We start from the raw sequence: 113,086 nt of genomic DNA on the forward strand, positions 1-113,086 counted from the left end.
CGATGTCAAAGCAAGGTCGCTCAGTATCGCCCCTGCCGCGTGCTTGCCGGAGAAGCAGGCCATCGGAATCCCCGCCCCCGGATGCGCCCCGCCGCCCGCCAGGTAGAGGCCCTTCACCTTTGTCCGCGCCGTCGGCCGCTGGAACGTCGCTGACATCCCATGCGGGCTCCTCCCGTAAAGGGAACCGTCCGATGCGGGAAAGGCCCGATCGAAGTTCGCCGGCGTGGTCAGCGCTGTCGTCTCGGGCGGAGGAGAGAAGGTCAGACCCATCGCCTGCAACGTCTCGAACGTGCGTGTTCGACATGTTTCTCTCTCCTCTTCCGTCGTCTCGTGGCCCGCTGGCCCATTCATGATAATTTCGAACCGTTGCGGCCCCGGTTTCCCGTGATCCTGCGCGCAAACGTAAAGCGTGGCGTCGCGCGGCATCCGGCCTTGGGCAAGGTCGCCAAACTCAATGCGCGGGTCTTCGCAAAAGAAGACGTTGTGGTGGGCCAACTCCACACCCGGCGGCTCCGCCGCGAACCCCCAGACAAAGGCCGACAAGCTGCGTGGCGTGGTGCCCGCCTCCGGCACCGCCTGCCTGAGGCCACTGACCCCAGATATCCGTCGCGCAGCGCTTTGGGGTCCCCGTTGAACACCACCAGATCGCAGGGCAGGGAGGTGCCATCAGCCAACCGAACACCGCGCACCGCTTCGTCGGCTTCAATCCGATCCACCGCCGTTCCAAACTGGAACGTCACCCCCTTCGCCTCGGCCACGCGCTGCATGGCCTGCGCCAAACAGTGCATCCCGCCTTCAACAGCCCAAACGCCTTGCGCCTCGGAATGCCAGATCAGTCCCAACACCGCCGGGCTTTGGTAGGGTGAGCCACCCACATAGGTCGCGTACCGCCCAAAAAGCTGCTGCAAACGTGGGTCGCTGAACCGCATCGCCAGCTTTCGCGCCAGGCTCAACCCCGGCGCCATTGCCGGGATCAGCCGGGGATTTTTCATCACATGGGCCGCAAGCGGTCCAAAGGCAGGGGCCTCGGCCTGCATGACCGGGCCATCGAAGGCCTCATAAAGGCGCTTCGCCTCTGCCGAAAACGCTCGAAACTCCCGCGCGGCCTTGGCTCCGGCAAAGGCGCCAACGGCCTCCGTGCTGTGTTCCGGATCATCGAACAGATCGAGCGAAGACCCATCCCGCCACCAATGCCGTGCCAGAAGAGCGTCGCGGTGCAGCGTTACGTGATCTTCCAGCCGTTCGCCCACATCGGCAAACAACGCCTCAAACACGGGCCGCATGGTCAGAACCGTCGGCCCGATATCCACCGGGCCTGCCACAGAAGGTGTCGTGCGCATCTTGCCGCCCGGCCCGTCGGCCATCTCGACGACGTGCACATCAGGGCCTTGCGCAGCAAGACGCAGCGCAGCCGAAAGCCCGCCGATACCAGCTCCGATGACAATCACCTTGGTCAGTCGTTCACCCTCCAAGTGTCCACTCATGTTGACAGGTCTCGGATATATGTCCAGTCTTGTTTACAGTTCGGGTGTCCGCCCGCGCGTTCGATTCCCCTGTCGGAGGGTACTGTCATGCCTTTGAAATCCCGCATCGAAAGCGCTGTGGCCGCCGCGATCACTGAAGGGCAGGGCGCGCTTGCGCCGCCCAAGCTGGCCTCGGCCCTGGACTATGCGGTCAACCCTGGCGGGGCTCGCATCCGGCCCACGATTTGCCTGTCCGTGGCGCTCGCATGTGGCGATGATCAACCAACACTGTCCGACGCTGCCGCCACCGCCATCGAGCTGATCCATTGCGCAAGCCTCGTGCATGATGACATGCCCTGTTTCGATGATGCCGACATCCGGCGCGGCAAGCCCTCGGTCCACAAAGCCTATGGGGAGGCACTTGCCCTCCTGACCGGCGATTCGCTGATCATCGCCTCGTTTGAGGTGCTCACCCGCGCTGCGGAGGCCGACCCGATGCGCGCGATCACATTGCTCCGTGTGCTGGGCGAATCCACCGGAATGCCTGGCGGGATTTGCGCAGGGCAGGGGTGGGAGAGTGAGGAAAAGATCGACCTCTCCGCCTATCACCGCGCCAAAACCGGCGCTCTTTTTACCGCCGCCACGCGCATGGGCGCCGCCGCCGCTGGCGAAGATCCGGAGCCGTGGACAGAACTAGGTGCCCGCATCGGTGAAGCCTTCCAGGTCGCCGACGACCTGCGCGACGCGCTCTATGATGAGGCCACCCTCGGCAAGCCCGCCCATCAGGACGAAATCCACGACCGCCCCAATGCCGTGAACGAATATGGCGTGCGCGGCGCGATCACGCATCTCGAAGACATCCTGTCCGGCGCAATCTCATCGATCCCGTCCTGCCCGGGCGAGGCGATGCTGGCCGACATGGTCCGCAAAACCGCCGAACGGCTGACGCCCGTCATGCCCCCGGTCACGGCTGCCGAATAAATGGCGCTCGCCGATCCCGATACCCCGCGCGGATCCCTGAAAGATCGCTTCTACGCCTGGCGCACCGCGCTGATCGGCTCTCGCACCTTCCAGAAACGCGCCGCGCGCCTGCCGATCGCCAGGACCGTCGCGCCGCAAGGATGGGGAGGCGCTCTTCGACCTCGTCGCCGGCTTCGTTCATTCGCAGGTTCTGATGGCTTTCGTGCAGTTCGACCTGCCCCACCATCTCACGGCACAGCCCCGTACCCTATCCGACCTCGCCACCCGGACAGGCCTGCCCGAGCTTCGCTTGCAACGCCTTGCTCAAGCCGCCAGCGCTCTTGGCCTGATGTCTCGCCAAAGCGACGACCGCTACGCCTTGGGCCGCCTTGGCGCGGCGCTTCCCGGTATTCCCGGCCTGCAACAGATGATCCGGCATCACGACGTGCTCTACCGCGATCTGTCCGACCCTGTGGATTTCTTCCGAAACGGCACCGACACCGAGCTTGCGCAATTCTGGCCCTACGTCTTTGGCGCAACGGGGGAGGCGGACCCAGAGGTCGCCGCCACCTATTCCGAGCTGATGGCCGACAGCCAAACGCTTGTCGCGGAGGAAGCGCTGGCCCATCTCGACCTGTCGCAAACCAAAACACTCCTGGATGTTGGTGGCGGCACCGGCGTGTTCCTGACCGCCGCTGGCCACGCCTACCCACACCTGAACCTTCGGCTTTTCGACCTGCCCGAGGTCGTCGACCCCGCCACCGCGCGTTTCCAGCGTGAGGGGATGATAAACCGTGCGGACGTCAACGGCGGATCTTTCCGCGGTGACCCGTTGCCAACCGGTGCAGACACAATCAGCCTTGTACGCGTGCTCTATGACCACTCGGACGGAACCGTGGCCGCGCTGTTGCAGAAGGTTTACGACACCCTCCCAGAAAACGGCCGCATCATCGTGGCCGAACCGATGTCGGGCGGCACACATCCGACCCGCGCGGGCGACGCGTATTTCGGGATCTATTGCATGGCGATGCAAACCGGCCGCGCCCGCTCGGCCGAGGAAATCAAGGCGCATCTGCAAACGGCGGGCTTTACTCAGATCAAGACAGTCAAAACCAGCCGCCCCTTCGTGACCGGCCTCGTCCACGCCCGCAAAGTGTAAACCTCACGGAACACTTGCAACAGCAATGTCTATTACAATTGACATACCATAGTGTCAGGTTAGACTGACACCTAACGAATTGCGCCCGAAGATTCTGTCTTCACGCCGCGGCGCACCAACGACCACGAAGGGGAGATGCGGCGCTTGCAGAGCACTGCCGTCATATTGGAAGGGCCAAAGGCACTCAGCCTCGGCACGGTTGATCTGACCGCGCCCGGTGCGGGCGATCTGGTCGTCGACGTGCGCCATTCCGGTATCTCCACTGGCACGGAAAAACTGTTCTGGTCCGGCCAGATGCCGCCCTTCCCTGGCATGGGCTATCCCCTTGTCCCCGGCTATGAAGCCGCCGGTGAGGTGGTCGAAGCTGCACCCGGCACCGCCTTCAAGCCCGGCGACCGCGTGTTCGTTCCCGGGGCCAATTGCTACGGTGATGTGAAGGGCCTTTTCGGCGGCGCGTCGAACCGTCTTGTCACAGCCGCCGACCGCGTGGTGAAGATCGACCCCGCGCTTGGGGCCGAGGGAGCGCTTCTGGCGCTGGCCGCGACCGCGCGGCACGCCATGGCTGGCCTCGACAAGACGCTACCGGAACTCATCATCGGACACGGCGTCTTTGGCCGCCTTCTGGCGCGGCTGACCATTGCCGCCGGTGGCAAGCGGCCCAACGTCTGGGAAATCGACGCCGACCGTCAGTCCGGCGCAACCGGCTATAGTGTCGTGCATCCCGATGAAGACGAGCGGCGCGATTACAAATGCATCTACGATGCGTCCGGCCAGTCTGACCTTCTGAACACCCTGATCTCGCGCCTCACCAAGGGCGGCGAGATTGTTCTGGCCGGGTTCTATCCTGAGCCTTTGTCCTTCGCCTTCCCGCCTGCCTTCATGCGTGAAGCGCGCCTGCGTATCGCCGCCGAATGGACCCGCGAAGACCTCGTCGCCACGCGCGACCTGATCGACCACGGCGCGCTCAGCCTCGATGGGCTGATCACACATACAAGTGCAGCTGAGACTGCGGCGAATGCCTACCAGACGGCCTTCGAAGACCCCGCCTGTCTCAAGATGATCCTGAATTGGGAGGCATCCTCGTGAAGGATATTCCAAACCTCAAAGACTACGACCAGAACCTGCGCGACGAGGCGGCAGAGCCGACCCTAGAAGTCCCGCAAGGTGAGCCGACCAAAAAGACCCAGATCATCGCGATCTACGGCAAGGGCGGCATCGGAAAGTCCTTCACCCTCGCCAACCTCAGCCACATGATGGCCGAACAAGGCAAGCGCGTGCTTCTGATCGGCTGCGACCCGAAATCCGACACGACCTCGCCTGCTATTCGGCGGCAAGGCGTGCCCGACGATCATTGAGACTTCGACACAGAAGAAACTCGCTGGCGAAGAAGTCGCAGATTGGCGATGTTTGCTTCAAGCGCGGCGGCGTCTTCGCCATGGAGCTTGGCGGCCCCGAAGTCGGTCGCGGATGCGGCGGGCGCGGCATCATCCATGGCTTTGAGCTTCTGGAAAAGCTCGGCTTCCACGATTGGGATTTCGACTACGTCCTGCTCGACTTCCTGGGCGACGTGGTATGCGGCGGCTTCGGCCTGCCGATTGCCCGCGACATGGCGCAGAAGGTGATCCTTGTGGGCTCCAACGACCTGCAATCGCTCTATGTCGCCAACAACGTCTGCTCTGCCGTGGAGTACTTCCGCAAGCTGGGCGGCAATGTCGGCGTTGCTGGATTGGTCATCAACAAGGACGACGGCTAGTGGCGAGGCTCAGGCTTTCGCCAAAGCGGTCGACATCCCCGTCCTCGCGTCGATCCCGCAGGACGACGACCTCCGCAAGAAATCCGCGAATTACCAGATCGTCGGCACGGCGGAATCCCAATGGGGCGCACTCTTCGCGGCCCTCGGCGAAAACGTCGCCGTTGCTCCGCCGATGCGCCCTACCGCGCTGACGCAGGACGAACTGCTTGAACTGTTCGACGGGTCCGAGACCGGCGCAGGCATCAAGCTGGAACCGGCCACCGACATGGACATGCGCGGCAAGAACGCCAAGCCGCAGGAGTCGCTGGAGGTGGTCTACGATGATGCGTGATGTCTACCTCACCATGAGCCGCGCACACGAAGCGATTGATGAGTCCACCAAACTCATCCGTGAAACACGCGCCTTCCTCCACACCATTGATACGCAGCAAAGGCAGGTCCGTGATGTGACGGACTCGCGCGCAGGCCCCGAACGCCCGCAAGGATCAGGATCAGTGAGTTCTGAACTCACATATGACACCACCGCCGAGGTTGAGGTGATCGAAGGCGAGGCCGTCGACCGTGGCGCGCCGCAAGGTGGGGACGGCATGGGCTGTCACGCAGGCGCCGCTGAGATGGAGGCCGCCGCACGCACCGCAGGCAAGTCCGAGATCCTCGATCAATTCGCCAAAGACTATCCGCAAGGCCCCCACGACAAGCCGCAATCGATGTGCCCTGCCTTCGGCTCGCTCCGCGTGGGCCTACGCATGCGCCGCGTCGGCACGATGCTGTCGGGCTCTGCCTGCTGCGTCTATGGCCTGACGTTTGTGTCCCACTTCTACGGCGCGCGCCGGTCGGTGGGGTACGTGCCGTTCAATTCCGAGACCCTGGTGACAGGGAAACTCTTCGAAGATATCCGCGACGCCGTGCACGAGATGGCCGACCCCGAGCGTTACGACGCCATCGTGGTCACCAACCTCTGCGTGCCGACTGCGTCCGGAGTACCGCTCAGGCTTCTGCCTGACGAAATCAATGGGGTTCGGATCGTCGGTATCGACGTTCCGGGCTTCGGAGTGCCGACCCATGCCGAGGCGAAAGACGTCTTGGCCGGGGCGATGCTCAATTATGCCCGCCAGGAGGTGGAGGCCGGTCCAGTTATGGCTCCAGTCGCGGGTGTTTCAGACCGTCCAACAGTGACCCTGTTGGGCGAAATGTTCCCTGCGGATCCCTTGGGAATCGCCGGGATGCTCGCGCCACTCGGTCTGGCGGCAGGTCCGGTCGTTCCCTGCCGTGAGTGGCGTGAGCTCTATTCCGCGTTGGACAGTCAGGTGGTGGCCGCGATCCACCCCTTCTACACCAGCGCCGTGCGTGAGTTTCAGGCGGCGGGTCGCACCGTCGTCGGCTCCGCGCCCGTGGGCCACGATGGCACTGCAGCCTGGCTCGCCGCGATTGGCGACGCCTATAACGTCCCCGCCGAAAAGGTGGCCGAAGCGCAAAATGCGTTCCTGCCCGCGATCAAGGGCGCCCTGGCTTCCGTGCCAATCAACGGGACGATCACGCTGTCGGGTTATGAAGGGTCTGAGCTTCTCGTCGCCCGCCTGTTGATCGAATCCGGCGCTGATGTGCCTTATGTCGGCACCGCCTGCGCCAAGACGCCATGGTCCGCGCCCGATCTCGAATGGTTGGAGTCGCGTGGCGTGAAGGTCAAATTCCGCGCCTCGCTCGAAGATGATTGCGCCGCGATGGAAGCCATCCAGCCCGACCTCGCCATCGGCACGACGCCGGTTGTGCAGAAGGGCAAGGAACTCGGCATCCCGTCCCTCTACTTCACCAACCTCATCTCCGCGCGCCCCCTGATGGGCCCTGCGGGTGCCGGTTCGCTGGGCCAGGTGGTCAACGCGGCCATGGCCAACAAGGACCGCATGTCCCACATGCGCGAATTCTTCGAAGGCGTCGGCACCCAGGACACCGCCGGTGTCTGGGAAGGCGCACCAAACCTGCGCCCCGAATTCCGAGCCCAGAACCTCAAGAAGCTGGAACGTGCCGAAAAGGCCCGCGTCGCCGCGAATGGCGGTGTGAAATGCTGATCCAGGATCACGATAGGGCAGGCGGCTACTGGGGAAGTGTTTACGCCTTCACCGCCGTAAAAGGCCTGCAATGCATCATCGATGGCCCTGTCGGCTGCGAAAACCTGCCCGTCACCTCTGTCCTGCACTACACCGATGGTCTGCCGCCCCATGAGCTACCGATCGTTGTCACTGGCCTCGCCGAAGAAGAACTTGGCCGCGACGGCACCGAGGGCGCGATGAAACGCGCCTGGGGCACGCTTGACCCCGCGCTGCCCGCCGTAGTTGTCACCGGCTCCATCGCCGAGATGATCGGCGGTGGCGTCACGCCGCAAGGCACCAACATCCAGCGCTTCCTGCCGCGCACCATCGATGAAGACCAATGGGAAAGTGCCGACCGCGCGATGACCTGGATCTTCACCGAATTCGGCATGACCAAGGGCCGCATGCCGCCCGAGAAGAAGCGCGAAGAGGGCAGCGCGCCCCGCGTCAACATCCTCGGGCCGATGTACGGCACGTTCAACATGCCCTCCGACCTCGCCGAAATCCGCCGCCTCGTCGAAGGCATCGGGGCCGAGGTCAACATGGTCATGCCGCTCGGCTCCCACGTGGCTGAAATGCGCAACCTCGTGAACGCCGACGTCAACATTTGCATGTATCGCGAGTTCGGGCGCGGCTTGTGCGAGGTCCTGGGCAAGCCCTACCTGCAAGCGCCCATCGGCATCGACATCGACAACCAAATTCCTCCGCAAGCTCGGCGAAATCACCGGCCTCGATCCTGAGCCGTTCATCGAGACGGAAAAGCATTCCACCATCAAACCCGTCTGGGATCTCTGGCGCTCGGTCACGCAGGACTTCTTCGCCACCGCCTCCTTCGGGATTGTCGCGAACGAGACCTACGCGCGCGGCATCCGCAAGTTCCTCGAAGACGACCTGGGCTTCCCCTGCGCCTTCGCCGTGGCCCGCGTGGCGGGCAAGAAGACCGACAATGAACAGGTCCGCGCAATGGTGTCTGAAAAGCGCCCGCTCGTCCTGATGGGGTCGATCAACGAAAAGATGTATCTCGCGGAAATGTCTGCAGGCCATGGCCCAAGGCCAGCCTTCATTCCGGCCAGTTTCCCCGGTGCCGCCATCCGCCGCCACACCGGCACGCCGATGATGGGCTACGCCGGCGCGACCTATCTGGTGCAGGAGGTCTGCAACGGCCTCTTCGATGCACTGTTCCACATTCTGCCGCTGGCCTCCGACATGGACAGTGCCGCGGCGACCCCAGCCACATTGCGCCGCGACTTCCCTTGGGATCCGGAAGCACAAGCGCTTCTGGACCGGATCGTCGCAGAACACCCGATTTTGACCCGTATCTCAGCCGCGAAGACCCTTCGCGATGCCGCCGAGAAAGCCGCCCTCGAAGAAGGCGCGGAACGGGTTGTGGAAGACACCGTCAAGCGCCTCGCGCCTGCCGGTTTCAGCTTTGAGGAGGAGGACAAATCATGAGTGACATGACCTCGAACAGCCCCGTCGCGCGGACAACCAAGCCGCCAAAGACGGAGTTCATGATCTACTTTGCGATCATCTTTGCCGCGACCTTGCCGCTCGCCACGCTCACCTGGGCGCTGGCTGCGATCAAGTCGGGCAGCATGACCGACAAAGGCCCGATCAAACGGGCCTACGCGCAGGCGAGTATCATCACACCGATGATCTTCTCGGCCTGACGCAAGACAGATACGCCCCGATCCGCGCAACCAAGCCTGACTAGACCCAGGTGCGCAGGTCTGAGCTACGCAAAAATCTCGGCGTGACGACCGGAGCCGGGGACTGAGCTTCCACCAAAGCCCGCAAGGGCCGAGGGGGAATGCCGGCAGGGCAATGAGGCCTTGTCGGGGCCCGGCCGCAGGGTTTGCGGCATCAGTCTGACGTTCCGGAGGAAAATATGGCTGATAATTCCGACCTGTCTTTCACAGGTCTCACCGACGAACAGGCGCAGGAACTGCACGCGGTGTACATGAGCGGGCTCTGGCTGTTCTCGGCCGTTGCCATTGTTGCTCATGTCGCCACGTATTTCTGGGCCCCTTGGTTCGGTTGAGGGAGACGAGACATGGCTAAGTTCTACAAGATCTGGCTCATCTTCGACCCGCGCCGCGTTTTCGTGGCACAGGGCGTCTTCCTCTTCCTGCTCGCGGCGATGATCCACCTGGTGGTTCTGTCGTCCGGCATGAACTGGTTCGAGTCGGCCGCCATGAACATGGGTTTCGGCGGCGAGTAAGCCCCCGACCCCGTGCTTTACGGCATCCAAAACAAAAGCTGCGGGCGGGTCCTCACCGTTCCGCCCGCGGCAAACCAAAAAACGCAAGATGACTGACGGCTACCCCGAGGGACAACGCCGCCAAACACCGGAGAGAGCGCATGGCTTTGCTGAGCTTCGAAAAGAAATATCGCGTCCGCGGAGGGACGCTTATTGGCGGCGATCTGTTCGACTTCTGGGTAGGCCCTTTCTACGTGGGCTTCTTCGGGGTCACGACAGCCTTTTTCGCCCTATTGGGGACGATCCTGATCTTCTGGGGTGCGGCCATGCAGGGCACGTTCAACCCCTGGACAATCCACATCGCGCCGCCTGACCTCAGCTACGGTCTGGGCCTCGCACCACTTCTCGAAGGCGGGCTGTGGCAGATCATCACCTTCTGCGCGGTCGGGGCCTTCGTGTCCTGGGCCCTGCGTGAGGTCGAAATCTCCCGCAAGCTGGGCATGGGCTATCACGTCCCCTTCGCCTTCAGCTTCGCGATCTTCGCCTATGTCACGCTGGTCGTGTTCCGCCCGCTTCTGATGGGCGCCTGGGGCCATGGCTTTCCTTACGGGATCTTCAGCCACCTCGATTGGGTGTCGAATGTGGGCTATGCCTACCTGCACTTCCATTACAACCCGGCCCACATGATCGCGGTGACTCTGTTCTTTACCACGACCTTCGCGCTGGCGCTGCACGGTGGCCTGATCCTGTCGGCGGCAAACCCGCAAAAAGGCACGATCATGAAGACGCCGGATCACGAAGACACGTTCTTCCGTGATTTTATCGGCTATTCCGTCGGCACGCTGGGCATCCACCGTGTGGGCCTGCTGCTGGCGCTGTCGGCGGGCTTCATGAGCGCGGTTTGCATCATCATCTCCGGCCCGGTCTGGACGTCCGGTTGGCCTGAATGGTGGAACTGGTGGCTTGATCTGCCGATCTGGCCCGATCACCCGCCTGCCCCGCTTTATGACACCACCGGTCTTGTGACCTACGGGACTGAGGCTGGCTATACCGACGTCATCGGGTGCAGCCGAGGGAGGGTCCGAATAATGGCCTACTTCGAATACCAAAACATCTTCACGCAAGTGCAGGTTCAAGGCGAACCCGAAGCGGGGATGGAGTTTACCGACGACAACATCCTTGGCGGCAAGCGCTATGGCGACGGCGGATTTTCGACCCTGCTTGGCTGGTTGGGCAATGCACAGCTTGGTCCCATCTACCTTGGTTGGGCCGGTCTGATCAGCCTTGCGACGGGTCTGGCCTGGTTCAACATCGTTGGCTTCAACATGCTCAGCCAGGTCGATTGGTCTGTGCCCGAGTTCATTCGGCAGCTCTTCTGGCTGGCGCTTGAGCCTCCGGGGCCGGAACATGGCCTGTCCATGCCACCGCTTAACGATGGCGGCTGGTACATCATCTCCAGCTTCTTCCTGCTGATCTCGGTGATGTTCTGGTGGCTGCGGACCTACCTTCTGGCGGTGCAACACCAGATGGGCAAACACATCGCCTGGGCGTTCCTCGCCGCGATCTGGTTGTTCCTCGTGCTGGGCCTCTTCCGCCCGATCCTGATGGGCAGCTGGTCCGAGGCTGTGCCATACGGCATCTTCCCGCACCTCGATTGGACCACCGCGTTCTCGATCCGGTACGGCAACCTCTACTACAACCCGTTCCACGCGCTTTCGATCGTGTTCCTCTACGGCTCCGTCCTGCTCTTCGCGATGCACGGCGCCACGATCCTCGCCGTCTCCCGCTACGGCGGCGACCGCGAGTCTGGAACAGATCATCGACCGCGGCACCGCGTCCGAGCGTGCCGGTCTGTTCTGGCGCTGGACCATGGGCTTCAACGCCACGATGGAAGGCATTCACCGCTGGGCCTGGTGGTTCGCGGTTCTGACGCCCATCACCGGCGGGATCGGGATCCTTCTGACCGGCACGGTCGTGGATAACTGGTTCATCTGGGCCCAGGAACACAACTTCGCCCCCGACTACCTCGAACCCTACGGCTATGAGGCCTACGGCTCATACGAGGAGTTCGGCGGCGTGACCCGTGGGGAGGAGTAAGAGATGTTTCCCAAGTGGTTTGATAAATGGAACGATGACAATCCCACCAATATCTTCGGCCCCGCCATCGCGGTGGGGGCCCTGGGTGGGGCCATCTTCGTCGCCGTCATGATCATTGCCTGGGGGCAACCCTATGCGACAAGCTCAATGCAGACCGGCCCCCGTGGCACCGGCATGCACGTGCAGGAATTCGACCGTGACCTCGCCGCTGGCGACCCCACTGTCATCGATTTCTACACGGATGAGCCGTGGGTCCCGGAAGACGGGCGAAGAACTGGCCGGTGATATCTATGAAAACGTCCAGGTCCTGGGCGAACTCACGGATCTCAACTTTAACCGCCTGATGAACGCGATGACCCAGTGGGTCGCGCCGGAAGAAGGCTGTGCCTATTGCCACGCCAATGCGGCGGATGGCGAATATGCCGACGATGACCTCTATACCAAGGTCGTTGCGCGGAACATGTTGCTGATGACCCGCAACATCAACGTGAACTGGGATGCGCATGTGAATGCCAACTACGAAGTCGGCGTCACCTGCTACACCTGCCACCGCGGCCAACCGGTGCCCAACAACATCTGGTTCCGTGTCGGTCCGGTGAACTCCAACGCCGAAGGCTGGCCCGCGATCCAGAACCGGGCGACGATGACGTCGAACTTCACGTCGCTGCCGTCCACCTATCTGGAAACCTACCTGCTGGAAGCCGAAGGCGGCGGGTACAACCAGATCGCGGTGCATGATCTCGAAAGCCGCGTGCAACAGCAGCCCGGTGATCCGCTGATCCAGCAGGCCGAGATGACCTACGGGTTCATGAACTACATCGCGAACTCGCTGGGTGTGAATTGTGTCTTCTGCCACAACTCTCGTGCCTTCTACGACGGCGCGCAGAACACGCCGCAATGGGGCACCGCATCGCTTGGCATCATCATGGTGCAAGAGATGATCGCGGATTACCTCCTCCCGCTGGAGGATGTGTATCCCGAAAACCGCCTTGGCCCGGTCTATGGCGACGCGCCGCTGGCGGCCTGCCGCACGTGTCACCAGGGCTATCAGCAGCCGCTGCAATGGCCTGAACGTGATCGCGAACTGGCCCGAGCTGAACGTGATCGATGGCCCGCCGGACTATTCGGCCTGGGAAGAGGCCGCATCGGAATAAGAAAACGCGGCGGCGGGGATATCCCTGCCGCCGTTTGACGATCCCGGCGGATGTCAGACCCCGCCGGTATCAGGGCCTAAACAGCCCAACAGAGACGGAGAATGACCCATGGATCGCCCCGAAACCCCTGTCCTCGACCGCGTCGTCTATCCCTCTGACCTGCGCCGTCTTACAGATGCCGAGCTTGCCACCTGCGCTGATGAGCTCCGGGCTGAGGTGATTTCCGCCGTCTCGGAAACCGGCGGCCATCTGGGCTCATCGCTTGGTGTCGTCGAACTATCGGTCGCCATCCACGCCGTCTTCAACACGCCCTACGACAAACTCGTCTGGGACGTGGGCCACCAATGCTACCCCCACAAGATCCTGACCGGCCGCCGCGACCGGATCCGCACCCTTCGTCAAAAGGGCGGCCTCTCCGGCTTCACCAAACGTGCCGAGTCCGAATACGACCCCTTCGGCGCCGCGCATTCCTCCACCTCCATCTCCGCCGCCCTCGGCTTCGCCATGGCGAGCGACCTGGGGGAGGCCACGGGCGACGCCATCGCCGTTATCGGCGACGGTTCCATCTCCGCCGGCATGGCCTACGAGGCGCTGAACAACGCGGGCGACCTCGGCAAACGTCTTTTCGTCGTCTTGAACGACAATGAAATGTCCATCGCACCGCCTGTCGGTGCCATGTCCCGCTACCTGACCGACCTGCAAAGCCCGCTCGCCACCCTCAAAGACATTGCCGATGGCGTGGCCGCAGCACCTCCCCGAACCGATCCGCCAGGGTGCTGAACGCGCCCGCGAACTCGTCACCGGGCATCAGCCCTCCGCCACGCTATTCGAACATCTGGGCTTCACCTATGTCGGCCCCATCGACGGCCACGATATGGGCGAGTTGCTCACCACGCTGCGCGCCGCCAAGGCCCGCGCCGATGGTCCCATCCTGATCCATGCCGTCACCGTGAAGGGCAAGGGCTACAGCCCCGCCGAGTTGTCCGATGATTGCTATCACGGCGTTGCAAAATTCGACGTCGCCACGGGTCAGCAAAAGAAGTCTGCCCCCAACGCCCCAAGCTATACCGGCGTCTTTGGATCGACCCTATTACGCATGGCAGAGACCGATAGTCGCATCGTCGGCGTCACCGCCGCCATGCCCGGCGGCACCGGGATTGCCACAATGCAAAAGGCCATGCCGCGCCGGGTCTTCGACGTCGGCATCGCCGAACAACACGCCGTCACCTTCTCCGCTGGCATGGCCGCCGGCGGCCTCAAACCCTTCTGCGCGATCTACTCCAGCTTCCTGCAACGCGGCTATGATCAGGTTGTGCACGACGTCGCCCTGCAAAACCTGCCCGTCCGTTTCATGATTGACCGCGCGGGCCTTGTGGGCGCCGATGGCCCGACCCATGCCGGCGCGTTCGATATCGGCTACCTCGCTGCGCTCCCCAACATGACGGTGATGGCCTGCGCCGATGAGGCCGAGCTGGTTCACATGCTCGCCACCGCCGCGGCGCACGATGACGGCCCCATCGCCCTGCGCTATCCACGCGGTGAAGGCACGGGCGTCGACATGCCGGAAACGGGCGATGTCCTGCCCATCGGCAAAGGCCGCATCCTTCAGGAAGGCAGCGACATCGCGCTCCTCTCCCTCGGCGCGCATCTCGAAGAAGCGAAAGACGCCGCCCGCGCGTTGGAGGCTCGCGGCCTTTCCGTCACCATCGCCGACGCCCGTTTCGCCAAACCGCTCGACACCGAACTGGTGGACGGCCTCATGGCAAACCACGGCGCGCTTATCACGGTTGAGCAAGGCGCGACCCTCGGCTTCGGCGGCATCGTCCTCCACCATCTCGCCGCCACCGGCCAACTCGACGGCCGCTGCGCCGTCCGCACGATGCATCTGCCCGACCGCTTCATCGATCAGGCGAGCCCCGCGGACATGTACGCCGATGCGGGCCTGACCGCCGACGACATCGCCACCCAGGCGCTTGATGCGCTCGGCGTCGCCGTGGGTCAGTTCGAAGAGAAATCTCGCGCCTGAGCCGGGTCGAAACCCGTTCACCTGAGCAGATCTCGCATCGCCTCACCGCGCGGCAAAAACTCTGCTCAGATGAACGCATTTTTCGCGAAAAGAGCGTTCAATTGAACGCATATCCGTTCAGCTGGACGCAGTTTCAAAGATCACGCCCGCATGTTCCCGCAGGTAAATCTGCAGCCACGGCGTGAACGTATCCGGCGCGCGCAGAACCTCTTCCGCAAGCCCGTCCAGCGGCGTCCAGATCGTGTCCATCACTTCGTCTGGGTTCATCACCGGCTCAACACCCTCAGGCATTTCACCGACGAAAATGTCCACGACCTCATGCTCGATCAATCCACCACCAACATCGGCGCGGTACTCAACCGTGTCGCGAAAATCGAGGAAATTCCTTTGATTCCAAGCTCTTCGTCCAACCGGCGCGTGGCACAGGTCAGCGCGTCTTCCTCCCAATAGGGATGCGTGCAGCAGGCGTTTGCCCATAGACCGGGCGTATGATATTTATGCAGATGCCCGCCGTTGCAGCAGCACTTTGCCGTCCCGCAGGATGAACACCGAAATCGCCTTGTGCCGCAGCCCGCGCTGATGCGCCTCCAGCTTCTCAACCGGCTGAAGGGTGCCATCCACCCATGTCGGAATATGAATAGTCATGCCCGTGTTGCGCTCACGATTCCGGTCAAATGTGCCAGGTTTTTGATACCAATCTTGATATGCGCCAAGGGCCGCGCCTTGACCAGCTTCTTGTTCATATACGCCTCAAACGTCAGGCGCTGCACGTCAATGTCATGGCACAGGCGTGACAAAACGTTCGCGCCGTTCGTCCGATTTGTAATAGGCGTTCTGCATCGCGCCCAGGACTTTGAAGACGCTGCTTGTGCTCGCGCATGAACAGCTTCCGCGCGAGCTGCAGATCCTTCACCCGTCCGCTCTGCAAGCAGGCCGCCGCAGCAGTCGCCGCCACGCGCCCACCGACCATCGCATAGTAAATGCCCTCGCCAGACGACGGTGCAACGACGCCCGCCGCATCTCCGGCCAGAACCACGTCACGGCCATTATCCCAACGATCCAAAGGCTTTAGCGGAATTGGCGCACCTTCCTTGCGGATCGTCTTGCAGTCATCCAGGCCTGCTGAAACGCGCAAAGCCGCCGTCGCCTGCTTCAGATCCACATCCTTCACCAGCGAGCCCATCCCGACGCTCGCGGAATTGCCATGCGGGAACACCCAGCCGTAGAAATCGGGCGAAATCGCACCGTCATAGATCACGTCACAGCGGTCTGGATGATACTCCCCACGCGGTCCGGGGCTCTCAATTATCTCATGATACGCAATGACATAGGGGATCTTGTCGCCCCCTTCGACCTCGGCACGCGCCACGTTCGATCGCGCCCCATCTGCGCCGATCACGATCTTGCCGGTCAGCACGCTCTCTTCGCCGCTTTCCTTGTCGCGGTAATGCACATGGGTGCCGCCTTCATCACGGGTGATCTTGGTAAACGTACCCGTCCGCCGATCCGCCCCGGCCAAAGCCGCACGGTCGCGCAGGAATTCATCGAAATGCTCGCGATCCACCATCCCGACAAAGCCGTTCTCAATCGGAATATCGACCTTGCGCTTGGTTGGAGAGATCATCCGTGCCGTGGTGATTTTCGCCACAAGCTGTTCATCTGGAATGAAAAAATCCTGGATCAGGCGCGGGGGAATAGCCCCGCCACAGGGCTTGATCCGCCCGGCACGATCGATGAACGCGACCGTATGGCCCGAGCGTGCCAGATCTTCGGCTGCGGTGGCGCCCGATGGCCCGCCGCCCACGACAATGGCGTCATAGATCATGGTTACTCTCCCGGTTGTAGCTGAGGCTCTGAGGGCCGTGCATGAAGAAGCCGGCCAGCGACAAGTGCTGCGGCAAGAAACAGGATCGCCTCAAGCCCGAAGACCGTGGCGTAAGCGGTTTGTGTGGGTAGCGCGAGGCGCGCGATATCAAGGATGCCGGTGGCGATCAGGCCAGCAAGGCCAGCGGCGACGGCCTGCGCCGCGCCAAAGACGCCCATGCGCGTGCCTGCAGCGCCTTGGCGTTCCGACGCAAGCCGCATCATCGACCCGATGGCGCCCACAACGAACAAGCCGTTGCCAAGGCCGAGCACGACCGTAAAGGCCAGCAAATTCAATCCCATACCAAGGCCGATCAAACCAACGGCCGAAATCACACAGCCAACCATTGCCCAAATCCGAAGCGACCCGATGCGGAACTGGCTCAGCGCTCCAGCGGCCAACATTCCCAACAAGGCGGCGCCATCTTTGCCGCCGCTCAGCTTGGTGGAATCCTCCGGCGGCAACCCGTGAACGTGGCCCGCGAAGGGCTCCAGCACCAGCTCGGACAGGTAGAAGGCGAGGATTGAGAGGAAGACAAATCCGGTAAACGCACGCGCAGCCGGATCGGCCCATGTCGCGCGCAACGCGCGCCCAAGTTCAGGTTCATCCGGGGCAGGGACCGCCCCGATGCGGGCTTCCACACCCGCCGTTGCAACGCAGGCCAGCGCCAAACACACAAGTGCCACCACGGGCACAACCGCCAGCAATCGTTCCGGTGAATAAGGCTCCAGCGCGATACCAGTCCCGATGGACGCGATGATCGCCCCGAAGATCAGCGTCAGCCAGGCGAAGGTGGCGGCAGCAGGCTTGCGATGATCCGGTGCAGCGGTCGCCAGCAACGCAAGGAAGGATGTTCCTGCGGCGCCAATGCCAAGCCCGATCAACGCATAGGCGATGATCCAGACCACCAACGCTACCGTCCCAGTCAGCTGCGCTATCCCGTATGCGGTCAGCACAAGACCAAGGCCAACAGCGGCAATCCCACCAAGGATGAACGGCGTCCGTCCCCCCTTCGCGTCCGAGCGGTGCCCCCAATACGGCCGCGTCATCTGCACGCCGTAATGCAGAGCCACCAGCAGACCGGGCAACAATGCAGGCCAAGACAGCTCCACCGTCATCAGCCGATTGAACAGGTTCACAGGCAGTGCGGCGAGTCCGCCGATGGCCATGTTGCACAGGCACAACCGCGCGATGCCGCCCCAGCCCAGGGTCATGTCAGCCCCCGAATTGCGACGGCTGTGACCATCATGCCAAGCACGTACAGCGTGACGCCGGTGCCATTGTACCAGGGCGCCTTGCCCTTCGGATCGCGCAGCATCACGCGCATCGCGGCCAGTTGCAGGGCCAGCGAGACACCGATGGCCAGCGCATAGAAGGGCAGGGACCAGTAAATCAGGAGCCCGATCACAATGATCTGCGGCACGGCCATAACCACGCAGGCCAGCTTCGCGGCCCGCTCCGGCCCCATCGTGACGGGAAGGGAGTTCACGCCCATCTGGCGATCCCCCTCCAACGCCTTGAAATCATTCAGCGTCATGATCCCGTGCGCGCCAATGCCATAAAGCAGCGCGACGATGATCACAGGCCAGGACGGCGCGCCAGCGGACAACACGGCAGCACCCGTGAACCAAGGCAGGCTCTCGTAGGACAGGCCAACCAGGCCCGGCCCCCACCAGCCCGACCGCTTCATGCGGATTGGCTCCACCGAATAGGCCCATGCGGCGGCGATGGCGACAAGCGTCGCGCCAAAGCCCCATGGGCCAAGCGCCAGACCAACCAACGCTGCAATGACCGACATGATCAGCGCGATCCACAGACCCCAGCGACCCGGAATGCGGCCCGATGGGATCGGACGGTTCGGCTCGTTAATGGCATCGACATGGCGGTCACACCAATCATTCGCCGCCTGGCTCATCCCGCACACAACCGGACCGGCCAAAACCACGCCCAACCCCAGCACCAGCCAATGCCCGGACGGCGCAACGCCAGCCGAGACTGCGCCGCAAAGATACGCCCACATCGGCGGAAACCATGTGATGGGCTTCAGAAGCGTCAGAACGGCCCGTGGTTCGGGCAACGTGCGGCGCGTTTCCGATGTATTGAGGTCGGTCGTTACACTCATAGTGTCAGCTTAAGCTGACACCTTACGAGTCGGCAAGTGTAAAGGCAGGTTTACGCTTGATCGCTGGACGAGCTGTCGTTCTTCGCCAGAAGCCCGTATTTCCGCAGCTTCACGTAAAGCGATTGGCGTGAAAGACCCAACATCTCGGCCGCGGCGACGCGGTTGTTGTCCGTCAGTTCCACCGCCGTTTCGATGCACATCTTTTCGACCACATCCGTCGTGGCGGAAACGATGTCTTTCAGCGGAGCGGAGCCCACAAGATCCATGACATTGCGCATCGCATCGTCGGACATCGGGGCAGGCCCCGGAAGGGCGCTGATCGGTTCGCGCACAACCTCCATCCGGCTCGTATCACGGATGATGAACGCAAATCCGGCACGACCTGCTGCACTTAAGTGCGTCGCGGACATTTCGACCGAAAGCTGTGAGCCAAACTCACCTTCCAGCCGCGTGGAATACAAACGCATCTTCTTGTTGCGCGCTGCGTTGTCGATCAGCACCTTCAGGTCGACCGATCCGCGCGCAAGGAAATCGCCAAGCGACTTGCCCTTTACATCGGCAAGCTGTCCCGCATCACACAGGCCAAGGAAGGCATCATTTGCCGACCGGATCACGCCATGGGCATCGGTAAAGACAACGGCGTCGGCCCCATCCCGATATAGCGCGGACAGAACCTGGCTCAGCTCGGCGGCGACGGACTCCGAATTTCCTGCCGTCTCAATCCGGCAAAGAAGGGTTTTGTCGCCAGCCGCCCGGAACACCATCGGGTGCAACACAACTTCCGCTTCGGAGCGGCGCGTTTGCACAGTGACCGAGCGCGCGGTCTCATCGCCCGCCGCAAGGACAAGCCCTTCGATAAACTCGCCGCGTCGCTTGCCTTCGAATTCCTGCGTGAAGGCTGATCCGGTCAGAGTTTCCGTCTCAGCGCCAAGTATTTGCGCCGCCGAGGAATTCAGATCGACAATGCGACCGGTTCCGACGTCGACCAGAACCAACGCATCCCGCGCGGCTTCCATGATGACCCGGTAGCGCGTCTCGTAGTCGCGATGTGTCTCGTAATCTTTCTCAAGCGCCAGCTGCGCCTTGACGAGGCGATGCTGAAGCTCGGCAATCGGGCGCAGATCGCGACCCAACATAAGGATGATATTATCACGCCCGGTCTTGTGGAGCGTGTAGCGGATCGGGAATTCCCAATTCGCATTGTCGAAGTGGTTGACCTCGATCGCATCGACCTTGGCCTTTTCGCCGCTGCGATAGGCCTGCAACTGCGCCTCGATCTTGGGCATGCTGTCTTCGGCCAGGAAATCGCGAATGTCGCGATCTTTCCAATGGTCGAGACGCCCAAGCGTCGGGTTCAGTGGGTTGGTGATAACTGAATGAACCTTCCCCTCGGTGTCGAGGACAATCGCGAGATCCGCCGCCGTGGTGACGATCTCGTTGAATTGCTCGGGCCCAATCGGGGGCGTCGAGGGTTGATCCCAAAAATCTGATCCGCGCGTGTTCATAGGAACCTACTTTCCGTCACAGATCGTTCCCCATCTTCATTCATGACTCGCCACCGTATTCTGAGAGGGGTCTGCCCTCACGATGTCCAAGCCACACTTCTTAAGCGCGTCCCTTACCGATACAGCGACATGATCCACACCTGTTGCCTGCTTCAAACCGTCTTCGGTTTCCACAAACGATCCACCAAGAACAATGGGTGTGGCGCGTGTTGCTGTCGTCCGAATTATTTCCACCAATTCTTTTGCTGATGCAAGTGTTCTGCGACCGCCGATTGTAAGTCCGACCATCACATATCTATGTTTTCTTACCTCAAGCGCGGCCTGGCGCGCAGGTTGGTCGACGACGATGTCCACAGCATATCCAAAGCGGCGGAACTGATCGGCGGCCACGAACGTGCCCAGAGTATGGTCTTCGGGCCGCGGGATGATCAGCATGATGCGCGGGGCATTCAGATGGTCGCCCGCGTCCAATGGCGCGATGTCACGCGCGATGAGCGCGCGGACGCTTTCCTGCAAACGGGCCGACCCAATGCTGACTTCGGCAAAACTCAATGTATCATCGGCCCACCGTTGGCCCAAGATGCGGGACACTTCCGGGATCACATGGTCGATGATCTCCGGGTCGGTCACACCTTCATTGCGCAAATTCTGAATGGCCGCGTGGCGCGCCTCTTCCTCTTCAGACAGAAACGCTTCGCACAAATGATCCAGACGGGCGCGAAGGCGATCAGTGTGCTCTTCGCTTCGGCTTGCCAGAATTCGGATGGCTTGTCGCGCAAGACCACGCACGTCAGGACCCGCCAAAACGGCGGGCACAGGTGGTGCATATCTGCGATCGTCGGCCATCGTGATGCCAAACCTTTGCTCACGAAACACGGAGTCCCCGTGCGGAATGCGCTCTTACGGGAGCCAGCCGTCGTGGCGAGAGTGTCGCCGAGTCGGGTTGCAAATGTCAAAGGAAATTGACACTGCAACGAATTGGCCGCCGTGCAAGCGAAGAACTCCTATCATTCGCGTCGAGAAAAGCAAAGAAAACATGGGCGCTGCGGCATCTGCGGAAACTGAGGCCGGCGCACTGGAGAGCTCCTCCAAAAGTGTAAGTTTAGATTGACACTATCGGGTTTACAGCCCTACCGTTTGGGGAGGGCCTGGAGGAATCGTAATCGAATGCCGAGCGACACCTTAACGGAGCTGCCATCAAGGCAGCTTTACACAGCTGAGGAACGCCAACGCCGCGACGCCACAGTCTGGACCAAGGTTCAGGGTGTGCTTGCGCCGTTGCAGTTCCTGGTCTTCGTCGTCTCGCTTGCATTGGTCCTGCGTTACCTTTGGTCCGATGTCGGCTATGTCGCCGCAACGGCCTCCATCATCGTAAAGACCGCCATCCTGCTGACCATCATGGTCACTGGCGCCATCTGGGAAAAAGTCGTTTTCGGCCAATACCTTTTCGCCCCTGCTTTCTTCTGGGAAGACGTCTTTTCCTTTGCCGTGATCGCGCTCCACCTTGCCTATGTCTGGGCCCTCTTGGACGGTTGGCCAGCCGACACGCAGATGTGGATCGCCTTGGCCGCCTATGGCGCTTACGTGATCAACGCCGCTCAGTTCGTGTGGAAATTGCGCATGGCCCGGCTCGACGCGGAGGCCCGCATATGAACACGCCCACTTCCGTCCCCGCCACCACCTGTCGTGACGCCCCGATCCTCAAGGAACGCGGCCAGCGAGAGGTCTTCTGCGGCCTCACAGGCATCATCTGGTTGCACAGAAAGATGCAGGATGCCTTCTTCCTTGTCATCGGCTCCCGCACCTGCGCGCACCTTCTGCAATCCGCTGCGGGCGTGATGATTTTCGCCGAACCCCGCTTCGGCACCGCGATTCTCGAAGAGGGTGATTTGGCCGGTTTGGCCGACGCGCACGAGGAGTTGGACCGCGAAGTTGCCCGCCTTCTGTCGCGCAGGCCTGACATCAAACAGCTTTTCCTTGTCGGCTCCTGCCCGTCAGAAGTGATCAAGCTCGACCTCGCCCGCGCCGCCGAGCGCCTTACCCAAGTTCACGCCCCCCATGTCCGCGTGTTGAACTACTCCGGCTCCGGCATCGAGACGACGTTCACCCAGGGCGAAGATGCCTGCCTCGCCTCTATGGTCCCCGTCCTGCCCTCGACCGACCAACGCGAACTCCTTCTCGTTGGCGCGCTTCCCGATGTCGTCGAAGACCAAGCCGTCAGCCTTCTGACGCAAATGGGCATTGGCCCCATCCGCGTCCTGCCCGCCCCTCGCACAGCTCGGAGGCCCCCGGCGTCGGCCCCAACACACTCTTCGCCTGCCTTCAGCCCTTCCTCGGTGACACCGCCGCCGCCCTCACCCGCCGCGGCGCCCACCACATCCAGGCCCCGTTCCCCTTTGGCGAAGAAGGCACCACCCTTTGGCTCCGTGCCATCGCCGACGAATTCGGCGTCGATGATGAGACGTTCGAACGGGTCACCGCCGCCCCCCGCGCCCGCGCCCGCAAAGCAATCGCCAACGCCTCCGAACACCTGAACGGCAAAACCATCTTCTTCCTGCCCGACAGCCAGCTGGAAATCCCCCTCGCCCGCTTTCTCACCCGCGAATGCGGCATGGAAGCGATCGAGATCGGCCAGCCCTACATCCACAAGGGCCTCGTCGGCCCCGATATGGATCTGATCCCGGCGGGCCCTACGATTTCCGAAGGTCAGGACGTCGACAAACAACTCGACCGCGTCCGCGCCGCCCGCCCCGACCTCACCGTCTGCGGCCTCGGCCTCGCCAACCCTTTGGAAGCCGAGGGCCTGACCACCAAATGGGCCATCGAACTCGTCTTCACCCCGGTCCACTTTTACGAACAGGCAGGCGACCTTGCAGGCCTCTTCTCCCGCCCCGTCCGCCGCCGCGCCCTCCTGAAACTGGAGGCTGCGGAATGAAGCTGACGGTCTGGACATACGAGGGCCCGCCCCATGTCGGCGCCATGCGCGTCGCCACCGCAATGAAGGGTCTGCACTACGTCCTGCACGCTCCCGCAGGGCGACACCTACGCCGACCTGCTCTTCACGATGATCGAGCGGCGCGACCATCGCCCGCCTGTCACCTACACGACATTTGAAGGCCGCGACCTCGGCGAAGACACCGCCGGCATCTTCAAGGCCACTTGCCAGGACGCCTATGACCGCTACCAGCCCCAGGCCCTCATCGTCGGCGCGTCCTGCACCGCCGAGCTGATCCAGGACGATCCGGGCGGTCTGGCCGAGACGATGAACATCCCCGTCCCCGTCATCCCGCTCGAACTGCCCTCCTACCAGCGCAAGGAGAACTTCGGCTCGGATGAGACGTTCTACCAGATCGTCCGCCACCTCGCGCAGCCTATTGAGCGCACGCCCGAGATCACCGTGAATATTCTCGGGCCGCTCGCCCTCGGCTTCCGCCACCGGGACGACATCGAAGAGGTCAAAGGCCTGCTCTACGAAATGGGCATCGGCGTGAATGTCGTGGCGCCCTTCGACGCAACCCCCGAAGACATCACACGTCTCGGTGCGCCGCCCATGCCAACGTCCTCATGTATCCCGAACATGGCGAAACCGCCGCGCGCCACCTGGAGCGCACTTGCGGCCAGCCCTACACCAAGACCGTCCCCATCGGCGTCGCCGCGACCCATGAATTCGTCGCAGAAGTGGCCCAACTCTGCGGTGTAGAGCCGCGAAAAGACCTCTCTCGCCTGCGCCAGCCCTGGTGGTCCAAATCCGTCGACAGCACCTACCTCACTGGCAAGCGCGTGTTCCTCTTCGGTGATGCCACCCATGTTGCTGCTGCCGCCCGCATCGCCCGCGATGAAATGGGGTTCGAGGTTGTGGGCCTCGGCTGCTACAACCGCGAATTCGCCCGCCCCATACGTGCGCTGGCCAAGGATTTCGGTGTCGACGCTCTCATTACCGACGACTACCTCGAAGTCGAACAGGCGATCTCCGATGCCGCGCCCGAAATGATCCTCGGCACCCAGATGGAGCGCCATATCGGCAAGCGGCTGGGCATCCCCTGCGCCGTCATCTCCGCCCCCGTCCACGTGCAAGATTTCCCGGCGCGCTATTCCCCCAGATGGGTTGGGAAGGCGCGAATGTGATCTTCGACACCTGGATTCACCCGCTGGTCATGGGCTTGGAAGAGCACCTTCTGGCCATGTTCCGCGAAGATTTCGAATTCCATGATGAAGCAGGTCCAACGCCATCACGGCGGTCATGCCCCAAAGCCAATCGAAGCCGCCCGCGCACCAGAAGCGGTAGACGAGCGCTTCAAGCGCGCCTGCGGAAACTGGCTCCGACGTCATGGTCTGGCTCGCGGACGCCGAAAAAGAACTGAAAAAGATCCCCTTCTTCGTGCGCGGCAAAGCGCGCCGCAACACCGAGAAATTCGCAGCCGACCAGGGCCTGCACGAAATCTCCCTCGACACCCTTTATGAGGCGAAAGCCCACTTTGCGCGGTGACGACACACATATCCCCGGTTATCGGGTAGTGATCGTGACCCTCGATCACCACGTCGCAGGCCCTGCGGCGCGTGTCTCCGAACGCCTGTCCGCCGAATTCCCCGGCCTCAACGTCTCCGTCCATGCCGCCGCTGAATGGGCCGAGACCCCCGAGGCGCTAGAAGAGGCGAAGCTGGCCGTTAAGCACGGCGACATCATCGTCACCAACCTGTTGTTCATCGAAGAACACATCAACGCGATCCTGCCAGACCTGAAGGCGCGCCGCGATGATTGCGATGCGATGATCGGCATCATCTCGTCCAAGGAAATCGTCCAGCAAACCCGCATGGGCGAGTTGGACATGCAAAAGCCTGCCTCCGGGCCGATGAAGCTGCTCAAGAAGCTGCGCGGCAGCAAAGAGCCTTCAGCCAATTCAGGCGAAAAGCAGATGAAGCTGCTGCGCCGCCTGCCGAAGATTCTCAAGTTCATCCCTGGCAAGGCGCAGGACCTGCGTGCGTGGTTCCTGACCATGCAATACTGGCTGGGCGGCTCAGACGACAATGTCGAGCAGATGGTGCGCTTTCTCGTTGGACGCTATGCCAGCGATGCAGCGTTCCGTGGCGCCGCTGCTGCCGATCCAATCGACTACCCCGAGGTTGGCCTCTATCACCCCGACCTGCCGGATCATCACATCACCACCGACGCCGCCGATCTGCCGCAGCCGGAAAACCCGGTCGCCACCGTCGGCCTCCTGATGATGCGGTCCTATTTGCTGGCGTCCGACACCGCCCATTACGACGCCGTGATCCGCCAGATGCAGAAGGCCGGAATCGCCGTGTTGCCAGCGTTCGCCGGTGGCCTCGACGGGCGACCTGCGATCAATACCTACTTCGCGGACGGCAAGATCGACGCGCTGGTCTCGCTTACAGGCTTTAGCCTGATTGGCGGCCCCGCCTACAACGACAGCGCCGCCGCGGTCGAAGTGCTGAAATCTCTCGATGTGCCCTACATCGCCGCACACCCGATCGAGTTCCAGACCCTGGGCCAATGGGCGTCCTGCGACGGCGGCCTCGGCCCGGTCGAGACCACGATGCTTGTGGCCCTGCCCGAAATCGACGGCGCCACCAATCCCACCGTTTTCGGTGGCAGGCACGGCACGGACGGCTGCACCGGCTGCCACATGGCCTGCGAAGGCACCTCCGATACCAAGGCGATGGCCCCGTGTCCGGAACGGATCATTTCGCTTGTCGAAAAGACCCGCCGCCTCGCCGTGCTTCGCCGCAAGCAGAATGCCGAAAAGAAGGTCGGTGTCGTTCTCTTCGGGTTCCCGCCCAATGCCGGCGCCATCGGCACCGCCGCCTATCTCAGCGTCTTTGAAAGTCTCTACAACACGTTGCAGAGCCTGAAACTGCGCGGTTATGACGTCGAAGTCCCCACCTCTGTTGATGCCCTCCGCGAAGCCGTGCTCCAAGGCAATGCCAAGCAATACGGGCAAGAGGCTAACGTCGCCGCCCATGTCGATGCCGATGCGATCGTCGCCAATACGTCGCCGCTCGCCGCCATCGAATCCGTCTGGGGACCCGCCCCCGGCAAGATCCAGTCCGACGGACGCGGCGTTTTTATTCTCGGCCAGCAATTCGGCAACGTCTTCGTCGGTGTCCAGCCCACCTTCGGCTACGAAGGCGACCCGATGCGCCTTCTCTTCGAGAAGGGCTTCGCCCCCACCCATGCCTTCACGCAATTCTACCTCTGGCTCCGCAACACGTTCCAGGCCGACGTCCTGCTGCATTTCGGCATGCACGGCGCGCTTGAATTCATGCCCGGCAAGCAGGCCGGTCTTGGCGCCCGCGACTGGCCCGACCGCCTGATTGGCGAGCTTCCGAACGTCTACCTCTACGCCTCCAACAACCCGTCCGAGGCCACCCTCGCCAAGCGCCGCTCCAATGCCGTGACGATCACGCACCTGACCCCGCCGCTCGCCGCATCGGGTCTCTACAAAGGTCTGCAAGAGCTGAAGGACAGCCTCACTCGCTACCGCGCCACGCCACCCAACGCCCCCGAACGCGCCGACCTTGAAGCGCTCATCGCCACCCAGGCCGAAGCGGTGGACCTCGAGGGCACACCAGACACCCTCTGGCTCAAACTGCTGGAGACCGAAGACGCGCTGATCCCCGATGGCCTCCACATTCTCGGCAAGCCCATGGGCGAACCCGAACTCGCCGAGCATCTCCGCGTCATGGCCGACACGACCGAGGAAACGCGCGCCAAGATCGCAGACCTCCTCCGCCAGCAATCCGAAATTCAGGGCCTGATGCGCGCCCTCGAAGGGCGCTTCATCGAACCCGTCCCCGGTGGCGACTTGATCCGCTCGCCCGAGGTTCTGCCCACGGGCCGCAACATCCACGCTTTCGACCCGTTCCGCATGCCCACCGCCTTCGCCCTGCAAGATGGTGCTGCGCAGGCGCAAAAGCTGATCGAAGCGGCGGATGAAATGCCCCGCTCCGTCGCCCTCGTCCTCTGGGGCTCCGACAACATCAAATCCGACGGCGGCCCGATCTCGCAGGCCCTTGCCCTTCTCGGTGCTAAGCCCCGTTTCGACGAATACGGCCGCCTTGGCGGGGCCGACCTGATCCCACTCACGGAACTGGGCCGCCCCCGCATTGACGTCGTCATGACCCTCTCGGGCATCTTCCGTGACCTGCTGCCGCTCCAGACCCGCATGCTGGCTGAGGCCGCCTACAAGGCCGCCACGGCTGACGAACCGCTGGACCAGAACTTCGTCCGCGCCCACGCCCTCGACTACGCCGAAAAGATGGGCGTCCCGATGGAAGAAGCTGCCCTGCGGGTCTTCTCCAACGCCGAAGGTGCGTACGGTTCAAACGTCAACGCGCTGGTCGATAGCGGCGCCTGGGGCGAAGAAGATGAACTCGCCGACGCCTACGAGGCGCGCAAATGCTTCGCCTATGGCGTCAACGGCAAGGCCCAGAAAAACGCCGGCATGCTGCAAAGCGCCCTGAAGGACGTGGACCTCGCCTACCAGAACCTCGAATCCGTCGAACTGGGCGTTACTACCGTCGATCATTACTTCGACACGCTCGGCGGCATCTCTCGCGCCGTGAAACGCGCCAAGGGCGGTGCGGAAGCGCCCGTTTTCATCGGCGACCAGACACGCGGCGACGGCAAGGTCCGCACGTTGCAGGAACAGGTCGCGTTGGAGACCCGCTCGCGCTCGCTCAACCCCAAATGGTTCGAAGGGCTGCTCAAGCACGGTCACGAAGGCGTCCGGCAGATCGAGGCGCAGGTGACCAACACCATGGGCTGGTCCGCCACCACGGGCCAGGTGGACCCGTGGGTCTACCAGCGCCTGACCGAGACCTTTGTTCTGGATGAAGACATGCGCCGCCGTCTCGCGGCCCTGAACCCCCAAGCCTCTGCCCGCATGGCGAACCGCCTGCTGGAGGCCCACGAACGGAATTACTGGCAACCCGATGAGGCCACCTTGGAAGCGCTGCAGGCCGGCGCGGACGAGCTCGAGGATACCCTCGAAGGCCTCAACGTGGCTGCGGAATAGGAGACGACCCGATGCTGGACGAGAAAAATCCCCCGCCGCCCGCGCCGCGATGCGTGAAGCCGCCGGGCTTGAGGCACGCGGGATCAAATCGCCCCCGATCCTGAAAGGTCAGGACGGCGAAGGGTCGTTGCAGGTGCATCAGGATGCCTCGATGAAGATCGAAGGCGCGAAGGTCTTCGCGGTCTACGGCAAGGGCGGCATTGGCAAATCGACCACCTCGTCGAACCTGTCCGCCGCGTTCTCCAAGCTTGGCAAGAAGGTTCTGCAAATCGGCTGCGACCCCAAACACGACAGTACCTTCACGTTGACGGGGATGCTCCAGCCCACCGTCATCGACATCCTCAAGGATGTCGATTTCCATGCCGAAGAACTCCGCCCCGAAGATTTCATGACCGAAGGCTTCAACGGCGTGCAGTGCATCGAGGCCGGTGGCCCGCCCGCTGGCACCGGCTGCGGCGGATACGTCGTGGGGCAGACGGTGAAACTCCTGAAGCAGCACCACCTGCTGGAAGACACCGATGTCGTTCTGTTCGACGTGCTGGGTGATGTGGTCTGCGGTGGCTTCGCCGCGCCATTGCAGCACGCCGACCGCGCAATGATCGTCACCGCCAATGACTTCGACAGCATCTACGCGATGAACCGGATCATCGCTGCCGTGCAGGCCAAGTCGAAGAACTACAACGTCCGTCTCGCGGGCTGCGTCGCCAACCGCTCCAAGGACACGGACGAGGTTGATCGCTACTGCGACGTGGTGGGCTTCAAGCGCATCGGTCACATGCCCGATGTTGACGCGATCCGCCGCTCGCGACTGAAGAAGAAGACCCTGTTCGAGATGCCCGATGACGAAGACATCGTGCAGTGCCGCGCCGAATATATCCGTCTGGCCGAGGTGCTCTATGCGGGCACCGACCCGCTTGCGCCCGCGCCGCTGGAAGACCGTGACATCTTTGAATTGCTGGGGTTCGACTGAGTGATCAACACGCCCACATATGACGCCACCCGCAATCGGGTAGAGGCCTATTTCGACCGCACCGCGACCAAAACGTGGGAGCGGTTGACCTCTGACGCGCCGGTCTCTGGCATCCGCCAGACCGTCCGCGCGGGCCGTGACCGGATGCGTGCGACAATGCTGGCCGCCTTGCCCGAGGATCTGACGGGTCGGCGTGTGCTTGATGCGGGCTGCGGCACCGGCGCGATGACCGAGGAACTCGCGAAACGGGGGCTGAGGTTGTGGCCATCGACATCTCCCCGCAACTCATCGACATCGCCGCCAAACGCCTGCCTGACGACCTCGCGCATCGCGTGACGTTCCGCTCGGAAGATATGCTGTCCCCAGATTTTGGCGCATTCGACCACGTCATGGCGATGGATCTCGATGATCTACTACACCGCGCCCGACCTTGGCCGCGCACTGGCAGGTCTGGCCGAACGCTGCCCCCACATCGTCTTCACCGTTGCCCCCCGTACGCCCTTCCTGATGGCCTTCTTCGGCCTCGGGAAGCTGTTCCCGCGCAGCGACCGTTCGCCCGTGATGATCCCGCATTCGGAAAAATCGATTCAGCGAGAATTGTTGAAAAACAACTGCTTAACCCCCTTGCTCACGCGTGAGCAGGTTACGTCCGGCTTCTACATCTCCGCCTGTCTGGAGGTGCGCGCATGAGTATGCTGAAACGCATATCCATCCGCTATCTGCCCTTTGCAGATGCCGCGTCCGAGGATCTTCCCCTCGGCCAGCTTCTGCGCCTTTCGCTCTTCCAGGTCTCCGTCGGCATGGCCGCCGTCCTGCTGCTCGGCACGCTCAACCGCGTGATGATCGTGGAGCTTCAGGTGCCCGCCTTCCTCGTCGCCTGCATGGTCGCCCTCCCTGTCCTTATCGCCCCCTTCCGCGCGCTTCTTGGCTTCAAGTCCGACACCTACAAATCCGCCATCGGCTGGAAACGCATTCCCTACCTCTGGTTCGGCACGCTCTGGCAATTCGGCGGCCTCGCCATCATGCCCGCCTGTTTGCTTGTCCTGGGCGGAGAGGTCACGCAAACAACCTACGACATCCCGTTCGCCGGCGAGATCCTCGCAGGCCTCGCCTTTGTGATGACGGGCGTCGGAATGCACATGACCCAAACCGCTGGCCTCGCCCTCGCCGCGGATCGCGCCACGGATGAAACACGCCCCCGCGTCGTGGCACTTCTTTACGTGATGTTCCTGATCGGCATGGGCGTCAGCGCCGTGGTGATCGGCTGGTTCCTCCGTGAATTCACCCCGCTGGAACTCATCCAGGTCATCCAATCCTGCGCCGTCCTCACCCTCGTCCTGAACGTCGCCGCGCTGTGGAAACAGGAAACCGTGCGCCCGATGTCGAAGGCCGAGCGTGCCGTCGCTGGCCCCACCTTCCGCGAGGCCTGGGCCGATTACGCCAACGGCGGGACTGCGGGTCGCCTTCTGGTCGTCGTGTTCCTGGGCACCATGGCCTTCAACATGCAGGACGTGCTGCTGGAACCGTATGGCGGCGAAATCCTCGGCCTGTCCGTGTCCGCTACCACGCTCCTCACCGCCACATGGGCCGCAGGCGCGCTGACGGGTTTCGCCCTTGCCGCCCGCTGGCTTGCACAGGGCATCAACCCGTTCCGTATGGCCAGCCGTGGCCTCCTCTTCGGGCTTCTCGCATTCTCGGCTGTGATCTTCTCCAATCCTTGGGGATCGTCGGAGCTCTTCTTCATCGGCGCCTGTGCCATCGGCCTCGGCGGCGGCCTCTTCTCTGTCGCCACACTTACGGCGGCAATGACCATGCCAACGACGCAAAACGCAGGCCGCGGCTTAGCGCTTGGCGCATGGGGCGCAGCGCAAGCCACCGCGGCCGGCCTATCAATCGCCATGGGCGGAGCGATCCGCGATGGCGTCAATTCCCTCGCCATGTCCGGACAACTTGGCGAGGCCCTCGGGAACGCGGCGACGGGCTACTCCGTCGTCTACCATTTCGAGATCTTCCTGCTTTTCGCAACGCTTGTGGCCCTTGGGCCGCTTGTCAGAACCAGAACGACCAAAACTACAGATGGGGGCCAAAATCGGCCTCGCCGACCTCCCCACTTGAAAGGACCCACACCATGGAAAATGCATTCTTTGGTAACTTCGATCTCGCCAGCCTCTCGATCTGGCTGTTCTGGATCTTCTTCGCGCTGCTGATCTACTACCTGCAGACAGAGAACATGCGGGAGGGCTATCCGCTCGAGTCTGAGGAAGGTGGCGAAGCGGCCAATCAGGGCCCGTTCCCGGTGCCTGATCCCAAGACGTTCGAACTGCCCCATGGGCGCGGTAAGGTGGTTGTCCCTTCGGCAGAGAACGAAGAAGAGCATCGCCGCCACGATCTGGATGACGTGATGGAGCGGGAGCGCCCCTCCACTGGCTACCCCTGGGATGTTGTCGGCGACCCGATGAAGGCTGGTGTCGGCTCAGGCGCATGGACGCCACGCCGGGATGAGCCGGAACTGGACGGCCACGGCCACGCCAAGATTGTGCCGATGGGTGCGACCGAAGCTTATCGCGTCAGTGCCGGTAAAGACCCACGCGGCAAGGTTGTGCGGGGCGGAGACGGTGAAGAAGTTGGTGTGATTTCAGACATGTGGATCGACGCGCCGGAGCAGCTGGTTCGCTACCTTGAGATCGAGCTTGATGCAGATCACGGCGGCGGCAAACGCCTTGTGCCAATCCATTTCTGCCAGATCTGGAACCGCGTCACGATCAATTCGATCCACGGCAAGCACTTTGCCGGAGTGCCGATCACCAAATCGTCCACCCAGATCACCAAGCTCGAGGAAGAGAAGATCTCCGCCTACTACGGCGCGGGCATTCTCTACGCCGACGAGGATCGCATGGAACCGCTGCTCTGACCGACGCAGCCAAACCGTAACCCAAGGAGCAACAGACCGATGCCCCACGACCACCACGACGACTTCCAGACCGAGCCGGTCCGTGGCCTTCCCGAGATGCTGCCAGAGGGGGAGCATATCCTCTGGCAGGGTCAGCCCCATTGGTGGACGCTGGCGAAAGAAGCCCTCAGCCTGTGGTGGGTCGCAGGCTATTTCATGTTTCTTTCGCGTGGCGCACCATCGGCGGGGCGGCAACGGAATCGTGGGTGCAAAGTGCGACCGCAGCGTCGTTCTTCCTGGTCCTGGGTTTGATCGTTTGCGTGCTTCTGATGTTGGTGGCTTTGGCTCAGGCCAAGGCCACCGTCTATACCGTCACCAACAAGCGCGTCGCGATGCGGATTGGCGCCGCGCTGACCATGACGCTGAACCTGCCGTTCAAGCAGGTCCACAACGCCACGCTTGGCCTGCGCAAATCAGGCCATGGGACCATCGCGCTAGAGATGAACCCCGAAGGCGGCATGGGCTTTTCCTACATCATGACATGGCCGCATGTGCGCCCGTGGAAAATGAAGCACACCCAGCCCGCCTTGCGCTGCATCCCCGATGCCAAGCGCGTAGCTGACCTTCTTTCGGACGCGGCGCAGACCGCTGTGTCCGAAGCCCCGATGATCCAAGTCACCCGCGTGCCTGAAATGGCCGCTCAACCCGCGGAATGAAGGAGGAGAACGACCAATGACCCTCGATTCCACAACACCGCAGCCTGTGACGGTCCGATCAAGACCGGAACAGAAGCTGGTCGACCGCGATAAGGAGATGATCCCAACGGTTCTGATCCGCGCGATGTTCATCCTGTGCCTTTGCGTGCTGATTATCGTGACCTATGCGCGCCTGACAGACAGACCATTGTCAGCCATGCCCCCGTCCGAGGCGGACGTGCCCATCGTGACCGAACGCACGGTGCGCATCTTTGCAGAGCTTGACGGTTCGGCTCGTGTGCTTGGCCTGGATGGTCAGGTTGTCGCCGATTTCGCAGCCGATGAAGGCGGCTTTGTCGCTGGCGTCTACCGCGTGTTGGAACGCGAACGCGGCGCCGTGGGGCTTGAGGCCTCTGAGCCGATCCGCGTGGTGCGCTACGCCGATGGCCGCGTCAGCCTGCGCGATGATTTCACTGATTTCCGTGCCGAGCTTGTAGGCTTCGGCGCCACCAACGAAGCCGCCTTCGCGCGCATCTTGGAGGAATAGAAGATGGGTCTTTTGACACGAGAATTCGAAACCGCGCCGTGTGAGGTTGAAGTCAGCCACTGCTTCGACAGCCTCCATGCGCATGTGAAATTCCTCAATGGGGCCGTGATCAACCCCGGTGACGAGGTGCAGGTCCAAGGCCCGCCCGTCATGGCGCCCTACGGTGAGGTTGTGCGCGAAGAACGCACCGCCCGCATCACCCGTGCGTCGAAGCTGGAACAGCTATGGACCCGCATGACTGGCGATTTTGAGTTCATGGAGCTGTGTGAATTTTCCTTCTCGGAAGAGGTCGAGGTCACAGAGGAATCAGCAGCTTGGGAGCGGTCGCATGAAGGATACGGCTTACACACACTCCGCCGATGCATCGACCGTGGAAGAGGCGCTGGCCGCCGACAACCATCAGGGCATCGTCGACAGCGAAGGCGCCACGGCGCTGGCCATGCAGAACACCCTGCTGACCCCGCGTTTCTACACCACCGATTTCGATGAAATGGACAGCCTTGATGTGTCGTCCGTTCGTGAAGATTGGGACACATTGATCGCCCAGATGAAGTCCGACCCTAACCGTGGTCACTTCAAGAAAAATGAAGATTGGGACACGGTCGATTGGGAAGGCATGGAGCCTGCGCTGCGCGCGGAGTTCGTTGATTTCCTGGTATCTTCGTGCACTGCCGAATTCTCGGGCTGTGTGCTTTACAAGGAAATGAAGCGCCGTGGGAACAACGATGACATCGTCACACTGTTCCAGCTGATGGCCCGGGATGAGGCGCGCCATGCCGGGTTTATCAATGATGCGTTGCGTGAGGCTGGCATCGCGGTGAACCTTGGTTTCCTGACGCAGAAGAAGAAATACACCTACTTCCGGCCCAAGTTCATCTACTACGCGACGTATCTGTCCGAGAAGATCGGCTATGCCCGCTACATCACCATCTTCCGCCATCTGGAAGCAAACCCCGAGCATCGGTTCCACCCGATCTTCAAGTGGTTCCGTGAATGGTGCAACGATGAGTTCTCTCATGGAGAAGCCTTCGCGCTGATCATGAAGAGCGATCCGAAGCTCACTGAGACCTGGGTGAACAAGCTGTGGATCAAGTTCTTCTTAACTGCGGTTTACTCCACCATGTATGTCCGCGACCACCAGCGGCCCGTGTTCCACGCGGCCCTTGGCGTCGATCCGGATTGGTACGCGCATGAGGTCTTCACCAAGACGTCCGAGATCACAAAACAGATCTTCCCGATCACGCTCGACATCGAAAACCCACGCTGGCAGCGCGGGCTTGAGGCGATGCAGCGCGCGAATGTTGATTTGGCGGATGCCAAGGCTAACGGCAAATTCTTCAAGCGCATCGGGGCCAGTGTTCGTGCGGCGGCTGCCTTCGTGAACCTCTTCACGATACCCGCAAACCAGCACACGGCGCCTGCGTCCGTCCGGTTGGAGCCTGCCTACTGATGATCAGCTCGCCCTGGATCGCGGCCCTTGCGGCCCTCTTCGTCTGGTGGTTCTCCACCGGGGCGATCCTGTTTGCTGTGCGGCGCGCCGACAAGGGCGGGCCACACGCGCGGCTTTGGGCGGTGCTGATGAACCTGCCGTTCCTCGTTCTGGGCGCGGCGGGCTTCGTGGATACCCTCGGCAATGATACCGTTGCCGGGGTCTATGTGGCTTTCCTCTCGGCGTTGGCGCTTTGGGGCTGGATCGAGTTGGCTTTCCTAACTGGCACCATCACCGGCCCCGTGACCACTGACGCGCGCCATGGCGTGCCGGAGTGGGAGCGTTTCATTCGCGCCTGGGGCACCATCGCCTATCACGAGTTGCTTCTGGTTGCGGTCCTCGCCGGAATGGTCGGTTTGGCCTGGGGTGTGGGCGCCGAAAACCAGTTTGGCACCTGGACCTTCGCGATCCTCTTTGCCGCCCGCATCAGCGCGAAGCTGAACCTTTATCTCGGGGTGCGGAAGATCAATGTGGAGTTCATTCCCGAACCCCTGGAACATCTTCCCAGCCATTTCCGCACCGCGCGGATGAACTGGCTGTTCCCGATGTCGATCACCGCCCTGTCGTTCACCGCCGCCTGTTGGCTGGAACGACTTTGGGTGTCTGAAAGCCAGGCCGACAGTGTCGGCTTTGCCTTATTGGGCGCACTGACTGCGCTCGCCCTGTTGGAGCACTGGTTCATGGTGCTCCCGCTCCCTGACGAAAAACTATGGCGATGGATGCTGCCCGAACGGCCCCAGCCTGCCCAAGCGACAAGACTAAGCGAGGAAGTCCGATGAACTTTGACCAGCTCTTTGAAGCCCAACTCGACCAATTGAAGGAAGAGGGGAATTACCGTGTATTTGCCGAGTTGGAGCGTGAAACGGGCGATTTCCCCCGCGTGAAGAACCACGGCAACGGAGAGCAGGACCGCGTGACGGTCTGGTGTTCGAATGACTATCTCGGCATGGGCCAGAACCCCAAGGTCATGCAGAAGATGATGGACACGGTTGCAAGCTGCGGCACGGGCGCGGGCGGCACACGCAACATTTCGGGCAATGCATATCACCACAAGCTGCTGGAGGCTGAACTCGCTGACCTCCATGGCAAGGAGGCGGCTTTGCTGTTCACCTCTGGCTACGTGTCGAACTGGGCGTCCCTGTCGACCCTGGGCTCTCGCTTGCCCAATGCGGTGATCCTGTCGGACGCCCTCAACCATGCATCGATGATCGAAGGTATTCGCCACGCCAAATGCGACAAGGTCATCTGGAAGCACAACGACCCCGAAGACCTTGACCGCAAGCTCGCCGCACTGCCAGCCAATGCGACCCCAATCGTTGCCTTCGAGTCGGTCTATTCCATGGACGGTGACATCGCCCCCATCGCCGAAATCCTCGATGTCTGCGAAAAGCACGGCGCGATGTCCTACATTGATGAGGTCCACGCAGTCGGCATGTACGGCCCGCGCGGCGGCGGTGTCGCGGAACGCGAAGGCCTGATGGACCGCATCACCCTGATCGAAGGCACGCTCGGCAAGGCCTATGGATGCGTGGGCGGATATATTACCGGCTCCCACGCGCTGGTTGATTTCATCCGCTCTTTCGCAAGCGGCTTCATCTTCACCACCGCCCTGCCGCCTGCCGTCGCCGCCGCGGCGACCGAGTCGATCCGGCACTTGAAGGAAAGCGGCTGGGAACGCGCCATGCAGCGCCGCCAGGTAGAGCGTCTGCGCGCGCGCTTGGATGCCGAGGGCATTCCGCACGAACACAATCCGTCCCACATCATTCCAGTGATGGTGAAGGATCCTGTGAAGTGCAAAATGCTTGCCGATATCCTCATGGATCAGTTCGGCATCTACGTGCAGCCGATCAATTATCCCACCGTCCCCAAGGGTACAGAGCGCTTGCGCTTCACGCCCGGCCCGCTCCACTCGGATGAGGATATCGAATATCTGGTGATGGCGCTGAAAACTCTCTGGAAGCAGTGCGCAATTGCGCATGCTGTTGCCTAAGACGCGAAAACTTCACAAAAAGGTGTGGACGGATTCTGGATACACCTAGGTATACAGTCGTGAGCACACTCGAAGGGAGCAACCCATGAAAAGACTTTCTGTCCTGACAGCGGCAGCCGCACTTCTGACCACCCCCGTTTTGGCCGACGGCCATGCGACCGGTGACGCAGAAGCAGGCGAGCGCGCGTTTCGTCAGTGCATTTCCTGCCACGTTGTTGTGGACGCCGAAGGCGAAACGCTGGCAGGCCGCAACGCGCGGACCGGCCCGAACCTCTGGGGCATCCATGGCCGCACGATCGGTTCGGTCGAGGATTTCCGGTACTCCAACGGTCTGATGGCCCTGATGGAAGCGGGCACTGAGTGGGACGAGGCGGCGTTTGTCGGGTACGTGCAAGACCCGACCGGCTGGATTCGTGAAACCACCGGTGATGACAGCCTGCGCGGCGCGATGAGCTTCCGCGTGCGGTCGGAAGAGGACGCACTGAACCTCTACGCGTACCTCGTCTCGCTTGGCGGACCGGAAGAATAAGCAGCCCTGACGGCTTCTAGAAATTCACAAACGGGCGGCCCAAGGGTCGCCCCTTTCAGTTTGCGGGGGACATTGCGCAAAAGGCTTGGATGTCGCGTGCCACCCGTTCCGGCATCTCTTCATGCGATAGATGGCCCACACCGTCCAATACGATCAGATCCGCGTTTGGCATCGCATCCGCCGCCCGCTGCGCCGCCTTCACGCCAACGGCTTCATCCGCCGCGCCATGGATGAACAAGGTGGGCGTGTCGATTTGGGGCAACGCCTTGCCAAGCTCTGCCAGCGACCATTGCGCCATCATGGCCAGGGTCCCGTCCACATGGGATTTCCGACTTATCAGCTCGGCATAGGGCTGTAGCAAAGCATCGGGCAGTTCGGTCCCCGTCGATGCAATCACCGACCTGGCTTGTTTCACCGCTTGCGCGCCAGAGGGGAGAAAGAACCCGGTCAGGGGGTTCAGGGCCAGAACCTTTGCCATGACCGGGAAAAGAACGCCGGCGGCCCCCTGGAAATCCTCCAACGCGCCGTTCAGGATAACCAAATGCCGAGGCTTGCACAGCCCACGCCGCACCAATTCAAGGGCGACAGCGCCGCCGGCGGAATGGCCGATGATCACTTCTGGTTCGGCGTTCAGATGCGCCAGCAGGGCCGAAATATCCGTGGCCACATCTGGCAGACGCGCGCGCCCACGCGGGCTTTTCGTGAACCCATGGCCGGGAAGGTCGGGCATGATCGCATCCCAATCGCCAATACCGGCGTCCAGAAGTGGCGCCCATGTATGGGCTGAGGCACCGGCCCCGTGCAGCATCAGCGCGATCGGGCCTGCGCCTGTGCGTTGCACATGCCAGCGATGCGGCACGACCTGTACGCTTTGGCTGGCGGATCGGTTCGGCCAGCCGGGCGGTGGCAGATGAACGCTCACGGGGCCAGCGCTGCGTCCACAGCGCGCGATAGGCTTTGTCCGTCAGCGCGGGGCAGGGGCAAGTATGGTGCGCCCATTTCACGGGCCAACCCGTCAAGACCGCGTGTTGGGCGCAGCCCGGTGTCGATCACAAGCCCGGGCACACCTTCGGCCCGCAGGACGCGCGCCATTTGCGTGGCGTCCTCTGAGGCTTGAGCGCGGTTTGCGGCACCGCTGAGGTCCACATTCGCGCGACCATCGGTCAGCAGAGCGATGGATGGGGTCATGCCTTTCCCGCGCACGAGACCCGCCAAATCCATTGCGGCCTTCAAGCCTGCAGCAAGAGGTGTGCCGCCCCCTCCGGGCAAGCTCGACAACCGCCGCTTCGTCTGGACCAGCGACCGTGTCGGCGGCAGCAATACTTCGGATCCGTCGCCCCGAAATGCGACCAAAGCCACGTGGTCGCGTCTGGCATAGGCCTCGGTCAGCAATAGTTCTACTGCGCCTTTCGCTTCGGCCAATCGCGCCATGGCGGAAGATCCGGACGCATCGACCACAAAGATGATCGCGCGGTCCGATGCCTCTTGGTAGCGCCGGATGCGGAGGTCGGACGGACGCACGTGGATGCGCGTATCGTCCCCCGTCAGATTGCGGCGAATGGTTTGCCACGGTGCGGCGGTGCGCAGCGTCGCAACCAGATCCAGCCGCGCGCCGCCTCCTAGACGACCGGGTCGCGGGGGCATGGGGCGACCGCGCCTGTTGCCCGTACGTTTTGCGCCGGACCCATTTCCAGCGGGCGAATTGTTTGCCTTCGCAGCGGCCATCCGGGCCAACAGATCCGGCGGCAGCATCGCGCGGGCGGCCTCAAGCAAAATCTCGGTCGGAACATCCTCCTGAACCGGGTCAGGTTGGTCGCTATTGTCGGCGCTTTCATGCTGCGGCGGTGGCGGAGGTGGCGGAGGTTCCTGCACGTCTTCGGCTTGTTCGGGTATCTGCGTGGCACGTGGGGCAAGCACCAATTCGACGGCCAGCAGCAAATCTTGCTCTTCCACTTCAGGTGCGCCGGACAGCGCCGCAGATGCGCGCGCGACGGCCAGCGCTTGCAAAGGCGCGCGCAAGGAATGAACGCCAAGCTGCGCTGCAACGACCACCAGTTCCTCTAGTGCGGCGTCAGACACCGAAACGTTCGGCAGGGCCGCGCGCGCCGCAACCAAAGCGGCCATGTCAAATTCCAACGCGGGTGCGTCGGACAGCGGATGGTCGGACAGATCCAGATGGATCGCCAACCGGTCGGATAGCGTGTCGGGTACTCTCTCCCCCGGTTCGGCCCCCTCATCGAACGCGACCAGTGCAAGGTCCGCCCGTGTATCAAGTGCTGCGGCCAGGCGCGCTGCCATTCCCGCCTCGACGCGTTCCGCCATCGGTAGAAACAACACCCCTTCGCGGTCGACAATGCCTTGGGTCTGGCGCAACGTGCCTGTTTCCAAAGTCGCGGCCAGGTCTAGTCCGCCATAAAGCGCCTCATCGGCCATGCTCGGAGCAATACGATGAATAGGTGAATCCGCCAGAGCGACGCGCAATCCGGCTTCGAACCGATCGCGCACGGGGCCGACACGACCCCTGACGCCAATGCCTCCAACCGCTGCAGGATCAAGCGCAAAGCACGCGACGGCCAGATTGACCGAATGCCAGCGTGCAAGTGGGCCGCTCACCCCAAAACCTCATCCACGACACGCATCACTCGAGCCGTAGACCCGGCTTCGTCCAGGGGATCGCGACGCAAGCGATGCCGCAACGCGCTTGGCGCCACCAATCGCAGATGGTCACGGGTCACTTTAGCATCACCCTCAAAGGCGGCCAGCGCCCGCGCCGCGCGTAGAAGCGTCAACTCACCCCGCAGCCCGTCCGAGCCGAGGGCAACACAGAGTGCGGCGCAATCGCGGATGATCTCGTCGTCGGCATCCACTGACCCAAGGCGTTTGCGGGCATCCACGATCTTCCCGCGCAGATCGGCGTCGGCCCCTTCCCAATCCGCACAAAAGCTGAGCGCATCGCGGTCGTAGGCATCGCGACGACGGATCACATCGATGCGCACATCCAGGTCCTTTGGGCTTTCAACCTCGACCGATAGTCCGAAGCGGTCGAGCAATTGCGGCCTAAGCTCCCCTCTTCGGGGTTGCCGGACCCGACCAAGACGAACTTTGCCGCATGGCGGATCGAAAGACCTTCACGCTCCACCACGTTCAGGCCCGATTGCGCAACATCCAGCAGAAGATCAACGATGTGATCTTCCAGAAGGTTGACCTCATCAATGTAAAGATAACCCCGGTTTGCCCGCGCCAGCAGGCCCGGCTCAAAGGCTTTCTCGCCTTTTGTCAGGGCCTTCTCGATATCCAATGCGCCAACCACTCGATCCTCGGTTGCGCCAAGGGGCAGATCGATGACGGGCGTCGGTTTGGAGACGGTATTGGCATCCATAAGAGTGACCCAATCCGGCACATCAGAGACATACTCGGAGTTCACTGGACACCCGGCGACCGCGTCTATCTCAGGCAACAGTGCCGCCAACCCGCGCACGGCAGTCGACTTGCCGGTGCCGCGATCACCGAACACCAAAACCCCGCCAATGCCACCATCAATGGCCGTCAGGATCATGGCCCGTTTCATTTCATCCTGACCCACAATCGCGGAGAACGGGAAAGGGCCGGGGCGCTTCATATCTTTCATTCGGCGGCTATCCTTGTGTCATCACGCATTTGATCGGCCAGCGGCAGGTCGGGGGTCTTCCCTCCCAGACGCCTTCGATGGCGTCCACGTTGAACCGGGCGTAAAGGTCTTCCTTGAACCATTGCTCCGTCCGGACGGCGCGAATGGCGCGGGCATGGGGCCCGTCGTGGCGGGCAAAGGCGGCCATGCTGTTCGCATCTGGCCAGATCGAGAAGGTCACTTGGTGCAGCCAGGGCACCTCACCGATGCCAATCTTGAACAGAACATTCGGGTCTTCACCGATCACCTTGGAAATGCCAGGTACACGGCCCCAGAACTTGGCGGCAATCCTTGGCTTTATCGTGGCGCGTGTCAGCGCGGCGATTGGGCCATGGTCGGGCTCTGCACCGGCGTCGAAAGGCGCCTCTCCGGCCCAAGTCCCGCGTGCGGACGTGGCACTCAGGAACAGTGTCCGTGTTTCCGTGGCGTGTGCGCGGTAGCGCCGAAAGACGTCGCTGCCATGGATCGCACGCCGGGCCGCATCATGATCGGGCCATGTCGCAAGAATCGCATAAACGGCGGTGTTGGGCACTGGGGTAAAGCCCTCACCCGTGCCTGATCCGCACAACTTCCACGTCTCGATATCGCGAATTTTGGACAGGCCGCGCCGCGCCAGTCCCATCTGGGCAAACGCCCACAGGCGCGCGGACAGCGCGCCAAAGCGGAACAGGCTGAGAGTCACAGATTGCATGGCCGGTCTTTCCATGTGTCAACTTAATCTGACATAGTGGTCCCTGATTTGAAAGATAAATCGCCTTTGCAATGTGTGCTTTGGGTGGATACTGTAAGTTTTAATGGACACTTAGGGAAAGAAACGACCGGATGCCCCCCAACGATCCATCCCGTGCAATCGTTATTGGCGCTGGCCTAGGTGGCCTGTCCGCCGCGATGCGACTCGGGGCCAAGGGGTACCATGTTACGGTTCTCGATCGTCTGGACCGCGCCGGCGGCCGCGGCTCGTCCATCACGCAGAATGGTCACCGCTTCGATCTGGGCCCGACCATCGTAACTGTCCCGCAGGTCTTCCGTCAGCTCTGGGCCGAGTGTGGACGCGACTTCGATGCCGATGTCGATTTGCGGCCAGTTGACCCGTATTACGAGATCCGCTGGCGCGATGGCTCTGCCCTTCGCGTGCAGCAGGATGAGACGGCGATGGAGGCTGAAATCGCCCGCCTCTCACCCGATGATCTGCCCGGATATCGCAAATTCCTGGACGACAGCGAAACGCGCTACCAATTCGGGTTCGAAGGGCTTGGCCGCCGTCCGATGAACAAGCTGATGGACCTTGTGCGTGAATTGCCCGGTTTCGTGCGCTTGCGGGCTGATCGTTCCGTCTACCGCCATGCCGCGCGCCGCGTGAAAGATGAACGCCTGCGCATGGCCCTGTCCTTTCACCCGCTTTTCATTGGTGGCGATCCGACGCGCGTCACCAGCATGTACATCCTTGTCAGCCATCTCGAAAAAGAGTTCGGCGTTCACTATGCGATGGGCGGCGTGCAAGCGATGGCCGACGCCATGGTCCGTGTGATCAAGGATCAGGGCGGCGAGGTTCGTCTGAATACCGATATCAGCGAGATCACCTTGACGAACGGTCGGGCGAGTGGGGTCGTGACAGCGGATGGGGAGGCGCTGACCTCCGACATCGTTGTCTCGAACGCTGATCCCGGCACAACCTACGAACATCTGCTGGCCAAGCATCAGAAAAAGCGCTGGACGCCCAAGCGCCTCAACCGGTCGCGTTGGTCCATGGGGCTCTTTGTCTGGTATTTCGGCACCAAGGGCACACGCGCCAAATGGGGCGATGTGGGCCATCACACCATCCTGAACGGTCCGCGCTACAACGGCCTGCTGGATGACATCTTCATCCGCCGCAAACTGGCGCAGGATATGTCGATCTACCTACACCGGCCCACGGTGTCCGACCCGAGTGCCGCGCCCGCTGGCGATGACACATTCTACGCTCTGTCTCCTGTCCCAAACCTGCATGGCGCCGGTTCTGTGGACTGGGAAGAGATGACCGAAACCTACCGCGCTCGGCTGGCCGGGGTGCTCAACGACCAGCTGATCCCCGGCTTTGAGGATCACCTGAGCGCGTCCCACATCTTCACTCCCGACACCTTCGTATCGCGCTACCGCTCCCCCCACGGGGCCGGTTTCTCGCTGGAGCCGCGCATTTTCCAATCCGCATGGTTCCGCCCGCACAACATCTCGGAAGAGGTGCCGGGCCTGTTCCTGGTCGGCGCGGGTACGCATCCGGGGGCCGGCATCCCTTCGGTCGTGACCTCGTCCGAAGTGCTGACCCACCTTGTTCCAGATGCCCCGCGCCCGATGGTGCAACCAGACCAACGCCTTGCTGCCGAGTGACCCTATGATCGATCCCAAAGATATGGAGCATTGCCGCGCTGCGATCCGTGAAGGGTCCTATTCCTTCCATGCGGCCTCCAAGCTTCTGCCCGCGTCCGTCCGCGACCCGGCGCTCGCGCTTTATGCGTTCTGCCGCTGTGCAGATGATGAAGTCGACTTTGGCGATGACAAACCCGCAGCTGTTCTTGCCCTTTCAGAACGTCTCGATGCAGCCTATCAGGGTCAACCACGCAACACGCCAACAGACCGTGCCTTCACCGCCATGATCGAAGAATTCGACATGCCGCGCGCGTTGCCTGAGGCCCTGCTTGAAGGCCTCGCCTGGGACGGGATGGAGCGGCGCTATGCAACCCTGTCGGACCTGCGGGCCTATTCCGCCCGCGTGGCCTCCGCCGTTGGCGCGATGATGTGCGTGCTGATGCGGGTGCGCGATGAACAGGCGCTGGCCCGTGCCTGCGATCTGGGCGTCGCCATGCAGCTGACGAACATCGCCCGCGACGTGGGCGAAGATGCGCGGGCCGGACGGCTTTACCTCCCCACCGATTGGCTGGAGGAGATGGGTCTACGCCCCAAGGATGTGATGGGCGACCCCAAGCCCTCGCCAAAACTCCAACGCCTCACCAAGCGCCTTCTGGCGGAAGCCAACCGCCTCTACCTCCGAAGCGAGCCCGGTATTGGCCGCCTGCCGATTGGCGCTCGTCCCGGCATCTTCGCCGCCCGCCATTGCTATGACGCGATCGGCCGGCAATTGGCGCGGTCCGGTTACGACAGCATCTCAATGCGCGCGACGACAACCGGCGGCCACAAGATGCGCTTGCTTGCGCTGTCTGTCTTGCGTGCGGGTCTTGTCAGCGTGCTGCCCGAAAGCCCCGTGATTTTCGCAAAACCCTTGCCCGAAACCGCGTTCCTGGTTGAGGCCGCGGCCCACCCACAACCCAATGCTCCGGTCTGGAGTGACTCGGTCATTTCCGTCCTTGGTCAATTGAAATCACAAGACCATATGACAGCCGCCGAGTGATTACTTCTGCGCCTTGGCCCTGGCGCGCCACAGTGTAAACAGCCCGGCGCCCACCACGATGAATGCACCAATGACCACGTTGGTCGCCAAGTCCTCCCCGAACACCACCAGTCCGATGGCCGATGCGAAGACCAATTGCAGATATGCAAAGGGTTGAACGGTGGACGCTTCTGCAAATTCGTAGGTCTTGATCAGCAGGAAATGCCCGGTGGCCCCGGTGACGCACAGAATACCCATCCAGATCCAGTCACGCCCGCTCATCGGTTCCCAGAACCAGATGCCAATGCAGGTCATCACAACCGCGCCCACGGTGCCGGTCCAGAAAAAGCTCGTCGCGGCGCGGTCCTTCCGCGCGGCAAAGCGGGTCAGCAGATTGTAAAGCGCGAACAGGAACGCGGAACACAGCGGCACAAGCGCTTCCACAGAGAACACCGCGACCCCCGGCTGCAGGATCACCAGCACCCCAACAAAGCCGATTGCGATGGCGGTCCAGCGCCGCCACCCCACCTTTTCCCCAAGAATAGGGCCTGAAAGTGCGGCTACTAGCAGCGGATAGCAGGTGAAAATCGCATGCGCCTCTACCAGCCCCAGCAAAACAAACGCGCCCACCATGACGCAGATTTCAATCGCCAGAAGGGCCCCACGCAGTCCCTGTACCCAAGGCTGGCTTGTCCGCGCGGCTGCCGCTACACCGCCCGCTTGGCGGGAGGCGACAGCGATCACGAACGCCGCAAAGAACCAGTAGCGGATCATCACGATCATCAGCACGTTGTATTCGCCAGCCAAATGCCGGCTGATTCCGTCCTGCGCGGCGAACACGAAAGTCGTCGCAATCATCAACGGGATTCCGATGCGCGGATTTTCCGTCATCTGAGCCGACCCCTGGTCATATGCCGTTTCCGGCCAAAGCCAGGGACGCGCTCGACCTCAAAGCCGGCAGTGTCCAAGGCCCGCCTCACATCGCCAACCGCCGTGTAGGTGGCAAATGTTCCGCCCGGCGCGGTGTGCCGCCCAACCTCAGCCAGCAAGGCTTCTGACCACATCTCAGGGTTTTTTGCAGGCGCGAACCCATCCAGAAACCATGCATCCGCCGCCCCGTCCCATGGCTTGAGCGTTTCGCGCGCATCGCCTTGGATGATCGAAAGCGTGAAGTCTGATCCCGTGAAGATGACTGTCGGCAGATCCGTGCCCGGTGGCAGACGTCAGCTCGCCCGGTCGGAAGCCCTTCAAACACATCAAGCGCCTGCCTTAGGTCGTCCAACGGCATCGGGAAGGCCTCGAATGAGGTGAAGTGCAGAACGCCCTCAACCTGCGCGGTCCGCCAGCATTGCAGCGTTGCCAGAAAGTTGAGCCCCGTCCCGAAGCCCAGTTCGGCCACATGAAACCCGTCCTGAAATCGCTGTGGCAAGTCATTCCCGTCGAGGAAAACGAACCGCGTTTCTTCAAGCCCATTGTCGAGCGAATAGTACGGATCATCGAACCGGGCCGAGACAGGAACATCCCCCCGCCATTCGATCTTGTGCTGGTCCTGATCCATGTCGCGCCCTATCACCTGACCGGCGGACGATCTGCCAAGGTGTGGGAAGTTTCAATGGCTGACATCACAATCAGGGGCGCGGGCATTATGGGCCTGATGTGTGCCTGGGTGCTGACCGAACGCGGCGCGTCGGTGCAAGTGGTCGACCCAAATGGCGTGGCAGCGGGTGCCTCCGGTGGCATAGTTGGTGCACTTGCCCCCCATGTCCCTGAGAATTGGAACCCCAAAAAGGCGATGCAGTTCGACGCGCTGGATCGGGCCGAAGGGCTGTGGGCCGAGATTTCCTCTGTCTCCGGCACCGATCCCGGCTACGGGCGCACCGGGCGCATCCAGCCGCTTGCTGATAAGGCCGCCATCGCACTGGCCCATGAAAGGGCTGCCACATCGGTTGCGCTTTGGCGCGGCCGCTACACTTGGCAGGTCGTGCCTGCGGGTCAGCTTGGCGTCCCCGTGTCCTCCCCAACCGGGATGGTCATACACGACACGCTGACAGCCAGAATTCATCCCAAACTAGGCCTGTTTGAGCCTGTCCATCGGCCCTCAAGGCGCAGCGGCGTGCCGATTGTGCCGCAAGGCAGAATCAACGCGTCTCGAAATCTGGGCGACAGGTGCCGCCGATCTTGAGGAGATGTCCGCAGACCTCGGAAAATCCATTGGGGCTCCGATCAAGGGGCAGGCGGCGCTGCTCCAATGCGCCCTGCCGAATGCGCCACAGATCTTTGCAGATGGCCTCCACATCGTGCCCCATGCGGATGGGACAGTCGCCATCGGCTCCACGACCGAGCGGGAATTCGACCATCCCACCAGCACCGATGCGCAGCTTGATCCGTTAATCGAGGCCGCCCGCAATGCCGTACCAGCGTTGGCCGACGCGCCTGTGATCCAACGTTGGGCCGGGCTCCGGCCCCGCGCGCGCAGTCGGGCGCCTATGGTGGGCCGGCATCCGACGCGGCCCAATGCCTATATCGCCAACGGGGGCTTCAAGATCGGCCTCGCCATGGCACCCGTCGTGGCTGAGATGCTAGCCGATCTGATCCTCGACGGTCACGACCGCATCCCCGAAAGCTTCCGCCCCGAGGCAAGTCTTTAAAGCCCTGCCGCCTCGCGCAAAGCTGCCATCAGCCCTTCAAGAGCCTTGCGGTTGATCGGGTTGACCAACCGCTCCCCCTCAAACTGATCCGCAGCAGCCCCAACCAACACTTCCGGTCCGGGCAAAAGCCTCGGCTGAAAGGCCACGAGGCTTTCGCGCATCATCAACTGGCCCCGCTCCCCGCCCGAGCGTCCCGCCGCCGCCGACATCAGCGCAACGGGCTTACCCTTCCACGGATTGCCCTTGGTCCGGCTGACCCAATCAAGTGCGTTTTTCAGCGCACCTGAGATCGACTTGTTGTATTCCGGCCCCGAAATCACCACCGCGTCCGCCGCTGCAATCTGGTCAGACAGGCGCTGAACAGCCTCTGGAATACCTTCCGAGGCCTCCAGATCCCCGTCATAAAGCGGCAGCCGCAAATCCCCATCCTCGAAGAGCTCGGGATCAAAGGCCGCCTTCGCCTCCATCATCAGCTTGCGGTTCAGCGAGGCTGCGCGCAGCGATCCGCAAATCCCCAATAGTCTTCCGCTGGACATATTCGTTTCTCCGCCACACAAATCGGTTGAACGGCACTTAGGGCACGGGGCGGGCATGACCAAACTCCATGGCGGAATGATTTTGGCGCAGCGTCTTGCGATGCACGGGGTCGAGCGTGTGTTCTCCGTTCCGGGCGAAAGCTTCCTTGCCGCCCTCGACGGTCTGCATGATGCCGACATCCCGAACATTGTGTGCCGCCAGGAAGGTGGCGCGGCCATGATGGCCGAAGCCCATGGCAAGATGACGGGCCAGCCCGGCGTCCTGTTCGTCACGCGCGGGCCGGGAGCCACCAATGCCAGCGCGGGCCTGCATATCGCCATGCACGACGCCACGCCGATGGTCTGCTTTGTGGGTCAAATCCCCCTCAAGCACCGGGATCGCGGCGTGTTTCAGGAGGTTGATTACCGCGCCTTTTTCGGCCCCCTCGTGAAATGGTCGGCGGAGGTTGAGCGCACGGATCGTCTTGCCGAATACATCGACCGCGCGTTCGCCATTGCGCAGTCCGGGCGGCCCGGCCCTGTGGTTCTGGCCCTTCCCGAAGACATCCTGTCCGCCATGACCGATCCGCCCGAAACCCGCCCCGGCGCGCGGGCCATGCCGTCCGTCCATCCCGACATGGTCGCGCCCTTCGCCCAGATGCTGCAGCAAGCCGAACGCCCGTTGATCATCTGTGGTGGCTCCCAATGGTCCGACACCGATCGCAAAAGCGCTGAGGCTCTGGCCGAACGCTTACGTGCCCCCATCGGCGTCACATTTCGGCGGCAGGACTATATCAATAACGACCACCCAAATTACGCAGGCGATTTCGGTGTCGGCATGAACCCCGCCCTCGGCGCAAGCCTAGCGACCTCCGATTGCATCCTGCTTCTGGGCGCGGAGCTCAACGATATCACCACCGCCGATTTCACACTTCTGGATCCGGCCAAAGCCCCCGCCATCCTCCAGGTTCACCCCGACGCCGACGCGATCAGCAAGACATATCCCGCCACCTATGCGGTCGTGGCCCCGCCGAACGCCATTCTGCACCAGTTGGTGGAGGCCATCGCGCACGGCACAGCCGACAAAGGCGCAGCCGAGGCCCGCGCGGCTTACGAGGCCTGGCAACAGCCCCAAGCCACACCCGGCGATGTGCAGATGGAACATGTCATCGCATGGCTCCGCGACAATGCCAGCCCTAACACAATCATCACAAACGGCGCGGGCAACTACGCCGCCTTCCTGCACCGCTACTACCGCTTTCGCCAATATGGCACGCAGGTCGCACCGACCTCGGGCTCGATGGGCTACGGCCTGCCTGCCGCCGTCTCCGCCAAGCTCCAGAACCCGCAAAGCCCCGTTATCTGCCTTGCAGGCGATGGCTGCCTGCAAATGACCATTCAGGAGCTGTCTACCGCCCGCCAGTACGATGCCGACATCACCGTGATCGTCGCCAATAACGGGCGCTACGGCACCATCCGCATGCATCAGGAAAAGACCTATCCCGGGCGCGTCTCAGGCACCGATCTCTTCAACCCCGACTACGCGACATTGGCCCAAGCCTATGGCGGGACCGGCCATGTGATCACATCCAATGATCAGTTCGCGGATGCCTACACAGAAACGCTCTCCGGCGGCCTGCACATCATCGAACTCAAGCTCGATCCAAAGATGCTGGCGACGACGAAAAGCCTCTAATCCGCCAGTTCGGGCCTGTCATTCAGCATTTTGACCTCCCGCTGCGGGAACGGAATGCTGATGCCATGCTCTTGGAATGCATCCCAAAGCGCCAGGTAAACATTGCCGCGAATGTTGGTCAGGCCGCCGGTTGGATCCTGTATCCAGAACCGCAGGATATAGTCGACTGAACTGTCGCCGAACCCGACGATATGACAAACGGGCGGTCGGTTGCTCAGCACCCGGTCAACGCCCTGCGCAGCCTCAATCGCCAAGCGCCGCACCTTGTGCGGATCATCGCCATAGGCCGTCCCGAAATAGATATCGAGGCGAACGAAATCGTTCGAATGGGACCAGTTCACCACCTGATTTGTGATCAAGTCCTCGTTCGGGATCAGATATTCCTTCCCATCCCGTGTCACGACACTGGCATATCGCGCGCCAAGTGTCTGGATCCACCCGAACGTCTCTCCAAGGGAAATCACGTCTCCCGGTTTGATCGACTTGTCGAGCAGGATGATCACCCCGGACACCAGGTTCGACACCACTTTTTGCAGGCCAAAACCAAGACCCACACCAATCGCACCCGAAAGAACCGCCAGCCCAGTCAGATCAATCCCCGTCAGCCGCAGGCCGACATAGACAGCGACCCCGTAAAAGGCGACCTGCATGAATTTGATCGCCAGCACCCGCATCGAGGGCGAGATTTCGTCATTCCGCTCGATCCGGTTCGTAGCGCTCCCGGTCAGGAAGCGCGCCACTGTGACCAAAGCCGCAACGATCAGCAGTGCCTGAAGCAAGGTCAGCAGAGAAAGCCGCGCCTCCCCCAGGTTGAACCCAACGGAATCAAGGATCGCCGCCGCTTCATCCTGCAGGTTCAGGATCGCCAGTGTCACGAACACCCAAGCCCCATATCGTACGATCGTGCGCAGCAGGTTCGACCGGATCAGGCGCGTCGCAAACGCCACAAACAGCCAGGCCGTTGCCAGTTCGGCAATGATGGTCAAAAGGAACGTGCGGGATGGCCACGTCACTTCGCGCATCACCAGAACCACGCTCCAGATCAACGCCACGAAGAAAATCATCTGAAGGCGGGTGTGGATCACCACAAGGATGCGCATCCGCCATGTGGGCCAGCCTTCGCGTGCAGCCATCCATGCACGCACACGTGGCCCGAACACGCGGCGCAGGATGTAGGCCGCCACAAGGACAGCAAGCGCGATACCAACTTGATACGCATTCCACGGCCGCAACAGGCTTTCCGCAAAGGAAAGCCCCTGTTCCCACAGGCTGTTAATCTCCCCCAGCGCGGCTTCCACGGCTTCGGCGTCTGTTGGTTGCTCGATCTCTGGGTCCATGCCTGCTCCGCTGCCCGTTTTTTCCACCATAGCCGCGCGCAGGGCCACCTTGGCAAGCCTGCCGTGCGGGTGTAATCCCCTCGGCCATGATCAGCTTCTTCGATATCGGCGACCGCGCACGCCTCCCTTGGCGCTTCCACGGTGTCCGCGCCTCGCGGTTGGGCGGGCTATAGAGCCCCAAACGATCCGATATTCGACCAGCCCAACACATCCGGACAAAGGACCAACCCCATGACCGGCAAGACACTCTACGACAAAATCTGGGACGCGCATCTGGCGCATGAGGCCGAAGACGGCACCTCCCTTCTCTATATCGACCGCCACCTCGTCCACGAAGTGACCTCGCCGCAGGCTTTTGAAGGCCTCCGCATGGCGGGCCGCAAGGTCCACGCGCCCGACAAGACCATCGCGGTGCCGGATCACAATGTGCCGACCACGCCCGGTCGCGAAAATCCTGAGAACATGACCGAGGACAGCGCCATTCAGGTCGCCGCCCTCGACAAGAACGCCAAGGGTTTTGGCATCCACTACTATCCGGTGACCGACGTGCGCCAAGGCATCGTGCACATCGTCGGCCCGGAACAGGGCTGGACCCTGCCCGGCATGACCGTCGTCTGCGGCGACAGCCACACCGCCACCCATGGCGCGTTCGGCGCGCTGGCTCACGGCATCGGCACCTCCGAGGTGGAGCATGTGCTGGCCACCCAGACGCTCATCCAGAAGAAGTCCAAGAACATGAAGGTCGAGATCACGGGCAAACTCGCGCCCGGCGTCACGGCCAAGGACATCACCCTGTCCGTCATCGGCAAGACCGGCACCGCCGGCGGCACCGGCTACGTCATCGAGTATATGGGCGAGGCGATCCGCGATCTCTCCATGGAAGGCCGCATGACCGTGTGCAACATGGCCATCGAAGGCGGCGCACGCGCGGGCATCATCGCGCCCGATGAGAAGACGTTTGAATACTGCATGGGCCGGCCCCACGCCCCGAAAGGTGCCCAGTGGGAAGCCGCTCTGGCCTGGTGGAAGACGCTCTACTCCGACGATGACGCCCATTGGGATGAGGTCGTCACGATCCGCGGCGAAGACATCGCGCCAGTCGTCACCTGGGGCACCTCGCCCGAGGATGTCCTGCCGATCACCGCTGACGTCCCCGCGCCAGACAGCTTCACAGGCGGCAAAGTCGACGCCGCCGCGCGCTCGCTCGACTATATGGGCCTGACCCCGGGCACCGCTCTGCGGGATGTGGAAATCGACACCGTCTTCATCGGCTCCTGCACCAATGGCCGCATCGAAGACCTCCGCGCCGCCGCCGAGATCCTCAAGGGCAAGAAGGTGGCCGTGAAACGCGCCATGGTCGTGCCCGGCTCTGGCCTCGTGCGCGCGCAGGCCGAGGAGGAAGGCCTTGGCGGACATCTTCAAGGAAGCCGGTTTCGAATGGCGCCTCGCGGGCTGTTCCATGTGCCTCGCCATGAACCCCGATCAGCTTCAGCCGGGCGAACGTTGTGCTGCCACCTCCAACCGCAACTTCGAAGGCCGCCAAGGCCGCGGCGGACGCACGCACTTGATGTCGCCCGCCATGGCGGCAGCGGCAGCTGTGACCGGCAAGCTGACAGATGTGCGTGAGATGATGTGAAGCGAGCATGGCAACCTGCCTGGACTGCCATTTGGCTAGCCGGTTGTGTTTCAACCGGCCAGCCACAAACGTCACTGCTGGATGAGTATGTCTTCTCCACGGACGACTTCATCATTTTCACACTCGGATGCGAAGTAGGGCCAGATTCCGAAGATCGCGCAGATGCGTCTTTCGAATTGATGGCAGAGTATGAAACACTTCGTCGCGCTGAAATCGTCGAACGACAACGAACGGCAGCTAGCGACGGCGGAGAATTTCTCGACAGCGATGCCCGTGAAATATCTGACAGGTATATCGAGCGAACTGATCAAGAAATCGAACGCAGATTCGGATGCCAAGTGCTTAGCGTGGATGACGTTTCAATTCTCGGCTTTACAGAACTGACCTAGGTCACGGGTTTGGGAACGAACCGCCTTGCCGTTCGTTCCCGACCCAACCCCAAGCACAACACGATCACCGGCAGCAGCCCGACTGCGGCGATCACCAGCGATGGCACCGCCGCCTCTCCCAACCGCTCATCCGCCGCCAGCCTGTGCGCCTGCACCGCCAAAGTGTCGTAATTGAACGGCCGCATGATCAGCGTCGCGGGCAGCTCCTTCATCACGTCCACGAACACGATTAAAAGCCCCGTCAGGATCGACGGCCTCAAGATCGGCAAATGCACCCCCCGCAACATGCTGCGCGGCGTGCGACCCAACGTGCGCGCCACGGCGTCCACATTCGGGTTGATCGTACTCAAACCCGCATCATAGGCACTGAGCGCAGCCGCCATGAACCGCACCGCATAGGCCGCAACCAGCAGCCAGATCGATCCCGTGATCAGCAGTCCAGTATCAATCCCGAACCGCGCCTCCATGAACGCATCCAAGGCATTGTCGAACGCCGCAAAGGGGACGAGCAGTCCCACCGCGATCACGCCGCCCGGTACGGCATAGCCCAGCCCCGCCACGCGGACCGACGCCTTGGCCGCTCGCGTCGGATGCAGGCGCGCGTTGAAGCCGAGCACCACCGCCGCACAAACCGTCACCACCGCCGCGATCAGGGCCAAAACGACGGAGTTCCGCAGGAAGCCCAGGTACCGCTCTGTCAACAGATTATCGAAGGAGTTCCACCCAAGCTCCAGCAACAACCCGACCGGCAGGACAAATCCCAACAGCACCGGCAAACCGCAAAACGCGATCGCGCCAACGCTTTGCCATCCGCTCAGGTCCACGCTCTGCATCGCCTCAAACCGCCGCCCGGCCGCGTGATGCCGCTGGTCCTTGCGCTGCCGCCGCTCCAGTGCGGCAATCACCAGCGCGATCACCAAAAGGCACAACGCCAACTGTGCCGCCGCGCTGCGGTCGAAGAAGGAATACCAGGCCTGATAGATGCCCGTCGCAAAGGTGCGGACGCCGAAATACGACACCGTCCCGTAATCCGCCAACGTCTCCATCAGCGCCAGCAGCACACCGCCCGCAATGGCGGGGCGCGCGATCGGCAAGCTCACCCGGAAGAACGCGGCCCAGGAACTCGCCCCCAGCGTCCTGGCCGCAATATAGGCGGTCGCCGATTGCTGCAGGAACGCCGCCCGGGTCAGCAAATAGACATAGGGATACAGCACCAGCGTCAGCATCGCGGCCGCCCCGCCGAGCGAGCGAATCTCGGGGAACCAATAGTCGCGCGGGCCCCAGCCCGTCAGGTCGCGCAGCGTCGTCTGCACCCAGCCCGGATGATCAAGGAGGTCCGTATAGGCATAGGCCAACACGTAAGCCGGAAAGGCCAAGGGCAGGGCCAGCGCAATCTCAAGCACCCGCCGCCCGGGAAACCGTGTTGCGGTTACCAACCAGGCCGAACCTGCCCCGATCACGGCGGTTCCCGTGCCTACCAGAACGATCAGCCACGCCGTCGCAATCGCGAAATCGTCCAGCACACTGTTCCAGAGACCGGCAAACGTCTCGAACCCGCCGGTGAAGGCCGCCAAAGCCGCTGCAAACATCGGCAGCAGACACATGCCCGCAATCAGCCAGGACAGGCTGCCAAGCCGAAAGGCGGATGGGGTGCGGAAACGCTTTGCCATAATCCTTGGCGTTTTTGTCGGGATCAGGCCGCAATGCAACCCCGCATTCCCGCACGGGCGGCATCAGCTCCGTTGGAAGATCACCGGAAACCAATCTTCCCGCAAAGGGTCACCGGCCTGCATCCCATGCCCCGGAAAGGGCGGCGACGTCTTGCCCGGCCGCTCCACATACCGCGCATCGTCGCCCACAAACCGCAGCGACAAGGCCCGTCGCCGTTGATCGGTCGTGTTGCCACGCGCGCCGTGCAGGATCCAGTAGTTGAAGGCCACCGCATCCCCCGGCTCCAACGCCCATTCGCGGATATCCATGCCCTCTGCATCCGGGTCGGGCACGGGCATGTAGGCGCCCTCGTCCGGATAGAAATTGTCCTCGTTCAACCAACGTGTCGGAAGCACTGGCTTTGCCCATAAATGAGACCCTGCAACGCACCTTAGGGACGCATCTACCACCGGATCGACGGGCGCCCAAAAGCTGACTGTCTGTTGTCCGCCCACGAAGTAATAGGGTCCATCCTGATGCCAAGGCGTGGGCTTGGATGTGCCCGGCTCTTTCACCAGCACATGGTCATGGAACAACTGCGCCGTGGTCGACACCATCAGATCTGCCGCAACCTCCGCCGCAGGAGATGACCGGATCACATCCTCGATCTCGGGGATACGCTGCCAATTACAGTAATCGTCAAAGAACCGCCCGCGCTCTCCGGCCTTCAGGTTCTCGGCCGCATAGGGCCCCGGCGCTTCCATATTCCGTCCGATCCCGTCACGGATCGTCTCCACATGGTCGGCAAACAGACTCCGCACAACGCAAACGCCGTCCGTCTGAAACGCATCAATGGTGGCTTGATCTAGAAGGGCATGCATCTTTCGACCTTTCCGAAGGCTTCAATTGGGGAACCGAGGAAGATCTGGTCGGGCTGAGAGGATCTCGAACCTCCGACCCCCTGCTCCCGAAGCAGGTGCGCTACCAGGCTGCGCCACAGCCCGACCGTGCCGCGCGGAATAGCGAGGGCGCGTGCGCTTGGCAAGAGGTCTCACTCCGTATCCGTCGAACCCTGCGGGCCTCGGTTCTCGTCATTCACGAACGGCGCGATGCGCGGTCCGCCCGGTGTTCCAAGCCGCGAGCGCGTGCGCAAAACCGGTGTATTCGCGGATCCGCCGCCTTTGTCTTCACGCAGCACGATGTAGATGCCCGAGGCGATGATGATCGCCGATCCTGTCACTGTCGCCAAATTCAATCCTTCATCGAACAGCAGGACGCCGAACAAAGTGGCCCACAAGATCTGCGAATATTGCATCGGCGCGACCATCACGGCCGAGGCCATGTTGTAGGCCCGGATCAGGCAGAAGGTAGCCAAAAGGGCGAGCGCGGCGATCACCGCCAAAGCCCCCAGATCAAGCCCCGGCATCGGCTGGTAGACGAAGGGCATTGCCGCACCCATCAGGATGAAATTCGCCACCATTGGGTACAGGATCAGTACGACTGAGCGTTCTTCCCGCCCAATCTTGCGCACCACAAGCGACGCGAAAGCCCCACAGATCGCGGCAACCAATGCTGCAGCGTGGCCCAGGGCCAGCTCGGTCTGACCCGGTTGCAGCACCACCAACACGCCGCCCAAGCCCGCGAAAACCGCCAGTGTTCGCCGCCAGCCGACCTTCTCCCCCAGCATCGGGATCGCCAGCAGAGTGATCAGCAGCGGCGACGCAAAGAGGATCGCATAGGTCTGCGCCAGCGGCAGGACAGAGAACGCGTAAAACGCACAGAACCCCGTGATGACAGCCGCCAAGGTGCGGCTGGCGATCCACCACGGATGTTTCGGGATCAGGTTCGCCTCTGCCGCGTCCCGGAGCAGCATGAACGTCACAAACGGAAAGCCGAACAGGACCGAGAAGAACACGATCTGGAACGGCGCATAGGAGCCGCCCAGATATTTGATGATCACGTCATGGGTGGCGAAGATGGCGAATGCCAGAAGCGCCAGAAGGGATCCACGAAGCGAAGCAGACATGCAGAACCTTATGTGTCAGACGCAGAGGCCATCCTGCCACGTCACGGTATTCGCGCCGCGATAGCAAAGCTGCTGCTGGTGCGTGTAGATCAATGTCCAGACCCCATCCGCGCCGGGCTCCAGCACATACTGATTGCGCACCCCCCGAACCGAGTCATCGGCAAAGCCCGTCTCGGCCACCAGGATCGTCATGTTCCCGAAGAAATCGACGCTTACATCTACCTCGATCCCCGGATTCCCCTCCTCTTCCGAAAGGAAGCCTTCGAAGACCTCGGTCGCAAGAACCATCGGGTCCTCGAACGTGTCGCCTACGGCATATCCGTTGGCATGAAGAGGCGTGGCAAGCAGGCAAAGCGCAAAAGCAAAACGAAACATGAAATGATCCTCAAGGTTTGAATGCAGCCACACTACCTACTGCGCGAACGAGTGCAAATCCCCGGCAGCGACCGAATAACGCACCTTGTCTTTCCGCGGCGCCCCCAAAGCGTCGTAGAATTTCAACGCATCAGGCTGAAAACTTCCCCATTCCAGACGCACCGCCCCGATCTGTAGGGCTGTCTCCGCCAGGTCCCGCATCAGCAACTTGCCGACGCCAAGACCGCGCGCCCCAGAAATCACGTAAAGCTCCTTGAGGTAGACCGCGACCCCATCCATCGCCGGATAGACGCGAACCCATGTGCTGAAACCTAGCGGCTCACCCCCACGCCACGCGAGGCTGGCCGACATCCCGCGCGCTGCGGACAGGTCGGCCACTATCTCCGCCTCAACGTCTGGTCGGGCAGGGCCAACGCCATAGTGGGTCAGGCAATCACGGTAGAGCGTCCGGAACCCATCCGCGTCCGAAGGCGCAAACGGACGGACGCTCAGCTCACTCACGCAGCCAGCTTCGCGATGATCGCGTCACCCATCTCGGACGTGGAAATCGGCGTGCCACCCTCCGGCCCCATCAGGTCCGCCGTCCGCGCGCCATCGGCCAGCACCTGCTCCACCGCCTGCTCCAACCGCGTCGCCTCATCGCCCAGATCGAACGAATACCGCAATGCCATCGCAAAGCTCAGGATACACGCAATCGGGTTCGCCTTGCCTTGCCCCGTGATGTCGGGGGCCGAACCATGCACCGGCTCATACAGCGCCTTGGGCCGCCCATTCTCCATCGGCGCCCCAAGCGAGGCCGACGGCAGCATCCCCAACGACCCCGTCAGCATCGCCGCGCAATCGCTCAAAATATCGCCAAACAGGTTATCCGTCAGGATCACGTCAAACTGCTTCGGCGCCCGCACCAGCTGCATCGCGCCATTGTCGGCGTACATATGCGACAGCTCCACATCGCCGTATTCCGCCGCGTGCACCTCGTTCACCACATCCCGCCACAGGATGCCGCTCTCCATCACGTTGGCCTTCTCCATCGAGCACACCTTGCCCGACCGCCGCCGCGCCAGCTCGAACGCAGACCGCGCCGCCCGCGCAATTTCGCTCTCCGTATAGCGCTGCGTGTTCACACCCACGCGCTCATTGCCTTCCTTGTGGATGCCCCGCGGCTCGCCGAAATACACACCCGAGGTCAGCTCCCGCAGGATCATGATGTCGAGGCCCGAGACGATCTCCCGCTTCAGCGACGAGAAATCCGCCAGCGCGTCAAAGCACTGCGCCGGTCGCAGGTTGGCATAAAGGTCCATCTCTTTGCGCAACCGCAACAACCCCCGCTCCGGCTTCACGCTGAAATCCAGATCGTCATAGGCAGGCCCGCCCACAGCGCCGAGCAAAACCGCATCGACTTCCTGCGCCCGCGCCATCGTCTCGTCCGTCAACGGCGTCCCATGGGCATCATAGGAGGCGCCCCCAACGAGCCCCTCCGACACCGTAAACCCGATCCCCCGGGCCGAGCCGAACCAGTCGATCACCTTGCGGACCTCAGCCATCACCTCGGGGCCGATCCCGTCACCGGGAAGGATAAGCAAGCTGCGGTCGGACATGGGTGCGGTTCCTTTGTTGAGACGTTGCGCACCGGGTATCCCGCGCTTGGCGGGGGGTCAAGATTACCGACCGTAGATCGGGCCTTGGCCCGGGAACCCCTACGCGCGCCACCCCGCTATCTACGGGCCGGGGCATGGCGACCCAACGCTCATTCCAAGGCACTTTATGGCAGCCAAGTCATCGTCCAGAACGAACGAAGCACCCAGCCTCACCAAATCGCCGTGCCGCCGGACGGCCCGTCGATAGCGGGGCGGCTCCGCCGCTGTTAACCCGCTGGCTGGAGAACGCGTAGGGCAGGTATGTGGGCTTTTTGCCATTACCGCCAGCCGATCAAATAGCTCCAAACGAACCAAACCCGCCGTTCGTCGTATTGGTATTAGGTCGCCCTAGTTCGCTTGTATGCACCACAGTTGGCAGCGAAAGGACAATTGGGGTTTTCTGGAAGTTCGAACCATTGGTGCGATACGCAAGTGCCGCTATCGAAGCTCAGTGGCTCAGTCGGCACGATGTTACGCACTAGCAACCGCCCGTGGGTCATACCGCATATCATTTGGATTGGCGTGTCGTTGAGAGTGGTGAGAAGGCACTGAAACACCTGCCCAAGAAATCGGTTCACTGCGTTGAAGTTACGTTCTATCGTCTGAAAGATGTCTTCGTAAATGAGCGTCTTTTGATCTTTCTTCATACCGAAGTGAGCGTAAGTTACGAGGCCAGTAGTGTCATCTAAACTGCAATGGCCGACATCAAGATGGGTTAGCTCATCACGCAAATATCGCAACGGAAGATACCAGTCGGCCGCAGCAATCGCCTCAATAATCGGTTTAGGCAGACCGGTTATTTTGTCGGTCTTTGTAAAAAGATAGCTTGTAGAGATCCTTGAACCCTCTCGTGGAAGACTGAAACACTGCGCGTACTACTTTCGCCGCACAATCAATTGCCGAATACAGCTCGGCTACAAATGCTTCAATGACCGCAGCGAGCTTGCGAGCGTTGGTGGCTGGTGTAAATCCTTTACTGTTCAGCTCATTTCTATCGATCTCAAGCGTCGAACGCAGTTCCTTGGCAAGCTCCTGAATATGCGAGCTTTCAAAATATGAGCCGATACTCCCGACAGTGCTCGGCTGTCGCGAGGCGAGAAGGTATGGCTGCCCGCACAGAGCTTCGAAAAGCGATCCACCTGTCCCCAATTTTCAGGACTAAACATCAATAGTGCTTTAGCAATTCGAGGGTCATTTTCTATGGTCATGGGTATTCCCACATTTTTATGCATCGACCTCGCTGTCTAGCTTTAGTTGAATGTGGAACAAGAGGCGAAGTTCAGGCATCGACCGCCGCCACCCCTCACCCACAAACCCCGCCAACCCCCTCCGCCAGCATCTCCCACACCGCCGCAACCCGCGGCTGGTGCCGCAGCCGGTTATGCGCCGTCAGCCACACGGGCAAACTCGGCAACTCCAACTCCGGCAGCACCTGCACCACGTCCGGTGATCGCTCGGCCACCACCCCCTGCCCGATACCAACGCCGCACCCGGCCAGCACAAACTGCCAATACGCCACCTGATCGTCGGTCGTCACCGTGAACCAGTTGCGCGTCACGAGCATCCCCATCTCGCGCATTGCGCGAATGATCCGATCATCTCGGTCATAGCCGACCATGCCGAAATCGCGCAGGTCATCGACGCTTTGATGGCATCCCGTGCGCCTCCACAAACGAGCGGCTCGCATAAAGCCCCAACGGCAAATCCCCCAGATGCCGCGTGACGGTGTCCAGTTGCGTGGGCCGATACATGCGCAGCGCGATGTCGGCCTCGTGGAACAGCAGGTTCTCGGTTGAATCCGTCGCGACCACGTCCAGCCGGATGCTCGGATACTTCGCCCGAATATCCGCCAGGATCGGTGGCAGGATATGCGTGGTCACAAAGACCGAGGCCGTGACCCGCACGCGCCCCTCCAGCCCCGGTTGCTCCCCTGCCACCTTTAGCGAGGCACGGCGCAGGGCATCGCGGATCTCGCGGGCCTCCGCGATCAGGCTTTCGCAGAACTCGCTGGGGGTGAACCCCGTCTCATCCCGCCAAAACAGGTAATCCCCCGCAACCTCTTCAGCGGCGCGGATCAGGCGGCTGATGGTGGGCTGGCTGGTGCCCAAAGCCTTCGCCGCCCCGGTCATGGTGCCCTCTTCCGCCACCGCCAAAATGGCGCGCAGCATGGGCCAGTCAAAATCATGTGCCATCCAAAAATGAATAGCGAACCTCAGGAATCAGTCAATTGCTATTCATGGGTGAATGATCAACGTGATACGGGAGACCTCAACCGATGGAGAACCCCATGCCCAAAACCGCCCTCATCCTCGGCGCCACCGGCCGCTTCGGCCGCCACATGGCAGACGCCCTCACCCGCCACGGCTGGACCGTCCGCCCCTTCAACCGCGCCAAAGACGACCTCGTACAAGCCGCCCAAGGCACCGACCTGATCGTCAACGCCTGGAACCCGCCCTATTCCAAATGGGCCGCCCTCGTCCCGGGCCTCACCAAGCAGGTGATCGAAGCCGCCAAAGCCTCCGGCGCCGCCGTTCATGATCCCCGGAAACGTATATGTCTTCGGCGAGGACATCCCCGCGATCATCGGTCCCGACACCCCCCACCGCGCGACGAACCATCTCGGCCAAATCCGCCGTCAGTTGGAGGCAGCGTACCGCGACGCCGGCGTGAAGACGATCATCCTGCGCGCAGGCGACTACATTGACACCGAAATCTCTGAGAACTGGCTGCACAAGATCATCATCGCCAAGATCGCCAAAGGCCGCTTCAGCTATCCCGGCCCGCTGGACCGATCCCACGCCTGGGCCTACTTGCCCGATCTCACTGAGGCTGGAGCAATGTTGGCGGATCGCCTGGAATCCTTACCGCTGTTCAGCGACTACATGTTCGAGGGCTACACGCTGACCGGTGCTGAGCTTGCACAAGCGGTTCAGGCTGCAGCGGGCCAGCCCGTTAAGGCAAAGGTAATGTCCTGGATGCCAATCCACCTGATGCGGCCCTTCTGGGCTGAGGCCAAGCACTTGGTCGAGATGCGCTACCTCTGGCGCCGCCCGCACCAAGGCAATGGTCAGGCCCTCGCGCAGAGTCTGCCAACGGTTCCGCATACGCCCCTCAAGGAGGCCCTTCAAAAGGCCTGCGCACCCCTGCTTCAGAAATCGACGTCGACCCAAACCAACCGGTGGTCCGAGGCCTGAGCTACCGCTTCCGCCAATGGTCCTTCCTCTGGCCAGATCACCCCCGACGCCACGACAGTCAGGGATCGGGCAGGCAGAACATAGTCGACCCGCAGATCACCGGGCGTGGGATCGGCCCAATCTGCGGTTGCGGGGCCGAAAGGACTGGTCGGCGCGGCGTCTTGCAGGGCGGGGTGGGACAAAAGATCGAGAAGGGCGTAGCGTCGCCCTTCGCCGCGCTCGGGGTCGAGGTTGAGCGTACCCAGATAGGCGAAATGCTCTGCCTCGAAGGGCTCGCCTGACGGGGACCATTCGCCATCCAGATACAAGTGCCAAAACCGCAACTCGTCCGCATTGCGCAGCCCGTTGCGATCCTCAGGGCCGTCGAAGACAGGTGCAGATGCATGGGATGTAAGGATGTGGAAAGGCTGCCCTTCAACCAACACCTCGACATCCCACGCTGCAACGGAATGCAGCCGCAGAACGGCCAAGGCCTCCTCGGGCGTTACATCGTCGGCACTTGCATCTGGCAGGTCACGCCACAAAAGATGAGAAAAGTCGCGCACCATCACCGATAGGATGGCGGGACAGCACGGCCATACCGCCTTCGCCGTTGAAGCGCCCATATCCATGCGCGTCGCGTGGTCCGTCGGTGCGCCCGTCGCCGTCGATATCCTGCCCGGTGGGCCATCCGGAATTGGGCCGCAGGGAAACGACGTGCGGGTAATCAAGCCCGCGCTCGGTCAAAGCGGATTGAAGGGCTGTGACGGTTGCATGCCCGGCGTCGAAATCGATGTCCTGCAGGGCGAGAATGTCGGCCCGCGCCTCAACGATGATGTCGATCGTGGCGGCAGGCACATCTTCCAAACGCAAGATGTCGCGCAGGACTGTGCCGGGCCCGCGCCCAGATAGATCGGTGTGGAAGCTCGCTAGACGAAGGGGTCGGCCAAGGCCGGCAGCCCGGCGACCAGACTGACTAAGAGGGCACAGCTGAACCGGGTGCGTCGGCCTCGACGCTGGCGATAAGGCGCGCGCGGCGTGCCCGGATCATCCGCGCAATCCGCAGCATCGCCATGCCGCGCATCACGAGGCTCAAAGGGAGGAACATCCATAGCGTTACGGCCCAGACCATGGTTTGCGACGAGGCCAGCACGGGGATCTGCAACTGGTTCGCCCCCATGACCGCCACCGCCGGGATAACAAATGGGCTGGAAATTCCAAAGATAACGTTAACGCGGCCGTCGCGGACCAACCTTTTGATAACGTCGCCGCCTGCGGTCGGATCGAAGGTCGGCAAGTTGATCCAGACGTTGAACGCAGTCCCGCGGTTCGGCCAGTTGCCAGTACGGATCAGCGCAGAAAACAGAAACAGCGAAACGATGGTGACCAAAACGGCCAGGCCAGCCATGGCCTGAACTTGGCCTGAAACTGACGGATCAACACCGCCAGGCAGGTTTTCTACAACAATGCGCAGCGGGCTGAAGGAGAAGTCCAAGACATGGCCCACAAGGAACCCAAGGGCAGTGATCACCATCGCGAGGGTTGAGCCTTCTCGATCGACACCGGCAATGACCGAAAGGCCAAACAGCATCAGGAAAAGGGCGATGATGCGGATGCGATTGAACGGCGGGGCGTCGCGGAATTCGATCAGGCCGGGGTATTTGGCGCCATATTCGAAGGCTGTCACAAGGGCGAAGGCGAGGGCGACAAGCGTGATGACCTGCGCATTCTCTGCGTTGGCCCCCGGCGACAGCAAAGACGGCGTCAAAATGACGACGACGATCATAATCGCCCGCACAATTGCGCCGACCAATCTGGTGAACACCGCTTCTACCTCAATACTGATGCCAGTTCATGCCGACATCTTGTTCTGCCTTTTGGCCCGCTTCGTGGTGCGATCCGTCCAATTTCATGTGAATTGGTTGAGAACCGCGCAATCCGGGCACTGTTTTGACACATTTGTGCCCAATTTGGCCCAAGCCCGCAACTGAAACGGCGCGCCCGTGGGTTGGACGCGCCGGTTAAGCTGCTGACCTGTCACAGTTTTGCATCACCGCATTTGCGGTTCAGACCCAGGGGCGTGCCTGTTCTGCCTGTGCCTCAAACGCTTCGATGGAAGCGGATTTTTCAAGCGTCAGGCCAATGTCGTCGAGGCCGTTGAGCAGGCAATGCTTGCGGAACGCGTCCACCTCGAAGCTGATTTCGCCACCATCGGGGCCTGTGATGGTCTGGCTTTCCAGATCGACGGTGATGACGGCGTTTGCACCGCGCTCGGCGTCGTCCATCAGTTTGTCGACCTCTTCCTGCGGCAGAACAATCGGCAGGATGCCGTTTTTGAAGCAGTTGTTGAAGAAGATGTCGGCGAAGCTGGTAGAGATCACGCAGCGGATGCCGAAATCCAACAGCGCCCAGGGCGCGTGCTCGCGGGAGGAGCCGCAGCCGAAATTGTCACCTGCGACAAGGATCTGCGCGTCGCGGTAGGCGGGTTTGTTCAGGACGAAATCGGCAATCTCGTTGCCATCATCGTCATAGCGCATCTCGTCGAACAGGTTCACGCCAAGGCCCGAGCGCTTGATCGTTTTCAGGAACTGCTTCGGGATGATCATGTCGGTGTCGACGTTGATCAGGGGCATCGGCGCGGCGATACCTGTCAGCTTGGTGAACTTGTCCATGGGCGCTCTCCTTTGGTCGGCAGTGGATTAGCGCCTTGGGGCGGGGGCTACAAGGTCACGTACGCCCAATTCACTCAGGCACCGCGAATGTCATGTTGGCCCAATGGGTGACCCAGATCGCGCCCCCTTCGGCTCTGGGTTCGACCGCTTCGAGGAACACCGCGTCGGCCATGTAGGTCAGACCGGGTTCGACGGGCAGGTAAACAATGCCGTCTGCATCGGTGCGATGCAGGGTGATCTCAACATTGCCCTCTGCATCCATGGCGAACAGTTTCACCTGGTAATCGGGCTGAAGGGCGTCGTCGTACCAAAGCTCCATCGCGAGGTCGCCGCCCAGATCATCCGTGTATGGATTCTCCAGCGCCACCAACTCCGTCCGCATTCCGAACCGCGCATCCGCACCGGCCCCATCCCCTACGGCGACCAGCGATTTGGCGTAACGGATATAGTCCTCGCGGACATTCTCCTGGCTCAGCCCGCGCGCTTCATGCATTGCGGTCACATCGCCGAGATCCTTGTGATTGGCGAAATTCAGAAACCGCTCCCACTCCGACCAGGTCAGATCGCTGACACCGGTTTGGTGGACAACGACCGCCAGACCATCGTCCAGCCCTTCCATGTTCAGCGCCGGGATATCCCCGATCCGTCCCTCAACCTCACGGGTTTCTCCGCCATTGATGACGACGAAGGTCTCATACCGACGCGGCAGGAAACTCATGGCCGAGCCGACGAATTCCTGTCCGACTCGCAAATCGCTCAACAGGACCTCACCCGGAGCAATCGTAAAGTCTTCGGGATCAATCCAGAATTCATGGGCCGCGCCCTTGTCAGTCAGCGCCAGAAGCGCAAGTGTCGCGGCGAGAAACAGGGGTTTCATAAAGGGTCCTTCCGATGAGTGCTGTAACGATGCTTTGGCGTGTGCTATTGTCAATCGCCTTTCTGTTCACGGTTTTGCCGGCCACGGCGCATGAGATCCGTCCGACCATCGCGGATATCGAAGTTAGCGAAGCGGACGTGACGATGAGCTTGCGGATCACGTTGGAGACGCTGATCGCCGGCATAGACCTTCGCGATATTGACGACACGAACGATGCGCCCGAGGCCGCGGTCTACGATGACCTGCGTGCGTTGGACCCCGACGCGCTGGAGGCTGCGCTGCGCGGCGCCTGGCCGCGGATCAGCGAAGGCTTCATCCTGCAATCGGGCGGCGACCTCCTGTCCCCCGAGATTGCCGCCGTCCAGATCCCGCCCGTTGGAAACGTCGAACTGCCCCGCGACAGCCTGCTGACCATCACAGCCGCCCTGCCGGATGGTGATGCAGGCGTGCAGATCGGCCTCGCCCCGCAATTCGGCACATTCATCCCTCGTCAGATCGGCGGGGAGAAGACGCCTATGAAGGCTTCCTCGATGGTGGCGAACTGACCCCTGAACTGCCGCGGGCCGAGGTGTTGACCGAAGGCGCGGGTGCCGTCTTCCTGCGCTATATCGGGGCGGGGTTCGAACATATCATTCCTCTGGGCGTCGACCACATCCTGTTTGTTTTGGGCCTCTTCTTCTTTTCCACCGTGTTGCGACCGCTTGTCTGGCAAGTCACGGCCTTCACCGTGGCCCACACAACCACGCTTGCGCTGGCCGCAACAAATATCGTCAGTATCCCCGCCAGCATTGTGGAGCCGATGATCGCCGCCACCATCGTCTATGTCGGGGTGGAGAATATGATCTGGCTGGGGCAGCACGCGCGGGCGCACGGCACTGGTTTTCGCGTTCGGCCTCCTACACGGCCTTGGCTTTGCCAGCGTGCTGGGGGACTACGGCATCGCGCCCGACCGCTTCGCTGTGGCCCTGATCGGCTTCAACATCGGCGTGGAATTTGGCCAGCTTGCCGTCCTTGCAATCGCCTTTGTCCTGGTCGGTTGGTTCATCACACGGCCCTGGTATCGCAAGGCCATCGCCATTCCGGCATCTCTCGTCATCGCGGCCATCGGGGCCTTTTGGGTGGTTGAGCGAACTCTCCTATGAGTTTCGTTCGGGACAATGCCCGGTGGCTTGCCACCGGGCTTCTCCTGTCTCTCGGATCTTCCTTCGGACAGACCTACTTCATCGCCCTATTCGCGGGTGAGATCCGGACAACCTACGGGCTGAGCGATGGACAATGGGGCGGGATCTACACCATCGCCACCCTGTCCTCGGCCGCACTACTGATCTTGCTTGGTGGCAAGGCCGATACCGTCCGCCTGTCCCGCCTCGCAGTGATGGTCGCTGCGGCCCTTGCAGGGGCGGCCGTTTTGATGGCGGTTGGGCAATCGGTTTGGCTGCTGATCCTGACTATCTTTCTGCTGCGCTTTTGCGGGCAGGGGATGATGACGCACATGAAGGCCACCGCCATGGCGCGCTGGTTTGTGGCCACGCGCGGACGGGCCATGGCAATCACCAATCTGGGCTACCCCGTGGGAGAGGCGCTTTTGCCGCTGCTTGTCATTGCGGTCGTTGCCAGCATCGGCTGGCGTGCGACTTGGGGCGTGACGGCTTTAGTGATTGTGGTTGTGCTGATCCCGCTGCTTGTCCTGTTGCTTGCGCAGGATCGTGCGCCCAAAGGCTCGGACGGCGGACACGGGGCGCCGGGGCTTTACGGGCGACACTGGACGCGGGGGCAGGTGCTGCGCCATCCACTGTTCTACGCCTTCATCCCCTTCCTGCTGACCCCCGGCTTTATCGGCACCGTAGTGTTCTTCCACGCCGTTCATGTGGCGGAGGTGAAGGGCTGGGACCTGATCGAACTGGGGCCAAGCTATTCCACTTATGCAATCGCCAGCGTCACCGTTGGGTTTCTGTCAGGCAGCCTCGCCGACCGCTTCGGTCCCGTGCGCTTGCTCCCTTTGCACTGATCCCCATGGCCCTGGGCATGTTCCTGATCGGACCCGCCGAAACGCCGATCGGATGGGCCGTCGCACTTGCCCTTGTCGGCGTCACGCAAGGCGTTGCGGCAACGCTCGGTGGAACGCTTATGCCGACGCTGTTTGGCACCGATCATCTGGGCTCAGTCCGGGCAATTGCCACCGCGATCATGGTGGTCTCCACCGCCATCGGGCCGGGGCTGACAGGGTGGGTGATCGACCTTGGCGTCACCTATCCAGAACAAGGCGTCGCGCAGGGCCTGTGGTGCTTGGCTGTCAGCGCCGCGATGGTGCCGGTGATGCTCTGGACAGCCAGCCTGCAAAACACAGAACGGGCGCCCGGTTAGGGGCGCCCGCTGATACGGTCATTTCAAAAGGGATTTATTCCCAACCCACCTCGTTGAAGATTGCTTGCGCCAGCGGAACATTTTCGGCCACGGCGGCAAGGTCCACATCGTCGGCTTCCCATTCGCCAAGGGCCATCACGGACTCGGCAATGGGAACATCGCCGACAACCGGATATTCATCATTGCCCGCGCTGAAATATTGCTGCGCCTGATCCGAGACGAGGTATTCCAGGAACGCGATGGCTGCGTCCGGGTTCGGCGCGTTTGCGGCCACTCCGCCGCCCGACAAATTCACATGGGCCCCGTTGCCGCCCTGGTCCGGGAAGACCCAGCCGATCTGGGCGCGGTCGGCTTCGTTCAGGCCTTCGACTTCGGTGCGAATGGCGCGTCCCATGTAATAGGTGTTTGCAATTGAGATATCGCACTCGCCCGACACAAGGCCGCGCAGCTGGTCGGTATCCCCGCCCTGCGGATCACGGGCGAAATTGTTGACGACGCCGGCGGCCCATTCGCGGGCAGCTTCCTCACCAAAGTTCTCGATCACTGCCGACAAAAGCGTCTGGGAGTAGACGTTGCCGGAGGAGCGATGGCAGACCATGCCTTCATAGGCTGGATCGGCCAGATCAACGTAGGTCTGTGGCGGATTTTCGACGTCGGCAGTGTCGTAGAAGATGATCCGCGCGCGCTGGCTGAAGCCGAACCACAGGTTGTCATCGTCGCGCAGGTTGGCGGGGATTCGTTCGGCCAGAACGTCGCTGTCGACAGGCTGAAGCAGGCCCATATCGGCGGCGCGTTGCAGGCGGGAGGTGTCGACGGTCAGGAAGACGTCGGCGGGGCTGTTTGCGCCCTCGGCTGCCATCCGCGCGATCAGTTCGTCCGCATTGCCTTCGATGCGGTTGATGGTGATGCCGGTCAGATCGGTGAAATCGGAATAGAGCCGCTCATCGGTTTCATAGTGGCGCGAGGAGTAGAGGTTGAGTTCCTGCGCCTGCGCCGCAGTGGCGGCGGAAACGAAGATTGTTGTGGCAAGAAGGGCGGTCAGCGTGCGTGTCATGGATTGCTCCTACATGTTCCTGACTAAAACAGTCAGACGCTTTCAACCCGAGTCTTTGCCCCCGGTCAAGATGTTTCCGACAAAAATAATCGGGTACATTCCGACTTGCAGCTGGTGGGAGGCAGGGCCAGTCTGCCGAGGGGGCTGTAACGCAAGGGGAGGCCGAACATGCGCGCGGGCCTTGCCTGTCTGATCATCGCTTACTGCCTCAGTCAGTTCTTCCGCGCGTTCCTGGCCGTGCTTAGCCCGGCCTTGGCGCAGGATGTTGGCACCACAACCGCCGACCTCGCCCAGGCCTCAGGCCTATGGTTCGCCGCGTTTGCGGTGATGCAGCTGCCCGTTGGATGGGCGCTCGACACCATCGGGCCGCGCCGCACGTCTTTTGCGCTTTTCACAATCGGCGCAGTGGGCGGCTGCGTTGTCTTTGCCACGGCGAGCGCGCCGTGGATGATCTCGCTGGCCATGGCGATGATCGGCATCGGCTGCGCGCCAATCCTGATGTCGTCCTACTTTATCTTCGCCCGCACCTTCTCACTCGCCGTCTTCGGCACGCTGGCGGGGGTCACCGTCGGCATCTCATCGCTCGGCAACCTGCTTTCCCCCGCGCCACTCGCCACTGCCGTCGAGGCCTTCGGCTGGCGCGAGACGCTGTGGGCCACTGCCGCCTTTACCGCCCTCATCGCCATAGGGATCGGTGCGTTCGTCCGCGACCCCGCCAAACCGGAGGGGAGGCCAAAGGCTCCTTCGCGGAACTGCTCCGCATCCGTGCGCTTTGGCCGATCCTGATTGGCATGTTCATCTGCTACGCGCCCATGGCGGGCATTCGCGGCCTTTGGATCAGCCCTTACATCAGCGAAAGCTTCGGGGCCTCGCTGGAACAGATCGGCACCGCCACTCTGGTCATGGGTCTTGCCATGGTGGCGGGAAACTTCGTCTACGGCCCAATCGACCGTATCGCCCGAAGCCGCAAATGGGCCATTGTTGCAGGAAATCTGATCGTGGCCGCGCTGTGCGGGCTGTTGTTCATCGCGCCGCCCGGGTCCGTGGGCACAGCGGTCGTGATCTTTGCTGCGATCGGCCTGTTCGGCGCCTCATACCCGGCCGTCATGGCCCATGGGCGCAGCTTCCTACCGCCGCACCTGACCGGGCGGGGTGTAACGCTTCTGAACCTGTTCGGGATGGGCGGGGCGGGCGTGATGCAGTTCGTCTCTGGCCCGACCCACGCGTCGCTCGCCACCACGATGGGGGCAGAGGCCGCGTTCGGCGTGCTTTTTGCACTATTCGCGGCGGCGATCCTTCTGGGGCTCGCCGCCTACGCAGTCTCTAAAGATGGTTAAGCAGCCGATTTCCGGCGACGGTTGCGGCGCGGACGGCGCGGTTTGCCTTCGGCGTTCATTGGCTTCGGGCTGCGATTGCGTTGACCGCCTCCGCCACCTCCACCGCCGCCGCGACGACGCCCGCCACGGGACGGCTTCTCAACCTTCACCGCCTCGGGCCGTTCGCCATGGGTCACGGGAATGCTGATCTTCATCAGCTTCTCGATGTCCTTCAGCAGATCGACCTCCTCGGCGGAAACAAGGGCAATCGCCTCCCCCTCACGGCCCGCCCGCGCGGTCCGGCCAATGCGGTGCACATAATTGTCGGGCGTATCGGGCAGCTCATAGTTGATCACGTAAGCCACGTCGGGAATATCGATGCCACGCGCGGCCACATCCGTCGCCACAAGGATCTTAACCGACCCTTCACGGAACGCCTTGATCGCACGGTCGCGCTGACCCTGAGACTTGTTGCCGTGGATCGAAGCCGCGTTGAACCCGTCGGCCACAAGCCCCTTCATCAGCTTTTCACAGCCATGCTTCGTCCGCCCAAAGACCAGCACCAGCGCGTCCGGGTCCTTGCGCAGGATCGCGCGCAGGGCATCGCCCTTCTCGGGCTTGGACATGAACCGCACGCTTTGCGTGATCTTGTCCGCCGCCTTGCCGGGGGTGAGACCTGAACCCGCTTGGGATTGTTGAGATAGGATTGCGAAAGCTCTTCCATCTGCTTCGGCATCGTCGCCGAAAACAACATCGTCTGCCGTGGCGTGCCAAGGGCAGGCGCGATCTTGCGCAAGGCGTGGATGAAGCCCAGGTCCAGCATCTGGTCCGCTTCGTCCAGCACCAGATGGCGCACGGTATCCAGGCGGATCGCCTTCCGCTCCATCAGGTCGATCAGGCGGCCCGGCGTGGCGACGAGGATATCGGTGCCACGCGACAGCATGTTGATCTGCCTGTTGATGCTTTGCCCACCCACAACCGTGCCGACCTTGATCGGCGTGTTCTGGGTGAAGACCTTCAGGTTGTCAGCAATCTGGTTCACCAGCTCGCGCGTTGGCGCAAGGATCAGCGCGCGCGCCGTCTTGGGGTCGGGCTTGCCGTGCAGACCCAGCAGATGCTCGATCAGCGGCAGACCGAAAGCCAGCGTCTTGCCGGTACCGGTCTGGGCAAGGCCCATGATGTCGTGTCCGTCCAGCGCAAGCGGGATCGCCTGGTTCTGGATCGGGGTGGGTTCCTTGAAGTTGTTTTCCTTCAGGGCCTTGGAAAGGCTCGGTTTCAGGCCGAGCATGTCGAAATCAAACAATAGATGTCCTTTCGGGCCCACGCCAAAGGACGCAAGCCGAAACTATGCCACAACTCATGCGTGGCGGGGCGAGGGTGCGACCGGGCGGCTCATCCGCCGATCGTCAGAGCCCTGCGTGATGGGGATCTTGGGAATATGTATCGGTGCTGGTGGCCCGTACTTCGGGGCGACTGCTCACGCGGCAGTGCAGCATCGTTGGACGCCACATGGACCCGGCGGGCCAACAAGTCAAGTATCAGCGGCGCTTATGACACCCTTCAGTGATCTTGGTGTTGCCCTCTTTCCTTGCCCGGACGCATGGCGTAAAGCCGCGCCGTCCCATTCAAAAGGAACAGATCATGGGTTACCGAGTCGTCGTCGCAGGCGCCACCGGCAACGTGGGCCGCGAAATGCTGAACATCCTGGCCGAGCGCCAGTTCCCCGTCGATGAGATCGTGGCGCTTGCCTCGCGTCGGTCGCTGGGGTCCGAGTGCAGCTTCGGTGACAAGACACTCAAGACCAAGGACCTTGATACGTTCGATTTCACGGGCTGGGATATCGCGCTGTTCGCCATTGGCTCGGACGCGACGAAGACATACGCGCCCAAGGCTGCGAAGGTCGGCTGTATCGTGATCGATAACTCTTCGCTCTACCGCTACGATCCGGAGATCCCGCTGGTCGTGCCCGAGGTGAACCCCGAGGCCGTCGATCAGGTGCACAACAAGAACATTATCGCCAACCCGAACTGCTCGACCGCGCAGATGGTTGTGGCGCTCAAGCCGCTGCATGACCGTGCAAAGATCAAGCGTGTGGTCGTGTCGACCTACCAGTCGGTTTCAGGGGCCGGGAAGGAAGGCATGGATGAGCTGTGGGAGCAGACCAAGGCTGTCTACAACCCGGTGAAAGATGTCCCGCCCACGAAATTCCAGCGCCAGATCGCCTTCAACGTGATCCCGCAGATCGACGTCTTCATGGAGGACGGCACCACCAAGGAAGAATGGAAGATGGTGGTGGAGACGAAGAAGATCGTCGATCCCTCCATCAAGGTCACCGCCACCTGCGTTCGCGTGCCGGTGTTCGTGGGCCATTCCGAGGCGGTGAATATCGAATTCGAAGAGTTCCTCGACGAGGATGAGGCGCGCGATATCCTGCGCGAGGCACCGGGCATCATGGTCATCGATAAGCGTGAAGATGGCGGCTATACGACACCGGTGGAATGCGTGGGCGACTATGCCACCTTCATCAGCCGCATCCGTCAGGACTCGACCATCGAGAACGGCCTGAACCTTTGGTGCGTGTCCGATAACCTGCGCAAGGGCGCGGCGTTGAATGCCGTGCAGATCGCCGAGACCTTGGGCAATCGGGTGCTGAAAAAGGCCTGATCGGGGTGCTTTCAGGGGTTAACAAAAGGTAAACGATTTCTCTTAAATTAAGATAAAGCAAATGCTTAGGCGGTTTGTGCAAGCTTGCACAAACCGCTTTTTTGTGGCCGACCCAAGGATTGGCCGGTGGCCCGCGTCTTACCTTCATATCCACCCTCCCTGCCGGGCCGGGTTTCCCCACCTTGTTTGGCGGGGCGACCCGGCCGATGGTGGGACTGACCCTATTTAAAGGACCCTTCGCCAATGAAACGCCTTTTCCTGACGACTGCCATTTGCCTGACCCTTCCCTTCGCCGCGCAGGCCGATGATTTCCTCGTCCGCGCTGACCTAACCGACGCGCTCGTCTACGCCAATGGCGCCGCCCTGACCCGCTCTGGCACTGTGACGTTGCCCGCCGGCCAGCACCGCCTGATCGTCGCTATGCCCGACCTCTACGAAGCCCGCCTGCCCCAGATGACCGGCGCGGATGGCCAGCGCCTCGGCGTGCCGCAGGACCTCGTGAATTTCCCCATCGAAGAAGGCGCGCTGGATACAGAAGCTCAAGCCAATGCCCGCGCCGCTGTTGAGGCCGCCGAAGATGCGCTGCAAGCCGTACAGGATGCATTGGTCGAGGCGGATGCCGAGATCCGGTCCATCGAAACCCAGCAAACCTACGTCTCCGCCATCTTGCGCGGTGGTGAGAATGGCGTGTCCATGCCCGACGATCCCGCGCTTGTGCCACAGTTTCTGGCGACGCTTGGTGCGGAAACCGAGCGCCTTTCGCAAGAACGCCAAGCTGCCGCCGTCGCCCGCCGTGATCTGGCCGAGGCCGTGACCGACGCGCAGACCGAATTGGCCCGTGCTACGCAAGCCCTGCAAGAGCTGCGCCCGCTTGGCACCCAGATCACCGCTTATGCGATTGACGTCGTGGTGGCCGAGGAAGGTGAGCTGGCGTTCGAGCTCGACTATCTGTCCCAATCCGCGGGGTGGGAGCCGGCCTACGAGATGGAACTGGATACCGATACCGGCGTTCTAGAGGTAGACCGTTTCGTCGTCCTGCGGACGAACGGGGCTGCGACATGGGACGGCGTCGACGTCACATTCTCAACTGCCACGCCGGGCCGCGACCGGCATCCGAGCGAATTGGCTTCCATCCCCGCCCGGCTCATCGATCCCGAGGAAATCCCTGTGCAGGGGGCTTCGGACTGATGTCTATGGGTGATGCCGAAAGTCGTGTTGGCGTTGTTCCGACCCAATCACTCATTGCTGGCGCCGCGGCCCCGGCGATGGAACCCGTCGTCATCGTCGAAGACACCGGTGTGCTTGGCGCGCAATTCGATGGCCTGTCCATCACTTACCCTTATGGCGATCCCGTCAGTGTCGGCCCCTCGGGCGAGATCATCCTGCCCTTCGACACGGTCACGCTGGACACGGAGATGGAAAACCGCGCGATCCCCCGCCATGACGTCACCGCCTTCCTGGTCGCCCAGGTCGAAAACACGCTGGGCGAGCCGATTCTGCCGGGCGAGGCTGTCTTCTTCCGCGATGGTGCGCTGATGGGCGACGGGTATCTGCCGCTGATCGCTGCGGGCGCAGATGTTGAGATGGGCTTTGGCCCGCTCGACCACCTGCAACTGCGCTGGATCGACCGTTCGCTTGCGGAGGGGGATCGTGGGTTATTCACGACCTCCACAACGCAGGCGCGTGAATTGGCGTTCGGCGTGACGAACACCGGAACAGAGGCGGAAGACGTCCGTATCCTCTACGCGGTTCCGTTCGCCGAACAGGAAGACCTTGAGCTGGACGTGAGCCTGAGCCCGCGCCCATCCGAGGAGGATGTCGATGACCAACGTGGCGTTCATGCCTGGGAGTTGGTTGTGGCATCCGGAGAAGAGGCCCTGATTGAGCTTCGGGCCGAATTTGAATTCCCTGACGGCCAAATCCTCGACTGGCGGCCCTAATCGTCCTCGATCAGGATGACCTCTCCCTCATCCTCGATCAGGTCGGGGAACAAGTCAGGATGATCCCCGGCTGTGGCCCGGTGCATTACGCGCCGGGCCAATTCGGTTTGTGCAGGGCTAGGCAAGGCAGCGCCAAACTTGGCAATCAGATCCGCATACCTCCAACCCAAATCAGCCGTTTTGCAGATCCTTGCCGCCGTCGCTGTGCAATAGAGCGCGAGGCCTCCGCCACGTTCGCGGAACGTGTAGCCATGGGCTGCAAACCGGCATTGTAGATCTTCCCAATCCGCAGCTTCAGCCAGATCGACTGCGAGGCGGGCACGTAAGTGGCCGAGAAGGGGTTGATTGCGCCCTTCCTCCACCCTGTCGGGTGTCCGCGCAGTGCGGATATGGGGTGTGAGGGCCTGAACCAGCAGTTTGTGGGCAAGAGTCGCGGGCGACATCTGATCTGCCCGCGCGCATCGGCGGAGGGCGGCAAGCGCCTCGGGTGGCAGGTCAATGGCGATGGGGGCGGACATATCCATGCCGACACCCCATCCGATTCTGGTTAAGCCGGAGTTAAGTCAGCCTTCGACAGTTTCTTGCAGCCGGGCGAGACCACGCTCGTAATCCGCGCCGACCAGCCCATCCATCATGAGGCCAATCCAGCGCCCGATCGGGCCACCGCCCATATCGGCATCCAGCCCCCAGACAACGCGTGTCGCGTCGCCGTCCGGCTCAAGCCGCCACCAGGCCTCCGCCGTGCCCATATCGCCGAAATCGAGCTCGGTCCGGACACTCTCATTCTCAATAATTTCCACGATCTCTTGCCGTCCATTGCCGACATCGGGATGATCCGATGTCCATTCCATGACATTGCCAACACCCGTATCCGGGCCTGAATAGGCGACCTGCATGTCCGGGTCGATATCGCCCCAAGGGGACCATTCCGCAAAGGCCTGAAGTGAGCTGACATGGGGGAAGACCGCGTCCGGCGGCGCATTTACCACCAGATCCCGCTCAACGATCACATGTCTGGGCAGGAACATTCCGACAATCGCCAGAACCGCTACAAGGCCGACAAGGCCGATCAGGATATTTCGAAGAATACGCATGGCGCCCTCCCGCGCAGGTTATTTGCACGCGATACTACCACAAGTTGTGCACTTTTTTGCAAGAGCGCTCGGACGGATCAGAATCGTTCGGCCCGAAGTACCTGACAATCACTGACGCTGATCACCCCGATATGCTTTTCGACCACGGCAAAGGCCTTGTTGAGCAAGTCGTCCAGTTTGTCGGGCGCAATGATGCAGATCACCTGAACCATTCCCTGGCCCCGGCCGATCTGGCCTTCGCGGCTCCAATTGCCGGACCGGCCACCGCCCGCCAAGACGGGCAGCACTGAATACCCGCTGACGCCTGCATTTTCCATGGCGTCGGTCAGGCGGGATTGCATCACAGCCTCGATGATCACGGCTACGCGCTTTGCATTGTGGGTTTGCATGGGGCTCAGCCTCCGGTCACGAAAGAGGCAACCGCGAGGTAGAGCGGGATGCCAAGGGTCAGGTTGAAGGGGAATGTCACGCCAAGTGACAGGGTCAGGTAGATCGATGGGTTCGCCTCGGGCAAAGCCACGCGCATCGCGGCTGGCACAGCGATGTAGGAGGCTGAGGCCGACAGCGTCATGAACAGCACAACACCGCCGGGGCTGAGACCTAGGAGGACCCCCGCCAGCAGCCCAAAGGCTGACCCGACGACCGGCATGACAACGCCGAAAAGGAACAGGCCGGGCTTCAGCACACCGCGCGCTTCACGCAAACCGCGCCCCGCCACCAGACCCATGTCCAGAAGGAACAGGCACAGCACGCCCTGGAAGGGCGTCACGATAAAGGGCGCAATCAGGTCCAGACCCTCCGAGCCGGTGATGACCCCGATGAGGAACGATCCGACTAGCAGAACGATTGACCCGTTCAGCAAAATCTCTCGCATCAGGCCTGCATCCATCTGCGCGGCACCCTTGTCGAAGCGGGCAATCAGCCACAGGGCCGAAAGGATGGCAGGCGCCTCCATCACGGCGGCGACGGCGACCATGTAACCTTCGGAGTCGAGCCCTGCACCCTGCACCACGGAGGTGGCGGCCACAAAGGTCACGATGGAGATGGAGCCGTAGTGGCCGGCGACAGCGGCGGCATCCACAACAGATAGGCCCGTCATCACCCGCAAAAGCGCGAAGGCCACCATTGGTATGGCGAAGGACAGTACAAGGCCCGCGACCAGCGAGAGGATCAGCGTTGCATCGATGCCGTTATCGGCCACCGCCGCACCGCCTTTGAAGCCGATGGCGAACAGCAGGTAGATCGACATGCCCTTCGCAATCGCCTCGGGGATCGAGAGATCGGATCGGGCAAAGGCGGCCAGAACGCCGAGTGCAAAGAACAGGATGATCGGCGACAGCAGATTATCTGCGGCAAGCGCCAGCATTCCCTCCATCGAGGTCTCCCCATCTACAGCGGCCGTCTGACCGGGGCTTTACGGGGGCAGTGGCGGCTGTGCAAGTCAGGCGGGGGCGAAATGCCTTATTGTCCCGTCAAAGGCCTCGATCCCCATATCCTCAATATCCGTCCAAAGGCCATGGAGGCTGAGGCTGCCGTCATCGACGGCGGATTTCACGAACGGATAGGTCAGCAGATTCTCAAGGCTGACATGCACCCCTTCCTTTTCGAGCGCCATCTGTTTGGCATCAGGGTCGGCGATATCCGCCACCCGTGAAAAGCCGGGCCGCAGAATATCGAGCCAGCGACCGATCAGGCTTGTTTCCTTTTCGAACTCGGGCGCCTCGTCCGAGCACATGGCGATGCAGCCGGCCACACCGCCGCACCGGGAATGACCGATGATCACGATGTGGGAGACCTTCAAATGATTGACCGCATATTCCACCGCCGCGCCGGTCCCATGGTTGTGAACACCTGGTGCATAGGGCGGTACGAGGTTCGCGATATTGCGATGTACAAACAATTCGCCGGTCTTTTGACCGAAGATAGAAGTGACATCGACCCGGCTGTCGCAACAGGCAATCACCATGGCTTTGGGATGTTGCCCTTCGACGGCAAGCTTTCGGATCAGATCGCGGCTTTCAGGAAAGCTTGTGTCTTTCCAGTTATTGTAGCGTTTGAGCAGATAGTCCGGCAGGGATTTTACGCGATGCATCGGGTCGCCTCTTGGATCGTTCAACCTCAGGTTTAACTGGATTTCCATTCAAATTGCAGCCGCTTTTTGCGGCGCGATAAAGGGTTTCTTCAGCACGCTCACAGATGTTCAGCGCCGATCCCTTTCGAGGGCGTCCTGTGGTGGGGGCGAATGAAGTGGAGCGAGTGAATGACACGGAACAAAGGGGTCGGGGTGGCCTCTCATGTGACGGCATTGTCGATGGAAGAACCGGCACGGTTCGACCCGGAATGCCTTGAGGATTTGTGCCACCGAATTGGCGAAGTGCGGGCCGAGGCCGAAGTGGCCCTCGCCCTGCATCGCATTTCGGAGGGATTGCCAAAGCTGCGCGGGCTTCTCGACCGAGATGACCGGATGTTTCAGCGCGATGTCGATCAGATCGCCCGGGACGCCGAGTTGATCGGAATGTCCACGCTGGCCCGGGTCGCGCAATCGGTGCTGCACAGCTACGCCACCGCCAATAACGTCGCACTTGCGGCCACCTTGGCCCGCCTTGAACGTGTTGGCGAAAGGTCCATCCACGCAGTCTGGGATCTGGAGGATCTGTCGGGTTGATCTGACCTTGCGAAGCGGTGCCGGAACGTTAGGCTGCGCCCCACAAAAGGGGTGCGAAAATGGCTTTGAGATTTGCCGATGACGGTACGGATACGCTGCCGATTTATTTGGTCGACAGTGAGACGCCGGACCAGGTCCTGTCCGAACTGAGTGTCGAGCATAAGGAATGGGCAGATTTCAACGGGTTCAAAGGCCAACTTGGGCGCACACTTGCCCTGCCTAATCGTGGCGGCGCGTTGGTGGGGATCGGAACGCCAGCAACACGGACGCGCAAAAGGTTTGCCGCGGGCGCGGCGATTGCCGGGCTTCCAGATGCAACGTACCGGATTAATAATCCGCTTCCCGCAGGTGCCGACGCGGATGAAATCGCGCTGGGCTATCTGTTGTCGTGCTACCGCTTTGATCGCTACCGCGCCCAAGCCGCGCCCACAGCGCGGCTGGCGACGCCGGGCGGCGTTGACGCAACAAGGCTTGAGAATTTTGCTGCAGCGGAGGCCCTGACCCGCGATCTGATCAACACCCCGGCTGAAGATATGGGACCAGATGCGCTTGAACAGGCGGTACGCGACCTAGCGGATGAATTTGGTGCTTCGGTTGCGACTGTGGAAGGTGACGACCTTAAGACGCAGAACTTTCCTCTGATCCACACCGTTGGGCGTGCCGCACAAAAGGCGCCCCGCCTGATTGAGATGACTTGGGGCAGCGCCGGACCCGCAGTGACACTGGTGGGAAAGGGTGTGTGCTTCGATACAGGGGGGCTTAACCTGAAACCCGGCGCGTCGATGGGATTGATGAAAAAGGATATGGGCGGCGCGGCCAATGTCCTTGGCTTGGCGCGGATGATCATGGCCAGCCAAATGGCATGCCGCCTGCGCGTGCTTATTCCGGCGGTCGAAAACAACGTCTCGGGCAATGCATTCCGACCCGGAGACATATTCACAGCCCGCAATGGCCTCACCGTGGAAATCAACAACACCGATGCGGAAGGCCGCCTGGTTCTGGCCGATGCACTTGCTTACGGGTCTGAGGCTAAGCCAGACATGATGATCTGCATGGCAACGCTTACCGGCGCTGCGCGTGTGGCAGTCGGGCCCGATCTCGCACCGTTCTACACCGACGATGAACCTCTCGCGGCAGCCCTGAACGCCGCCGCGCGGCTTGTTGCTGATCCGATCTGGCGTTTGCCTTTCCACGACCCCTATGAGGCCATGATCGAGCCTGGCATCGCCGATCTGGACAATGCACCTTCTGGGGGCATGGCGGGCTCGATCACGGCGGCCCTGTTCCTGCGCCGGTTTGCCGATGTCACCCGGTTCGCGCATTTCGATATCTATGGATGGCAACGCGCCAATGCACCCGCTCGGCCGAAGGGTGGGGTTGGCCAGGGCGTTCGTGCGTTGTTCCAAGCTTTGCCCGAGGTGTTGGCCCCATGAGCGATCCCCGTACCACCCCCTCCAATGGCCGTGTTGCCCATTCATCGCTGAAGGGCGTGGTCGAGGCCGAGCGCTATACCGATGGTCGCTTGATGATGGTCCAACAACCCATCGCCAATATCGCCGATCAGCCCCGTGGCGCGCGCACATCGCAGCTGGTCTTTGGAGAGCGTTTTCTGGTGCTCGACACCGAGGATGGCTTTGCCTTCGGTCAGTCCGAGAAGGACGGCTATGTCGGCTATATGTTGTCCGGTGCGCTGACCGGGGCCGAACCCGCGACGCACTGGGTGATCTCACCCGCGACCCACCTTTATCCGAAGGCCAATATCAAGGCGCCACCTGACGTGTGCCTGTACTTCGGCAGTCAGGTGAAAATCGTGGGTGAGAAGGCCACATTCAAACGCATCCACACGGGGCATTTCATGCCATCCCAGCATTTGATGCCGATCAACGCGAAATTTGCTGATCCTGTTGGGATCGCGGACCTTTTCCTTGGTACGCCTTATTTGTGGGGTGGAACAAGCCGATGGGGGATAGATTGTTCGGGTCTGGTTCAGTCCTGCCTCCATGCCTGCGGAATTGAATGCCCGCGCGACAGTGACCAACAGGAAATGGCGTTGGGCGAAGACATTCCACCGGATGAGGCGCTTAAGCGTGGGGATGTGATTTTCTGGAAAGGGCATGTTGGCTTGATGGCGAGCGACCGGATGTTGCTGCATGCAAATGCGCATCACATGTCGGTCGCCTATGAGCCGCTGAAGGATGCCGCCGCCCGGATTGAGGCCAGTGAATTCGGCCCCATCACATCGCGCAAGCGGTTGGATCTGGCCTAGTCGACCGCCCGGATCAGCTTGCGCTCAAGAACGCGCAGCACGGTCTTCAGGTCGTTGCCGCGTTTCAGGATGCGCCCGTCCATGCCGATGATGGAATATTGCCCCTGCTTGTCGCGGAGTTTCGGGCGCTTCTCTATGCGGTAGATCGGATGCTCGGCGGTCCGCCGAAAGATCGAGAAGATGGCAACGTCCGAAAGATGGCTGATCCCGTAGTCCCGCCATTCACCAGCGGCAACCATACGCCCGTAGAGGCCGAGGATCACACCAAGCTCCGTACGATGAAACGCGATTTGTTTTTGAGTGGAGGACGGGCCGGTCGGCTGAAAATGCATCACCATGGGGTGATGGTGGGGGCGAAGGGGATGGGGGTCAAGCGCGGGAATGAAAAAAGGCCCCGCAGAGGAGCGGAGCCTTTCGGATGTCACTTGAGTAATGCGATCAAGCCCGCACCAACTCCTCATAGCTCTGCGCGATGTCACGGGTCATCGCACCGACTTCGAAGTTATAGTCGCCGATCTGGCCCACGGGCGTCACTTCGGCTGCCGTGCCGGTCAGCCAGCATTGCTCAAAGCTTTCCAGCTCTTCCGGCATGATGTGGCGCTCGTGGACCTTCACCTGTTTGCTTTCCAGCATCCCGATCACCGTCTGGCGGGTGATGCCGTTGAGGAAGCAGTCGGGTTTAGGCGTATGCACTTCACCGTCTTTGACGAAGAAGATGTTGGCGCCCGTCGCCTCGGCCACGTAGTTTCGGTAATCCATGAACAGTGCGTCGGAACAGCCCTTGGCCTCGGCGGCGTGCTTGGACGTGGTGCAGATCATGTAGAGGCCTGCGGCCTTGGCATGGACCGGGATCGTCTCGGGCGAGGGGCGCTTCCATTTTGAGATGTCGAGCTTGGCGCCCTTCATCTTGGCGTCGCCGTAATAGCTGCCCCATTCCCAAGCCGCGATGGCGAGGCGGACTGGGTTTTTGGCGGAACTGACACCCATGTCTTCACCGGCGCCGCGCCAGGCGACGGCGCGCACGTAAGCGTCGGTCAGGCCATTGGCTTTCATCACCTGATACTTCGCCGCCTCAATTTCATCGATCGTGTAGGGGATCTCAAAATCGATGCACGAGGCAGAGTAATGCAGGCGCTCGGAATGCTTGCGGCTCTCGAAGATCTTGCCGTTATAGGCGCGCTCGCCCTCGAACACGGAGGACGCGTAATGCATCGCGTGCGTCAGAAGGTGTACGTTGGCATCGCGCCAATCAACAAGCTTGCCGTCCATCCAGATTTGACCGTCGCGGTCATCATAGGCTCCAGCCATGGTCCCTTCCTTTCCTCGCATGAACCCGCTTCCACTCGGGCATGGTTTTCAAATGTTGCGCAAGATGGGTCCGCTTCGGACATAAAATTACGCAAAATGCCAGTTTGGCTACCAATTGATTCTTGGAAAGTCAACAAGGCTGACATAAACTGACCGGAAACCGGTAAGCCGGTCAAGGAAGGGACAGATATGGCCGAACGCGGCAGCACTGGGGCGATGGCGCGAGGGGACACCCTGCTGTTCTTGACCGACGATCAGCTTCGGCGCGGGATTGAGGCGATGTTCTTTGCCTATCGCGGGTTCACAGCCGACCCGGACCGCATCCTGATCGAAAAGGGATACGGGCGCGCGCATCATCGGGCCGTCCACTTCATCAACCGGACCCCGGGGACAACCGTGAACAACCTGCTCTCGATCCTTGGGGTGACAAAGCAAAGCCTGAACCGGGTTCTGCGCACACTTGTCGATGACGGTTTGGTCGAGGCACGGGTTGGCACACGGGACAAACGCGAGCGCCACCTCCATCTGACCGAAGCCGGAAAGGCCCTGGAACAGGCTCTGTCCGAAGCGCAACGCAACCGGATGCGGGCTGCGTTCCGCAACGCCGGCCCGGAGGCGGTTCAGGGCTTTCGCGCCGTTCTGGAAGAGATGATGGACCCTGAGATGCGACGCCAGTACCTTGACGGCGTCGATCAAGGGTAGCGCATGGATATCGGAGCACATCTTCTCATCGTCGATGATGACGAACGCATTCGGCAGCTTTTGCAAAAGTTCCTGATGCGCAATGGCTTTATGGCCTCCGGCGCGCGCGACGCAGCCCATGCCCGGAAACTTCTGGATGGCTTGAGCTTTGATCTGATCGTGTTGGACGTGATGATGCCTGGCGAAGATGGGCTAAGCCTGTGCCGAGACATCCGGGCGGAGTCTGCTACGCCAATTCTGCTTTTGACTGCCAAGGGTGAGTCCGAGGATCGGATCGAAGGGCTGGAGGCCGGGGCGGATGATTATCTTGCCAAGCCGTTTGAGCCGAAGGAATTGCTGCTCAGGATCAACGCGATCTTGCGGCGCATGCCCGCGCCAGTGGAAGAAAGCACGGTTCCACAGGTCCTCCACCTCGGACCGATCCGCTACGATATCGAGCGGGGAGAGCTGTTCGAGGGGCAGGAACCTGTGCGCCTGACAGCGACCGAGGCGGCTTTGATGCGCATCTTCTCGCACCAGCCGGGCGAGGCGATCACGCGAGCGGATCTGGTCTCCCTTCTGAACCGCGACAAGGTCGGCGGAGAGCCGGTGCAGGAACGCGCGGTGGATGTGCAGATCACGCGGCTGCGGCGCAAGATCGAGGTGAACCCGAAACAGCCGCGCTACCTGCAGACCGTGCGAGGCGCGGGCTATATGCTTGCGCCGGATTGAAGACCTTATCACGCTTGATAAGGTATATTAAGCCATTGAAAATAAAAGATAAACTTGAATAAATTTACTAAATGTTAACCTTTGAAGCAGGGCTGCTACGCTCATCGCCACCATGATCCGCGCCCTCCTTCACATTGCCACGATCCTCCTTCTGACGATCCTGACTCAGATCGGCGGCCTCGCGTGGCTGCTGGCCCTTCTTTTCCGCCGCACGGCTCTGGCCTTCGTCGTCATCTACGCCCTTCTGTCGGGCGCCACTGTCTTCCTTGCCCCGCAATTCGGGCGCGTTCCTCTGGATTGCGCAAGCGATGGCCCGCTTGCCATGCAATCTTTCTTCTACTGCGCGTTGAATCGCCACTATGTCTCGCCAGAGATTGCCGAGGTTCTGACCGACACTGCCACGGAAATGGACCGTCGCTATCCCGGCACCACCACGTTGGTCCTGGACGCCAATTTCCCGTTCTTCGATGGCTTCCCCCTGCTGCCACACCTGTCGCATGACGATGGCGAAAAGGTCGACCTTGCCTTCTACTACGCCGACGATACCGGTTATCTGCCCGGTGCCATCCGTTCGCCCGTCGGTTACTTTGCGTTCGAGGATGGGCCGACCACCTGCGCTTCTTCTTTTCCGTCTCTGCGATGGGACCTTGGGCTGCTTCAACCGCTCTGGCGCGATCATGTGCCGGAGGTGCGGCGGAACCGTACCGCCCTGCAAATCCTCGCCGGTGATCCGCGCGTCGGACGTATCTTTGTGGAGCCGCATCTGCTGCAAAGCTGGAACGTCTCACACCCCACGATTGGCTTTCAGGGCTGTAACGCCGCCCGCCATGACGACCACATTCACTTGCAACTCCGCTGAGGCTGGGGTGAAACCAATCCAAGCTCAAAGAGAGGATTGCTGCCTGTGCTGATCGTCAACAACCCGTCCGGCCTGAATCACGAGATGCCCGAAGGCCATCCGGAGCGCATAGCCCGGCTTGAGACCGTTTTCGCGGTCCTCTCGGACGTAGATGCCTTGCGTGAAGAGGCCCCAGCAGCGACTGAGGCCGACATCGCGCTGTGTCACCCGCAAGCCTATATCGACGCCATGCGCGACGCACAGCCAACGACAGGCATGGTGCAGATTGATGCTGATACCAGTGCCTCGCCTGGTACATGGGAGGCCGCGTTGAAGGGCGTCGGCGGGTGTCTTCTGGCCGTAGATCGGGTTCTGTCAGGCGCCCACAAACGCGCTTTCGTCGCGACGCGCCCCCCGGGGCACCATGCCGAAAAGACCCGCGCCATGGGCTTTTGCCTTTTCGGCAATATCGCCATCGCCGCGCAGCATGCGCTGGATCGGCACGGGCTGGAGCGCGTCGCCGTCGTTGATTTCGACGTCCACCACGGTAACGGCACGCAGGACCTTTTGTGGGACGAACCGCGTGCGCTGTTCATCTCGTCCCATCAGAAGCCGCTTTATCCCGGATCCGGTGCTGTCCACGAACGCGGTGCGTCTGACAATGTGATGAACCTGCCTTTGCCGCCGGGATCGGACGGCCACGCCATGCGGTCGCGTTACGAGAGCCACGTCATTCCTCGTCTGAGGGAGTTCGATCCGGACCTGATCCTGATTTCAGCCGGGTTCGACGCCCATGCTCGCGATCCACTCGCAAATCTGCTTTGGGAGGATGAGGATTTCGCCTGGGTCACCCGGGAGTTGGTGAGCGTGGCCGAGGAGGTTTGTGAGGGGCGCGTGGTCTCGACACTTGAAGGCGGCTATGATCTGGAAGGCCTGGGTGGCGGCGTGCTGGCCCATGTGACGGAGTTGGAGGACTAAGGATGGCAGACACCCCAATTGACGAGATGAGCTTTGAGGATGCGATCCGCGAGTTGGAGCAGGTCGTCACGCAGCTTGACCGTGGCGAGGTTGCACTGGAGGACTCGATCAAACTCTATGAACGGGGTGCTGCCCTGAAAGCGCGGTGCGAGGCCAAACTGAAAGAAGCCGAAGAGAAAGTCGCCCAGATCACGCTGGATGCGAATGGTGAGGCGACCGGCGCCAAGCCTGTTGAAGGCCTGTAAGCCTTGTTCAAGACGGCCCTGACGGATGCGCAGAGCCGCATCGGCGATTTCCTGACAGAGCAGATGGCGCCGCTGGGTGACGACAAGATCGCCCAAGGCATGCGCTACGCCACCAATGGCGGGAAGCGGCTGCGCGGGTTCCTGGTTCTGGAAAGCGCTGCGTTGTTCGATGTGCCGGTCGAACGTGCACTCTATGCGGCAGGTGCCGTGGAATGCCTGCATGCCTATTCGCTTGTCCACGATGATTTGCCTTGCATGGACGATGACGACCTGCGCCGTGGGCAGCCGACTGTTCACGTGAAATGGGACGACGCGACGGCGGTGCTTGTTGGCGATGCACTGCAGACCTTCGCCTTTGAATTGCTCAGCCGCGCGGAGGCCGGGACAGCCGTGGAGGGGCGGGCCTTAATCGCCACGCTGGCAAAGGCAAGCGGTGCCGAAGGGATGGTTTTGGGCCAAGCGCAGGACATCGCGGCGGAGACGGCGGGCAGGCCCTTGACCCTGGAAGAAATCACAGCGCTGCAAGCCAACAAGACGGGTCGCCTGATCGAATGGCCGGCCCATGCGGGCGCAATTCTGGGCGGGGCTGACCCGGCGCCGTTGCGGGCCTATGCGCAGGCCATCGGTCTGGCGTTCCAAATAGCCGACGACATCCTCGACGTGGAAGGCGATGCCGAGAAGGCAGGCAAGGCCCTGCGCAAGGATGAAGATGCCGGGAAGGCGACGTTTGTGTCGCTGCTTGGCCTTGATGCGGCCAAAGCCCGCGCCGGTGATCTTGTGGCCGAGGCTGATGCGGCACTCGCGCCCTATGGCGAAAAGGCGCAGGCATTGCGCGATCTGGCGCACTACATAGTGACTCGTGACAAGTAAAAGGAGGCGTGCCGCCCGCTCAAGCAGCCGGAGGCGGTAGCGAACAAAATATGAGCGAGCGCCCGACGACCCCGTTGCTGGACAAGGTCCACCAGCCTGCCGATTTGAAGCATCTGTCAGATCACGATCTGCGCAAGCTGGCCGATGAATTGAGGGCCGAGATGATCTGGACCGTCAGCCAGACGGGCGGCCATTTCGGCGCGGGTCTGGGCGTGGTCGAGATGACGGTGGCGCTGCATTCTGTCTTTGATACGCCGCGCGACAAGCTGATCTGGGATGTCTCGCACCAATGCTACCCGCATAAGATCCTGACCGGGCGGCGTGAGCAGATGCTGACGATCCGGCAGAAGGATGGGTTGAGCGGGTTCACGAAGCGGTCGGAATCTCCGTTCGACCCTTTCGGCGCAGCGCATTCCTCTACCTCGATTTCCGCGGCTTTGGGCTTTGCCGTGGCGCGCGATCTGGGTGGCGATTGTGAGACCGGGCAAGGCGATGCGATTGCCGTGATCGGCGATGGCGCGATGTCGGGCGGAATGGCGTTCGAGGCGATGAACAATGCGGGCCATCTGGGCAAGCGGCTGATCGTGATCCTGAACGATAACGAGATGTCGATTGCCCCGCCAACGGGGGCGATGTCGTCCTACCTGTCACGGCTTTATGCGGGTGCCCCGTTTCAGGAGCTGAAGGCAGCAGCCAAGGGCGCGGTCTCGCTCTTGCCTGAGCCGTTTCAGGAAGGGGCTCGGCGGGCGAAGGAATTGCTGAAGTCGGCCACGGTTGGCGGGACGCTGTTTGAGGAGCTGGGATTTTCCTATGTCGGGCCGATTGATGGGCACGATATGGAGAGCCTCTTGGCGGTGTTGCGAACGGTCAAGGCGCGCGCCGATGGGCCGATCCTGATCCACGCCATCACGAAAAAAGGCAAGGGCTACGCCGAACATCGCGCCGATCGCGGCCATGCGACCGCGAAGTTCGACATCGCGACCGGTGAGCAGAAGAAGGCGCCGTCGAACGCACCGAGTTATACCAAGGTCTTCGCGCAAAGCCTGATTGCTGAGGCCGTCGATGATCCGAAGGTGGTGGCGGTGACGGCGGCGATGCCGGACGGGACGGGTCTGGATTTGTTTGCCGAACGCTTTCCGACCCGTTGTTTCGACGTTGGCATTGCGGAACAGCACGCCGTGACGTTCTGCGCTGGCATGGCCGCCGGTGGGTTAAAGCCCTTTGCGGCGATCTATTCGACCTTCCTGCAACGCGGCTACGATCAGGTGGTTCACGACGTGGCCATTCAACGCCTCCCGGTCCGCTTCGCGATTGACCGGGCCGGGCTTGTTGGGGCCGACGGCTGCACACATGCGGGCAGCTATGATGTGGGCTATCTGGCGAACCTTCCCGGATTTGTCGTGATGGCGGCCTCAGACGAAGCCGAGTTGCGGCACATGGTGCGCACAGCGCTTGAGATTGACGACAGGCCCAGTGCCTTCCGGTTCCCGCGCGGCGAAGGTGTAGGCGTTGAGATGCCCGACCGCGGCGTTGCGCTTGAAATCGGCAAAGGACGCATGATCGCGGAAGGGAACCGCGTGGCGATCCTGAACTTCGGCGCGCGCCTGAAAGAGGTGCAGGAGGCCGCGGAGCGGCTGGCGCAGAAAGGCATTGCGCCCACCATCGCCGATGCCCGGTTCGCCAAGCCGCTTGACGAAGAGATGATCCTGCAACTGGCCCGTCACCACGAAGCGTTGATCACGGTGGAAGAAGGTGCTGTTGGGGGCTTCGGCTCTCATGTGGCGCATTTGCTGGCCGAAAAAGGCGTGTTCGACAGCGGCCTGAAATACCGGTCCATGGTGTTGCCCGACATCTTCATTGATCAAGCGAGCCCTGCGGATATGTACGCGGTGGCGGGCATGAACGCCGAGGATATCGAGGCGAAGGTGCTGCGCACCCTCGGCGTGGAGATTATCGAAAAGCGGGCCTGAGCTTTAGCAGTCGGTACAGGTTTTCAGGCCGAACACCCGATAGATCGGGCAAAAGTTCATGAAGGCCGTGGCAACGAAGATGGCGCCGACATAGCCCCAAAGTCCGATCGTGCCCGTGATGGCAAGAACGATAAGTAGAGCGCCGACGATGAAGCGCGCGGCACGGTCCCAGGTCGCGAGGTTGCGGGTGATGGTCATGGGGTCACTCCTTGTGTGAAAGATGCCCCATTTTGCCACGTCAGCATGCCCATGTCGGTGACAGAGTCACGTTGCCTGCGATTTCGAATGCATCGCCAGAGCGGTAGGATTTGTGATCTCTAACCGACCACGTCCAAGCACCAGCCACCCTTCACGCTCGAAAGATTTGAGCGTGCGCGACACGACCTCGCGCGCGGTGCCGATTTCCTGTGCGATGTCCTGCTGGGTCATTTCGCACGATCCAGCCCCACGGTTCGCCAGCCAGGCGGCAAGGCGCAGATCCGTCCGGTGCAGCAAGAGTGCATCAATCACGTTGGTCAGTTCCACAAGACGCTGCGTGAAGCCCTCGAACACCAGATCGCGGAATGCGCCATCCTCGGCCAGCAGGCGCTTGAAGCGCTCGGCCCCAATGGCCAGCGCTTCGACCGCGCCTTCGGCATAGCCATAGCCACTGTATGGCCGCGCCCCCAGAACGCAGGAGGTTGTCATCACGCAGCTTTCGCCCTCATGCACGCGATAAAGGACCATGGTGCGGCCTTCCGCGTTGGTCTGTTCGACCCGAACATGCCCCTTTGTAACGATCAGAAAGGCGCTGCTTTCATCTCCGGGCTGGAACAGACATGCCCCATCGGGCGCGTTGATGACGCTGCCCTGATCGGCATATCGCGCAGCATCTATCAACGCTTGTCCAGCCGCTCTTCAATGGATTTGAGGCGTTCCAAAACCTCGTCGCGGTAGGCATCCGTTGCTGCATTGGCCTCTTCGGCGTGGGCGTCTTGCATGGAGTTCACGACAAGACCCACGACAAGGTTCACGACCGCAAATGTCGTGATGAGGATGAAGGGCACGAAGAACATCCACGCATAGGAATAAACCTCCTGCACCGGGCGAACGATGCCCATGGACCAGGATTCCAGCGTCATGATCTGGAACAGCGAATAAAGCGACCGGCCAAGTGTCCCGAACCAAGCGTCGAAATTTGCGGCCTGTTCCGGGGTACAAGCCGGGCAATCGCCGCCAAAAAGCTTCGTGGCCATGACTGCGCCAATGTAGAAGATGATCGACATCAGCAAGAAGACCGATCCCATACCGGGCAGAGCCGTCAACAAGCCTTCAACCACCCGGCGTAGGGACGGCACGACCGAGATTACGCGCAGCACCCGCAGGATCCGCAAGGCACGCAAAACGCTCAGTCCCTGGGCCGACGGCATCAGCGCGATACCGACAATCAGGAAATCGAAGATATTCCAGCCCGAACGGAAGAAACGCGGCCCAAGCGCGAAGAGCTTCAGGGCAAGCTCAGCGACGAATATCCCTAAACAGAGCCGATCCAGCGCGTAGATAAGACCGCCGTACCGCGCCATCACAGGCTCGGACGTTTCCAGCCCCAGGATGATCGCATTGAAGATGATGACGCCGATGATGAAATTGCGCACCCGCGCGCTTTCCATGAAGTCAGCCAATCGGGTGCGGAAGGTCAGCTCGGACATCAACAATTGCTCCTGAAGAAATCAGGTCTGGATATGGGGCAGGGTGAACTTTGCCGCAAGCTCCACATGCGGCGACCAGCGGAATTGGTCGACCGGTTGCACCCAATCCAGGCTGTACCCGGCCTGGATGAGGATTTTGGCATCACGCGCAAAGGTCACCGGGTTGCAGGATACAGCAGCGATTGTGGGGACCTGCGCTTTGGCGATCTCGTGCGTCTGCGCCTCGGCGCCGGCGCGGGGTGGGTCGATGACAATGGCGTCGAATTTCGCGAGTTCGTCCGGCAGCAGCGGGCGACGGAACAGATCCCGCGCCTCGGTTGTGATGGGCTTTAGGCCGGTCGAATGGTTGGCCGCATGGGTCAGTGCCGCAAGAAGGTCGGTTTCGCTTTCAACGGCATGGATAGGCGCCGTTTGCGCAAGCGGAAGGGCAAACGTGCCAAGCCCGCAGAAGAGGTCAGCGATATGGCGTGCGCCTTGCACGGCCTCAGAAACAGCGGCTTGCAATGCGGCCTCGCCTTCCGGTGTGGCTTGCAGAAAGGCGCCGGGGGCGGCGACACGCGCGCCGGCCCGATACTGAGTACGGGCGGTGTCTCCACAAAAACGGGCTCATCCTCCCAGTTGAGGCGGATGAAGGGGCGCGCAAGGGCCGGAAGGGCCGCGCGCAGAGGGCCGTCGAGGGGTTTACCGCCGGTCACGCGGCAATCGATTCCGGTCTCAGTCAGGGTCAGTGCAAAGGCCAATGTGGCAGACCGGGACGCGCCGAGGCGGGTGATCTGTTCGAGGGCTGGAAGGGTTTCAAGCAGCCTCGGGTGAAGCAGAGAACAGTCCCTGATTGGCACGATTGTGTCTGATTTGCGGGCATGAAATCCGATTTGCGCCCCCTTCTTGGTGCGGGTTCCCGCAAGGGTCGCGCGGCGGCGCGTGTGCGACGGTGACGTATCAATTTTGCGAAGTGGCGTTGGCAGGTCATGGGCGGTCAGTGCATTTGTGATCACATCTGTCTTGAACTGCGCCACAAAGGCGTCGGAGGCGTGCATAAGGCTACACCCGCCGCAGGATTTGTAGTGCGGGCAAGGGGCCTTTACGCGGTCCGGCGAGGGTGTGATCACAGACGGTGACGCGATCTGATCGCCTTCAATCTCACCGCTCACAACCTCACCCGGCAGAGCGCGGGCAACGTAGACAGGCCCGTCTGCAATGCCGTCGCCGTGGTGGCCAAGGCGCTGGATCGTCACCTCAGCCATGGGGGATCGCGGGCGAGAAGGCGTACCCCTCAGGCGAGAGGATCGTGGCTTCACGCAACCCATGGGGCTTGTCGGCGGGCGGTTCGATCACGTGGTGGCCATGGGCCGCGGCGCGCTGAACCGCCACGTCGGGGTCGATCCCAAAAAGGTAGAGTTGCGCGCCACCGCCACGGGGCGGGTTTTCCGGGATAAGCTGTGGCAATGGGTTGGAATGGTACGTGCCATCAGCGTGAAGCTGTATCAAAGCGCCGCCGTGACGGATGATGGCAAAATCATCGGATACGCGATGGGCGGTCAGGCCGAACGTGTCGGTCAGAAACGCGGCCAACGCACGGACATCGCGGGTCAGCAGGTTGAGGCCGACACCGGTGAGGGCGCGGCCAAAATCCTCGGCAGAGATCGTTTCAAGGTCCATGGGGCAGGATTGCGGGAAAGCGCGCGAAACGGCAAGCGTCGCGCGGGGCGCACACGTCGGATTTGCATTTTCATGGAACAAAGATGGGCGGGTTGGTGCCTTATCCTTGACGGTCGAGAAAGCAGCGGACCTGAGCCGGGGTGCTGAGGTGATGGACTGTGACATGTGGCCCCGCGTCCTCCATCCACCGGAGGTTGGCGAGGCGGTTCTTCTCACGCGTGTCCCAGATCCATTTCCAGAATTCAAAACTGATTTTCTCCGGGCAGCCATCGGGGAGGTCGGGCCGGGTGCGCCCGAAATGGAGAACGGTGCGCTTGCCCACGCGCCAGGCGCGGAGCCATAGGGGAAAATCGAGGTTGATGAGCGTATCGCAGCGGGCAAGCCGGTGATCTTTCGTGTGCCGCAGCCCGCCTTCGAAAATCCACGCGTCGCGGTTCTGAACCTCCATCGCCAGCGCGATCTTCTCGGGCTTGGGGCGCTCATTCCAGCCGGACATCCAATGGATCTGGTCCATGTGGTGGACGGGCAGCCCGGTCTTCTCGCCCAACAGGCGGGCAAGGGTGGATTTGCCGCTACCGGGCTGGCCGATGATCATGACGCGTTTCATGGCACTTCATTCCGCTGCAGCCACGTCGTCAGTGCCGATGAATCCCCCGATTGGCGGGTCCAGTAGCGGGCGTAGAGGCCATCCTGCGCAAGAAGCGCGTCATGCGTGCCATCTTCGACGATGCGGCCCTGATCAAGGACGATGATGCGATCCATGGCGGATAGGGTCGAAAGGCGGTGGGCGATGGCGATGGTTGTCTTGCCCTCCATCACGCGCGTCAGGGTGCTCTGGATGGCGGCCTCAACTTCGCTGTCGAGCGCGCTGGTGGCCTCATCCAGCACCAGAACCGGCGCGTCTTTCAGGAAGGCACGGGCAAGGGCGATGCGTTGGCGTTGACCGCCGGACAGTTTCACGCCGCGCTCGCCCAGGAAGGCGTCGTAGCCTGTGCGGCCTTTGAAATCCTCAAGATCCAGAATGAAATCGTGCGCCTCAGCGCGCTTGGCGGCGTCGATCACGTCCGCCTCTGTCGCGCCCGGGCGGCCATACAGGATATTGTCCCGCGCTGTGCGATTGAACATCGCGGTTTCCTGCGTGACCATAGCGATCTGTTGGCGAAGGCTGTCTTGCGTCACCAAGGCGATGTCTTGCCCATCGATCAAGATGCGACCCTGTTCGGCATCGTAGAGCCGCATCAGAAGGTTCACGAGGGTTGATTTGCCGGCCCCGGAGGCCCCGACAACGCCAAGCTTTTGCCCAGGCTCAACAACAAGGTTTATCCGGTCCACGCCACCGGCGCGCTGGCCGTAGGCGAAGCTGACATTGTTAAATTCGACACGACCAGACAGACGCGGAAGGACATCAGCGTTTGGCGCGTCGGTCAGCCCATGCGCAGGGGTCAGGGTGCGCATGCCATCCTCAAGCTCCCCGATGTTCGAATAGATGCCCATCAGCGTGAAAGACACCCAGCCGGTCATCTGCGAAATCCGCATCGAAATGGCCCCGATGGCCGCAATATCGCCCGATGTCACAGTCCCGTTGCGCCACAGCAAAACGGCCCCGATAACAAGCAGCACCGGCAGCAACCCGGCGACGGCCATCAAAACAAAACGGAACGCGGTCGAGAGGTAACCAAATTGCAGCGCTGCATCGCGGTAGCCCGCCATCGCGCCGATGGCCGCGGTATCCTCGTGATCGGTATGACCGAAGAGCTTGACCGTTTTGATGTTCGTGATGGTATCAACGACCTGGCCTGTCACGTTAGCGCGGGCAGCGGCACGCGCCTTGGCTCGGATACGGATGCGCGGCAGGTACCAGCTGATCAAAGCCGCGTAGCCACCCATCCACAAAAACAGCAGCAGAGCGATACGCCAATCAATCGCCAGCAGAAGGCCAAGCGTGCCGATCAGCGTGATCACGGCATAAACGGCGGCCGAGATAACCTCCTGCACGACATTGACCAGCGCAGACGCCGACTGCGCCTGTTTCTGCGCGATGCGCCCGGCGAAATCGTTGTCGAAAAACGTCACATCATGGCCAAGGGTCCAGCGGTGCAGCCGCGACTGGATCAGCGGTGCAAGGTTTGGTGGTAGGACGATGCCCGTGAAGGCGGCCGAAAGCCCGAAAAAGAGCGGCCGGACGAGCAGGTAAAAGCCGATATAGCCCGCAATCAGAAGCGCATTTCGCGCAAGGTAATCGACGCTTTCGCCCGTCGTGCTGTCGATCATTACGCCCAGGAGCCAGGCCGAAACGACCTCCATCAACCCCGCCATGCCCGAAAAGGCGGCGGCAAGGACAATGACCGGCCAGGACCCGGCCAAGCACCATTTGATGAAAGCCCAGAGCGTCTGCGGCGGGGCCCTTCGGCACGCTCAAAGGGCGCGATCAGAGTGCCAAGCCAGATACCGACGCGTTTGATCTGGTTCATTCTGCCGCCTCCCCGGTGTCGGGCTCGATCCCGATGAACCCGCCCGATTGGCGCGCCCAGAAGTTCGCATATAGGCCGTTTGCCGCGAGAAGCGCGTCATGGGTGCCGTCCTCGACAATGCGACCGTCATCGAGAACCACAATTCGATCCATCCAGGCGATGGTGGAAAGGCGGTGGGCAATGGCGATGACGGTCTTGCCTTCCATCACGCCATAGAGTGTTTCCTGAATTTGCGCCTCGACTTCGCTGTCGAGCGCGGAAGTTGCCTCGTCCAAAACAAGGATCGGGGCGTCTTTCAGGATGACACGGGCAAGGGTGACGCGCTGTCGCTGACCACCTGACAGTTTCACGCCGCGTTCCCCCACATGGGCGTCATAGCCGGTGCGCCCCTGCGGATCTTCCAGGTCAAGGATGAAGTCGTGCGCCTCGGCCCGTTTGGCGGCGGCAAGCATCTCGGCCTCGGTCGCCTCAGGCCGGCCGTAAAGGATGTTGTCGCGGACGGATCGGTGCAGGAGCGACGAGTCTTGTTGCACCATGCCGATCTGTACGCGCAGGCTGTCTTGCGTGACGCGGGCGATGTCTTGATCGTCGATCAGAATTCGACCCTGTTCGGCGTCATAGAACCGCAAGAGAAGCTTCACGAGGGTCGATTTTCCGGCCCCGGAGCGGCCCACGAGACCGACCTTTTCGCCCGAATTGATGGTCAGGTTCAAAGCGTCGATGCCGCCTGCGCCGCGTCCGTAATGGTGCGAAACCCCGTCGAAGGTGATTTTGCAATCGGCGATGTTCAGCGGCCTTGCACCGGGCGCATCGGTCAGTTGGATCGGCTCGGTAATCGTCTCCATCCCCTCCGCCACCACGCCGAGCGAGCGGAAGAAGGTGGATACGGCCCACATGATCCAGCCGGTCATCGCGTTCAGGCGCAGGGTCAGCGCAGTGGCCGCCGCGACCACACCGACCGACGCGGACCCAAGGCTCCACAACCAGATGCCCCACCCCACGACGGCGACGATCAGGAAGCCATTCAGCGTGACAAGCATCACGTCCATCGTCGTGAAGATCCGCATCTCGCGCCCGAAGGTCTGGCGCGTCTGCTCGATCGCATCTTTCGCATAGGACAGCTCAGAGTCGTGATGCGCGAACAGCTTGACGGAGTGGATGTTGGTGTAGCTGTCCACGACCCGACCCGTGGTCATGGACCGCGCATCCGCGCTGGCTTTGGAGGCGGGCCCAACGCGCGCCATCGTCCAGCGCAGCAGCAGGGCATAAAGGCCGAACCAAAGGATCAGCGGAATGGCAAGGCGCGGGTCGGCCTCAGCCAGTAGGATCGCGGCCCCAACAAGATAAGCGAGCGAGAATGTAATCGCATCGAAGATCTGAAAGATCGCGTCCCCCGCGCTACCGGGTGTTTGCATGATCCGATTGGCGATGCGGCCAGCAAAATCATTCTCGAAAAAGCCGACCGATTGGCGCAGCACTTGCTTGTGGGCGCGCCACCGCACCAGCGCTCCGAATTGCGGGAGAATGCCGTTGTTCAACAGCGCGGTGCCAAACGACTGAAGGGCCGGCCGCAGAAGCAGGATGAACAGGGCTGCAAAGGCAAGCTCAGTCCCGTATTCGGACAAAACCTCCGCCGGTTCGCCTTCAGTCAAAAGATCGACCACGCGTCCCAGATACCAGATCAACCCAATCTCAACGGCGGCCACGATGATTGACATCACGGCAGTGACGGCGAAGAGCCCTTTGAAGGGCTGGGAATACTCCCAAAGGAACGGCCAAAGGCGGCGCGGCGGGTGATCGTTTTCCGGATACGCGGTATACGGATCGACCAGCCTTTCGAAAAAGCGGAACATGACAAACCCCGTGTCAGCCTTGCTGTATAGCGCAGGGTTTAGAGGAACACCATCAGCGCCGATGCAAGCAGGCCAATGGCCATGGTGCGTGCGAAGATCGTCCAGGCCTTTGGGGTCGTCAGCAGAAGGGAAAGCAGGGATCCCGCAAAGCTCCAGAACAGGCAAACGCCCAAGTTCAGGGTCGAAAACGTGGCGCCCAAACGCAGCGCCTCACCCATCGGCGACAAGCCTCCAGGAAAGCCGGATGCTGCGGCCACCGCGACGGCCCAGATCTTTGGATTGACCCATTGGAACAGGGCGGCTTTCAGCGCGCCCCAGGGTTGATCGCCTGCATCGCGCTGCCCCGCCGCCGATGATCGCCACAACGTCACACCCATCCAGATGATCCAAGCGGCGGCGACCACCTTCAAGGTCAGGTCAAGCGCCGGGTAGTTTGCCAAAATCGCACCAATCCCAAGACCTGTGAGTCCGGCAATGATGCCAACCCCCATGGCCACCCCAAAGACATGGGGCAGGGTGCGCACAAACCCGAACCGCGCACCCGAAGCCGTCAGCATGATGACGTTCGGACCCGGGCTGAAGAGACCTGCAAAGACAAAGAGAAAAAGCGGGTCCATTTAGCCTAACAGAGCCTGTTTTGTGAGGGTGAAGGCGCTGTCGATCCAGCGCTGTTCAAGCTCTCGCAGGCTTTGACCCAGGGCTGCGCCTTCGAGATCAGGCAAATCGGCAGCGCGGACTGGGAAGGTGGCCGTAGCCCCGGTTTCAGCCTCGTCTCTTTCGTTCTGCGAAATCGGTTGCTCAAACACCGCAGCCCGCAGTGCAAGGATGTCTTGTGCGGCAGCGGCCCCGTGCAGATACCCCAGAACGCCGGGTGGGGTCGTAGCCGCCATCTCATCCCGGTAGAGTTCCAAGCGCTTCGCCTCGACCTTGGAGAGGCGCAAGTGACCTGCAATGTCTGGACCACCCAAGGCCGCAAGGCGCCGAATGGCGTCGGGGACAAGGTTCGTTTCGTGGCCTGTCAGGACAGTCAAAAGCTCGGATTGCGCACCCGGCAGTACAGCGGAAAGGACGCCAGATTTTTCCATCGCCGCGACCGAAGGGGCCGGGTCAAAGGCGCGCAGCAACTTCAGAAGCTCGGCTGTGATCCGCTCTTTCGCGAGGCTTTCAAGCCCATCTGAGTGGGCGGCGCAAGCGGCTAACGCATCAGCATCCAGCCCGCCTTCAGGATCGGCATACCAGGCGTGAAACCGGAAGAAGCGCAGAATGCGCAGGTAATCCTCAGTAATACGCTGTGCCGGGTCGCCAATGAAGCGCACGCGCCGGGCGGCGAGGTCGTCCAAGCCGCCCCCATTCGGGTCAAGAACGTCGCCGTTGCGGGTCGCATAAAGCGCATTGATGGTGAAATCGCGCCGCGCAGCATCGTCTTTGATGTCCGACGAAAAGGCCACTTTCGCATGACGCCCGTCGGTTTCAAGATCGGCGCGCAAGGCGGTGATCTCGTGCGGCTTGTCCTGGGCTACGACGGTGATCGTGCCGTGGTCGATCCCCGTGGGCACCGCGCGCAGGCCAGCGGCCTCGGCGAGGGCCACGACCTGATCAGGCGTCGCATCGGTGGCGATATCTATGTCGTCGACATGCTGCCCCAACAGCCCGTTGCGCACGCATCCACCCACAAACCATGCATCATAGCCAGACAGGGCATCAAAGACCGCCACAGTGCCCGGATGTGCCAACCATTCCGCTTGCAACTTCATCCTGCCACCCGGTCTGCAAGGCTTTTCAACATCCGCGCCGTCGCGCCCCAGATGTAGTAGGGGCCGTATGGCACGGTGAAGAACTCACGCCGCATCCCACGCCAGCGCCGGCCTTCGACGGCATAATTGGCAGGGTTCATCAGAAAGGCGAGCGGCACGCGGAAGCATTCCGCAACCTCACCGGGTTCAACCATTGGGTCGAAATCACGCTCGATATGCGCCAACACGGGCGTCACGGCATAGCTTGTGACCGTTTCATGCGGCGGCAATTCCGCAAGGACAGACACGTTATCGGGCGCAAGCCCCACTTCTTCCTGCGCTTCCCGCAGGGCGGCCTGAACGACCGTTTCATCACCATCTACCTTTCCACCGGGAAAGGCGATCTGACCCGGATGGTGCTTCAGGGTCGAGGCCCGCTTGGTGAGGATAACCTGATCGTCCAGCACACCGATCAGCACGGCCGCGGGTCGAAGTTTGCGGCCTTCGGGCAGAACCACGCCCGGGTTCAGGTCATAGTCCGACGATGGCCGCGCCGGACTGTCCAGCGCGGCCACGATGGTCGTCAGATCAACGGGGCGTCCCATCTGGGTCTTTCTCGGCCTCGAACCCCAGGGTGAGGGGGTCAAAGTCGTAATGGGCACCGCAGAACTGGCAATCTGCAGTTACGCGGCCTTCATCCGTTGTCATATGGGCGATGTCCTTTGCCGAATAGATCGACAGAGATTGCCGCACGCGATCCTCGGAACAGGTGCAACCAAACGCCACCGGTTGCGCATCGAAGACACGCGGTTGCTCCTCATGGAACAGGCGCACCAACAGGTCGGTGGGCGACACATGCGGCCCAATCAGCTCCATCTCGTCTGCCGTGTCGAGCAGGATCTTGGCGCGGTTCCAATCTTCGGCCGTGTCCTCATCGACAAGGTCCTCAGCCGTCAGCAAACCCTCTTCCCCGGTGCCGCCACCCTGCGCCTCAAGCGCCGATTCAGGCATCAGCTGCACCATCACGCCACCGGCGCGCCAGCTTGGCGCCTGCCCCGGTTCCTGCGCCTGCCCGTAGGACAGGTGGAATTTTGTCGGCAGCTGTTCGGACTGCGCAAAATAAGCCTCTGCACAGGCGGATAGAGACCCACCGGCCAAGGGGGTTGTGCCCTGATAGGGCGTCATGTCAGGCCCCTGGTCGATCAGGATCGCGAAATAGCCCGACCCGATCTGCGGGAAGGCAGGGCCGGTCACATCCAGCTTGTCGGCATCATAGGATGCATAGGCCCGGATACGCGCAGGCTCCCCTCCGCCTCAGGCGCGAGGAAATCGGTGGCAATCAGGCGGATCGGCCCGTCGGAGCGGACTTGCAGCGAAAGTTTCCAGCGCAGCTTGATCGTTTGCCCGATCAGCGCGGTCAGCAGGGCCATTTCGGCCACCATTGCCTCAACCGGCGCAGGGTAGTCGTGCTGCCCCAGGATCTGGTCTAGCGTGGTATCAAGCCGCGCCACACGACCGCGCACATCAGAGCGGTCGAGCTGAAACGGCAAAACAGTGTCGTCCCACGCGAGTTTCGTGGTCAGGGTCATATTGCACCCCTTTACGCAATCTTTGGAAGGTCTGGTCCCATATAGGCGGCCCACGGGCAACACCAAACCCAAGCGTGCCGCAGTTCTGCCTTGCACCTGCCGCATGGGCTTGGGAGATGAAGGTTAACAAGAGGCAGGCGACCCGAGACCCGATGAAGATCCTATTCGTTCACCAGAATTTTCCCGGCCAGTACCGTGAGCTGTTCTCGTGGCTGCGTGCGCAAGGCGGGCATGAGTTGGTGTTTCTGACCCAGCGCAAGGATGTACCGAAGCTGGAAAATGCGCGGGTCGTTCAATACGACACCCACCATAAGCCGAAAGAGGGCACCTATGCCCTGACCCAGTATTGGGAAGAATGCGCAGGCAATGGGTTCGGCTGCGCGCAAGCCGCCGAGAAGTTGAAGAAAGAGGGTTTCACACCCGACATCATCCTCGGCCATGTCGGTTGGGGGGAGTTGACGTTCCTCAAGCAGGTCTGGGCCGATGTGCCGATCATTGGCTATTTTGAGTACTACTTTCTCGCCAAGGGTGGCTCGGTCGGGTTCGACCCGGAATTCCCGGCCAGCCCCCATGCGCCCTTCACGATGCACGCCCGCAATGCCGTGAACTTTGCCAATATCCAGACAGTCGATCAGGGCCATTCGCCCACGCAATGGCAGTGCGATACCTTCCCGGAGACCTTCCGTGAGAAGATATACGTCAAACATGATGGCATTCGGACGGATAATCTGAAGCCTGATCCCAAGTCACAAGTCGCGCTTGGGCGGCTTGGGCGGTCTGTCACGCGGGACGATGAGATCTTCACCTACATGGCCCGCAATATGGAACCGACGCGCGGCTTCCATAGCTTCATGCGCGCTCTGCCCTACATCCTCGATGCACGCCCGAACGCGCGGGCGCTCATCATTGGCGGCAGCGATGTGTCTTACGGCAAGAAATCGGGTGCCCAAGGCGGCTACCGGGCCGAGATGGAAAAGGAAGTCGGCAACAAGGTCGACTGGTCCCGTGTCCATTTTCTGGGCCGTGTTCCGTACGAGGATTACCAGAAGATTATCCAGGTCAGCCGGTGTCATGTGTACCTGACGGTTCCCTTCGTCCTGTCATGGTCGCTGCTGGAGTCGATGTCGATGGGGGCTACCATCGTGGCCTCGGACGTCGCACCGGTGCGCGAGGCGATCACCCACGGCGAAAACGGGCTGTTGGCGGATTTCTTCAAACCCGAAGACATCGCGCGCAAAGTCGTTGATGTTCTGGAACGTCCAGGCACCTACGCGCATCTGGGTCCGAACGCGCGCAAGCATGTTGTGAAAAACTACGACTTCACAAAGGTTTGCCTGCCCGAGCATCTGCGCCAGATCAACAGCCTTGTGCCCAAGGCGAAACGCATCACGCTGCCCTGATCGCGGGGAAACCATGCGCACCTTTCGCCTTTGACGCCAAGGTCGGTTCCGTGGCAGGTCGATGGCGAGACAAGCGTGCAGCAGAACAGGCAGACTGCGTATGGCAGAAAAGATCCTTTTGACAGGCGGCGCGGGCTATATCGGCTCGCACACCTATGTTGCCCTTGTTGCAGCGGGTTACGCGGTCACGATCCTCGACAACTTTCAGAATGCGAACCGCTCGGTCATTGATCGGCTCGAACAACTGACGGGTGCGCCTGTTTCGGTTGCCGAGGCCGATATCCGCGATGCCACCACACTCGCCAGCCTGTTCGCCGAACACCAGTTCGATGCGGTCGTGCATTTCGCCGCCCTCAAGGCTGTCAGCGAAAGCGTGGAACGGCCGCTCGACTATTTCGATGTGAACATCAGCGGGTTGATCAACCTTCTGCGCGTGATGGATGCCGCCGGGTGCCGGAACATCGTCTTCTCGTCTTCCGCGACCGTCTATGGCGTTCCGGACGAAACGCCGACGCCCGAGACCGCTGAATTCCGCGCGATGAACCCCTATGGTCAGACCAAGATCAGCGGTGAACAGATCCTCAACCAACTGACCGCCGCCGATGATCGCTGGAACGTGGGCATCTTGCGCTACTTCAACCCCGCAGGCGCCCATGACAGTGCGCTGATCGGGGAAGACCCGCGGGACATCCCGAATAACCTGATGCCCTTCATCGCCAAGGTCGCCGCAGGTGAGCTGGCGGAGTTGCAGGTCTTCGGGGACGATTACGATACCCCCGACGGCACCGGCGTCCGCGACTACATCCATGTGGACGACCTCGCCAAAGGCCATGTCCTGTCGCTGGCCGCTTTGCTGGGGGATGGGCAAAGCCATCTCGTCAACCTGGGAACCGGCGAAGGCCATTCCGTGCTTGAGATGGTCGCAGCCTATAAACGCGCGTCCAATCGAGATGTCCCTTATCGCATCACGGAACGCCGTGCAGGCGATGTGCCTGTCTACGTGGCCCGCGCCGATAAGGCGGAAGAGATCCTGGGCTTCAAGACCGAACGCACCCTGGATGAGATGTGCGCCTCCTCCTGGAAATGGATCGCGGGCCCCCATAGCAGCGAGGATCCCGGACCGGAGGATAAGGGATGAGCCGTACCGTTCTTGTCACCGGCTCGTCCGGCTTCATCGGGTTTCATCTGTGCAAGCGGTTGCTGGCCGATGGCTGGCAGGTTGTGGGTATCGACGCGATGACCGACTACTACGATGTCGGGCTGAAGGAAGGGCGGCTTGCACAGCTGACCCCGAATGAGGCGTTCACCAACGTCACCGCCCGCATCGAAGACCCCGGCGTGCTGCACGACTTGTTCGAGGCGCACCGACCCGAGGCGGTCATCCACCTCGCCGCGCAGGCGGGCGTCCGCTATTCGATCGAAAACCCCGAAAGCTATGTTCAGGCCAATCTGATCGGCACGTTCCGCCTGCTTGAAGCCATGCGGGCCTTTCCGCCAAAGCATTCGCTTTTGGCATCTACGTCTTCTGCCTACGGCGCGAACACCGAGATGCCCTATGCCGAGCAGATGAAGACCGATCACCAGATGTCGTTCTATGCGGCCACGAAGAAATCGAACGAAGTCATGGCGCATTCCTATGCGCACCTCTACGACCTGCCGGTCACGATGTTCCGGTTCTTCACGGTCTATGGCCCCTGGGGCCGCCCCGATATGGCCCCGCATCTTTTCACCAGCGCGATCTTCGAAGGACGGCCCATCAAGGTCTTCAACTACGGCGAGATGAGCCGCGACTTCACCTATGTCACCGACCTGGTCGATGGCATTGTCCGCCTGATCGACGCCGTGCCGGGAACAGAGCCGGTCGATGGCGACAGCCTGAGCCCCGTCGCCCCGCACCGCATCGTTAATATCGGCAATTCCGACTCTGTCCCGCTGATGGAATTCATCGGCGCGATCGAGGCTGCCACAGGCATTGAAGCCGAAAAGATCTTCATGGATATGCAGCCCGGTGATGTGCCGGCCACGTGGGCTGATGCCAGCCTGTTGCAGCACCTGACGCAGTACAAACCCAAGACACAGGTCACAGACGGCGTTGAGCAATTTGTGGCCTGGTATCGGGACTATTATCAGGTCTGACGGATCAGGAGTTCATGCCATGCAGATCAGCCACCCTGACGAACACGACACCGCCCCCGGGCCAACCGACTATTTCACGGGCGATGTCCACATCGCGCCGCTTCGAAAACCCGATGGGCCGGACAGGGCAGTCGCCCTGCGCGTTCGCTTTTCTGCTGGCGCGCGGACCGCGTGGCACACGCACCCGCTTGGTCAATTGCTGATCGTGACCGAAGGGGAAGGCTGGGCCCAGACCCAGGGCCAGCCCAAGCGCATCATACGGCCCGGTGATGTGGTCTGGTTCGAACCTGGTGAGCGTCATTGGCACGGCGCAAGCGACATGTCGGCCATGGAACATATCGCGATACAGGAAGCCCAAGATGGCCGCGCTGCCGATTGGGCCGAACACGTAACAGAAAGCGATTATCTGGGCTGACGCGATTGCCCGTCCCTTGACCCCTCCATCCCCATATCCGAGACACCGGGCACAGGCCCAATAAGGACAAGACATTATGCGCATCACGATGATTGGCACTGGCTATGTGGGTCTCGTCTCGGGCGTCTGCTTCTCGGATTTCGGGCATGATGTGATTTGCGTCGATAAAGACCCAAAGAAGATCGAGATGCTGCAAGCAGGCGAAGTCCCGATTTATGAGCCGGGCCTCGATACGCTGATGGAAAAGAATGTGGAGGCTGGGCGCCTGTCCTTCACAACCGACCTCAAGGCTGCCGTTGATGGCGCTGAGGCGGTGTTTATCGCGGTCGGCACCCCCACACGGCGCGGCGATGGCCATGCAGACCTGACCTTTGTGATGGCCGCCGCCGAAGAAGTAGCGCAGGCGCTGACAGACTATGCGGTGATTGTCACTAAATCGACGGTGCCCGTGGGCACCAATCGCAAGGTCAAACAGGTGGTCGCCAAAGCGAACCCTGCGGCGGAATTCGATGTCGCCTCCAACCCCGAATTCCTGCGCGAAGGCGCAGCCATTGATGATTTCATGCGCCCTGACCGGGTTGTCGTTGGCGTGCAGTCCGAACGCGCGGGCGAGGTTATGGCCGAAATCTACCGCCCCCTCTTCCTGCGCGACTTCCCGATTGTGACCACTGATCTCGAAAGCGCCGAGATGATCAAATATGCCGCCAACGCATTTCTGGCGACGAAGATCACCTTCATCAACGAGATTGCCGCGCTGTGCGAAAAGGTCGGCGCAGATGTGAAGGAGGTATCCAAAGGCGTGGGCATGGATGGCCGCATCGGCAACAAGTTCCTGCACGCCGGGCCGGGTTATGGCGGGTCGTGCTTTCCAAAAGACACCAGCGCGCTTGCGCGGATCGGTCAGGACCACGCAGCACCCCAAAGCATCGTTGAAACGGTCATTCGCGTGAATGACGACATCAAGCACCGCATGATCGAAAAGCTGCGCGACCTGTGTGATGGCTCGTTCAACGGCAAGACCATTGCCGTTCTGGGGGTCACGTTCAAACCCAACACCGATGATATGCGCGACGCGCCCTCGCTCACCATCGTGCCCGCGCTTGTGGGCGGTGGTGCCAAGGTGCGCGTGGTCGATCCGCAAGGCCGCCGCGAGGGGGAGGCCCTGCTGCCTGGCGTGAATTGGTCGGAAGATCCCTACAAGGCGGCCCATAACGCCGATCTCGTCGTGATCCTGACGGAATGGAATGAGTTCCGGGCCCTCGATCTGGACCGCATGGCCAAAAAGATGGCGACACCCCGCATGGCAGACCTGCGCAACATCTACAGCCCACGGGATGCCAAGCGCGCCGGATTCGAATCCTACGAAGGGGTCGGGCGGTAAGCGCCGACCGTCTTTGCTTGGGGTGGGCTCAAGCGACTTCCCTTGGGTCAATTATTACAATCCACTCACGATTATCACGCGGACTTCACGCGATTTACTGCCCTTCACACAGCGCCGTGAGAATGCCGCTCACAGGGTCATCACCTGCAAGTGAGACCACTGAAATCCTCTATTTTTCGGACCCTTCCGGCTCCTAGCGTCCACTCAGGCCGCAGCAAGAACGCTGGGCCGGACCAAATCTGAAGGGATAAGAATTATGAAGACTCTCGCACTCGCCACCGCACTCGCCGCCTCCATCGCTGCTCCGGTTTTTGCTGACGGCCACACCACTCAATTCGCCATCATGCACTTCAACATGAGCCTCGATAACGCCCAGGAAATGCGCATGACGCCGTCGGGCGAAATCACCATGGCAGACCTCGGCATGGGTTCGACCCTTGGCGACGTGTTCACCCAGCTGAACCTGACCGCTGAAAACATGACCGAACTGCGCGGCACCGGCGAAACCGTCACCGTCATCGCATCTGATCCGGCCCACGCCGCTGCTATCTTTGAGCGTCTGATGGCTGCCGACGACTCCAACTAAGTCGACCAGTTTTCCAGACGGCCCCTGCCTTCCCAGGCGGGGGCCGTTTTCTATTCAGGCCAGGCCCGCCCGCAACAGATCGTGCAAATGCACAAGGCCAAGTGGCCTGCTCTCTGTGTCCACCACAAACAGTGCCGTGATCTTGTTCTCGGACATCATGGCCATCGCTTCTGCCGCCAGCATATCTGGCCCGATGACACGTGGCTGCCGGGTGGCGACTTCACCGGCGGGTTGATCTGTAAGGTGCGTGATATTGCGCCGCAAATCCCCGTCCGAGATCACGCCGACAAGGGCGCCGCCCTCAACCACACCGGCAATGCCAAAGCTTTTCTCGGACATCACCACAAGCGTTTCCGGCATTGGGGTATCAGCCTCCACCAAGGGCAGGGCCTCGGGCCCGTGCATCAGCTGCGCGACCGTCGACAACTGCGCCCCAAGTTTGCCACCGGGGTGGAAGGTGTGGAACTGCTCGGGCTGGAATCCGCGTCGTTCCATCACCGCCACGGCCAGCGCATCGCCCAAGGCAAGCGTCAGCGTTGTTGAGGTCGTGGGCGCCATGCGCAACGCGCACGCCTCTTCCACATCCGGCAGCAGCAGGCAGTGGTCGGCGGCGCGCATCAACGTGCTGTCCGCTTTTTTGGAGATCGCCACCAAGGGGATGGAGAAGCGCGCAACATGAGCCACGATATCGCGCAGCTCGGATGTTTCGCCGGAATTGGAGATCAGGATCGCCAGATCGCCCGGCATGATCATGCCCAGATCGCCATGGCTGGCCTCTGCCGGATGCACAAAGGCCGATGGCGTTCCGGTCGATGCAAAGGTTGCGCTGATCTTGCGCGCGATATGGCCGGATTTGCCGATGCCTGACAGGATCACCCGCCCTTTTGTGGCCAGCACCGCCTCGGCGGCGGCTTCGAAATCCGCAGGCAGGGCCTCGGCCAATGCTTGCACGGCATCGCCTTCGGTTTTCAGCACGCGCGCCCCGGTGTCGCGCAAGGAGGGGGTTTTATCCTGAGCCATATGCGCCGTTTAGCCCGTTGCCGTGCCCTTGGCGAGGGGATTGGCTTTTGACCGGGCACACGGCATGGCAGACAGAACGTGAAGGAGGACCAATTCATGAACCGACGTTTCGGCGCCCCGCCGCGCACAGATGTCCGTTATCCCCCACGTCCCGGGGCTTATGTGATCATTGATGCGGGCGACAGCCTTCTTGCCTCCTTTCAAGAAGCCCCCTATCCGGAGCTTCAATTGCCCGGTGGTGGGGTCGATCCCGGGGAGGGCACACTTGCCGCCCTGCACCGCGAAGTCTTGGAGGAAACCGGCTATCGCATCCACGCGGTCCGCCGCCTGGGCATGTTCCACCGCTACACGTTCATGCCAGATTATGACCGCTACGCGCAAAAGCTGTGCAGCATCTACTGTGCAAGACTGGGTCCGCGCGTGTCCGACCCGACCGAGCCGGGCCATAGCGCTGTCTTCCTGCCCTGGCATGTCGCGCTGGAAAAACTGGCCGTGGCGGGGGACCGCGAATATGTGGCCCGCTATCTAGGCGTGTAACGGCCGCCCGGTAAATTCCAGAAGCAGGGCCGAGATATCGTCGGGAAAATCGGCAGAGCCTGCAAAGGCGACAAGATCCTCCCGCAGCGTTTCCAGAAAATCCGTGCCGCCGCTGGTCTGATTGCGTTGCATCAGGTCAATCAACCCCTCTTCCTCCAGCATTTCGCCATCGGGGCGGGGGCATTCGGTCAGGCCATCGGAATAAAGCAGCAAGCGGTCGCCGGGATGAAGCTGGACCTCGAATGAATTGAACGGGATCTCGGGCAGCAAGCCGACGGGCATATCCCCATCACCGACCATCTCCACCGATCCATCGGCGCGCTGCACCATCGGATGCGGATGCCCGGCCTGAACCATGCGCACCAGTCCCGTTGCAAGGTTGAGGAAGGCCAACGCGATGGTGAAGTAGCGGTCCGTCTGCACTTCTTTCAGCATCAGATCGTTCAGACGACCCGCCGCGATGTCCGGCGGCAGATCGACCAGTGATCCATCAAGCCCACGGACCAGCGCGATGTTTTGGTCCGGCGAGGCTTCTGAAAGCATGCCCGCGATCCGCGCCGCGATCATGGCCGAAGCCACCCCGTGGCCCGAAACATCCAGGCTGAACAAGCCCACAATGTCATTGGTGACCGGGAAATACCCCACCATGTCTCCGCCCACATGGCCGCTGGCTTCTAACATCAGGGAAACATCCGCCCCGTCAAAGGCGCGGCGGCGGTCTTGCAGCAGCGCAAGTTGCAGGCGACGCGCCTCATCGAGGTCCCGGTCAATGGCGCCATAAAGCCCCTGCAATTCGTCCAAGGCGTCGGACAGGATCCCGTTCTTGCTGCGCAATTCGCGCTGCATCTCAACGATACGGGCGCCCGCGTTCATGCGCGCCCGCAATTCAGGCGGGCTTACGGGCTTTTGCAGAAAATCGTCCGCCCCCGCCTCCAGCCCTTCGGCCAAAGCATTCCGTTCATTGCGCGATGTCAGCAGCAGCACATAGGCGTAGCTTCCCGTGATATCCGTGCGCAGGCGGCGACAGAATTCCGGGCCGGTCATTTCTGGCATCATCCAGTCACACAGGATCAATGAAATCTCAGGGTCGCGGGCATGGCCGAGGGCCTCAAACGGATCGCCCGTGGAAATCGCCTGATACCCCCATTTCCGCAACAGCGCGCAAACAAGGTTCCGCTGCGCTGGACTGTCATCCAGAACCAGAACCTTCAGCGGCGCGGCGCGTGTGCCGAGGGGGCATCTTCCGGCTCCACCATCGGAGCGGGCGCAATATTCATGAAACGGCCTCACGATCAGAATCGACCGCAACCATGACCGCTCAGGTCTTAACGCCCTGTGAAACCTTCAATTTGAGCGACTTCGCCTTGCACAGGTGCGAATTTGTTAAGTTTTGCACCCCTATGGTCGTCGCGGGGGCATCGACTGAGGTGCAGAGTGATGTGTGTGGATTGGGACCGCTTGAATGAGTTGAAAAGCGATATCGGGGAAGAAGATTTCGCGGATGTAGCCGTGCTTTTTGTATCTGAATTGCAGGACACTTTATCAGCCATGGAAGTCGCGACAGCGGTGGCGGATGATTTTCATTTCCTGCGTGGCTCGGCTGCGAATCTGGGGTTCACAGCCCTGGTCGCCGCGTGCTCGCAAGCAGAGGCTGCGGCCAAAGCCGGTCAGGCACCGGATGTGGCATCCGTAAAGGCGGCCTTCGATCAGGCTTTGGCTGAGATGTCGGCAAAAATGCCGGATCTGGCCGTGGCGGCTTAAAGCACTTTGCGTGTTATCCGAGGCACACTTATCGCGTTCCGCGTTCGCGCCATCGGCGCGAGGCAGCGGGTTGCGATCCAAATCAAACGCAAAGTGCTCGAGCGTCTCAGATCAGGAAATCGGCAAGGATCTTGTCATCCGTGATGTCGCGGAACCCGAACCCTCGGGACGCGACGCGATCGGCAAGCTCCTCAAAACTCCCGGTACGCTCGGTCTCAATCCCAATCAGGACCGAGCCGAAGTTGCGCGAATTCTTCTTGAGGTATTCGAAGCGCGTGATGTTGTCCTCAGCCCCCAGAAGGTCGAGGAAATCGCGTAACGCGCCGGGGCGTTGGGGCAGGCGGAGGATGAAATACTTCTTCAATCCCTGCCAGTTCTGCGCCCGCTCCTTCACCTCAGGCAGGCGTTCGAAATCAAAGTTCCCGCCAGAGGTCACGCAGACAACCGACTTGCCCCTGATCTTCTCGGCCACGTCATCCAGCACGTTGATCGACAGTGCGCCCGCCGGTTCCAGCACGATGCCTTCCAGGTTCAGCATTTCCTGGATCGTCACGCAAATGCGGTTCTCTGGCGCGATCAGAACGTTCTTTTTCGGAACGCCCTTCAACACCTCAAACGTGCGATCCCCAATCCGGGCAACGGCGGCGCCGTCGACAAATGTATCAGTGATCTCAATCGTTTGCGGCGCCCCGATCTTGAGCGCCGCGGTCAGGCTGGCACCCCCCGCCGGTTCCACCAACGTCAGTTCGGTAGACGCCCCCATATCACGAAGATAGCTCAGCATCCCTGCCGACAGACCCCCTCCGCCCACCGGCAGAACCAGATGGTCCGGCGCACCGCCCAGTTGCTCCATCATCTCAACCGCGACCGAGCTTTGGCCCTGAATCACATCGTCATCATCGAAGGGCGAAAGGAAGTGCGCGTCCGCCTCGGCACACCAGGCTTTCGCGGCGGCCAGCGTTTCGTCAAAGAAATCGCCCTCCAGCACAATCTCAACCGCGTCTCCGCCGAATGTCCGGGTTTTCAGCACCTTTTGGTCCGGTGTCGTGACCGGCATGTAAATCCGCCCCTTCACCCCGAAATGCGAGCATACGAACGCCACCCCCTGCGCGTGATTGCCCGCACTCGCACACACGAACTGCGTCTGCTCGGGTCGCGCATCGCGCACCTTGCGCATGGCGTTGAACGCGCCGCGCAGCTTGTAGGACCGGACCGGTGATAGGTCTTCGCGCTTCAGCCAGATCTCCGCGCCATAACGTTCGCTCAGATAGGCGTTTTTTTGCAGCGGCGTGGCTGGAAACAGATCGCGCAAAGCGTCAGTGGCGGACCGTGCGGTGGTGGCAAAATCTCTCATGCCAAGGGAAGTGGCGCGTTTGTCCGCGCCTGTCCAGCCTCAGTTGAGCTGCCGCCCCTCGATCAGGTTGCCGTACAGCGTCGTCATCAGGGCCAGGTTCAGCAGCATCTGCAACCATGTCACCACAAGGCTGAGCGCCACACCAACCCCGTTCAGCGTAACCTGCTGTTGCACGCCAAACGGCGTTTCGACCGCGACCGCTTCACCGAACCCCGCGATGATTCCCTGGTTCAGGATCGTGCTGACCAGCGCCAGAACAAAAATCGGCAGGATGATTTGTCCCGCCACAGGCGCTGTCGCCCGCCAGCTTTCGCCGATCCCCAGTTTCTCTCCGATGGCTGCGGCTGGCAGGATCAGCCCCACGCGCGTGGCCACCCAAGACAGGCCAAAGATCAGCCCGACGCCCAACAGGATCGCCAACGCCTCCGATTGCACAACCGCGATGAGGATCCCGATGACAATGCCCACAGCGAACCCAACGCCGATCATGATCAGGAAGATCAGGATGGAATTGCCAAAGTAGTTCCCGATGTTCGAGCCACGCCATGTCGGAAACAGGCCCGTGGGATATTCCTCCAACAAGACAAAGCGGTGCCACGCGACGGCGGCCCAAAGCCAGCACACCACACCCGCAAGAACACCAAGCAGAATGCCAAGGATGCCAACACCGGTCACATCAGTTGGATCGCCTGTGCCTGCAATAAAGGCCGAGCCCGTCAGAAACCCGGGGTTTGTGGCCAAAACAATCCCGATTGGAATGATGATCAGCACCAACGTAATCCGTGCCGCCGATCCGAGGTTGCCGAATACCTGTTGCACAACATGGCGCAGAAGTTGGTAGCCATAGTCCATCTGGGTTCTCTCCGCTCGCTTGCCCCGCCCTTGAAAACCCGGTATCGCCCGCGCGGTCAACCATTTGCGACGGAGTTTCAATATGTCTGCGCCCAAGAAGGCCAATCCGAAAAAGGTTGTTCTTGCCTATTCCGGCGGCCTCGATACCTCGATCATCCTCAAATGGCTGCAGACGGAATACCGATGCGAGGTGGTGACGTTCACCGCCGATCTCGGCCAGGGGGAGGAGTTGGAACCTGCCCGCAAGAAGGCCGAGATGATGGGCGCGTCCGACATCTACATCGAGGATCTGCGCGAGGAATTTGTGCGCGATTTCGTGTTCCCGATGTTCCGCGCCAACGCGCTGTATGAGGGGCTGTATTTGCTCGGCACCTCCATCGCCCGCCCGCTGATTTCCAAGCGCCTGGTGGAGATTGCCGCCGAGACTGGTGCCGATGCCGTCAGCCACGGCGCCACCGGCAAAGGTAATGATCAAGTCCGGTTCGAGTTGTGTGCCTATTCCCTGAACCCCGAGATCCAGGTGATTGCACCCTGGCGCGAATGGGACCTCGGCAGCCGCACCAAGCTCATCGAATTCGCCGAAAAGCACCAGATCCCGATTGCCAAGGACAAGCGCGGTGAAGCGCCGTTCAGCGTCGATGCGAACCTTCTGCACACCTCGTCTGAAGGCAAGATGCTGGAAAACCCGGCCGAAGAAGCGCCCGATCATATCCTCCAGCGGATCACGCGACCCGAAGACGCGCCGGACGCGCCTGAAATGGTCGAGATCGGGTTCGAGAAGGGTGATGCAGTCAGCATCAACGGCGAAGCCATGAGCCCCGCCACGATCCTGACCGAGCTGAACCGCCTCGGCGGTAAGCACGGCATCGGTATCCTCGACCTCGTGGAAAACCGCTTCGTCGGCATGAAGTCCCGCGGCATCTACGAAACACCCGGCGGCACGATCCTGCTGGAGGCCCATCGCGGGATTGAGCAGATCACGCTCGACAGCGGCGCAGGCCACCTCAAAGACAGCATCATGCCCCGCTACGCGGAGCTGATCTACAACGGCTTCTGGTTCTCGCCCGAACGCGAGATGCTGCAGGCCCTGATCGACAAGAGCCAGGAACACGTCACCGGCACCGTCCGCCTGAAGCTCTACAAAGGCTCCGCTCGCACGGTTGCCCGCTGGTCCGACCATTCGCTCTATTCCGAGGCGCATGTGACGTTCGAGGAAGATATGGGCGCCTACGACCAGTCCGACGCGCAAGGCTTCATCCAGCTCAACGCGCTGCGCCTGAAGCTTCTGGCTGCCCGCAACCGCAAGTTCAAATGAGCGTCCACGTTCGCCTTGTCGAAAAGGCGGACGCGACCCCCTTGCTCGACCTGTGGCCTGCCGACGACCAACGCCGGTTCGTCGCGCCCAATGCCGTGACCATCGCAGAGGCTGCGTATGAACCCGCCGCCTACGTCTTCACGATCTGGGCGGATGGTGTGCGCGTCGGCCTTATGGCCTTGATCGACATGACCGAGCTTGACCCAAACGAGGTCCAGCCGGAGGATGAACCGGAAGCCGGGTTCCTGTGGCGGCTGATGATCGGCGAAGCCCACCAAGGCAAAGGCTACGGCATGGCGGCCATCGAATGGGCCTTCGACTGGGCGCGCGCCCGCGGCCGCCCGCGCATGTCGGTGGAAGTTGTCGAAACCAATGCCGCCGCCATCGCGCTTTACGAACGCATGGGCTTCCGCGCCACTGGCGTTCTCTACGGAGACGAGGCGCAGATGGCGCGCGACCTCTGATCCTTCGCCGCAACGTCACGGTTGTTGCATGGGCCTGACCCGCCTAGCCATTTGGGAACGCCACATTGGAGCAGCCCATGACCCTCACCGATATCGCCGACCGCATCCGCGCCGCGCTTACGGACAAGAGCTTCGACGGCTCGCTCAAGTTCGATTGTGGGGAGGACGGGGTGATCGTTCTGGCCGAGAATACTGCGTCAACCAATGACCAGGACACGGATTGCACGATAAAGATCAGCCGCGAAAACCTAGGCAAATTGCTGTCCGGCAAATTGAACCCCATGACCGGCGTGATGATGGGCAAGTTGAAAGTATCGGGTGATATGGGCGTGGCGCTGGGATTGGGGCGCCTGCTGGGGTGAAGCCGCGGCGGGGCGGCGCGCCAAAACGCGCACCGCCCGTTGCCGTGTATCCGGCCATTACTGCGCGGTGATGACGGCCATCACCAGGTTGTCATCAACCCGAACGGGCCCATCTTCTGGCGCTCCCAACGTATATTCGAAAATGCCGGTCATGGTGCCGCCATCTTCGCCGTGGATCATCAGCATCAGCATCTCACCGGGCGCGACGGCCTCCGTCAGAATTGCGGCGACGTCGATGTTATCTCCATCCCGCAATGGCGCATGACCGACGACCGGGCCGGGCACCATGTCGGCATCGGTGCGGTGCACCACCATCCAGCCGTTCTGGGC

95 protein-coding genes, 1 tRNA gene and 25 pseudogenes (2 of these 121 only partly in view) are annotated in these 113,086 nt (G+C 61.6%); 66 read left to right on the top strand and 55 right to left on the bottom strand.

Going from position 1 to position 113,086, the window contains the following annotated elements:
* A pseudogene (gene crtD, locus ACZ1HK_RS13570) lies at positions 1 to 1,484 on the bottom strand (1-hydroxycarotenoid 3,4-desaturase CrtD) (it extends 87 nt beyond the left edge of the window).
* 87 nt (positions 1,485 to 1,571) lie between these two features.
* On the opposite strand from crtD, the gene ACZ1HK_RS13575 reads away from it, so the two are divergent.
* From ACZ1HK_RS13575 to dxs (ACZ1HK_RS13635), 13 genes and pseudogenes are all read left to right on the top strand, one after another.
* Positions 1,572 to 2,444, top strand: a complete 873-nt coding sequence (locus ACZ1HK_RS13575) for a polyprenyl synthetase family protein (protein WP_472629145.1) — start codon at positions 1,572 to 1,574, stop codon at positions 2,442 to 2,444.
* A 193-nt stretch (positions 2,445 to 2,637) separates the two neighbouring features.
* The gene (locus tag ACZ1HK_RS13580) at positions 2,638 to 3,582 is read left to right on the top strand and encodes a methyltransferase (RefSeq protein WP_472629146.1); all 945 of its coding nucleotides are present in this window, start codon (positions 2,638 to 2,640) and stop codon (positions 3,580 to 3,582) included.
* A 144-nt stretch (positions 3,583 to 3,726) separates the two neighbouring features.
* Entirely contained in the window at positions 3,727 to 4,668 is a 942-nt protein-coding gene (gene bchC, locus ACZ1HK_RS13585; protein ID WP_472629147.1) for a chlorophyll synthesis pathway protein BchC, read from the top strand.
* Positions 4,665 to 5,666 (top strand): annotated as a pseudogene (locus ACZ1HK_RS13590) (chlorophyllide a reductase iron protein subunit X). The gene bchC and the pseudogene ACZ1HK_RS13590 overlap by 4 nt, the downstream one beginning before the upstream one ends.
* Positions 5,667 to 5,829: 163 nt before the next feature.
* Positions 5,830 to 7,401 (top strand): chlorophyllide a reductase subunit Y, encoded by a 1,572-nt coding sequence (gene bchY, locus ACZ1HK_RS13595; RefSeq protein WP_472630837.1) that lies wholly within the window; start codon positions 5,830 to 5,832, stop codon positions 7,399 to 7,401.
* Positions 7,395 to 8,874: pseudogene (gene bchZ / locus ACZ1HK_RS13600) on the top strand (chlorophyllide a reductase subunit Z). The gene bchY and the pseudogene bchZ overlap by 7 nt, the downstream one beginning before the upstream one ends.
* Positions 8,871 to 9,092, top strand: a complete 222-nt coding sequence (gene pufQ / locus ACZ1HK_RS13605) for a cytochrome PufQ (protein WP_472629148.1) — start codon at positions 8,871 to 8,873, stop codon at positions 9,090 to 9,092. Before bchZ ends, pufQ begins: the two are co-directional and overlap by 4 nt.
* Before the next feature lie 218 nt (positions 9,093 to 9,310).
* Complete coding sequence (gene pufB, locus ACZ1HK_RS13610; protein WP_472629149.1) at positions 9,311 to 9,463, top strand: light-harvesting antenna LH1, beta subunit; 153 nt, start codon at positions 9,311 to 9,313, stop codon at positions 9,461 to 9,463.
* Positions 9,464 to 9,475: 12 nt separating this feature from the next.
* On the top strand, positions 9,476 to 9,643 hold the full coding sequence (pufA, locus tag ACZ1HK_RS13615) for a light-harvesting antenna LH1, alpha subunit (protein WP_068361690.1): 168 nt from the start codon (positions 9,476 to 9,478) through the stop codon (positions 9,641 to 9,643).
* 140 nt (positions 9,644 to 9,783) lie between these two features.
* Positions 9,784 to 10,605: pseudogene (pufL, locus tag ACZ1HK_RS13620) on the top strand (photosynthetic reaction center subunit L); the annotation flags it as partial.
* A gap of 105 nt (positions 10,606 to 10,710) precedes the next feature.
* A pseudogene (gene pufM, locus ACZ1HK_RS13625) lies at positions 10,711 to 11,719 on the top strand (photosynthetic reaction center subunit M).
* 3 nt (positions 11,720 to 11,722) lie between these two features.
* A pseudogene (pufC, locus tag ACZ1HK_RS13630) lies at positions 11,723 to 12,873 on the top strand (photosynthetic reaction center cytochrome PufC).
* 108 nt (positions 12,874 to 12,981) lie between these two features.
* Positions 12,982 to 14,899 (top strand): annotated as a pseudogene (dxs, locus tag ACZ1HK_RS13635) (1-deoxy-D-xylulose-5-phosphate synthase).
* Between the two features lie 117 nt (positions 14,900 to 15,016).
* Here the strand turns inward: dxs (ACZ1HK_RS13635) and ACZ1HK_RS13640 are convergent.
* The 6 genes and pseudogenes from ACZ1HK_RS13640 to ACZ1HK_RS13665 form a co-directional block, all read right to left on the bottom strand.
* Positions 15,017 to 15,544: pseudogene (locus tag ACZ1HK_RS13640) on the bottom strand (isopentenyl-diphosphate Delta-isomerase).
* Positions 15,541 to 16,724: pseudogene (locus tag ACZ1HK_RS13645) on the bottom strand (geranylgeranyl diphosphate reductase). The pseudogenes ACZ1HK_RS13640 and ACZ1HK_RS13645 overlap by 4 nt, the downstream one beginning before the upstream one ends.
* Before the next feature lie 2 nt (positions 16,725 to 16,726).
* Positions 16,727 to 17,977 (bottom strand): BCD family MFS transporter, encoded by a 1,251-nt coding sequence (locus ACZ1HK_RS13650; RefSeq protein ID WP_472629150.1) that lies wholly within the window; start codon positions 17,975 to 17,977, stop codon positions 16,727 to 16,729.
* A complete protein-coding gene (gene chlG, locus ACZ1HK_RS13655) occupies positions 17,974 to 18,885 on the bottom strand; it encodes a chlorophyll synthase ChlG (RefSeq protein WP_472629151.1) in 912 nt (303 codons plus the stop codon). The genes ACZ1HK_RS13650 and chlG overlap by 4 nt, the downstream gene beginning before the upstream one ends.
* A gap of 50 nt (positions 18,886 to 18,935) precedes the next feature.
* On the bottom strand, positions 18,936 to 20,390 hold the full coding sequence (ppsR, locus tag ACZ1HK_RS13660; RefSeq protein ID WP_472629152.1) for a transcriptional regulator PpsR: 1,455 nt from the start codon (positions 20,388 to 20,390) through the stop codon (positions 18,936 to 18,938).
* A 36-nt stretch (positions 20,391 to 20,426) separates the two neighbouring features.
* On the bottom strand, positions 20,427 to 21,266 hold the full coding sequence (locus ACZ1HK_RS13665; protein ID WP_472629153.1) for a cobalamin B12-binding domain-containing protein: 840 nt from the start codon (positions 21,264 to 21,266) through the stop codon (positions 20,427 to 20,429).
* 291 nt (positions 21,267 to 21,557) lie between these two features.
* Between ACZ1HK_RS13665 and bchF the strand changes: the two genes are divergently transcribed.
* From bchF to ACZ1HK_RS13745, 16 genes and pseudogenes are all read left to right on the top strand, one after another.
* Positions 21,558 to 22,043: a 2-vinyl bacteriochlorophyllide hydratase gene (bchF, locus tag ACZ1HK_RS13670; protein WP_472629154.1), complete on the top strand. Its 486-nt coding sequence runs from the start codon at positions 21,558 to 21,560 to the stop codon at positions 22,041 to 22,043.
* Positions 22,040 to 23,325 (top strand): annotated as a pseudogene (locus ACZ1HK_RS13675) (ferredoxin:protochlorophyllide reductase (ATP-dependent) subunit N). Before bchF ends, ACZ1HK_RS13675 begins: the two are co-directional and overlap by 4 nt.
* A pseudogene (bchB, locus tag ACZ1HK_RS13680) lies at positions 23,322 to 24,876 on the top strand (ferredoxin:protochlorophyllide reductase (ATP-dependent) subunit B). Before ACZ1HK_RS13675 ends, bchB begins: the two co-directional pseudogenes overlap by 4 nt.
* Entirely contained in the window at positions 24,848 to 28,426 is a 3,579-nt protein-coding gene (locus ACZ1HK_RS13685; protein WP_472629155.1) for a magnesium chelatase subunit H, read from the top strand. The pseudogene bchB and the gene ACZ1HK_RS13685 overlap by 29 nt, the downstream one beginning before the upstream one ends.
* A 49-nt stretch (positions 28,427 to 28,475) precedes the next feature.
* Positions 28,476 to 29,396 (top strand): ferredoxin:protochlorophyllide reductase (ATP-dependent) iron-sulfur ATP-binding protein, encoded by a 921-nt coding sequence (gene bchL / locus ACZ1HK_RS13690; RefSeq protein WP_472629156.1) that lies wholly within the window; start codon positions 28,476 to 28,478, stop codon positions 29,394 to 29,396.
* A pseudogene (bchM, locus tag ACZ1HK_RS13695) lies at positions 29,397 to 30,086 on the top strand (magnesium protoporphyrin IX methyltransferase). It abuts the gene before it with no gap.
* Positions 30,083 to 31,511, top strand: a pseudogene (locus ACZ1HK_RS13700) (PucC family protein). The pseudogenes bchM and ACZ1HK_RS13700 overlap by 4 nt, the downstream one beginning before the upstream one ends.
* Before the next feature lie 13 nt (positions 31,512 to 31,524).
* Entirely contained in the window at positions 31,525 to 32,307 is a 783-nt protein-coding gene (gene puhA / locus ACZ1HK_RS13705; RefSeq protein ID WP_472629157.1) for a photosynthetic reaction center subunit H, read from the top strand.
* Between the two features lie 39 nt (positions 32,308 to 32,346).
* A complete protein-coding gene (locus ACZ1HK_RS13710; protein WP_472629158.1) occupies positions 32,347 to 32,598 on the top strand; it encodes a hypothetical protein in 252 nt (83 codons plus the stop codon).
* Complete coding sequence (puhB, locus tag ACZ1HK_RS13715; RefSeq protein ID WP_472629159.1) at positions 32,553 to 33,002, top strand: photosynthetic complex putative assembly protein PuhB; 450 nt, start codon at positions 32,553 to 32,555, stop codon at positions 33,000 to 33,002. Before ACZ1HK_RS13710 ends, puhB begins: the two co-directional genes overlap by 46 nt.
* Positions 33,003 to 33,018: 16 nt before the next feature.
* Positions 33,019 to 33,528 carry a photosynthetic complex assembly protein PuhC gene (gene puhC, locus ACZ1HK_RS13720; protein WP_472629160.1) on the top strand — a complete coding sequence of 170 codons (510 nt, stop codon included), beginning with the start codon at positions 33,019 to 33,021 and terminating at the stop codon, positions 33,526 to 33,528.
* A 3-nt stretch (positions 33,529 to 33,531) separates the two neighbouring features.
* Positions 33,532 to 33,819: pseudogene (locus tag ACZ1HK_RS13725) on the top strand (hypothetical protein); the annotation flags it as partial.
* Between the two features lie 37 nt (positions 33,820 to 33,856).
* The gene (gene acsF, locus ACZ1HK_RS13730; protein WP_472629161.1) at positions 33,857 to 34,978 is read left to right on the top strand and encodes a magnesium-protoporphyrin IX monomethyl ester (oxidative) cyclase; all 1,122 of its coding nucleotides are present in this window, start codon (positions 33,857 to 33,859) and stop codon (positions 34,976 to 34,978) included.
* Positions 34,978 to 35,796 (top strand): putative photosynthetic complex assembly protein PuhE, encoded by an 819-nt coding sequence (gene puhE / locus ACZ1HK_RS13735; RefSeq protein WP_472629162.1) that lies wholly within the window; start codon positions 34,978 to 34,980, stop codon positions 35,794 to 35,796. Before acsF ends, puhE begins: the two co-directional genes overlap by 1 nt.
* Positions 35,793 to 37,007: a 5-aminolevulinate synthase gene (hemA, locus tag ACZ1HK_RS13740; RefSeq protein ID WP_472629163.1), complete on the top strand. Its 1,215-nt coding sequence runs from the start codon at positions 35,793 to 35,795 to the stop codon at positions 37,005 to 37,007. Before puhE ends, hemA begins: the two co-directional genes overlap by 4 nt.
* 85 nt (positions 37,008 to 37,092) lie before the next feature.
* Entirely contained in the window at positions 37,093 to 37,536 is a 444-nt protein-coding gene (locus ACZ1HK_RS13745; RefSeq protein WP_472629164.1) for a c-type cytochrome, read from the top strand.
* A 55-nt stretch (positions 37,537 to 37,591) separates the two neighbouring features.
* On the opposite strand, the gene bchO is transcribed toward ACZ1HK_RS13745, so the two are convergent.
* The 4 genes and pseudogenes from bchO to crtA all read right to left on the bottom strand — a co-directional run bounded on the left by bchO (position 37,592) and on the right by crtA (position 41,894).
* Entirely contained in the window at positions 37,592 to 38,458 is an 867-nt protein-coding gene (gene bchO, locus ACZ1HK_RS13750; protein WP_472629165.1) for an alpha/beta fold hydrolase BchO, read from the bottom strand.
* Positions 38,455 to 40,149: a magnesium chelatase subunit D gene (locus ACZ1HK_RS13755; protein WP_472629166.1), complete on the bottom strand. Its 1,695-nt coding sequence runs from the start codon at positions 40,147 to 40,149 to the stop codon at positions 38,455 to 38,457. Before ACZ1HK_RS13755 ends, bchO begins: the two co-directional genes overlap by 4 nt.
* Positions 40,146 to 41,164, bottom strand: a pseudogene (bchI, locus tag ACZ1HK_RS13760) (magnesium chelatase ATPase subunit I). Before bchI ends, ACZ1HK_RS13755 begins: the two are co-directional and overlap by 4 nt.
* Before the next feature lie 7 nt (positions 41,165 to 41,171).
* Positions 41,172 to 41,894, bottom strand: coding sequence for a spheroidene monooxygenase (crtA, locus tag ACZ1HK_RS13765; RefSeq protein ID WP_472629167.1), 723 nt, complete (start codon positions 41,892 to 41,894; stop codon positions 41,172 to 41,174).
* Between the two features lie 131 nt (positions 41,895 to 42,025).
* On the opposite strand from crtA, the gene ACZ1HK_RS13770 reads away from it, so the two are divergent.
* Both ACZ1HK_RS13770 and crtB read left to right on the top strand, forming a co-directional pair.
* On the top strand, positions 42,026 to 43,567 hold the full coding sequence (locus ACZ1HK_RS13770; protein WP_472629168.1) for a phytoene desaturase: 1,542 nt from the start codon (positions 42,026 to 42,028) through the stop codon (positions 43,565 to 43,567).
* Positions 43,568 to 43,571: 4 nt separating this feature from the next.
* Entirely contained in the window at positions 43,572 to 44,585 is a 1,014-nt protein-coding gene (crtB, locus tag ACZ1HK_RS13775) for a 15-cis-phytoene synthase (RefSeq protein ID WP_472629169.1), read from the top strand.
* Here crtB and ACZ1HK_RS13780 read toward each other — a convergent pair whose 3' ends face one another.
* Positions 44,586 to 45,455: a DMT family transporter gene (locus ACZ1HK_RS13780; RefSeq protein WP_472629170.1), complete on the bottom strand. Its 870-nt coding sequence runs from the start codon at positions 45,453 to 45,455 to the stop codon at positions 44,586 to 44,588.
* Positions 45,452 to 46,122: pseudogene (mnmC2, locus tag ACZ1HK_RS13785) on the bottom strand (tRNA (5-methylaminomethyl-2-thiouridine)(34)-methyltransferase MnmC2). Before mnmC2 ends, ACZ1HK_RS13780 begins: the two are co-directional and overlap by 4 nt.
* Positions 46,123 to 46,176: 54 nt before the next feature.
* On the opposite strand from mnmC2, the pseudogene ACZ1HK_RS13790 reads away from it, so the two are divergent.
* Positions 46,177 to 47,212: pseudogene (locus ACZ1HK_RS13790) on the top strand (NAD(P)/FAD-dependent oxidoreductase).
* On the opposite strand, the gene ACZ1HK_RS13795 reads toward ACZ1HK_RS13790, so the two are convergent.
* Positions 47,209 to 47,748 (bottom strand): NADPH-dependent FMN reductase, encoded by a 540-nt coding sequence (locus tag ACZ1HK_RS13795; protein WP_472629171.1) that lies wholly within the window; start codon positions 47,746 to 47,748, stop codon positions 47,209 to 47,211. The pseudogene ACZ1HK_RS13790 and the gene ACZ1HK_RS13795 overlap by 4 nt on opposite strands.
* 55 nt (positions 47,749 to 47,803) lie before the next feature.
* Between ACZ1HK_RS13795 and ACZ1HK_RS13800 the strand changes: the two genes are divergently transcribed.
* Positions 47,804 to 49,423 carry a thiamine pyrophosphate-dependent enzyme gene (locus ACZ1HK_RS13800; RefSeq protein WP_472629172.1) on the top strand — a complete coding sequence of 540 codons (1,620 nt, stop codon included), beginning with the start codon at positions 47,804 to 47,806 and terminating at the stop codon, positions 49,421 to 49,423.
* On the opposite strand, the gene ACZ1HK_RS13805 is transcribed toward ACZ1HK_RS13800, so the two are convergent.
* Positions 49,420 to 50,760 carry a mechanosensitive ion channel family protein gene (locus tag ACZ1HK_RS13805; protein ID WP_472629173.1) on the bottom strand — a complete coding sequence of 447 codons (1,341 nt, stop codon included), beginning with the start codon at positions 50,758 to 50,760 and terminating at the stop codon, positions 49,420 to 49,422. The two genes, ACZ1HK_RS13800 and ACZ1HK_RS13805, sit on opposite strands and share 4 nt — an antisense overlap.
* 231 nt (positions 50,761 to 50,991) lie before the next feature.
* Here ACZ1HK_RS13805 and leuC point away from each other — a divergent pair.
* Positions 50,992 to 52,396, top strand: a pseudogene (leuC, locus tag ACZ1HK_RS13810) (3-isopropylmalate dehydratase large subunit).
* Positions 52,393 to 52,785, top strand: coding sequence for a hypothetical protein (locus ACZ1HK_RS13815; RefSeq protein WP_472629174.1), 393 nt, complete (start codon positions 52,393 to 52,395; stop codon positions 52,783 to 52,785). The pseudogene leuC and the gene ACZ1HK_RS13815 overlap by 4 nt, the downstream one beginning before the upstream one ends.
* Here the strand turns inward: ACZ1HK_RS13815 and ACZ1HK_RS13820 are convergent.
* The 10 genes from ACZ1HK_RS13820 to ACZ1HK_RS13865 form a co-directional block, all read right to left on the bottom strand.
* Positions 52,782 to 54,455, bottom strand: a complete 1,674-nt coding sequence (locus tag ACZ1HK_RS13820; RefSeq protein ID WP_472629175.1) for an ABC transporter permease — start codon at positions 54,453 to 54,455, stop codon at positions 52,782 to 52,784. The genes ACZ1HK_RS13815 and ACZ1HK_RS13820 overlap by 4 nt on opposite strands.
* Positions 54,456 to 54,518: 63 nt before the next feature.
* Positions 54,519 to 55,316: a phytanoyl-CoA dioxygenase family protein gene (locus ACZ1HK_RS13825; RefSeq protein WP_472629176.1), complete on the bottom strand. Its 798-nt coding sequence runs from the start codon at positions 55,314 to 55,316 to the stop codon at positions 54,519 to 54,521.
* 45 nt (positions 55,317 to 55,361) lie between these two features.
* A tRNA-Pro gene (locus ACZ1HK_RS13830) sits at positions 55,362 to 55,439 on the bottom strand.
* A gap of 47 nt (positions 55,440 to 55,486) precedes the next feature.
* Positions 55,487 to 56,461, bottom strand: a complete 975-nt coding sequence (locus tag ACZ1HK_RS13835) for a DMT family transporter (RefSeq protein WP_472629177.1) — start codon at positions 56,459 to 56,461, stop codon at positions 55,487 to 55,489.
* A 15-nt stretch (positions 56,462 to 56,476) separates the two neighbouring features.
* Positions 56,477 to 56,836 carry a hypothetical protein gene (locus tag ACZ1HK_RS13840; protein WP_472629178.1) on the bottom strand — a complete coding sequence of 120 codons (360 nt, stop codon included), beginning with the start codon at positions 56,834 to 56,836 and terminating at the stop codon, positions 56,477 to 56,479.
* 36 nt (positions 56,837 to 56,872) lie between these two features.
* Entirely contained in the window at positions 56,873 to 57,337 is a 465-nt protein-coding gene (locus ACZ1HK_RS13845) for a GNAT family N-acetyltransferase (RefSeq protein ID WP_472629179.1), read from the bottom strand.
* Positions 57,334 to 58,434 carry a 3-isopropylmalate dehydrogenase gene (gene leuB, locus ACZ1HK_RS13850; RefSeq protein ID WP_472629180.1) on the bottom strand — a complete coding sequence of 367 codons (1,101 nt, stop codon included), beginning with the start codon at positions 58,432 to 58,434 and terminating at the stop codon, positions 57,334 to 57,336. Before leuB ends, ACZ1HK_RS13845 begins: the two co-directional genes overlap by 4 nt.
* A gap of 1,342 nt (positions 58,435 to 59,776) precedes the next feature.
* On the bottom strand, positions 59,777 to 60,145 hold the full coding sequence (locus tag ACZ1HK_RS13855) for a LysR substrate-binding domain-containing protein (RefSeq protein ID WP_472629181.1): 369 nt from the start codon (positions 60,143 to 60,145) through the stop codon (positions 59,777 to 59,779).
* A complete protein-coding gene (locus tag ACZ1HK_RS13860) occupies positions 60,108 to 60,665 on the bottom strand; it encodes a LysR family transcriptional regulator (RefSeq protein WP_472629182.1) in 558 nt (185 codons plus the stop codon). Before ACZ1HK_RS13860 ends, ACZ1HK_RS13855 begins: the two co-directional genes overlap by 38 nt.
* A 56-nt stretch (positions 60,666 to 60,721) precedes the next feature.
* The gene (locus ACZ1HK_RS13865; protein ID WP_472629183.1) at positions 60,722 to 61,009 is read right to left on the bottom strand and encodes a hypothetical protein; all 288 of its coding nucleotides are present in this window, start codon (positions 61,007 to 61,009) and stop codon (positions 60,722 to 60,724) included.
* Here ACZ1HK_RS13865 and ACZ1HK_RS13870 point away from each other — a divergent pair.
* Positions 61,008 to 61,667, top strand: coding sequence for a Rossmann-fold NAD(P)-binding domain-containing protein (locus tag ACZ1HK_RS13870; protein ID WP_472629184.1), 660 nt, complete (start codon positions 61,008 to 61,010; stop codon positions 61,665 to 61,667). The two genes, ACZ1HK_RS13865 and ACZ1HK_RS13870, sit on opposite strands and share 2 nt — an antisense overlap.
* Here ACZ1HK_RS13870 and ACZ1HK_RS13875 read toward each other — a convergent pair.
* The 4 genes and pseudogenes from ACZ1HK_RS13875 to ACZ1HK_RS13890 all read right to left on the bottom strand — a co-directional run bounded on the left by ACZ1HK_RS13875 (position 61,622) and on the right by ACZ1HK_RS13890 (position 65,195).
* Positions 61,622 to 62,504 (bottom strand): annotated as a pseudogene (locus tag ACZ1HK_RS13875) (endonuclease/exonuclease/phosphatase family protein). The gene ACZ1HK_RS13870 and the pseudogene ACZ1HK_RS13875 overlap by 46 nt on opposite strands.
* A 118-nt stretch (positions 62,505 to 62,622) precedes the next feature.
* Positions 62,623 to 63,471, bottom strand: a complete 849-nt coding sequence (locus ACZ1HK_RS13880) for a hypothetical protein (protein WP_472629185.1) — start codon at positions 63,469 to 63,471, stop codon at positions 62,623 to 62,625.
* Positions 63,472 to 63,712: 241 nt separating this feature from the next.
* The gene (gene leuD / locus ACZ1HK_RS13885; RefSeq protein WP_472629186.1) at positions 63,713 to 64,318 is read right to left on the bottom strand and encodes a 3-isopropylmalate dehydratase small subunit; all 606 of its coding nucleotides are present in this window, start codon (positions 64,316 to 64,318) and stop codon (positions 63,713 to 63,715) included.
* Between the two features lie 70 nt (positions 64,319 to 64,388).
* Positions 64,389 to 65,195 carry a DUF4198 domain-containing protein gene (locus tag ACZ1HK_RS13890; protein WP_472629187.1) on the bottom strand — a complete coding sequence of 269 codons (807 nt, stop codon included), beginning with the start codon at positions 65,193 to 65,195 and terminating at the stop codon, positions 64,389 to 64,391.
* Between the two features lie 14 nt (positions 65,196 to 65,209).
* Here ACZ1HK_RS13890 and ACZ1HK_RS13895 point away from each other — a divergent pair, with 14 nt between their 5' ends.
* The 5 genes and pseudogenes from ACZ1HK_RS13895 to ACZ1HK_RS13915 all read left to right on the top strand — a co-directional run bounded on the left by ACZ1HK_RS13895 (position 65,210) and on the right by ACZ1HK_RS13915 (position 67,559).
* Entirely contained in the window at positions 65,210 to 65,740 is a 531-nt protein-coding gene (locus ACZ1HK_RS13895; protein ID WP_472629188.1) for a hypothetical protein, read from the top strand.
* A 23-nt stretch (positions 65,741 to 65,763) separates the two neighbouring features.
* A pseudogene (locus tag ACZ1HK_RS13900) lies at positions 65,764 to 65,982 on the top strand (HupE/UreJ family protein); the annotation flags it as partial.
* A gap of 85 nt (positions 65,983 to 66,067) precedes the next feature.
* A pseudogene (locus ACZ1HK_RS13905) lies at positions 66,068 to 66,337 on the top strand (HupE/UreJ family protein); the annotation flags it as partial.
* Entirely contained in the window at positions 66,334 to 67,203 is an 870-nt protein-coding gene (locus ACZ1HK_RS13910) for an MFS transporter (RefSeq protein ID WP_472629189.1), read from the top strand. The pseudogene ACZ1HK_RS13905 and the gene ACZ1HK_RS13910, both read left to right, overlap by 4 nt.
* Positions 67,204 to 67,208: 5 nt before the next feature.
* The gene (locus ACZ1HK_RS13915) at positions 67,209 to 67,559 is read left to right on the top strand and encodes a hypothetical protein (protein WP_472629190.1); all 351 of its coding nucleotides are present in this window, start codon (positions 67,209 to 67,211) and stop codon (positions 67,557 to 67,559) included.
* 34 nt (positions 67,560 to 67,593) lie between these two features.
* Here ACZ1HK_RS13915 and ACZ1HK_RS13920 read toward each other — a convergent pair whose 3' ends face one another.
* Positions 67,594 to 68,613: an extracellular solute-binding protein gene (locus tag ACZ1HK_RS13920; protein WP_472629191.1), complete on the bottom strand. Its 1,020-nt coding sequence runs from the start codon at positions 68,611 to 68,613 to the stop codon at positions 67,594 to 67,596.
* A 168-nt stretch (positions 68,614 to 68,781) separates the two neighbouring features.
* Between ACZ1HK_RS13920 and ACZ1HK_RS13925 the strand changes: the two are divergent.
* Positions 68,782 to 69,950: pseudogene (locus ACZ1HK_RS13925) on the top strand (MFS transporter).
* Here the strand turns inward: ACZ1HK_RS13925 and ACZ1HK_RS13930 are convergent.
* Positions 69,947 to 71,232, bottom strand: a pseudogene (locus ACZ1HK_RS13930) (DEAD/DEAH box helicase). The pseudogenes ACZ1HK_RS13925 and ACZ1HK_RS13930 sit on opposite strands and share 4 nt — an antisense overlap.
* Positions 71,233 to 71,570: 338 nt before the next feature.
* On the opposite strand from ACZ1HK_RS13930, the gene ACZ1HK_RS13935 reads away from it, so the two are divergent.
* The 3 genes from ACZ1HK_RS13935 (at position 71,571) to ACZ1HK_RS13945 (ending at position 74,533) form a co-directional block, all read left to right on the top strand.
* A complete protein-coding gene (locus tag ACZ1HK_RS13935; RefSeq protein ID WP_472629192.1) occupies positions 71,571 to 72,593 on the top strand; it encodes an aspartate-semialdehyde dehydrogenase in 1,023 nt (340 codons plus the stop codon).
* A gap of 243 nt (positions 72,594 to 72,836) precedes the next feature.
* Positions 72,837 to 73,781 carry a DUF4139 domain-containing protein gene (locus tag ACZ1HK_RS13940; RefSeq protein ID WP_472629193.1) on the top strand — a complete coding sequence of 315 codons (945 nt, stop codon included), beginning with the start codon at positions 72,837 to 72,839 and terminating at the stop codon, positions 73,779 to 73,781.
* Positions 73,781 to 74,533: a DUF4139 domain-containing protein gene (locus ACZ1HK_RS13945; protein WP_472629194.1), complete on the top strand. Its 753-nt coding sequence runs from the start codon at positions 73,781 to 73,783 to the stop codon at positions 74,531 to 74,533. The genes ACZ1HK_RS13940 and ACZ1HK_RS13945 overlap by 1 nt, the downstream gene beginning before the upstream one ends.
* Here ACZ1HK_RS13945 and ACZ1HK_RS13950 read toward each other — a convergent pair.
* The 5 genes from ACZ1HK_RS13950 to ACZ1HK_RS13970 all read right to left on the bottom strand — a co-directional run bounded on the left by ACZ1HK_RS13950 (position 74,530) and on the right by ACZ1HK_RS13970 (position 77,719).
* Positions 74,530 to 75,057, bottom strand: coding sequence for a hypothetical protein (locus ACZ1HK_RS13950; RefSeq protein ID WP_472629195.1), 528 nt, complete (start codon positions 75,055 to 75,057; stop codon positions 74,530 to 74,532). The genes ACZ1HK_RS13945 and ACZ1HK_RS13950 overlap by 4 nt on opposite strands.
* A gap of 39 nt (positions 75,058 to 75,096) precedes the next feature.
* Positions 75,097 to 75,627, bottom strand: a complete 531-nt coding sequence (locus ACZ1HK_RS13955; RefSeq protein WP_472629196.1) for an SRPBCC family protein — start codon at positions 75,625 to 75,627, stop codon at positions 75,097 to 75,099.
* Positions 75,628 to 75,704: 77 nt separating this feature from the next.
* Positions 75,705 to 76,016 (bottom strand): P-II family nitrogen regulator, encoded by a 312-nt coding sequence (locus tag ACZ1HK_RS13960; protein WP_472629197.1) that lies wholly within the window; start codon positions 76,014 to 76,016, stop codon positions 75,705 to 75,707.
* Between the two features lie 5 nt (positions 76,017 to 76,021).
* A complete protein-coding gene (locus tag ACZ1HK_RS13965) occupies positions 76,022 to 77,002 on the bottom strand; it encodes a sodium-dependent bicarbonate transport family permease (RefSeq protein ID WP_472629198.1) in 981 nt (326 codons plus the stop codon).
* A gap of 66 nt (positions 77,003 to 77,068) precedes the next feature.
* Positions 77,069 to 77,719, bottom strand: coding sequence for a carbonic anhydrase (locus tag ACZ1HK_RS13970; RefSeq protein WP_472629199.1), 651 nt, complete (start codon positions 77,717 to 77,719; stop codon positions 77,069 to 77,071).
* 168 nt (positions 77,720 to 77,887) lie between these two features.
* On the opposite strand from ACZ1HK_RS13970, the gene ACZ1HK_RS13975 reads away from it, so the two are divergent.
* From ACZ1HK_RS13975 to ACZ1HK_RS13985, 3 genes are read left to right on the top strand one after another with little or no spacing between them, the layout of a single operon-like run.
* Complete coding sequence (locus ACZ1HK_RS13975; RefSeq protein ID WP_472629200.1) at positions 77,888 to 78,292, top strand: hypothetical protein; 405 nt, start codon at positions 77,888 to 77,890, stop codon at positions 78,290 to 78,292.
* Positions 78,293 to 78,351: 59 nt separating this feature from the next.
* On the top strand, positions 78,352 to 79,725 hold the full coding sequence (locus tag ACZ1HK_RS13980) for a leucyl aminopeptidase family protein (protein WP_472629201.1): 1,374 nt from the start codon (positions 78,352 to 78,354) through the stop codon (positions 79,723 to 79,725).
* Positions 79,722 to 80,558 (top strand): C40 family peptidase, encoded by an 837-nt coding sequence (locus tag ACZ1HK_RS13985; RefSeq protein ID WP_472629202.1) that lies wholly within the window; start codon positions 79,722 to 79,724, stop codon positions 80,556 to 80,558. The genes ACZ1HK_RS13980 and ACZ1HK_RS13985 overlap by 4 nt, the downstream gene beginning before the upstream one ends.
* Here the strand turns inward: ACZ1HK_RS13985 and ACZ1HK_RS13990 are convergent.
* Together ACZ1HK_RS13990 and ACZ1HK_RS13995 are read right to left on the bottom strand one after the other, a co-directional pair.
* Positions 80,555 to 80,890, bottom strand: coding sequence for a DUF2794 domain-containing protein (locus ACZ1HK_RS13990; RefSeq protein ID WP_472630838.1), 336 nt, complete (start codon positions 80,888 to 80,890; stop codon positions 80,555 to 80,557). The genes ACZ1HK_RS13985 and ACZ1HK_RS13990 overlap by 4 nt on opposite strands.
* A gap of 106 nt (positions 80,891 to 80,996) precedes the next feature.
* Positions 80,997 to 81,866 (bottom strand): branched-chain amino acid aminotransferase, encoded by an 870-nt coding sequence (locus ACZ1HK_RS13995; RefSeq protein WP_472629203.1) that lies wholly within the window; start codon positions 81,864 to 81,866, stop codon positions 80,997 to 80,999.
* 189 nt (positions 81,867 to 82,055) lie between these two features.
* Between ACZ1HK_RS13995 and ACZ1HK_RS14000 the strand changes: the two genes are divergently transcribed.
* The 7 genes from ACZ1HK_RS14000 to dxs (ACZ1HK_RS14030) all read left to right on the top strand — a co-directional run bounded on the left by ACZ1HK_RS14000 (position 82,056) and on the right by dxs (ACZ1HK_RS14030) (position 88,180).
* Complete coding sequence (locus tag ACZ1HK_RS14000; RefSeq protein ID WP_472629204.1) at positions 82,056 to 82,568, top strand: MarR family winged helix-turn-helix transcriptional regulator; 513 nt, start codon at positions 82,056 to 82,058, stop codon at positions 82,566 to 82,568.
* 3 nt (positions 82,569 to 82,571) lie between these two features.
* Positions 82,572 to 83,279: a response regulator gene (locus tag ACZ1HK_RS14005; protein WP_472629205.1), complete on the top strand. Its 708-nt coding sequence runs from the start codon at positions 82,572 to 82,574 to the stop codon at positions 83,277 to 83,279.
* A gap of 112 nt (positions 83,280 to 83,391) precedes the next feature.
* On the top strand, positions 83,392 to 84,138 hold the full coding sequence (locus ACZ1HK_RS14010; protein WP_472629206.1) for a hypothetical protein: 747 nt from the start codon (positions 83,392 to 83,394) through the stop codon (positions 84,136 to 84,138).
* A gap of 39 nt (positions 84,139 to 84,177) precedes the next feature.
* The gene (locus ACZ1HK_RS14015; protein WP_472630839.1) at positions 84,178 to 85,095 is read left to right on the top strand and encodes a histone deacetylase family protein; all 918 of its coding nucleotides are present in this window, start codon (positions 84,178 to 84,180) and stop codon (positions 85,093 to 85,095) included.
* Between the two features lie 2 nt (positions 85,096 to 85,097).
* Positions 85,098 to 85,340 (top strand): exodeoxyribonuclease VII small subunit, encoded by a 243-nt coding sequence (locus ACZ1HK_RS14020; protein WP_472629207.1) that lies wholly within the window; start codon positions 85,098 to 85,100, stop codon positions 85,338 to 85,340.
* A gap of 3 nt (positions 85,341 to 85,343) precedes the next feature.
* Positions 85,344 to 86,210 (top strand): polyprenyl synthetase family protein, encoded by an 867-nt coding sequence (locus ACZ1HK_RS14025; protein ID WP_472629208.1) that lies wholly within the window; start codon positions 85,344 to 85,346, stop codon positions 86,208 to 86,210.
* Between the two features lie 50 nt (positions 86,211 to 86,260).
* Entirely contained in the window at positions 86,261 to 88,180 is a 1,920-nt protein-coding gene (gene dxs, locus ACZ1HK_RS14030; protein ID WP_472629209.1) for a 1-deoxy-D-xylulose-5-phosphate synthase, read from the top strand.
* Between the two features lie 3 nt (positions 88,181 to 88,183).
* On the opposite strand, the gene ACZ1HK_RS14035 is transcribed toward dxs (ACZ1HK_RS14030), so the two are convergent.
* The 12 genes and pseudogenes from ACZ1HK_RS14035 to hslO form a co-directional block, all read right to left on the bottom strand.
* On the bottom strand, positions 88,184 to 88,378 hold the full coding sequence (locus ACZ1HK_RS14035) for a YgaP family membrane protein (RefSeq protein WP_472629210.1): 195 nt from the start codon (positions 88,376 to 88,378) through the stop codon (positions 88,184 to 88,186).
* Positions 88,379 to 88,444: 66 nt separating this feature from the next.
* Positions 88,445 to 89,059: a Crp/Fnr family transcriptional regulator gene (locus tag ACZ1HK_RS14040; protein WP_472629211.1), complete on the bottom strand. Its 615-nt coding sequence runs from the start codon at positions 89,057 to 89,059 to the stop codon at positions 88,445 to 88,447.
* Positions 89,056 to 89,868: an ion transporter gene (locus ACZ1HK_RS14045; protein WP_472629212.1), complete on the bottom strand. Its 813-nt coding sequence runs from the start codon at positions 89,866 to 89,868 to the stop codon at positions 89,056 to 89,058. Before ACZ1HK_RS14045 ends, ACZ1HK_RS14040 begins: the two co-directional genes overlap by 4 nt.
* 21 nt (positions 89,869 to 89,889) lie before the next feature.
* Positions 89,890 to 91,112, bottom strand: a pseudogene (locus ACZ1HK_RS14050) (class I SAM-dependent RNA methyltransferase).
* Positions 91,105 to 91,527: a VOC family protein gene (locus ACZ1HK_RS14055; protein WP_472629213.1), complete on the bottom strand. Its 423-nt coding sequence runs from the start codon at positions 91,525 to 91,527 to the stop codon at positions 91,105 to 91,107. The pseudogene ACZ1HK_RS14050 and the gene ACZ1HK_RS14055 overlap by 8 nt, the downstream one beginning before the upstream one ends.
* A gap of 100 nt (positions 91,528 to 91,627) precedes the next feature.
* Entirely contained in the window at positions 91,628 to 92,134 is a 507-nt protein-coding gene (locus tag ACZ1HK_RS14060) for a P-loop NTPase family protein (protein WP_472629214.1), read from the bottom strand.
* Positions 92,131 to 93,891 (bottom strand): ABC transporter ATP-binding protein, encoded by a 1,761-nt coding sequence (locus tag ACZ1HK_RS14065; protein WP_472629215.1) that lies wholly within the window; start codon positions 93,889 to 93,891, stop codon positions 92,131 to 92,133. The genes ACZ1HK_RS14060 and ACZ1HK_RS14065 overlap by 4 nt, the downstream gene beginning before the upstream one ends.
* Before the next feature lie 103 nt (positions 93,892 to 93,994).
* The gene (locus ACZ1HK_RS14070) at positions 93,995 to 95,851 is read right to left on the bottom strand and encodes an ABC transporter ATP-binding protein (protein WP_472629216.1); all 1,857 of its coding nucleotides are present in this window, start codon (positions 95,849 to 95,851) and stop codon (positions 93,995 to 93,997) included.
* Positions 95,852 to 95,889: 38 nt separating this feature from the next.
* Positions 95,890 to 96,468 carry a LysE family translocator gene (locus tag ACZ1HK_RS14075; RefSeq protein ID WP_472629217.1) on the bottom strand — a complete coding sequence of 193 codons (579 nt, stop codon included), beginning with the start codon at positions 96,466 to 96,468 and terminating at the stop codon, positions 95,890 to 95,892.
* Positions 96,469 to 97,605, bottom strand: coding sequence for a CCA tRNA nucleotidyltransferase (locus ACZ1HK_RS14080; protein ID WP_472629218.1), 1,137 nt, complete (start codon positions 97,603 to 97,605; stop codon positions 96,469 to 96,471).
* Positions 97,602 to 98,189: an NUDIX hydrolase gene (locus ACZ1HK_RS14085; protein ID WP_472629219.1), complete on the bottom strand. Its 588-nt coding sequence runs from the start codon at positions 98,187 to 98,189 to the stop codon at positions 97,602 to 97,604. Before ACZ1HK_RS14085 ends, ACZ1HK_RS14080 begins: the two co-directional genes overlap by 4 nt.
* Positions 98,173 to 99,173: pseudogene (gene hslO / locus ACZ1HK_RS14090) on the bottom strand (Hsp33 family molecular chaperone HslO). Before hslO ends, ACZ1HK_RS14085 begins: the two are co-directional and overlap by 17 nt.
* 152 nt (positions 99,174 to 99,325) lie before the next feature.
* Between hslO and ACZ1HK_RS14095 the strand changes: the two are divergent.
* From ACZ1HK_RS14095 to ACZ1HK_RS14120, 6 genes are all read left to right on the top strand, one after another.
* Complete coding sequence (locus ACZ1HK_RS14095) at positions 99,326 to 100,573, top strand: glycosyltransferase family 4 protein (protein WP_472629220.1); 1,248 nt, start codon at positions 99,326 to 99,328, stop codon at positions 100,571 to 100,573.
* 100 nt (positions 100,574 to 100,673) lie between these two features.
* Positions 100,674 to 101,711, top strand: coding sequence for a UDP-glucose 4-epimerase GalE (galE, locus tag ACZ1HK_RS14100; RefSeq protein ID WP_472629221.1), 1,038 nt, complete (start codon positions 100,674 to 100,676; stop codon positions 101,709 to 101,711).
* The gene (locus ACZ1HK_RS14105) at positions 101,708 to 102,709 is read left to right on the top strand and encodes an NAD-dependent epimerase/dehydratase family protein (protein WP_472629222.1); all 1,002 of its coding nucleotides are present in this window, start codon (positions 101,708 to 101,710) and stop codon (positions 102,707 to 102,709) included. The genes galE and ACZ1HK_RS14105 overlap by 4 nt, the downstream gene beginning before the upstream one ends.
* A gap of 19 nt (positions 102,710 to 102,728) precedes the next feature.
* Positions 102,729 to 103,124, top strand: coding sequence for a (R)-mandelonitrile lyase (locus tag ACZ1HK_RS14110; protein ID WP_472629223.1), 396 nt, complete (start codon positions 102,729 to 102,731; stop codon positions 103,122 to 103,124).
* A 76-nt stretch (positions 103,125 to 103,200) separates the two neighbouring features.
* The gene (locus tag ACZ1HK_RS14115) at positions 103,201 to 104,505 is read left to right on the top strand and encodes a UDP-glucose dehydrogenase family protein (RefSeq protein WP_472629224.1); all 1,305 of its coding nucleotides are present in this window, start codon (positions 103,201 to 103,203) and stop codon (positions 104,503 to 104,505) included.
* A 256-nt stretch (positions 104,506 to 104,761) separates the two neighbouring features.
* Positions 104,762 to 105,091: a hypothetical protein gene (locus tag ACZ1HK_RS14120; RefSeq protein ID WP_472629225.1), complete on the top strand. Its 330-nt coding sequence runs from the start codon at positions 104,762 to 104,764 to the stop codon at positions 105,089 to 105,091.
* Positions 105,092 to 105,145: 54 nt separating this feature from the next.
* On the opposite strand, the gene ACZ1HK_RS14125 is transcribed toward ACZ1HK_RS14120, so the two are convergent.
* Positions 105,146 to 106,111, bottom strand: a complete 966-nt coding sequence (locus ACZ1HK_RS14125; RefSeq protein ID WP_472629226.1) for a KpsF/GutQ family sugar-phosphate isomerase — start codon at positions 106,109 to 106,111, stop codon at positions 105,146 to 105,148.
* A gap of 96 nt (positions 106,112 to 106,207) precedes the next feature.
* On the opposite strand from ACZ1HK_RS14125, the gene ACZ1HK_RS14130 reads away from it, so the two are divergent.
* A complete protein-coding gene (locus tag ACZ1HK_RS14130; protein WP_472629227.1) occupies positions 106,208 to 106,648 on the top strand; it encodes an NUDIX domain-containing protein in 441 nt (146 codons plus the stop codon).
* On the opposite strand, the gene ACZ1HK_RS14135 is transcribed toward ACZ1HK_RS14130, so the two are convergent.
* The gene (locus ACZ1HK_RS14135; RefSeq protein WP_472629228.1) at positions 106,637 to 107,938 is read right to left on the bottom strand and encodes a PP2C family protein-serine/threonine phosphatase; all 1,302 of its coding nucleotides are present in this window, start codon (positions 107,936 to 107,938) and stop codon (positions 106,637 to 106,639) included. The two genes, ACZ1HK_RS14130 and ACZ1HK_RS14135, sit on opposite strands and share 12 nt — an antisense overlap.
* Before the next feature lie 147 nt (positions 107,939 to 108,085).
* On the opposite strand from ACZ1HK_RS14135, the gene ACZ1HK_RS14140 reads away from it, so the two are divergent.
* Positions 108,086 to 108,409: an Hpt domain-containing protein gene (locus ACZ1HK_RS14140; RefSeq protein ID WP_472629229.1), complete on the top strand. Its 324-nt coding sequence runs from the start codon at positions 108,086 to 108,088 to the stop codon at positions 108,407 to 108,409.
* A gap of 106 nt (positions 108,410 to 108,515) precedes the next feature.
* On the opposite strand, the gene ilvA is transcribed toward ACZ1HK_RS14140, so the two are convergent.
* Both ilvA and ACZ1HK_RS14150 read right to left on the bottom strand, forming a co-directional pair.
* Entirely contained in the window at positions 108,516 to 109,763 is a 1,248-nt protein-coding gene (gene ilvA / locus ACZ1HK_RS14145) for a threonine ammonia-lyase IlvA (RefSeq protein WP_472629230.1), read from the bottom strand.
* 39 nt (positions 109,764 to 109,802) lie between these two features.
* Complete coding sequence (locus tag ACZ1HK_RS14150) at positions 109,803 to 110,615, bottom strand: hypothetical protein (protein ID WP_472629231.1); 813 nt, start codon at positions 110,613 to 110,615, stop codon at positions 109,803 to 109,805.
* A gap of 82 nt (positions 110,616 to 110,697) precedes the next feature.
* Here ACZ1HK_RS14150 and ACZ1HK_RS14155 point away from each other — a divergent pair, with 82 nt between their 5' ends.
* From ACZ1HK_RS14155 to ACZ1HK_RS14165, 3 genes are all read left to right on the top strand, one after another.
* Positions 110,698 to 111,930, top strand: coding sequence for an argininosuccinate synthase (locus ACZ1HK_RS14155; RefSeq protein WP_472629232.1), 1,233 nt, complete (start codon positions 110,698 to 110,700; stop codon positions 111,928 to 111,930).
* Positions 111,927 to 112,394, top strand: coding sequence for a GNAT family N-acetyltransferase (locus ACZ1HK_RS14160; RefSeq protein WP_472629233.1), 468 nt, complete (start codon positions 111,927 to 111,929; stop codon positions 112,392 to 112,394). The genes ACZ1HK_RS14155 and ACZ1HK_RS14160 overlap by 4 nt, the downstream gene beginning before the upstream one ends.
* Before the next feature lie 77 nt (positions 112,395 to 112,471).
* Complete coding sequence (locus tag ACZ1HK_RS14165) at positions 112,472 to 112,756, top strand: SCP2 sterol-binding domain-containing protein (RefSeq protein ID WP_472629234.1); 285 nt, start codon at positions 112,472 to 112,474, stop codon at positions 112,754 to 112,756.
* A 57-nt stretch (positions 112,757 to 112,813) separates the two neighbouring features.
* On the opposite strand, the gene ACZ1HK_RS14170 is transcribed toward ACZ1HK_RS14165, so the two are convergent.
* On the bottom strand, positions 112,814 to 113,086 hold the 3' portion of the coding sequence (locus ACZ1HK_RS14170) for a DUF7282 domain-containing protein (RefSeq protein ID WP_472629235.1). The gene runs 147 nt beyond the window's last position; only the last 273 of its 420 coding nucleotides appear in the window; the start codon falls outside the window, past its right edge; its stop codon occupies positions 112,814 to 112,816.

It is taken from the genome of Gymnodinialimonas sp. JB5-7 (assembly GCF_055693405.1).

Bases quoted from the DNA above. Each gene is read 5' to 3' on its own strand.
- ACZ1HK_RS13835 (WP_472629177.1), bottom strand. From the start codon at position 56,461: ATGTCTGCTTCGCTTCGTGGATCCCTTCTGGCGCTTCTGGCATTCGCC.
- ACZ1HK_RS13920 (WP_472629191.1), bottom strand. From the start codon at position 68,613: ATGACACGCACGCTGACCGCCCTTCTTGCCACAACAATCTTCGTTTCC.
- ACZ1HK_RS14045 (WP_472629212.1), bottom strand. From the start codon at position 89,868: ATGTCCGAGCTGACCTTCCGCACCCGATTGGCTGACTTCATGGAAAGC.
- ACZ1HK_RS13910 (WP_472629189.1), top strand. From the start codon at position 66,334: ATGAGTTTCGTTCGGGACAATGCCCGGTGGCTTGCCACCGGGCTTCTC.
- ACZ1HK_RS13865 (WP_472629183.1), bottom strand. From the start codon at position 61,009: ATGAACGGCGGCGCCGGAGGCTTTGGCGGCTTCGATCACCTGCTTGGT.
- ACZ1HK_RS13575 (WP_472629145.1), top strand. From the start codon at position 1,572: ATGCCTTTGAAATCCCGCATCGAAAGCGCTGTGGCCGCCGCGATCACT.
- ACZ1HK_RS14060 (WP_472629214.1), bottom strand. From the start codon at position 92,134: ATGAAACGCGTCATGATCATCGGCCAGCCCGGTAGCGGCAAATCCACC.
- ACZ1HK_RS13780 (WP_472629170.1), bottom strand. From the start codon at position 45,455: ATGACGGAAAATCCGCGCATCGGAATCCCGTTGATGATTGCGACGACT.
- leuD (WP_472629186.1), bottom strand. From the start codon at position 64,318: ATGGACAAGTTCACCAAGCTGACAGGTATCGCCGCGCCGATGCCCCTG.
- ppsR (WP_472629152.1), bottom strand. From the start codon at position 20,390: ATGAACACGCGCGGATCAGATTTTTGGGATCAACCCTCGACGCCCCCG.
- acsF (WP_472629161.1), top strand. From the start codon at position 33,857: ATGAAGGATACGGCTTACACACACTCCGCCGATGCATCGACCGTGGAA.
- ACZ1HK_RS14120 (WP_472629225.1), top strand. From the start codon at position 104,762: ATGAAGACTCTCGCACTCGCCACCGCACTCGCCGCCTCCATCGCTGCT.
- pufQ (WP_472629148.1), top strand. From the start codon at position 8,871: ATGAGTGACATGACCTCGAACAGCCCCGTCGCGCGGACAACCAAGCCG.
- ilvA (WP_472629230.1), bottom strand. From the start codon at position 109,763: ATGAGAGATTTTGCCACCACCGCACGGTCCGCCACTGACGCTTTGCGC.
- ACZ1HK_RS13970 (WP_472629199.1), bottom strand. From the start codon at position 77,719: ATGCATCGCGTAAAATCCCTGCCGGACTATCTGCTCAAACGCTACAAT.
- ACZ1HK_RS14020 (WP_472629207.1), top strand. From the start codon at position 85,098: ATGGCAGACACCCCAATTGACGAGATGAGCTTTGAGGATGCGATCCGC.
- ACZ1HK_RS14165 (WP_472629234.1), top strand. From the start codon at position 112,472: ATGACCCTCACCGATATCGCCGACCGCATCCGCGCCGCGCTTACGGAC.
- pufA (WP_068361690.1), top strand. From the start codon at position 9,476: ATGGCTAAGTTCTACAAGATCTGGCTCATCTTCGACCCGCGCCGCGTT.
- ACZ1HK_RS13945 (WP_472629194.1), top strand. From the start codon at position 73,781: ATGTCTATGGGTGATGCCGAAAGTCGTGTTGGCGTTGTTCCGACCCAA.
- hemA (WP_472629163.1), top strand. From the start codon at position 35,793: ATGAACTTTGACCAGCTCTTTGAAGCCCAACTCGACCAATTGAAGGAA.
- ACZ1HK_RS14010 (WP_472629206.1), top strand. From the start codon at position 83,392: ATGATCCGCGCCCTCCTTCACATTGCCACGATCCTCCTTCTGACGATC.
- ACZ1HK_RS13795 (WP_472629171.1), bottom strand. From the start codon at position 47,748: ATGTCCAGCGGAAGACTATTGGGGATTTGCGGATCGCTGCGCGCAGCC.
- ACZ1HK_RS13745 (WP_472629164.1), top strand. From the start codon at position 37,093: ATGAAAAGACTTTCTGTCCTGACAGCGGCAGCCGCACTTCTGACCACC.
- ACZ1HK_RS13840 (WP_472629178.1), bottom strand. From the start codon at position 56,836: ATGTTTCGTTTTGCTTTTGCGCTTTGCCTGCTTGCCACGCCTCTTCAT.
- ACZ1HK_RS13685 (WP_472629155.1), top strand. From the start codon at position 24,848: ATGAGGCGAAAGCCCACTTTGCGCGGTGACGACACACATATCCCCGGT.
- bchF (WP_472629154.1), top strand. From the start codon at position 21,558: ATGCCGAGCGACACCTTAACGGAGCTGCCATCAAGGCAGCTTTACACA.
- ACZ1HK_RS13915 (WP_472629190.1), top strand. From the start codon at position 67,209: ATGGCCCTGGGCATGTTCCTGATCGGACCCGCCGAAACGCCGATCGGA.
- ACZ1HK_RS14085 (WP_472629219.1), bottom strand. From the start codon at position 98,189: ATGGGACGCCCCGTTGATCTGACGACCATCGTGGCCGCGCTGGACAGT.
- ACZ1HK_RS13770 (WP_472629168.1), top strand. From the start codon at position 42,026: ATGCCCCCCAACGATCCATCCCGTGCAATCGTTATTGGCGCTGGCCTA.
- puhE (WP_472629162.1), top strand. From the start codon at position 34,978: ATGATCAGCTCGCCCTGGATCGCGGCCCTTGCGGCCCTCTTCGTCTGG.
- ACZ1HK_RS14055 (WP_472629213.1), bottom strand. From the start codon at position 91,527: ATGGACCTTGAAACGATCTCTGCCGAGGATTTTGGCCGCGCCCTCACC.
- ACZ1HK_RS13650 (WP_472629150.1), bottom strand. From the start codon at position 17,977: ATGACCCTGGGCTGGGGCGGCATCGCGCGGTTGTGCCTGTGCAACATG.
- ACZ1HK_RS14140 (WP_472629229.1), top strand. From the start codon at position 108,086: ATGTGTGTGGATTGGGACCGCTTGAATGAGTTGAAAAGCGATATCGGG.
- ACZ1HK_RS13800 (WP_472629172.1), top strand. From the start codon at position 47,804: ATGACCAAACTCCATGGCGGAATGATTTTGGCGCAGCGTCTTGCGATG.
- ACZ1HK_RS13955 (WP_472629196.1), bottom strand. From the start codon at position 75,627: ATGCGTATTCTTCGAAATATCCTGATCGGCCTTGTCGGCCTTGTAGCG.
- ACZ1HK_RS13960 (WP_472629197.1), bottom strand. From the start codon at position 76,016: ATGCAAACCCACAATGCAAAGCGCGTAGCCGTGATCATCGAGGCTGTG.
- ACZ1HK_RS13965 (WP_472629198.1), bottom strand. From the start codon at position 77,002: ATGGAGGGAATGCTGGCGCTTGCCGCAGATAATCTGCTGTCGCCGATC.
- chlG (WP_472629151.1), bottom strand. From the start codon at position 18,885: ATGAGTGTAACGACCGACCTCAATACATCGGAAACGCGCCGCACGTTG.
- ACZ1HK_RS13985 (WP_472629202.1), top strand. From the start codon at position 79,722: ATGAGCGATCCCCGTACCACCCCCTCCAATGGCCGTGTTGCCCATTCA.
- ACZ1HK_RS14075 (WP_472629217.1), bottom strand. From the start codon at position 96,468: ATGGACCCGCTTTTTCTCTTTGTCTTTGCAGGTCTCTTCAGCCCGGGT.
- ACZ1HK_RS14150 (WP_472629231.1), bottom strand. From the start codon at position 110,615: ATGGACTATGGCTACCAACTTCTGCGCCATGTTGTGCAACAGGTATTC.
- galE (WP_472629221.1), top strand. From the start codon at position 100,674: ATGGCAGAAAAGATCCTTTTGACAGGCGGCGCGGGCTATATCGGCTCG.
- ACZ1HK_RS13825 (WP_472629176.1), bottom strand. From the start codon at position 55,316: ATGCATGCCCTTCTAGATCAAGCCACCATTGATGCGTTTCAGACGGAC.
- dxs (WP_472629209.1), top strand. From the start codon at position 86,261: ATGAGCGAGCGCCCGACGACCCCGTTGCTGGACAAGGTCCACCAGCCT.
- ACZ1HK_RS13860 (WP_472629182.1), bottom strand. From the start codon at position 60,665: ATGGCACATGATTTTGACTGGCCCATGCTGCGCGCCATTTTGGCGGTG.
- ACZ1HK_RS13980 (WP_472629201.1), top strand. From the start codon at position 78,352: ATGGCTTTGAGATTTGCCGATGACGGTACGGATACGCTGCCGATTTAT.
- ACZ1HK_RS14130 (WP_472629227.1), top strand. From the start codon at position 106,208: ATGAACCGACGTTTCGGCGCCCCGCCGCGCACAGATGTCCGTTATCCC.
- ACZ1HK_RS13710 (WP_472629158.1), top strand. From the start codon at position 32,347: ATGCCCCACGACCACCACGACGACTTCCAGACCGAGCCGGTCCGTGGC.
- ACZ1HK_RS14000 (WP_472629204.1), top strand. From the start codon at position 82,056: ATGGCCGAACGCGGCAGCACTGGGGCGATGGCGCGAGGGGACACCCTG.
- ACZ1HK_RS14160 (WP_472629233.1), top strand. From the start codon at position 111,927: ATGAGCGTCCACGTTCGCCTTGTCGAAAAGGCGGACGCGACCCCCTTG.
- crtB (WP_472629169.1), top strand. From the start codon at position 43,572: ATGATCGATCCCAAAGATATGGAGCATTGCCGCGCTGCGATCCGTGAA.
- ACZ1HK_RS13975 (WP_472629200.1), top strand. From the start codon at position 77,888: ATGACACGGAACAAAGGGGTCGGGGTGGCCTCTCATGTGACGGCATTG.
- ACZ1HK_RS13995 (WP_472629203.1), bottom strand. From the start codon at position 81,866: ATGGCTGGAGCCTATGATGACCGCGACGGTCAAATCTGGATGGACGGC.
- ACZ1HK_RS14155 (WP_472629232.1), top strand. From the start codon at position 110,698: ATGTCTGCGCCCAAGAAGGCCAATCCGAAAAAGGTTGTTCTTGCCTAT.
- ACZ1HK_RS13890 (WP_472629187.1), bottom strand. From the start codon at position 65,195: ATGAAACCCCTGTTTCTCGCCGCGACACTTGCGCTTCTGGCGCTGACT.
- ACZ1HK_RS13805 (WP_472629173.1), bottom strand. From the start codon at position 50,760: ATGGACCCAGAGATCGAGCAACCAACAGACGCCGAAGCCGTGGAAGCC.
- crtA (WP_472629167.1), bottom strand. From the start codon at position 41,894: ATGCAATCTGTGACTCTCAGCCTGTTCCGCTTTGGCGCGCTGTCCGCG.
- bchL (WP_472629156.1), top strand. From the start codon at position 28,476: ATGCGTGAAGCCGCCGGGCTTGAGGCACGCGGGATCAAATCGCCCCCG.
- ACZ1HK_RS13950 (WP_472629195.1), bottom strand. From the start codon at position 75,057: ATGGATATGTCCGCCCCCATCGCCATTGACCTGCCACCCGAGGCGCTT.
- ACZ1HK_RS14105 (WP_472629222.1), top strand. From the start codon at position 101,708: ATGAGCCGTACCGTTCTTGTCACCGGCTCGTCCGGCTTCATCGGGTTT.
- ACZ1HK_RS13990 (WP_472630838.1), bottom strand. From the start codon at position 80,890: ATGCATTTTCAGCCGACCGGCCCGTCCTCCACTCAAAAACAAATCGCG.
- ACZ1HK_RS14080 (WP_472629218.1), bottom strand. From the start codon at position 97,605: ATGAAGTTGCAAGCGGAATGGTTGGCACATCCGGGCACTGTGGCGGTC.
- ACZ1HK_RS13580 (WP_472629146.1), top strand. From the start codon at position 2,638: ATGGCTTTCGTGCAGTTCGACCTGCCCCACCATCTCACGGCACAGCCC.
- pufB (WP_472629149.1), top strand. From the start codon at position 9,311: ATGGCTGATAATTCCGACCTGTCTTTCACAGGTCTCACCGACGAACAG.
- ACZ1HK_RS14110 (WP_472629223.1), top strand. From the start codon at position 102,729: ATGCAGATCAGCCACCCTGACGAACACGACACCGCCCCCGGGCCAACC.
- leuB (WP_472629180.1), bottom strand. From the start codon at position 58,434: ATGTCCGACCGCAGCTTGCTTATCCTTCCCGGTGACGGGATCGGCCCC.
- ACZ1HK_RS14035 (WP_472629210.1), bottom strand. From the start codon at position 88,378: ATGACCATCACCCGCAACCTCGCGACCTGGGACCGTGCCGCGCGCTTC.
- ACZ1HK_RS14070 (WP_472629216.1), bottom strand. From the start codon at position 95,851: ATGTTCCGCTTTTTCGAAAGGCTGGTCGATCCGTATACCGCGTATCCG.
- ACZ1HK_RS13940 (WP_472629193.1), top strand. From the start codon at position 72,837: ATGAAACGCCTTTTCCTGACGACTGCCATTTGCCTGACCCTTCCCTTC.
- ACZ1HK_RS13820 (WP_472629175.1), bottom strand. From the start codon at position 54,455: ATGGCAAAGCGTTTCCGCACCCCATCCGCCTTTCGGCTTGGCAGCCTG.
- ACZ1HK_RS14005 (WP_472629205.1), top strand. From the start codon at position 82,572: ATGGATATCGGAGCACATCTTCTCATCGTCGATGATGACGAACGCATT.
- puhA (WP_472629157.1), top strand. From the start codon at position 31,525: ATGGAAAATGCATTCTTTGGTAACTTCGATCTCGCCAGCCTCTCGATC.
- puhC (WP_472629160.1), top strand. From the start codon at position 33,019: ATGACCCTCGATTCCACAACACCGCAGCCTGTGACGGTCCGATCAAGA.
- ACZ1HK_RS13935 (WP_472629192.1), top strand. From the start codon at position 71,571: ATGGGTTACCGAGTCGTCGTCGCAGGCGCCACCGGCAACGTGGGCCGC.
- ACZ1HK_RS14095 (WP_472629220.1), top strand. From the start codon at position 99,326: ATGAAGATCCTATTCGTTCACCAGAATTTTCCCGGCCAGTACCGTGAG.
- ACZ1HK_RS14115 (WP_472629224.1), top strand. From the start codon at position 103,201: ATGCGCATCACGATGATTGGCACTGGCTATGTGGGTCTCGTCTCGGGC.
- ACZ1HK_RS13870 (WP_472629184.1), top strand. From the start codon at position 61,008: ATGATCCCCGGAAACGTATATGTCTTCGGCGAGGACATCCCCGCGATC.
- ACZ1HK_RS13895 (WP_472629188.1), top strand. From the start codon at position 65,210: ATGAGTGCTGTAACGATGCTTTGGCGTGTGCTATTGTCAATCGCCTTT.
- ACZ1HK_RS14125 (WP_472629226.1), bottom strand. From the start codon at position 106,111: ATGGCTCAGGATAAAACCCCCTCCTTGCGCGACACCGGGGCGCGCGTG.